At 65.6% G+C, this 113,603-nt stretch carries 98 protein-coding genes, 5 tRNA genes and 5 pseudogenes (2 of these 108 cut by a window edge); 64 read left to right on the top strand and 44 right to left on the bottom strand.

What is annotated here, in order from left to right:
• The 3 genes in view from L0C21_RS10275 to L0C21_RS10265 are tightly spaced (at most 16 nt apart) and all read right to left on the bottom strand, a layout consistent with a single transcriptional unit that may run on beyond the window.
• Positions 1–10: the beginning of an RNA methyltransferase gene (locus L0C21_RS10275; protein ID WP_259278260.1), read on the bottom strand. It extends 725 nt beyond the left edge of the window; only the first 10 of its 735 coding nucleotides appear in the window; its start codon is at positions 8–10; its stop codon lies beyond the left edge, outside the window.
• A gap of 16 nt (positions 11–26) precedes the next feature.
• Positions 27–1,361, bottom strand: coding sequence for a glutamate--tRNA ligase (gene gltX, locus L0C21_RS10270; protein WP_259278259.1), 1,335 nt, complete (start codon positions 1,359–1,361; stop codon positions 27–29).
• On the bottom strand, positions 1,358–3,013 hold the full coding sequence (locus tag L0C21_RS10265) for an NAD+ synthase (RefSeq protein ID WP_259278258.1): 1,656 nt from the start codon (positions 3,011–3,013) through the stop codon (positions 1,358–1,360). The genes gltX and L0C21_RS10265 overlap by 4 nt, the downstream gene beginning before the upstream one ends.
• A 184-nt stretch (positions 3,014–3,197) precedes the next feature.
• Here L0C21_RS10265 and plsY point away from each other — a divergent pair, with 184 nt between their 5' ends.
• From plsY to L0C21_RS10235, 6 genes are all read left to right on the top strand, one after another.
• On the top strand, positions 3,198–3,806 hold the full coding sequence (gene plsY, locus L0C21_RS10260) for a glycerol-3-phosphate 1-O-acyltransferase PlsY (protein ID WP_259278257.1): 609 nt from the start codon (positions 3,198–3,200) through the stop codon (positions 3,804–3,806).
• A gap of 174 nt (positions 3,807–3,980) precedes the next feature.
• Entirely contained in the window at positions 3,981–5,180 is a 1,200-nt protein-coding gene (locus L0C21_RS10255; RefSeq protein ID WP_259278256.1) for a DNA-processing protein DprA, read from the top strand.
• Positions 5,181–5,257: 77 nt separating this feature from the next.
• On the top strand, positions 5,258–7,933 hold the full coding sequence (gene topA / locus L0C21_RS10250; protein ID WP_259278255.1) for a type I DNA topoisomerase: 2,676 nt from the start codon (positions 5,258–5,260) through the stop codon (positions 7,931–7,933).
• Positions 7,930–10,191 carry a ribonuclease R gene (gene rnr / locus L0C21_RS10245; RefSeq protein WP_374940232.1) on the top strand — a complete coding sequence of 754 codons (2,262 nt, stop codon included), beginning with the start codon at positions 7,930–7,932 and terminating at the stop codon, positions 10,189–10,191. The genes topA and rnr overlap by 4 nt, the downstream gene beginning before the upstream one ends.
• A 76-nt stretch (positions 10,192–10,267) precedes the next feature.
• Positions 10,268–11,197 carry a glycosyltransferase family 2 protein gene (locus L0C21_RS10240; RefSeq protein ID WP_259278253.1) on the top strand — a complete coding sequence of 310 codons (930 nt, stop codon included), beginning with the start codon at positions 10,268–10,270 and terminating at the stop codon, positions 11,195–11,197.
• Positions 11,194–11,604, top strand: a complete 411-nt coding sequence (locus tag L0C21_RS10235) for a GtrA family protein (protein WP_259278252.1) — start codon at positions 11,194–11,196, stop codon at positions 11,602–11,604. The genes L0C21_RS10240 and L0C21_RS10235 overlap by 4 nt, the downstream gene beginning before the upstream one ends.
• Positions 11,605–11,922: 318 nt before the next feature.
• Here the strand turns inward: L0C21_RS10235 and L0C21_RS10230 are convergent, their stop codons facing one another.
• Entirely contained in the window at positions 11,923–12,129 is a 207-nt protein-coding gene (locus L0C21_RS10230) for a hypothetical protein (protein ID WP_259278251.1), read from the bottom strand.
• Positions 12,130–12,311: 182 nt separating this feature from the next.
• On the opposite strand from L0C21_RS10230, the gene L0C21_RS10225 reads away from it, so the two are divergent.
• Positions 12,312–13,277, top strand: a complete 966-nt coding sequence (locus tag L0C21_RS10225) for a hypothetical protein (protein ID WP_259278250.1) — start codon at positions 12,312–12,314, stop codon at positions 13,275–13,277.
• Here the strand turns inward: L0C21_RS10225 and L0C21_RS10220 are convergent.
• A complete protein-coding gene (locus L0C21_RS10220) occupies positions 13,213–13,578 on the bottom strand; it encodes a hypothetical protein (RefSeq protein ID WP_259278249.1) in 366 nt (121 codons plus the stop codon). The two genes, L0C21_RS10225 and L0C21_RS10220, sit on opposite strands and share 65 nt — an antisense overlap.
• Before the next feature lie 190 nt (positions 13,579–13,768).
• Between L0C21_RS10220 and rpmG the strand changes: the two genes are divergently transcribed.
• Both rpmG and L0C21_RS10210 read left to right on the top strand, forming a co-directional pair.
• On the top strand, positions 13,769–13,936 hold the full coding sequence (gene rpmG / locus L0C21_RS10215; protein WP_259278248.1) for a 50S ribosomal protein L33: 168 nt from the start codon (positions 13,769–13,771) through the stop codon (positions 13,934–13,936).
• 146 nt (positions 13,937–14,082) lie between these two features.
• Positions 14,083–14,871 carry a TSUP family transporter gene (locus L0C21_RS10210; RefSeq protein ID WP_259278247.1) on the top strand — a complete coding sequence of 263 codons (789 nt, stop codon included), beginning with the start codon at positions 14,083–14,085 and terminating at the stop codon, positions 14,869–14,871.
• Between the two features lie 391 nt (positions 14,872–15,262).
• Here L0C21_RS10210 and L0C21_RS10205 read toward each other — a convergent pair whose 3' ends face one another.
• From L0C21_RS10205 to L0C21_RS10185, 5 genes and pseudogenes are all read right to left on the bottom strand, one after another.
• Positions 15,263–16,996 carry a prolyl oligopeptidase family serine peptidase gene (locus L0C21_RS10205; protein WP_259278246.1) on the bottom strand — a complete coding sequence of 578 codons (1,734 nt, stop codon included), beginning with the start codon at positions 16,994–16,996 and terminating at the stop codon, positions 15,263–15,265.
• A gap of 76 nt (positions 16,997–17,072) precedes the next feature.
• Positions 17,073–17,393: pseudogene (locus L0C21_RS10200) on the bottom strand (prolyl oligopeptidase family serine peptidase); the annotation flags it as partial.
• A 97-nt stretch (positions 17,394–17,490) separates the two neighbouring features.
• Positions 17,491–18,018, bottom strand: coding sequence for a molybdenum cofactor biosynthesis protein B (gene moaB / locus L0C21_RS10195; protein WP_259278245.1), 528 nt, complete (start codon positions 18,016–18,018; stop codon positions 17,491–17,493).
• 10 nt (positions 18,019–18,028) lie between these two features.
• Entirely contained in the window at positions 18,029–19,930 is a 1,902-nt protein-coding gene (locus L0C21_RS10190; RefSeq protein ID WP_259278244.1) for a lytic transglycosylase domain-containing protein, read from the bottom strand.
• Complete coding sequence (locus L0C21_RS10185) at positions 19,930–20,559, bottom strand: uracil-DNA glycosylase (protein ID WP_259278243.1); 630 nt, start codon at positions 20,557–20,559, stop codon at positions 19,930–19,932. Before L0C21_RS10185 ends, L0C21_RS10190 begins: the two co-directional genes overlap by 1 nt.
• A 386-nt stretch (positions 20,560–20,945) precedes the next feature.
• Here L0C21_RS10185 and L0C21_RS10180 point away from each other — a divergent pair.
• The 5 genes and pseudogenes from L0C21_RS10180 (at position 20,946) to L0C21_RS10160 (ending at position 29,653) form a co-directional block, all read left to right on the top strand.
• A pseudogene (locus tag L0C21_RS10180) lies at positions 20,946–22,605 on the top strand (electron transfer flavoprotein-ubiquinone oxidoreductase).
• Between the two features lie 6 nt (positions 22,606–22,611).
• Positions 22,612–24,342 carry a tetratricopeptide repeat protein gene (locus tag L0C21_RS10175; protein WP_259278242.1) on the top strand — a complete coding sequence of 577 codons (1,731 nt, stop codon included), beginning with the start codon at positions 22,612–22,614 and terminating at the stop codon, positions 24,340–24,342.
• A gap of 6 nt (positions 24,343–24,348) precedes the next feature.
• On the top strand, positions 24,349–25,221 hold the full coding sequence (locus L0C21_RS10170; protein ID WP_259278241.1) for a 4-(cytidine 5'-diphospho)-2-C-methyl-D-erythritol kinase: 873 nt from the start codon (positions 24,349–24,351) through the stop codon (positions 25,219–25,221).
• Positions 25,222–25,531: 310 nt separating this feature from the next.
• Positions 25,532–28,249, top strand: coding sequence for a polysaccharide biosynthesis/export family protein (locus tag L0C21_RS10165; protein ID WP_259278240.1), 2,718 nt, complete (start codon positions 25,532–25,534; stop codon positions 28,247–28,249).
• Positions 28,250–28,333: 84 nt separating this feature from the next.
• Positions 28,334–29,653 (top strand): nucleotide sugar dehydrogenase, encoded by a 1,320-nt coding sequence (locus L0C21_RS10160; protein ID WP_259278239.1) that lies wholly within the window; start codon positions 28,334–28,336, stop codon positions 29,651–29,653.
• Between the two features lie 87 nt (positions 29,654–29,740).
• Here L0C21_RS10160 and L0C21_RS10155 read toward each other — a convergent pair whose 3' ends face one another.
• Positions 29,741–30,526 carry a YdcF family protein gene (locus L0C21_RS10155; protein WP_259278238.1) on the bottom strand — a complete coding sequence of 262 codons (786 nt, stop codon included), beginning with the start codon at positions 30,524–30,526 and terminating at the stop codon, positions 29,741–29,743.
• A gap of 34 nt (positions 30,527–30,560) precedes the next feature.
• On the bottom strand, positions 30,561–31,562 hold the full coding sequence (locus tag L0C21_RS10150; protein WP_259278237.1) for an NAD-dependent epimerase: 1,002 nt from the start codon (positions 31,560–31,562) through the stop codon (positions 30,561–30,563).
• Between the two features lie 184 nt (positions 31,563–31,746).
• Here L0C21_RS10150 and L0C21_RS10145 point away from each other — a divergent pair, with 184 nt between their 5' ends.
• Positions 31,747–32,799 (top strand): glycosyltransferase family 4 protein, encoded by a 1,053-nt coding sequence (locus L0C21_RS10145; RefSeq protein WP_259278236.1) that lies wholly within the window; start codon positions 31,747–31,749, stop codon positions 32,797–32,799.
• Positions 32,800–32,875: 76 nt separating this feature from the next.
• A tRNA-Gln gene (locus L0C21_RS10140) sits at positions 32,876–32,950 on the top strand.
• A 64-nt stretch (positions 32,951–33,014) separates the two neighbouring features.
• On the opposite strand, the gene L0C21_RS10135 is transcribed toward L0C21_RS10140, so the two are convergent.
• Entirely contained in the window at positions 33,015–33,245 is a 231-nt protein-coding gene (locus L0C21_RS10135; RefSeq protein ID WP_259278235.1) for a hypothetical protein, read from the bottom strand.
• Between the two features lie 81 nt (positions 33,246–33,326).
• Between L0C21_RS10135 and L0C21_RS10130 the strand changes: the two genes are divergently transcribed.
• From L0C21_RS10130 to L0C21_RS10060, 15 genes and pseudogenes are all read left to right on the top strand, one after another.
• Positions 33,327–34,832, top strand: coding sequence for an NAD(P)H-hydrate dehydratase (locus tag L0C21_RS10130; RefSeq protein WP_259278234.1), 1,506 nt, complete (start codon positions 33,327–33,329; stop codon positions 34,830–34,832).
• A gap of 72 nt (positions 34,833–34,904) precedes the next feature.
• Positions 34,905–34,989: transfer RNA gene (locus L0C21_RS10125), tRNA-Leu, on the top strand.
• 46 nt (positions 34,990–35,035) lie between these two features.
• Complete coding sequence (tig, locus tag L0C21_RS10120) at positions 35,036–36,589, top strand: trigger factor (RefSeq protein WP_259278233.1); 1,554 nt, start codon at positions 35,036–35,038, stop codon at positions 36,587–36,589.
• Positions 36,590–36,654: 65 nt separating this feature from the next.
• Positions 36,655–37,293, top strand: a complete 639-nt coding sequence (clpP, locus tag L0C21_RS10115) for an ATP-dependent Clp endopeptidase proteolytic subunit ClpP (protein WP_259278232.1) — start codon at positions 36,655–36,657, stop codon at positions 37,291–37,293.
• A 191-nt stretch (positions 37,294–37,484) separates the two neighbouring features.
• Positions 37,485–38,750, top strand: coding sequence for an ATP-dependent Clp protease ATP-binding subunit ClpX (gene clpX / locus L0C21_RS10110; RefSeq protein WP_259278231.1), 1,266 nt, complete (start codon positions 37,485–37,487; stop codon positions 38,748–38,750).
• Between the two features lie 151 nt (positions 38,751–38,901).
• Positions 38,902–41,299 (top strand): annotated as a pseudogene (gene lon, locus L0C21_RS10105) (endopeptidase La).
• Between the two features lie 147 nt (positions 41,300–41,446).
• Complete coding sequence (hbs, locus tag L0C21_RS10100; protein WP_259278230.1) at positions 41,447–41,719, top strand: non-specific DNA-binding protein Hbs; 273 nt, start codon at positions 41,447–41,449, stop codon at positions 41,717–41,719.
• Between the two features lie 141 nt (positions 41,720–41,860).
• A tRNA-Val gene (locus L0C21_RS10095) sits at positions 41,861–41,935 on the top strand.
• A 324-nt stretch (positions 41,936–42,259) separates the two neighbouring features.
• Positions 42,260–42,335 (top strand) — tRNA-Val (locus tag L0C21_RS10090).
• 214 nt (positions 42,336–42,549) lie between these two features.
• Positions 42,550–43,590 (top strand): AI-2E family transporter, encoded by a 1,041-nt coding sequence (locus tag L0C21_RS10085; protein WP_259278229.1) that lies wholly within the window; start codon positions 42,550–42,552, stop codon positions 43,588–43,590.
• Between the two features lie 112 nt (positions 43,591–43,702).
• Positions 43,703–44,704: a spinster family MFS transporter gene (locus L0C21_RS10080; protein WP_259278228.1), complete on the top strand. Its 1,002-nt coding sequence runs from the start codon at positions 43,703–43,705 to the stop codon at positions 44,702–44,704.
• Positions 44,701–45,093, top strand: coding sequence for an MFS transporter (locus L0C21_RS10075; RefSeq protein WP_259278227.1), 393 nt, complete (start codon positions 44,701–44,703; stop codon positions 45,091–45,093). Before L0C21_RS10080 ends, L0C21_RS10075 begins: the two co-directional genes overlap by 4 nt.
• A gap of 108 nt (positions 45,094–45,201) precedes the next feature.
• A complete protein-coding gene (locus L0C21_RS10070; RefSeq protein ID WP_259278226.1) occupies positions 45,202–46,056 on the top strand; it encodes a DUF599 domain-containing protein in 855 nt (284 codons plus the stop codon).
• A 22-nt stretch (positions 46,057–46,078) separates the two neighbouring features.
• Positions 46,079–46,378, top strand: coding sequence for a hypothetical protein (locus L0C21_RS10065; protein WP_259278225.1), 300 nt, complete (start codon positions 46,079–46,081; stop codon positions 46,376–46,378).
• Between the two features lie 265 nt (positions 46,379–46,643).
• Positions 46,644–47,240: an EF-hand domain-containing protein gene (locus tag L0C21_RS10060; RefSeq protein ID WP_259278224.1), complete on the top strand. Its 597-nt coding sequence runs from the start codon at positions 46,644–46,646 to the stop codon at positions 47,238–47,240.
• A 216-nt stretch (positions 47,241–47,456) separates the two neighbouring features.
• Here L0C21_RS10060 and L0C21_RS10055 read toward each other — a convergent pair.
• Positions 47,457–47,532, bottom strand: a tRNA-Lys gene (locus L0C21_RS10055).
• A gap of 112 nt (positions 47,533–47,644) precedes the next feature.
• Positions 47,645–48,337, bottom strand: coding sequence for a monofunctional biosynthetic peptidoglycan transglycosylase (gene mtgA, locus L0C21_RS10050; protein WP_259278223.1), 693 nt, complete (start codon positions 48,335–48,337; stop codon positions 47,645–47,647).
• Between the two features lie 290 nt (positions 48,338–48,627).
• Between mtgA and L0C21_RS10045 the strand changes: the two genes are divergently transcribed.
• Positions 48,628–50,412, top strand: coding sequence for a bifunctional diguanylate cyclase/phosphodiesterase (locus L0C21_RS10045; protein ID WP_259278222.1), 1,785 nt, complete (start codon positions 48,628–48,630; stop codon positions 50,410–50,412).
• A 62-nt stretch (positions 50,413–50,474) separates the two neighbouring features.
• Here the strand turns inward: L0C21_RS10045 and rpoH are convergent, their stop codons facing one another.
• Positions 50,475–51,383: an RNA polymerase sigma factor RpoH gene (gene rpoH / locus L0C21_RS10040; protein WP_259278221.1), complete on the bottom strand. Its 909-nt coding sequence runs from the start codon at positions 51,381–51,383 to the stop codon at positions 50,475–50,477.
• A 90-nt stretch (positions 51,384–51,473) separates the two neighbouring features.
• Complete coding sequence (locus L0C21_RS10035; RefSeq protein ID WP_259278220.1) at positions 51,474–52,439, bottom strand: RluA family pseudouridine synthase; 966 nt, start codon at positions 52,437–52,439, stop codon at positions 51,474–51,476.
• Positions 52,440–52,541: 102 nt separating this feature from the next.
• On the opposite strand from L0C21_RS10035, the gene L0C21_RS10030 reads away from it, so the two are divergent.
• The 5 genes from L0C21_RS10030 to L0C21_RS10010 are packed head-to-tail and all read left to right on the top strand — an operon-like array spanning position 52,542 to position 55,291.
• Complete coding sequence (locus tag L0C21_RS10030; protein WP_259278219.1) at positions 52,542–53,129, top strand: LemA family protein; 588 nt, start codon at positions 52,542–52,544, stop codon at positions 53,127–53,129.
• Positions 53,126–53,983 (top strand): TPM domain-containing protein, encoded by an 858-nt coding sequence (locus L0C21_RS10025; RefSeq protein WP_259278218.1) that lies wholly within the window; start codon positions 53,126–53,128, stop codon positions 53,981–53,983. The genes L0C21_RS10030 and L0C21_RS10025 overlap by 4 nt, the downstream gene beginning before the upstream one ends.
• A 13-nt stretch (positions 53,984–53,996) precedes the next feature.
• A complete protein-coding gene (locus tag L0C21_RS10020; protein ID WP_259278217.1) occupies positions 53,997–54,611 on the top strand; it encodes a TPM domain-containing protein in 615 nt (204 codons plus the stop codon).
• Position 54,612: 1 nt separating this feature from the next.
• Positions 54,613–55,092: a M67 family metallopeptidase gene (locus L0C21_RS10015; protein ID WP_259278216.1), complete on the top strand. Its 480-nt coding sequence runs from the start codon at positions 54,613–54,615 to the stop codon at positions 55,090–55,092.
• On the top strand, positions 55,079–55,291 hold the full coding sequence (locus L0C21_RS10010) for a cold-shock protein (protein ID WP_259278215.1): 213 nt from the start codon (positions 55,079–55,081) through the stop codon (positions 55,289–55,291). The genes L0C21_RS10015 and L0C21_RS10010 overlap by 14 nt, the downstream gene beginning before the upstream one ends.
• A gap of 85 nt (positions 55,292–55,376) precedes the next feature.
• Here the strand turns inward: L0C21_RS10010 and L0C21_RS10005 are convergent, their stop codons facing one another.
• From L0C21_RS10005 to L0C21_RS09980, 6 genes are all read right to left on the bottom strand, one after another.
• A complete protein-coding gene (locus tag L0C21_RS10005) occupies positions 55,377–56,180 on the bottom strand; it encodes a DUF1134 domain-containing protein (RefSeq protein WP_259278214.1) in 804 nt (267 codons plus the stop codon).
• A gap of 134 nt (positions 56,181–56,314) precedes the next feature.
• Positions 56,315–57,205, bottom strand: coding sequence for a CHAD domain-containing protein (locus L0C21_RS10000; RefSeq protein ID WP_259278213.1), 891 nt, complete (start codon positions 57,203–57,205; stop codon positions 56,315–56,317).
• Positions 57,206–57,359: 154 nt separating this feature from the next.
• Positions 57,360–58,445: a translocation/assembly module TamB domain-containing protein gene (locus tag L0C21_RS09995; protein WP_259278862.1), complete on the bottom strand. Its 1,086-nt coding sequence runs from the start codon at positions 58,443–58,445 to the stop codon at positions 57,360–57,362.
• 895 nt (positions 58,446–59,340) lie between these two features.
• On the bottom strand, positions 59,341–61,659 hold the full coding sequence (locus L0C21_RS09990; protein ID WP_259278212.1) for a translocation/assembly module TamB domain-containing protein: 2,319 nt from the start codon (positions 61,657–61,659) through the stop codon (positions 59,341–59,343).
• On the bottom strand, positions 61,659–63,560 hold the full coding sequence (locus L0C21_RS09985; RefSeq protein WP_259278211.1) for an autotransporter assembly complex protein TamA: 1,902 nt from the start codon (positions 63,558–63,560) through the stop codon (positions 61,659–61,661). The genes L0C21_RS09990 and L0C21_RS09985 overlap by 1 nt, the downstream gene beginning before the upstream one ends.
• Positions 63,561–63,735: 175 nt before the next feature.
• The gene (locus tag L0C21_RS09980) at positions 63,736–63,945 is read right to left on the bottom strand and encodes a hypothetical protein (RefSeq protein WP_259278210.1); all 210 of its coding nucleotides are present in this window, start codon (positions 63,943–63,945) and stop codon (positions 63,736–63,738) included.
• Between the two features lie 357 nt (positions 63,946–64,302).
• Between L0C21_RS09980 and L0C21_RS09975 the strand changes: the two genes are divergently transcribed.
• Entirely contained in the window at positions 64,303–64,485 is a 183-nt protein-coding gene (locus L0C21_RS09975; protein ID WP_259278209.1) for a hypothetical protein, read from the top strand.
• 63 nt (positions 64,486–64,548) lie between these two features.
• On the opposite strand, the gene L0C21_RS09970 is transcribed toward L0C21_RS09975, so the two are convergent.
• The gene (locus tag L0C21_RS09970) at positions 64,549–65,145 is read right to left on the bottom strand and encodes a S24 family peptidase (RefSeq protein ID WP_259278208.1); all 597 of its coding nucleotides are present in this window, start codon (positions 65,143–65,145) and stop codon (positions 64,549–64,551) included.
• Positions 65,146–65,378: 233 nt separating this feature from the next.
• Between L0C21_RS09970 and L0C21_RS09965 the strand changes: the two genes are divergently transcribed.
• Together L0C21_RS09965 and L0C21_RS09960 are read left to right on the top strand one after the other, a co-directional pair.
• A complete protein-coding gene (locus L0C21_RS09965; protein ID WP_259278207.1) occupies positions 65,379–65,567 on the top strand; it encodes a hypothetical protein in 189 nt (62 codons plus the stop codon).
• Between the two features lie 335 nt (positions 65,568–65,902).
• Positions 65,903–66,184, top strand: coding sequence for a hypothetical protein (locus L0C21_RS09960; protein WP_259278206.1), 282 nt, complete (start codon positions 65,903–65,905; stop codon positions 66,182–66,184).
• 35 nt (positions 66,185–66,219) lie between these two features.
• On the opposite strand, the gene L0C21_RS09955 is transcribed toward L0C21_RS09960, so the two are convergent.
• Positions 66,220–67,977, bottom strand: coding sequence for a sensor domain-containing protein (locus L0C21_RS09955; RefSeq protein WP_259278205.1), 1,758 nt, complete (start codon positions 67,975–67,977; stop codon positions 66,220–66,222).
• A gap of 301 nt (positions 67,978–68,278) precedes the next feature.
• On the opposite strand from L0C21_RS09955, the gene L0C21_RS09950 reads away from it, so the two are divergent.
• The 6 genes and pseudogenes from L0C21_RS09950 to L0C21_RS09925 all read left to right on the top strand — a co-directional run.
• Complete coding sequence (locus L0C21_RS09950) at positions 68,279–69,580, top strand: adenosylmethionine--8-amino-7-oxononanoate transaminase (protein ID WP_259278204.1); 1,302 nt, start codon at positions 68,279–68,281, stop codon at positions 69,578–69,580.
• A 1-nt stretch (position 69,581) separates the two neighbouring features.
• Complete coding sequence (bioF, locus tag L0C21_RS09945; RefSeq protein WP_259278203.1) at positions 69,582–70,757, top strand: 8-amino-7-oxononanoate synthase; 1,176 nt, start codon at positions 69,582–69,584, stop codon at positions 70,755–70,757.
• On the top strand, positions 70,754–71,419 hold the full coding sequence (gene bioD / locus L0C21_RS09940; protein ID WP_259278202.1) for a dethiobiotin synthase: 666 nt from the start codon (positions 70,754–70,756) through the stop codon (positions 71,417–71,419). The genes bioF and bioD overlap by 4 nt, the downstream gene beginning before the upstream one ends.
• A gap of 76 nt (positions 71,420–71,495) precedes the next feature.
• Positions 71,496–71,876 carry an NADH:ubiquinone oxidoreductase subunit NDUFA12 gene (locus L0C21_RS09935; RefSeq protein ID WP_259278201.1) on the top strand — a complete coding sequence of 127 codons (381 nt, stop codon included), beginning with the start codon at positions 71,496–71,498 and terminating at the stop codon, positions 71,874–71,876.
• Between the two features lie 46 nt (positions 71,877–71,922).
• Positions 71,923–72,420: an outer membrane lipid asymmetry maintenance protein MlaD gene (mlaD, locus tag L0C21_RS09930; RefSeq protein WP_259278200.1), complete on the top strand. Its 498-nt coding sequence runs from the start codon at positions 71,923–71,925 to the stop codon at positions 72,418–72,420.
• Between the two features lie 7 nt (positions 72,421–72,427).
• Positions 72,428–72,808: pseudogene (locus L0C21_RS09925) on the top strand (DUF2155 domain-containing protein); the annotation flags it as partial.
• A 35-nt stretch (positions 72,809–72,843) separates the two neighbouring features.
• On the opposite strand, the gene aat reads toward L0C21_RS09925, so the two are convergent.
• From aat to aroQ, 4 genes are all read right to left on the bottom strand, one after another.
• Complete coding sequence (gene aat, locus L0C21_RS09920; RefSeq protein WP_259278199.1) at positions 72,844–73,659, bottom strand: leucyl/phenylalanyl-tRNA--protein transferase; 816 nt, start codon at positions 73,657–73,659, stop codon at positions 72,844–72,846.
• Between the two features lie 316 nt (positions 73,660–73,975).
• Complete coding sequence (gene accC / locus L0C21_RS09915) at positions 73,976–75,319, bottom strand: acetyl-CoA carboxylase biotin carboxylase subunit (protein WP_259278198.1); 1,344 nt, start codon at positions 75,317–75,319, stop codon at positions 73,976–73,978.
• A 188-nt stretch (positions 75,320–75,507) separates the two neighbouring features.
• Positions 75,508–75,975, bottom strand: a complete 468-nt coding sequence (gene accB, locus L0C21_RS09910; RefSeq protein WP_259278197.1) for an acetyl-CoA carboxylase biotin carboxyl carrier protein — start codon at positions 75,973–75,975, stop codon at positions 75,508–75,510.
• Between the two features lie 59 nt (positions 75,976–76,034).
• Positions 76,035–76,478 carry a type II 3-dehydroquinate dehydratase gene (gene aroQ, locus L0C21_RS09905; protein ID WP_259278196.1) on the bottom strand — a complete coding sequence of 148 codons (444 nt, stop codon included), beginning with the start codon at positions 76,476–76,478 and terminating at the stop codon, positions 76,035–76,037.
• A gap of 218 nt (positions 76,479–76,696) precedes the next feature.
• Here aroQ and thiS point away from each other — a divergent pair, with 218 nt between their 5' ends.
• Positions 76,697–77,689: a sulfur carrier protein ThiS gene (thiS, locus tag L0C21_RS09895; RefSeq protein WP_310593368.1), complete on the top strand. Its 993-nt coding sequence runs from the start codon at positions 76,697–76,699 to the stop codon at positions 77,687–77,689.
• Between the two features lie 480 nt (positions 77,690–78,169).
• On the opposite strand, the gene L0C21_RS09890 is transcribed toward thiS, so the two are convergent.
• From L0C21_RS09890 to L0C21_RS09875, 4 genes are all read right to left on the bottom strand, one after another.
• On the bottom strand, positions 78,170–78,730 hold the full coding sequence (locus L0C21_RS09890) for a sugar O-acetyltransferase (protein ID WP_259278195.1): 561 nt from the start codon (positions 78,728–78,730) through the stop codon (positions 78,170–78,172).
• Between the two features lie 141 nt (positions 78,731–78,871).
• Entirely contained in the window at positions 78,872–79,648 is a 777-nt protein-coding gene (locus L0C21_RS09885) for a DsbA family protein (RefSeq protein WP_259278194.1), read from the bottom strand.
• A gap of 52 nt (positions 79,649–79,700) precedes the next feature.
• Entirely contained in the window at positions 79,701–81,089 is a 1,389-nt protein-coding gene (locus tag L0C21_RS09880; RefSeq protein WP_259278193.1) for a M48 family metalloprotease, read from the bottom strand.
• A 445-nt stretch (positions 81,090–81,534) separates the two neighbouring features.
• Positions 81,535–84,309 (bottom strand): Rne/Rng family ribonuclease, encoded by a 2,775-nt coding sequence (locus L0C21_RS09875; protein WP_259278192.1) that lies wholly within the window; start codon positions 84,307–84,309, stop codon positions 81,535–81,537.
• Positions 84,310–84,927: 618 nt separating this feature from the next.
• Here L0C21_RS09875 and L0C21_RS09870 point away from each other — a divergent pair.
• The 15 genes and pseudogenes from L0C21_RS09870 (at position 84,928) to L0C21_RS09800 (ending at position 101,414) form a co-directional block, all read left to right on the top strand.
• The gene (locus tag L0C21_RS09870; protein WP_259278191.1) at positions 84,928–86,199 is read left to right on the top strand and encodes an N-acetylmuramoyl-L-alanine amidase; all 1,272 of its coding nucleotides are present in this window, start codon (positions 84,928–84,930) and stop codon (positions 86,197–86,199) included.
• 222 nt (positions 86,200–86,421) lie between these two features.
• Positions 86,422–88,890 carry a penicillin-binding protein 1A gene (locus L0C21_RS09865; protein ID WP_259278190.1) on the top strand — a complete coding sequence of 823 codons (2,469 nt, stop codon included), beginning with the start codon at positions 86,422–86,424 and terminating at the stop codon, positions 88,888–88,890.
• Positions 88,891–89,278: 388 nt separating this feature from the next.
• Positions 89,279–90,407, top strand: a protein-coding gene (gene prfB / locus L0C21_RS09860) for a peptide chain release factor 2 (protein ID WP_259278189.1) whose coding sequence is annotated in 2 segments (ribosomal slippage) — positions 89,279–89,347 and positions 89,349–90,407 — 1,128 coding nt in all. Because the reading frame shifts where the segments join, the coding sequence is not laid out codon by codon here.
• Positions 90,408–90,782: 375 nt separating this feature from the next.
• Positions 90,783–92,276, top strand: coding sequence for an SPOR domain-containing protein (locus L0C21_RS09855; RefSeq protein WP_259278188.1), 1,494 nt, complete (start codon positions 90,783–90,785; stop codon positions 92,274–92,276).
• Between the two features lie 46 nt (positions 92,277–92,322).
• Positions 92,323–93,480, top strand: coding sequence for a deoxyguanosinetriphosphate triphosphohydrolase (locus L0C21_RS09850; RefSeq protein WP_259278187.1), 1,158 nt, complete (start codon positions 92,323–92,325; stop codon positions 93,478–93,480).
• 45 nt (positions 93,481–93,525) lie between these two features.
• Positions 93,526–95,274 carry an arginine--tRNA ligase gene (gene argS / locus L0C21_RS09845; protein WP_259278186.1) on the top strand — a complete coding sequence of 583 codons (1,749 nt, stop codon included), beginning with the start codon at positions 93,526–93,528 and terminating at the stop codon, positions 95,272–95,274.
• Positions 95,274–96,065, top strand: coding sequence for an SPOR domain-containing protein (locus tag L0C21_RS09840; RefSeq protein ID WP_259278185.1), 792 nt, complete (start codon positions 95,274–95,276; stop codon positions 96,063–96,065). Before argS ends, L0C21_RS09840 begins: the two co-directional genes overlap by 1 nt.
• Positions 96,066–96,087: 22 nt before the next feature.
• Positions 96,088–97,104, top strand: coding sequence for a beta-N-acetylhexosaminidase (gene nagZ / locus L0C21_RS09835; protein ID WP_259278184.1), 1,017 nt, complete (start codon positions 96,088–96,090; stop codon positions 97,102–97,104).
• Positions 97,105–97,131: 27 nt separating this feature from the next.
• Positions 97,132–97,941, top strand: a complete 810-nt coding sequence (locus tag L0C21_RS09830; RefSeq protein ID WP_310593367.1) for a segregation and condensation protein A — start codon at positions 97,132–97,134, stop codon at positions 97,939–97,941.
• A pseudogene (scpB, locus tag L0C21_RS09825) lies at positions 97,938–98,477 on the top strand (SMC-Scp complex subunit ScpB); the annotation flags it as partial. The gene L0C21_RS09830 and the pseudogene scpB, both read left to right, overlap by 4 nt.
• A 332-nt stretch (positions 98,478–98,809) precedes the next feature.
• Positions 98,810–99,052 (top strand): twin-arginine translocase TatA/TatE family subunit, encoded by a 243-nt coding sequence (locus L0C21_RS09820; RefSeq protein ID WP_259278183.1) that lies wholly within the window; start codon positions 98,810–98,812, stop codon positions 99,050–99,052.
• Positions 99,053–99,076: 24 nt separating this feature from the next.
• Positions 99,077–99,550, top strand: coding sequence for a Sec-independent protein translocase protein TatB (tatB, locus tag L0C21_RS09815; protein ID WP_259278182.1), 474 nt, complete (start codon positions 99,077–99,079; stop codon positions 99,548–99,550).
• Positions 99,547–100,344, top strand: coding sequence for a twin-arginine translocase subunit TatC (gene tatC / locus L0C21_RS09810; protein ID WP_259278181.1), 798 nt, complete (start codon positions 99,547–99,549; stop codon positions 100,342–100,344). Before tatB ends, tatC begins: the two co-directional genes overlap by 4 nt.
• On the top strand, positions 100,325–100,696 hold the full coding sequence (locus L0C21_RS09805) for a DMT family transporter (protein ID WP_310593366.1): 372 nt from the start codon (positions 100,325–100,327) through the stop codon (positions 100,694–100,696). Before tatC ends, L0C21_RS09805 begins: the two co-directional genes overlap by 20 nt.
• Positions 100,697–100,832: 136 nt before the next feature.
• Positions 100,833–101,414 carry a tubulin gamma complex associated family protein gene (locus L0C21_RS09800; protein WP_259278179.1) on the top strand — a complete coding sequence of 194 codons (582 nt, stop codon included), beginning with the start codon at positions 100,833–100,835 and terminating at the stop codon, positions 101,412–101,414.
• A 16-nt stretch (positions 101,415–101,430) separates the two neighbouring features.
• Here the strand turns inward: L0C21_RS09800 and L0C21_RS09795 are convergent, their stop codons facing one another.
• A complete protein-coding gene (locus L0C21_RS09795; protein WP_259278178.1) occupies positions 101,431–101,718 on the bottom strand; it encodes a DUF2293 domain-containing protein in 288 nt (95 codons plus the stop codon).
• Positions 101,719–101,922: 204 nt separating this feature from the next.
• On the opposite strand from L0C21_RS09795, the gene L0C21_RS09790 reads away from it, so the two are divergent.
• On the top strand, positions 101,923–102,294 hold the full coding sequence (locus L0C21_RS09790) for a c-type cytochrome (RefSeq protein WP_310593365.1): 372 nt from the start codon (positions 101,923–101,925) through the stop codon (positions 102,292–102,294).
• Between the two features lie 187 nt (positions 102,295–102,481).
• Here the strand turns inward: L0C21_RS09790 and parC are convergent, their stop codons facing one another.
• Together parC and recO are read right to left on the bottom strand one after the other, a co-directional pair.
• Positions 102,482–104,725: a DNA topoisomerase IV subunit A gene (gene parC / locus L0C21_RS09785; RefSeq protein ID WP_259278176.1), complete on the bottom strand. Its 2,244-nt coding sequence runs from the start codon at positions 104,723–104,725 to the stop codon at positions 102,482–102,484.
• An 8-nt stretch (positions 104,726–104,733) separates the two neighbouring features.
• Positions 104,734–105,519, bottom strand: a complete 786-nt coding sequence (gene recO, locus L0C21_RS09780; RefSeq protein WP_259278175.1) for a DNA repair protein RecO — start codon at positions 105,517–105,519, stop codon at positions 104,734–104,736.
• Between the two features lie 81 nt (positions 105,520–105,600).
• Here recO and L0C21_RS09775 point away from each other — a divergent pair, with 81 nt between their 5' ends.
• Positions 105,601–106,299 carry a HEPN domain-containing protein gene (locus L0C21_RS09775; protein ID WP_259278174.1) on the top strand — a complete coding sequence of 233 codons (699 nt, stop codon included), beginning with the start codon at positions 105,601–105,603 and terminating at the stop codon, positions 106,297–106,299.
• A gap of 102 nt (positions 106,300–106,401) precedes the next feature.
• Here the strand turns inward: L0C21_RS09775 and era are convergent, their stop codons facing one another.
• The 8 genes from era to rpoZ all read right to left on the bottom strand — a co-directional run.
• Entirely contained in the window at positions 106,402–107,361 is a 960-nt protein-coding gene (gene era, locus L0C21_RS09770) for a GTPase Era (protein WP_259278173.1), read from the bottom strand.
• Complete coding sequence (gene rnc / locus L0C21_RS09765; RefSeq protein WP_259278172.1) at positions 107,358–108,038, bottom strand: ribonuclease III; 681 nt, start codon at positions 108,036–108,038, stop codon at positions 107,358–107,360. Before rnc ends, era begins: the two co-directional genes overlap by 4 nt.
• On the bottom strand, positions 108,035–108,910 hold the full coding sequence (gene lepB / locus L0C21_RS09760) for a signal peptidase I (protein ID WP_259278171.1): 876 nt from the start codon (positions 108,908–108,910) through the stop codon (positions 108,035–108,037). Before lepB ends, rnc begins: the two co-directional genes overlap by 4 nt.
• Before the next feature lie 81 nt (positions 108,911–108,991).
• On the bottom strand, positions 108,992–109,393 hold the full coding sequence (gene acpS / locus L0C21_RS09755; protein ID WP_259278859.1) for a holo-ACP synthase: 402 nt from the start codon (positions 109,391–109,393) through the stop codon (positions 108,992–108,994).
• Between the two features lie 203 nt (positions 109,394–109,596).
• Positions 109,597–110,340, bottom strand: a complete 744-nt coding sequence (locus tag L0C21_RS09750; RefSeq protein ID WP_259278170.1) for a pyridoxine 5'-phosphate synthase — start codon at positions 110,338–110,340, stop codon at positions 109,597–109,599.
• A gap of 73 nt (positions 110,341–110,413) precedes the next feature.
• Positions 110,414–111,001, bottom strand: a complete 588-nt coding sequence (gene pyrE, locus L0C21_RS09745; protein WP_259278858.1) for an orotate phosphoribosyltransferase — start codon at positions 110,999–111,001, stop codon at positions 110,414–110,416.
• A gap of 14 nt (positions 111,002–111,015) precedes the next feature.
• Positions 111,016–113,148, bottom strand: coding sequence for a RelA/SpoT family protein (locus L0C21_RS09740; protein WP_259278169.1), 2,133 nt, complete (start codon positions 113,146–113,148; stop codon positions 111,016–111,018).
• Between the two features lie 234 nt (positions 113,149–113,382).
• Positions 113,383–113,603 carry the 3' portion of a DNA-directed RNA polymerase subunit omega gene (gene rpoZ / locus L0C21_RS09735; RefSeq protein WP_259278168.1) on the bottom strand. Its footprint extends 127 nt past the window's final position, so only the last 221 of its 348 coding nucleotides appear in the window; its start codon lies off the right edge, out of view — the gene reads right to left on this strand; the stop codon is at positions 113,383–113,385.

Genomic DNA, 113,603 nt, shown 5'->3' with positions numbered 1-113,603 from the left:
GTTGGTTCATTGGATGACTGACAGACTCACTGAGGAACGCAGAGGCGTTCAAGGGCGGCCTCGCGGCCGATGCGGACGAGAAGGGGGCCCATTTCCGGGCCATGGGCTTCGCCGGTTAACGCCAGGCGCAGCGGCAGGAACAGCTCCTTGCCCTTGCGCCCGGTGCGCTCCTTCAGAACGCCGGTCCAGCGCTTCCAGATGTCATCGGCCCAGGGCAGGGCATCCAACACCGCCCGGGCGGTTTCGATGAACGCCACATCCTCGATCACCGGCGCGATCGGCCCGGTGACGATCTTCCACACCGCGGCAATCTCATCCAGCCGGTTGACGTTGCCGCGCAGCAGCAGCCAGTCCTCCGCCGTCATGCCTTCGGGCAGGCGGTCCTGAACGTCCGCGAAATCAAGGTGATGGAGAATTTTGGTGTTGAGAGTGGTGAGGTCCGCCTCATCGAACAGGGCGTTGGCCTTGTTGAAGCGGGACCAGTCGAATGTCTCGACCAGCGCCTGCCGGTCCGTCACCGGCTCGATGGGAAGCGACGTCCCGAGGCGGGCCAGGTACGCAATCAAGGCCAGCGGTTCGACGCCCAGCGCCTTGTAGTGCTCAACGCCTGCCGAGCCCAGCCGCTTGGAGAGCTCCCCGCTCTTCGTGGACAGCAGGGCGAGGTGGGCGAAGGCCGGGGGTTTTGCGCCCAGCGCCTCGAACATCTGGAGTTGCACGGCAGAGTTGGTGAGGTGGTCTTGGCCCCTCACCACGTGGGTGATGCCCATGTCCACGTCATCGATGACGGAGGGCAGCATATAAAGCCACGAGCCGTCCTCCCGTCGCACCACCGGGTCGGAGAGCGAGGCCGGATCCATGCTCACATGCCCCTGCACCAGATCGTCAAAGGCGATGCGGCTGTCCGTCTCCAGCTTGAAGCGCCAGTGCGGGCGGCGGCCCTCGGCCTCCAGCTTGGCGCGCTCGTCGTCCGTCAGTTTGAGGCCTGCGCGGTCATAAACCGGAGGTAGGCCACGGGAGAGCTGGATCTTGCGGCGGATATCCAGTTCCTCGGCTGTCTCATAGCAGGGGTAAACTCTGCCAGCCGTCTTCAGCCGCTCGAACGCCGCCTCGTAAGCGGCGGTCCGCTGGGACTGGCGCTCCTCGCCGTCCACGCGGATGCCGAGCCAGGCAAGGTCGCGGCGGATGCCGTCCACATACTCCTCGCGGCTTCGGGCCTGATCGGTGTCGTCCAGCCGCAGGAGGAAGCGGCCGCCGGTTTTCTCGGCGAACAGGGCGTTGATGATCGCCGTCCGCAAGTTGCCGACGTGCAGGAAGCCGGTGGGGGACGGCGCGAAGCGAACAACGGTCGGGTTTTCAGTCATCGTGCAGTCCGGAAGGCGTTGGTGATGGGATAGCGGCGGTCGCGCCCGAAGTTGCGCGGCGTGATCTTAACGCCCGGTGGGGCCTGGCGTCGTTTATATTCTGCAACATACAGCAGCCGCTCGACGCGGGCGACCGTCGCCGGGTCGTACCCGCGCGCGGCGATGGCGTCGACCGAAAGCTCCTCCTCCACCAGCCCGGTCAAGATGGCATCGAGCACCGGGTAGGGCGGCAGGCTGTCCTCGTCCTTCTGGTTTTCGCGCAGCTCGGCGGTCGGCGGCTTGGTGATGATTCGCTCCGGAATCACCTCGCCCTCCGGCCCCAGCGCTTCGATCGGCAGATTGGCGTTCCGCCACCGGCACAGGTCGAACACCATGGTCTTGTAGACATCCTTCAGCACCGAATAGCCGCCGCACATGTCGCCATAGAGGGTGGCGTAGCCGGTCGACATTTCCGACTTGTTGCCGGTCGTCAGCACCATGTGGCCGAACTTGTTGGAGAGCGCCATCAGCGTCACGCCGCGAATGCGGGACTGGATGTTCTCCTCCGTAATGTCGCGCCCGCGCCCCTCGAACAGCGGGGCCAGCATCCCGTCGAACGCCTCGACTGCCGGCTCGATGGGCACGGTGTCGAGCCTGACGCCCAGCCGGCGGGCGCAGTCCGCCGCATCATCGAGGCTCTCCTGCGAGGTGAAGCGCGAGGGCATCATCACGCACCACACGTTCTCGGGTCCCAGTGCATCGACCGCGACGGCGGCCGACAGGGCGCTGTCGATGCCGCCCGACATGCCGATCACCACGCCGGGGAAGCGGTTGCGGGTGACGTAATCCTTGAGGCCCAGAAGCATCGCCCGGTAGACGTTTTCCAGGTCCTCGCAGGGGCGGACGATCTCGTTCTTCAGGCATTGCCAGCCGGTATCGGTCCGCACCCAGTCGGTGACCATCAGGTGCTCCTGCCACTCCGGCAGGCGGGCGGCTAGCGAGCAATCCGCGTTCAGGATGAAGCTGCCGCCATCGAACACCAGCTCGTCCTGCCCGCCCATGCGGTTGAGATAGATGAAGGGCAGGCCGGTTTCCGTCACACGGGCGACCGTGGTCTGGAGCCGCTTGTCGTCCTTGCCCAGCTCGAACGGCGACCCGTTGGGGCTGACGATGATCTCAGCGCCCGTCTCGGCCAGGCACTCGCATACGTCTGCCGACCAGATATCCTCGCAGATGGGAATGCCGAGCCGCACCCCCTTGAACGGAACAGGGCCGGGCAGCGGCGCGCTGGCGAACACGCGCTTCTCGTCGAACACGCCGTAGTTGGGCAGGGTGTGCTTGCGGGTGATGGCGGCGATGCGCCCGTTCTCCAGCAGCGCTGCGGCGTTGTAGAGCTTGCCGTCCTCCACCCAGCAGGTGCCCACCAGCATGGCGGGGCCGCCTTCATCGGTGGCGGCGGCCAGCCGTTCCAGCCCAGCCTTCGCCGCCTGTTGGAAGGCGGGCTTCAGCACCAGATCCTCCGGCGGGTAGCCGATCAGGGACAGCTCGGGAAAGACGATAAGGTCAGCGTCGCGCACCCGGTGTCGGGCGTCGAGCATGGCGTTGATGTTGCCGTCGATGTCGCCCGTGATCTGGTTGATCTGGGCCAGGGCAATACGCAAGGTATCAGTCATGGCTGCCTTTTAGGTGTGGCGTTGCGTGCGGGCAAGGCGCTGGTGTGGCGTGCGGCCGTGCGCGGCGAATATTGCCACGGATCGCAAAATGTTCTGAACGCATATAGGCTTTTGACGGGTTCATGCACCCGGAGTAGGGTCGCGCCCGATTTTGGGTTTTCGTCAGCGTGGGAGCGACTGGAGCATGCTCGGCAATCCGTGGGTGTGGGCCTTCATTGGCTATGTTCTGGGCTCGATTCCCTTCGGTCTCCTGCTCACCAAGGCCGCCGGGCTGGGCGACATCCGCGCCATCGGCTCTGGCAATATCGGCGCGACCAACGTTCTGCGTACCGGCAACAAGGTGCTTGCCGCAGCCACCCTGCTGCTGGATGGCGGCAAGGGCGCAGCCGCCGTGCTGCTGGCGGGCATGTACTCGGCCGATGCCGCCATCCTCGCCGGGGCGGGCGCGTTCATCGGCCACCTTTACCCGGTGTGGCTGAAGTTCAAGGGCGGCAAGGGCGTCGCCACCTACATCGGCACGATGCTGGCCCTGTCGTTGTGGCCCGCCTTGGGCTTCGGCGTGGCGTGGCTCGGCACGGCCTTCATCACCCGCTATTCCTCGCTTGCCGCGCTGGTCGCCGTGATCGTCGCGCCCATCGTCGCCTACGTCGCCGACCGGCTGGATGTGGCGGCGCTCGGCGTCGGCATGGCGGCGCTCGTCTTCCTCAAGCACGAGGACAACATCCGTCGCCTGATGCGGGGCGAGGAGTCGAAGATCGGCAAGAAGTCCGCTCCGGCCGCCGACGCGGAATAGGCTGCTTGATCGGGCGGCGCCCGTTATCACCCGCATGGCCCGATAAATGAAATGGGGACGCGGGAGCTTCATTTTCAAGCGCTTAGCGGATCATATTCGACTATAAACTCCGGCATCTACGACCCTAGCGAACCTTGACCGTTCGGCAATCCGCGCGGGACACTTGGCGCTGTCATGGAGATGCCCGTCACACCGCAGAACTTTTCCACCCTCAGCGCGGCGGAGCAGGTCGCCCGTCTGCGCCTGATTCGCTCGGAGAACGTGGGGCCCATCAGCTTTCGCCACCTGTTGGCCCGTTACGGCACGGGCGTGGCGGCGCTCGAGGCGCTGCCCGAGTTGGCCCGGCGTGGCGGCGGGCGCGGAATCCGCATGTGCAGCCGGGCGGCGGCTGAGGGAGAGATGGAGGCCATCCGCGCCGCCGGGGCCGAACTGCTGTTTCTGGGGCAACCGGGCTATCCCTCGCTTCTTGCCCATATCGAGGATGCGCCGCCGGTTCTGGCCGTGAAGGGGTGTCTCGCGCTGGCGGAGGGCCCGAGCGTCGCCATCGTTGGCGCGCGCAACGCTTCGGCCGCCGGGCTGATGCTGGCGCAGCGGCTGGCGCACGATCTGGCGGGGGAGGGGCTGGTCATCGTCTCGGGGCTGGCGCGCGGCATCGATACGGCGGCGCACAAGGGCGCGCTTGCGGGCCAAGCCCGCGGGGGCGCGCTTGCGGGCGCGCACGCCAATGCCCGCAACGAGGGCGGCACCATCGCGGCGGTGGCCGGGGGGCTCAACGTCGTCTACCCGCCGGAGAACGAGCGGCTGCAGCAAGCCATTGGCGAGAAGGGGCTTCTGGTCGCCGAGCAGCCGTGGGGCGCGGTGCCGCAGGCCCGCCACTTCCCCCGGCGCAACCGCATCATTTCCGGCCTGTCGCTGGGTCTGGTGGTGGTGGAGGCGACGGAGAAGTCCGGCTCGCTCATCTCCGCCCGGCTGGCGGGAGAGCAGGGGCGGCTGCTGATGGCGGTGCCGGGCTCGCCGCTGGAGCCGCGCGCCCACGGCCCGAACGGGTTGATCCGCGAGGGCGCGACCCTGGTGCAGTCCTGCGCCGATGTGCTGGAGGCGCTGGAGCCGCTGATGCGGCGCGGGCTGGCGATGTCGGAGTCTTCCTATACGCCGCCGCCACTGGTGCATCATGAGGTGGACGATGAGGCCCGCCGGCAGGTGGCGGAGCTGCTCAGCCCTGCTCCGGTGGCGGTTGATGCGCTCATCCGGACGACGGGTCTGCCGTCTGCCGTGGTTGCCGTGGTGCTGCTGGAAATGGAGCTTGGCGGGCGGATCGTTCGCCATCCGGGACACCGGGTTTCGCTCACCCCATCCGACTATGGGATGTTTTGAGACCGGGTTCGGCTTGCGATGCATTATATAACTGCGGTATGCGTCCCGCCCCGTGAAACCGGAAAGGACGGGCCGCCGTGGATGTTGTGATCGTCGAGTCGCCGGCCAAGGCCAAGACTATCAACAAGTATTTAGGGTCGAACTACAAGGTTCTGGCCTCCTATGGCCATGTGCGCGACCTGCCTGCGAAGGACGGCTCAGTGAAGCCGGCCGAGGACTTCTCCATGCTGTGGGAGGTCTCCGGCGACAAGCAGAAGCAGCTCAAGGCCATTGCCGATGAGGTGAAGAACGCGGATCGCGTGATCCTCGCCACCGACCCTGATCGTGAGGGCGAGGCCATTTCCTGGCACTTGCTCGAAGTGCTGAAGGCCAAGCGTGCCCTGCCCAAGGGCGGCGTGCAGCGCGTGACCTTCAACGAGATCACCAAGTCGGCGGTCACGCAGGCCATGGCCAATCCGCGCGATCTGGACCGGGAGCTGATCGACGCCTACCTCGCCCGCCGCGCGCTCGACTATCTGGTGGGCTTTACGCTCTCGCCGGTGCTGTGGAGGAAGCTCCCCGGCGCTCGCTCGGCCGGGCGCGTGCAATCGGTGGCGCTGCGCCTCATCTGCGACCGGGAAGTCGAGATCGAGCGATTCGTCGCCCGGGAGTACTGGACCGTCGATGGCCTGTTCGCGACTCAGGCGGGTGATTCGTTCTCGGCCCGGCTGGTGCTGCTGGACGGCCAGAAGCTGGACAAGTTCAGCATCACGACCGCCGAGGGCGCGGAAGTGGCCCGCCGTGCGGTCGAGTCAGGGCGGTTCCGCATTGCCTCGGTCGAGCAGAAGCCGGTCAGCCGCAACCCCTATCCGCCGTTCATCACCTCGACGCTGCAGCAGGAAGCGGCCCGCAAGCTGGGCTTCTCCGCGACCCAGACCATGCGTGTCGCCCAGCAGCTGTATGAAGGCATTTCGATCGGCGGCGAGACCACCGGTCTTATCACCTACATGCGTACCGATGGCGTGACGCTGAGCCAGGAGGCGATCTCCGGCGCGCGCGCCGTCATCGCGGAGGACTTCGGCCAGCAGTATCTGCCGCCGTCGCCCCGCGCCTACCAGACTAAGGCCAAGAACGCGCAGGAAGCCCACGAGGCGATCCGCCCGACCGACCTGCACCGTCGCCCCGATCAGGTGTCGCGTTACCTCTCGGCCGAACAGGCCAAGCTCTATGAGCTGATCTGGAAGCGCACCATCGCCTGCCAGATGGCCAGCGCCCGTATGGAGCGCACCACGGCCGAGCTGCTTTCCGAGGATGACCGCACCGGTCTGCGCGCCACCGGCCAGGTGGTGCAGTTCCCCGGCTTCCTCGCGGTCTACGAGGAAGGGCGGGACGAAACCGCCTCCACCAGCGGGGAGGACGACGACAACCGCCGCCTGCCCAAGCTCACCGTCGGCGAGCACCCGCTGCTCAAGGACGTGAAGACCGAGCAGCACTTCACCACGCCGCCGCCGCGCTATTCGGAAGCCTCGCTGGTGAAGAAGCTGGAGGAACTGGGCATCGGCCGCCCGTCCACCTACGCCAGCATCCTCCAGACGCTGCGGGACCGCGCCTATGTGAAGATGGAGCGCAACCGCTTCATGCCGGAGGACAAGGGGCGGCTGCTGACCGCCTTCCTCGAGAAGTTCTTCGAGCGCTATGTGGAATATGACTTCACGGCGGACCTCGAAGGCCAGCTTGACCAGATTTCCTCCGGTCAGATCGACTGGAAGGACGTGCTGCGCGCCTTCTGGGCGGACTTCGAGCCGAAAACCAAGGAAATCCTCGAGCTCAAGCCCAGCGACGTCATCAAGACGCTGGATGAGTTCCTGGAGCCTTACCTGTTCGGCAGCACGGCCGACGACAAGGGGGGCGAGCGCGATCCGCGCGAATGCCCGGTGTGCCATGCGGGCCGCCTGTCGCTGAAGGCGGGCAAGTTCGGCGCGTTCGTCGGCTGCTCCAACTACCCCGAATGCCGCTACACCCGGCCGTTCGGCTCGGAGGAAGCAACGGCGGGGCAGGCGGATGAAGGCCCCAAGGTGCTGGGTCTGGACCCGGCGACCGGGCAGCCGGTCACGCTGCGCTCGGGCCGGTTCGGCCCCTATGTGCAGCTGGGCGAGGAAGGGGAGGACAAGGCCAAGCCGCCGCGCGCTTCCATCCCGAAGGACGTGCCGGTCGATACGCTCACCCTCGTCCAGGCGCTGGCGCTGCTTTCGCTGCCGCGCACGGTTGGCACGCACCCGGAGACAGGCAAGCCGATTCTGGCCAGCATCGGCCGGTTCGGGCCCTATTTGCTGCACGACAGCAAGTACGCTCGCCTCAAGAGCACCGAGGAGGTGCTCACCATGGGCATGAACCAGGCGGTGGCAACACTGGCTGACGCGGCCAATCGCGGGGGGCGCGGGGAACGCAAGGCCGCCGCAGCGCTTAAGGAACTGGGAGAGCATCCCGAGTCTGGTGCGGCGGTTAAGGTTATGGACGGACGTTACGGCCCCTATGTGACGGACGGCAAGGTAAACGCCACCCTGCCCAAGGGCCTGTCGCCCGATGATTTGTCGCTGGACAAGGCGGTGGAGCTGCTGGCGGCCAAGGCCGCCAAGGGCCCAGCGAAGAAGCCGGCTCGCAAGGCGGCTGCGCCCAAGAAGGCGACGGCGACGAAGAAGGCTGCTGCTCCCAAGAAGGCTGCAACCGCAGCGAAGGGGACGGCGAAGAAAACGCCGTCCAAGGCCAAGGCGTGACGCGATTGAACAAACGGCAGACAGCCGGGTTGCCGACCCGGGAAGAGATTGTTGCCTTTATCAAGGATAGCCCGGTTGCCGTCGGCAAGCGGGAGATCGCCCGCGCCTTCGGTCTTTCGGGCGCGGAGAAGATCGGCCTCAAGGCAATCCTCAAGGACCTTGAAGTCGAGGGCGAGATCGAACGGGCGGCGGGCCGCACCTTCCACGTGGGCGGCCAGCTGCCCAAGGTGGCGGCCATCAAGATCACCAAGGTCACGGCGGACGGCGACATCTTCGGCGAGCCCGAAGTGTGGGAGCACCCCGGCAGGCCGCCGACCGTCAAGATCATGGAGCGGGGCCGCCGGGCGAACCTCGGCGTTGGCGATCGCTGCGTCGCCCGCATCGAGACGCGCGGCGACGGGCGCTTCCGCGGCCATATGCTCAAGCGGCTGGAGCGCAAGGTCGAGAACGTGCTCGGCGTCGTCCGCAAGGCCGGGCGCGAGTGGCGGCTGGAAGTGGCGGACAAGCGCCTGCGCGCCGAGTTCATCATCCCGCCCGACATGCTGAACGAGGCGGAGAACGGCGAGCTGGTGCTGGCCGAGCCCATGGGCCGGGGCCGCCCGCTGGGCCTGCAACCGGTCAAGGTGATCGAGCGGCTGGGCGACCCGTTCGCGCCCAAGTCGTTCTCCCTCATCGCCATTCACCAGAAGGGCATCCCGACCGAGTTCTCCGACGCCGCGCTGGCGCAGGCGGAAGCCTCGTCCCGCCAACCGCTGGGTGCGCGGGAGGACCTGCGGCACATCCCGTTCCTCGTCATCGACCCCGTTGATGCGCGGGACCACGACGATGCCATCTGGGCCGAGCCGGATGACGACCCCAAGAACAAGGACGGCTGGCAGCTGGGCGTCGCCATCGCGGACGTGAGTTACTTCGTCCAGCCCGGCTCCGCGCTCGATCATGACGCGCGGGAGCGGGGCAACTCGGTCTACTTCCCCGATCGCGTCGTGCCCATGCTGCCGCATTCGCTGTCGAGCGATGCCTGCTCGCTGACGTCGGACGCCGACAAGGCAGCGCTCGTCTGCCTGATGACGGTGAGCGCGACCGGGCAGATCAAGAGCTGGCGCTTCACCCGCGCGCTCATTCGCTGCGCGGCCAACCTCGCCTACGAGCAGGCCCAGGCCGCCATCGACGGCCATGCGGACGAGCACACGGCCCCGCACACGAAGGGGCTGTGGAACCTGTGGGGAGGCTGGGGCGCGCTGAAGGCGGCGCGGGATATCCGCGAGCCGCTGGACCTCGACCTGCCCGAAAAGCGTGTGATCCTCGACGAGCGGGGGCGCATCGTCGAGATCCGGGTGCGCGAGCGCTTCGACGCCCACCGGGTGATCGAGGACTACATGATTGCGGCCAACGTCGCCGCCGCCAAGGAGCTGGAAGGCCACCACGCCTCGGGCGTGACCGGCGTCTACCGCATCCACGAGCCGCCGACGCAGGAAAAACTGGTCTCGCTGAAGGACTACCTTGAAACGCTCGAGGTCAATCTGGCGCTCGGCCAAGTGGTGCGCCCGGCGGTGTTCAACCGCATTCTGGAAGTCACCAAGGAAGAGCCGTTCGCCGAGCAGATCGCCGAGCAGGTCCTTCGCACCCAGACGCAGGCCTATTACGGCACGGAGAGCGTGGGCCACTTCGGCCTCTCGCTGCAATCCTACGCCCACTTCACCTCGCCCATCCGCCGCTATGCGGACCTGATGGTCCATCGCGGGCTGGTCAGGGCGCTGGGGCTGGGTGAGGGCGGCCTCACCGACGAGCAGGTGAAGCACCTGGCCTCGACCGCCGAGCACATCTCCATGACCGAGCGGCGGGCGATGGAGGCGGAGCGGGATACGGTCGATCGCTACATCGCGGCGTACTTGTCTGAGCGCATCGGTGAGGTGTTCCCCGGCCGGGTGACGGGCGTTGCCAAGTTCGGCCTGTTCGTCACCATCGAGGGGCTGGGGGGCGATGGCCTCATTCCTATCAGCACGCTGGGCGACGAGCGATTCCACTTCGACGAGGCCAGCCGTCGGCTTGAGGGCGGCTGGTCCGGCGCCAGCTTCTTCCTTGGCCAGAAAATGCCGATCCGGCTGGTGGAGGCCAACCCGGTGACCGGCGGCATGCGCTTCGAGCTGGTGGAGATGCCGGAAGGCGAGGCAGGGGCCGGGCCATCCCGCGCACGCCCAAGGTCGCCCGGCGGCAAGGCGCGGCGCGTTGGCGGCGGACGGGTTCGCCGGCGCGTTTAACCGCACCGTTTCGACCGTAGACGGAGTTGAGCCTGAAACGGCGCCGTGCCAAAGAGGGCGCCGGAAGGAGATTTTCGTGAAACACGACAGCGTGCTGGAAAGCGTTGAGGCGGAGGGCGGCGCACAGGATGCCGTTATCTATTCCGTGCTCATTCCCTGCTATAACGAGCAGGGCGCGATCCGCAGCACGATCGAGGCCGTGGTGGCCGCATGCGAAACCGCGCTTCCCGCCGGCAGCTTTGAGGTCCTGGTGATCGACGACGGCTCGACGGACGCCTCGGCCGCCGTCATCGACATGGCGGCGGAGCAGGACCCGCGCGTGCGGCTGATCCGCCACCGCAAGAACAAGGGATATGGCGCGGCGCTCAAGACCGGCCTCGGCGAGGCGCGCGGGGCGTGGGTCGCCATTACGGATGCGGACGGCACCTATCCGAACCAGCGCATGGGCGAGCTGTTTTCCCTGCCGGATGCGGACATGGTGGTGGGCGCGCGCATTGGCGACGGCGTGGTTTATTCCAAGGTTCGCGCTATTCCGAAGATTTTCCTGCGCCGCTTCGCCCAGTGGATCACCGGCACGCACATCCCCGATATCAACTCAGGGTTTCGCGCCTTCCGCGCCGACGTGGCGAAGCGCTACCTGCACCTTTATCCGGATGGTTTCAGTTTCACCACCACCATCACCATTTCCATGCTGATGGACGGGCGGGAGGTGGTCTACGAGCCGATCTCCTATACGCCGCGCATCGGCAAGTCGAAGATCAAGCCGATCCGCGACACGCTGCGGTTCGTCAGCACCATCGCCCGCACCGGCATGTTCTTCGCGCCGCTGAAGGTGCTGAAGCCCTTCATGCTGACCTTCTGGGCGGCGTTCGTCGTGAGCGGCATCTACGACACCTTCTGGCTGCACGACCTCACCGACAAGACGACGACCAGCTTGCTTCTGGCGCTCAACATCACGGTGCTCGGCCTGCTCGCTGACCTCATCGACCGGCGCACGAAGATATGAGCATCCGGGCGCTGGTCGAGAAGCACTTCCGGTCGTTCCGCCTCTACATGGCAACGGGGGTCATTTCCTATGGCCTCAACCTGACGCTGATGTTCACCCTACTGAACGGGGCGCACCTGAATCCCAAGCTCGCCTTCGCCATTACGCTCGCGTGCCTGATCGTGTTCAATTTCTTCGTCGGCCGCCACATCATCTTCAATTCGACCGAGCGCGGCGCGGGCGCGCAGTTTCTGCGCTTCGTTGGGACCAGCGGCACGGCGCGGCTGATCGAATGGGGGCTTTTCTCAATCCTTCTGGACCTGACCGGGCTGCACCCCATGTTTGTGAACGTCGGCGTGCTCGGCAGCTCCTTCTGCGTGAAATACTTTGTTTATCGGCGACTCGTCTTTGCAAAAGCCGCGGCCTGAGGCCGTAGGCACTCCCCAGGCGCAGGGCTGGCTCTGGCTGCCGCTGGCGGCAGCCAGCGTACTCGGCCTCGTCTGGCTGATCCTTGCCTTCGCCGAGCCCTTCTCGGTGCAGGACGACGTGCGCCAGCACGTGGCCTGGCTGGAGGCGCTGCGTGACCCGACCCTGTTCCGGGGCGATTTCGTTGCCGGATACTTCATCAACAGCAACACGCCGGTGTTCAAGGCGCTCTACGCCGTTCCCGCCCTCCTCGGCATTTCGCCGCTGCTGATGGCCAAGCTCTACCCGGTCGTCATCACGTTGCTCACCGCCTGGCTCGCCTACCGTTTCATTCTGACGACCGGTATCGGCGCTTTGGCCGCGGCGCTGGGGGCGCTGCTGTTCGTGCAGGGCATCTGGGCGAGCGACGATATCGCCAGCGCCACGGCGCGGGCCTTTTCGTGGCCGATGCTGCTGGCGGTGCTGGTCGCCTGGCGGGAGAAACGCCCCATGCTGGGCGCGCTGCTGGGCTTTACGCTGTCGCTCACCTATCCCACGGCGGCGGTGTTCGCGGGCGGCTTCATCGGGCTGGCGCATCTGGCGGACCTGCGCGGCGGGCGCAAAAGCTGGGCCGCGCTGAGAAGGCTGTGGATCGGCCCAGCCATCGTTGTTGCGGGCCTGTTCGTCGGCGCGCTGGCGGCGCTGGTCATGGGGGGCGGGCGAGGGCATCGTGAGCGCGGACGAGGCGCGGGGCATGGCCGAGTTTCAGGACGGCGGGCGCACGGCCTATTTCGTCGCCAATCCCGTCACGTTCTGGCTGCTGGCCAAGCGCTCCGGCGCGGTGCCGGAGCCGGTGCTGCGCGATATTCTCCTCATCATTGCCGCCCTTCTGGCGTTGCTGCGCTGGCGGCAGCTGCCGGAGCCGCTGCGGCGGCTGTGCCTTGCCTCGGCGCTGGCGGGGGTCATCCTGTGGGCGGCGGCTCATGTCGTGCTGTTCAAGCTGTACCTGCCGGGGCGCTATTCGCTCATCGGGCTGCGCGTGGCGCTGGGCCTTCTGGCGGGGGCGGGCCTTGCCGCATGGATGCCGAAACTGGGCCGAGGCGGGCGGAGCGTGGTTTTCGCCGCGCTTATCGGCCTGCCGCTGCTGGCGCTGCTGGTGCCGCCGCGCGCGCTCGGCCTTATCGGCGTGGCCGAGGCCCCGGCCGTAGTGGAGGCGGTGCGTGCCGCTCCCAAGAATACGCTCGTGGCGGGCTTTGCTCCCGACCTCGACAATATTCCCGCCCTTGCCCAGCGCCGGGTGCTGACCGCCCGGGAATACCACCTGCCCTATGGCCGGGAGTATGTACGGGAGATGAGGGAACGCCTGGGCGATACGGCATCTGCCGTGTTCGCGGGCGGGCCGGAAGGGGTGCGCCGGCTGGTGTCGCGCTATGGCATCACCCATCTGCTCATCGACCGGCGGGAGGTCACGCCCACAGGCGCGCGGCAAAGCTGGTGGTGGCCGATCCTCGCGCAGGAAAAGCGCCTGCCCGATTGCGGGGAGGAGGCGTGCCGCGTCTGGGCTTTGACGCAGCGGCGCTGCGTGGTGGCGGAAGAGGCGGGGGAGGTGTTGCTGTCGGCCGCGTGCCTGCTCAGGCCACCTGGGGCAGGCGTGCCTCGGCAAGACGCCGGTGGACCCCGGCCAGCAGCAGGGTGAGCACCGCGCCGGCCTCGCGCCCGCACGGTTCCAGCGCCAGGCTGCGGGTCAGGTAGGTGAGAAAGACGGGCAGGCACTCCTCCGGGTGGAGGACGCGCAGGTTTTCTTCAAGCGCTTGCGCCAGCCCCGCGACGATGGCAAAGCCGGCATGGTCCGCATCCTCGCGGAGCTGCCGTATCTGCTGGTCCAGATCGGCATGGTCCCAATGTGGGTGCTGCTCGGCGAGGGCGTACAAGCGATCCCTGATCGCCGCACGAAGGCCCGCTCGGACTCTGGCCTGGTCTTCCTCGTGCATAGGCATGCCTTCCCCCTTCCGGCAACCTTTTCATAATATATCTTAATGATTGATTGATTGCAGTGGAAGCCACCTGAATGGTTGATGAATGTTCGGCGGCCTTGACTTGCCTGCGCGCATGGGGCATAGGCGGCCACCTGTTTTGCAGGGCTGAGCGTGGCGCGCGCTGAGCCCCTGAGTCCTGAGGAACGATGCCATGGCGAAGCCGACGACGATCAAGATCAAGCTGGTGAGCACCGCCGACACCGGCTATTTCTATGTGACCAAGAAGAATCCGCGCACGCAGACCGAGAAGCTGACGTTCCGCAAGTACGACCCGGTCGTGCGTAAGCACGTGGATTTCAAGGAAGCCAAGATTAAGTAAGATGGCTTTCTGAGCGGATTTCGAAGCGCGGTGGGGAAACCTGCCGCGTTTTGTTTTTGCGGGCAGCGCCTTGGCCGCTGCTCGTGGGGGCAGCGTGCGGGACGGCGGCAAAGGCCAATGCCCGCTGTAGTGTCGAGGGGCGGCTCGTGGTTCTCGCGCCGGAAGTCATTGCGTTGCTGTGTGCGGCAGCGTTCGGGGCTGGGTTTATTGATGCCATCGCGGGCGGCGGGGGGCTGATTACGATTCCGGCGCTGATGGCGGCTGGGCTCGATCCCGTCACTGCCATTGCCACCAACAAGGCCCAGGCCTGCGTGGGCGCATCGTCCGCCACCTGGAGCTACTGGCGCGCCGGCAAGGTCGATTTCCGCACTATCAGGCTCTCCATCCTCACCACTCTCATCGGCGCGGCGCTGGGCGCGGTGGCGGTGATGCACGTCAACACCCGCTGGCTGATGGTGCTGCTGCCCATCCTCATGGTGGCCATCGCCTTCTATTTCCTCTTCGGTCCCAAGGCGTCGGATGAGGAATCGCAGGCCCGGCTCACGCCCTTTGCCTATTCGTTCGTGGCGGGGGCCATCGGCTTCTACGATGGCTTCTTCGGACCCGGAACAGGCTCCTTCTTCGCGCTCAGCCTCGTCACGCTGGTGGGCATGGGGCTCACCCGCGCCACCGCTCACACCAAGGCGCTCAATCTCACCAGCAACATCGTCTCGGTCGTGGTGCTGGGAGTGAGCGGCCATATCCTCTGGGCGCTGGGCGCCTGCATGGCGGTGGGCCAGTTCTTCGGCGGGCGGCTTGGCGCACGCTCGGCCATGCGCTTCGGCCCCCGGCTCATCCGCCCGCTGCTCGTCATCATCTGCCTCGCCATGGTGGTCAAGCTGCTCTCCGACCCTGCCAATCCGCTGCGCGAGATGGTGATGGGCTGGATTGGCTGATAAAAAAGAGAGGCATGGGGCGCCGCCCCCCTTTCGATCCCCCATTTGTTTGTCGGGCCGCGCCCTTCATTCGCCCAAAACGCGAAATCAACGCCAAGGCGGTTTAAAGCCCCATAGAGAGGTTTTTACCTATTTCGGCTAGGGTGGTAGCGGACGGGTTCGTTTTGGCGCTGTAAGGGGCCTTCACGGGCCTTTACGGGGCATTCCAATGTGGAGTCTCACCCCGTTCTGCCGTGCGGCGGAAAAAATGGCCCTGGCAACCCGACCAGGCGCATCCCTATTCGAAATCGGGGTGCGGGGGGGTGACCACCCGCAAGAAACACTTCCTCAAACCAAAACGGCCGGGCGTGGTGCCCGGCCGTCTCGTGTCTGCTGCAGAACCGGCGCGCCCTTAGCGGGCCGCGCCGACGGCGGTGTTGCCTATGCGCGGCGCGGCGACCGGGGTTTCCGCTTTCAGCTGGCTGTTCATGTAAACCAGCATCAGGGCGGAGCGGTAGGCGGTCTCCTTCAGGTTGGCGACGCCCGCGTGGCCGCCTTGCGTGTTCTCGTAGTAGAAGTAGGGATAGCCCAGCTCTTCCAGCTTCGCCGCCATCTTGCGGGCATGGCCCGGGTGGACGCGGTCGTCCTTGGTGGAGGTGTAGTAGAAAATCTGCGGATAGGGCTGGCCCGCCTTCAGGTTCTGGTAGGGCGAGTATTTGCTGATGAAGGCCCAGTCGGCGGGGTTGTCCGGGTCGCCATACTCGGCCATCCAGGAAGCGCCGGCCAGCAGCTTGTGGTAGCGCTTCATGTCCGCCAGCGGCACGCCGGAGATGATGGCGCCGAACAGGTCCGGCCGCTGCGTGAGGGCGACGCTGGTGAGCAGGCCGCCGTTGGAGCGGCCATAGAGGCCGAACTGGCGGGTGGTGGTGATGCCGCGGCGGAGCAGGTCCTCGGACACGGCGAACAGGTCCTCATAGGCGCGCTGGCGGTTCTCCCGCAGGGCCGCCTGGTGCCAGGTGGGGCCGTATTCGCCGCCGCCGCGCAGGTTGGCGACCACGTAGGCGCCGCCTTCCTCAAGCCAGAACTGATATTCCGGCACCACGTAGGTCGGCACCAGCGGGATCTCGAAGCCGCCGTAGGCGAACATCCAGGTGGGCAGCGGGCCCTTGGCGTCCTTCGGCTTCACCACGGTATAGGGCACGCGGGTGCCGTCCTTGGAGGTAGCGAACAGCTGCTCGACCGTGAACCGGCTGGGGTCGAACCGAGCGGGCAGGGCATAGGCCACCTTCATCGGGCCGTCGCCGGCGGCGACCAGCTCGGACGGGGTGGTATAGCCCTCGCGCTGGAACAGGATGAGATCGGACTTGGAGCCGGCGCTGACCAGCTTGATCGCCATGTCCTTGCCGGCCTCCATGTCGGTGGCGGCCCATGCGCCATCCTTCGGCCTCAGCGCCAGCAGGCGGCTCCGCACGTTGTCGAGAACGTTGACGTAGAGAGCGTCCTTGGCCCCCTTGATCTCGCTGATCGCCTGGCCTTCCTTGGGCGCGAACACCTGCTCCACCTGCACGGGCTTGCCGTCCAGCAGCGCGTCGATGTCATAGGCGACGAGCGAGCCCTGGGCGTAGGTGACGCCATTGTGGGTCCAGTTGTTCCGCAGCAGCGCGATGGCCTTGCTGCCGAAGACCTGGCGGAAGTCGGCGTCGATCGGCAGCGGCGAGCGCACCAGGCTGCCGTCCTTCTTCATATGGTACAGCTCGGCGGTGAAGAAATCGACGCCGCGCATGATGATGGGGTAGGTGCCCTTCTCGTTGATGGTGACGTCGGGCGCGGCCCACACGTCTTCCACCTTGCCCTCGTAGACGGTGCGGGCGCTTGCCAGCGGCGTGCCGCGTTTCCACAGCTTCAGGATGCGCGGATAGCCCGAGTTGGTGAGGCTGCCCTGGCCGTAGTCCGTGCCGACGATGAGGGTGTCGCGGTCCAGCCAGTCAATCCGCATCTTCGCCTCGGGCAGGCGGAAGCCGTCCGCCACGAACTGGCCGGTCGAGGTGTCGAACTCGCGAACCTCGACCGCGTCCTTGCCGCCGTTGGAGATGGCGACCAGGCAGCGGACATAGTCCGGCTTCAGACAGCCTGCGGTCCTCCACACCCAGTTCTTGCCCTCGGTCTTGGCAAGCTGGTCGACGTCGATCAGGGGTTTTCCACTCCGGATTGCCGGAGAGATAGGACTTGAGGGTGGCCTTGCGCCAGATGCCACGGACGTGGGTGTCATCCTGCCAGAAATTGACCACATGATCGCCCTGGATCTCGGGCGTCGGAATGCGGCGCTTGTCGTTGAGGATCGCCTCGGCGCGGGCGCGGTATTCCGCGAACTTTGGCTGGGATTCCAGAATCTTGAGCGACTGGGCGTTGTGGGCGTTCACCCACTCCAGCGCCTTCTGGCCCTCGACTTCCTCCAGCCAGAGATAGGGGTCTGCGGCATCGGCCTGCGGCGTGGCGGCCGGAGCGGCGGGCGCTTGCGCCGCCGCTGGCGCGGCCAGCAGCATCATTGCGATCGTGCTGAGATATTTCATCCTTTGGCCCTTTATATGTCAGCGCCCGTCCGGATGTTCCTCCCCGCGGCGGGGCGCATTCATTGCTTCCTTAACGTTCAGCCAAGCGAGGCATGAGTTCCACAAAGTTGCAAGGTTTGTGACGGCTGTCCAACTGATCTTTGAGGATCTTATCCCACCCGTCCTTCACCGCGCCCGTGGAGCCGGGCAGGGCGAACAGGTAGGTGCCGCGCGCCACGCCCGCTGTCGCGCGCGATTGAATGGTGGAGGTGCCGATGCTCTGGAAGCTGAGCCAGCGGAACAGCTCGCCAAAGCCGGGGATTTCCTTCTCCCACACGCGCTGGAAGGCCTCGGGCGTCACGTCCCGCCCGGTCACGCCCGTGCCGCCGGTGGTGATGACGGCGTCCACCTGCGGATCGTCGATCCAAGCCTCCAGCTGGCCGCTAATCGTCTCCACGTCGTCCTTCACGATCTTGCGGTCCGCCACCCGGTGCCCGGCGGCTTGGATACGGTCAACGAGCGTCTGGCCCGAGCGGTCGTCCGCCAGCGTGCGGGTGTCGGAGACCGTCAGAACCGCGATGTTGATGGGCTGAAACGGCAGGGAGTCGTCAATCGGCATGGGGGTCGTCTCATTCCGAGGGCGAGGGAGTAAGGGAGGCCACCTCCGGCAGCGCTTCCTCGCCGGCAGGATTGCCCGGCTGCGCCTCGGCGTCAATGTTCGCAGAGGCGATAACCGGGGCCTCCTCGGGCTCCTCGCTCGGCGGCTGTTGCAGGGATTTGGGGAACTTGGGCCAGCGGCCGTTCGCCAACGCGTCGAGGCTGTCGGTCGGCATGTTGAAGCGCAGCTGGTAGAGCCAGTAGTTCTGCAGCACCCGCCGCACATAGCCCCGCGTCTGGGCGTAGGGAATGGATTCAAGGTAGAGCAGGGGGTCGGTCTCGTAGCGGGCGTAGGAGGTCCACCGATTCACCGCCGTCGGGCCGGCGTTGTAGCTGGCGATCACCTTGGGCAGCAGCCCTTCGTTCGACGGCCAGTCGCGCAGGTGCTCGAGGTAGATCTGCCCCGCCTCCAGGTTGAACACCGGGTCGCTGAGCGAGCCCTTGACCCCGTCCAGTATGCCCTGCTTGCGAAGAGCCCGCACCGTGCTGGGCATCAGCTGCATGACCCCGCGCGCTCCGGCGCGGGAGACGGCATCGGTCTGGAACTTGGATTCCTGAAGAGCGAGGGCAAAGACCAAGGCCTTGTCCACGCGCCAGCCGCCGTGAGGCACCCAGTCGGGCGCGGGAAAGCGGATGGACATGGGCGGCGTCTGCCCCTCCGGCGGGCGCAGGCTCAGCCACTTCTGGGTGGAAGGCAAGCTGAGCGCCGAGGCCAGCCGCACCAGCGCATCGTAGTTGGCGTGGTCGGTCTGCCCCCACAGGTGCTTCAGTTCCCGGTCGGCCCGGCCCAGTTCGCCGATGCGGACGAGCGCCACGGCCCGGCGCACGGCGGGAATGTTCTTGATCTGGTTCCAGTCCGCCTGGATGAAGCTGGGCGGCCCCCAGTTGAACGGCGGCTCCAGCCCGAGCGTTCGCGTTGCCAGGAGGCCATAGAGGCTCTCGGGCACCTGCGCCGCCTCTTTCAGCAGCGGGCTGATCCGCTCGGGTCGGCCGCAGGCCATGTGGGCTCTCGCCTCCCAGAAGCGGGCGGCGGCGATCTCCGGCCCGGTGAGGCCGGGCTTGGCGGCCATGCCCGCAAAGTGCGTGGTCGCCCGCTCGCAATCGCCCTGCCGCCAGGCGGCCAGGCCCGCCGCCCAGTGGGCGCGGCCCGCATCGGGCGTATCGGGCGCGCTTGCCAGGGTGCCGACCCGCAGCGCGCCCGCGTCATCGCCCTCGATGTAGTAGCGCCAGGCGATCTGGCGTCCCCACAGGGCGAGCGTATGGGGCGCAAGGCTGTTGCGCTGGATTTCGGCGTTCAGCAGGCGCTCGGCTTCCCTGAGACGCATATTGACGACGAGCGGGCGCAGGCGCTTGGCCAGCCGACGCGCTGCCACGGTTTGCAGCGGCGTCATCTGCGGCGCGGTCCAGTTCCGCGTGATCGGCTCGGGCGGCTCCGCCACCGACTGGACGGGCAGGCGCGGCAGCACGGCCCCGGTGGGCTTGATCTCCTCAATACGCTCAAGGACACGGCGGGCCAGCGGGTGGCGGACATTGGCCTCCAGCCACCGCTTCATCTCTGAGTAGGAAGGGCTGCGTTCGGCCAGCAGGGCCTCGGCGGTGATGTGGCTGCGGAGCAGGGGCGACTTGGCCTTTGCCGCCAGCTGTCGCGCCCTGGCGATGCGGCCGGCGTCGATGGCATCGAACGCCTGGCGGTAGAGTTGGCGATCCTGCTTGCCGAGAATGCTGGGGATGCTGTCGGGAATATTCTCGGCCGCCCCAGTGCTGCGGGCCTGCGCGGCTGTGGGAGCGCCGAGCGCGCCAGCTGCCGCGAACAGGCAGACAGCCGCCCGCAACGTCGCCCGCCGGGCGGCGGCGCGAATCTTTTGTCTTTGCATCACTGCGCGGACTCGACCCTGGCCTTGAACGCCAGCAGATCTTCCCAGGACAGGCGCTTCTGGGCGGGCTGGCGCAAGAGATAGGCGGGGTGGAAGGAGGCGAGCGTCGGCACCGTGACGGTGCCGTAAGCGACGTCCTTCCACTGACCGCGCAGGCGGGTGATGCCGGTGTCCGTATCGAACAGCGACTTGGCGGAGGTGCCGCCCATCGCCAGAATGGCCTTGGGGCGAACCAGCTCGACGTGGCGGCGCACGAACGGCTGGCAGAGGGCGATTTCCTGCGGCGTCGGCGTGCGGTTGCCGGGCGGCCGCCAGAAGAAGACGTTGGTGATGTAGGCGTGGTCGCGGTCGAGGCCAATGGCGGCGAGCATCTGGTCCAAGAGGCGGCCGGCCGCGCCGACGAAGGGCTTGCCCTGCCGGTCCTCCTCCGCGCCGGGGGCCTCGCCGATAATCATGACGCCCGAGTCGGGGTTGCCATCGAAGATGACCGTGCGGTTGGCGGTGGCCTTGACCGGCGAGCCCTCGAACCCCTCGATGGCGGCGATCAGCTCGTCGAGCGTCTTTGCGCCCTCGGCGAGGCGCGCGGCCTCGGCAGCGGCTTCCGATACGCTGATGGATGCAGGGGCCATGGATGTTCGGGCCTCCGTCCGCTGCGGCAGGATCTGCCGTGGCCAGTCCTCCCTCCGGGAAGAAGGCTCCGCTGGGGGGGGCGGCCGTAGGCGGCAGGGTCTCCGTCGTTACGCGCGGCGTATGGATCGGTTCCAGCGCCGGCTCCCGAACCGGTGTCTGCACCAGCCACGAGGCCGGGTTGTCGCTCACCAGCGACGTGCATCCCGCCTCCAGCAGCCAGTCCAGGGCTGCGGCAGCTAGCCGCCCCTCCTCCGTCACGCCTTCCATCATGGGGACATGTGAGAGAGCAAAGGACCTCTGGTCAACCGCTTTTCTGCCCCGTATGTGTTCGTATCAAGAACGGGGATAATGATTGGAAACCCTCTTTCAGGGGAGAGGACACGAAATGACCCAACGCGAAGCCATGCCGTATGACGTGGTGATCATCGGCGGCGGTCCGGCGGGGCTGGCGGCGGCGATTCTGCCTGAAGCAGCTTTCCCAGGAGCATGGCCACGACATCTCCGTCTGCGTGCTGGAGAAGGGTTCGGAAATCGGCGCGCACATCCTCTCGGGCGCTGTCGTTGATCCCATCGCGCTCAACGAGCTTATTCCGGACTGGAAGGAGCGGGGGGCGCCGCTGGGCGCGCCGGTGACGGACAACAAGCACTGGGTGCTCACCAAGAGCGGCAAGTTCGACATTCCCCACGTCCTGCTGCCGCCGCTCATGTCCAACAAGGGCTGCTATACGCTCAGCCTTGGCAACCTGTGCCGCTGGCTGGCGTCTCAGGCCGAGGAACTGGGCGTCGAGATCTTCCCCGGCTTCGCGGGCGCGGAGATCCTCTACAATGAGGACGGCTCGGTGAAGGGCGTCGCCACCGGCGACATGGGCGTGGCGCGCGACGGCAGCCACAAGGACATGTACCAGCCGGGCCTCGAGCTGCACGCCAAGTACACCTTCTTCGCCGAGGGCGTGCGCGGGCACCTCTCCAAGCAGCTGATGGACCGCTATTCCCTGCGCGAGGGCGTGGAGCCGCAAACCTACGCCATCGGCATCAAGGAGCTGTGGGACGTGGATCCGGAGAAGCACAGGCCGGGCACCGTGATCCACACCCAGGGCTGGCCGCTCGACGACACCGTGGGCGGCGGCTTCATCTATCATCAGGAAAACAACCAGGTCGCCATCGGCTTCGTCGTGGCGCTGGATTACCGCAACCCCTACCTCTCGCCGTTCGACGAGATGCAGCGCTTCAAGCTGCACCCGGCCATCCGCCCGCTGCTGGAAGGCGGCCGCCGCGTCGCCTATGGCGCGCGCGCCATTAATGAAGGCGGGCTGCAGTCCATCCCGAAGCTGACCTTCCCCGGCGGCACGCTCATCGGCTGCTCGGCCGGATTCGTCAACGTGCCGCGCATCAAGGGCAGCCACAACGCCATGAAGTCGGGCATGCTGGCGGCCGAGGCGGCGTTTGAGAAGCTGAAGGCGGGCGCTGCTGGCGGAGACGAGCTGACGGCCTATCCGAAAGCGCTGAACGCCTCGTGGGTTTACAAGGACTTGTACAAGGTTCGTAACGCACGGCCTGCGCTGTCCAAGTTCGGCATTCTTCTGGGCTCGGTCTACTCGGGGCTGGACATGTGGCTGAACGATCTCGGCCTTGGCAAGCTGCTGCCCTGGACCTTCGGCCACCACCCGGATCACACCCGGCTGCGCCGCAAGGATCACGCCTGGCCGATCAGCTACCCCAAGCCCGATGGCAAGATCACGTTCGACAAGCTGTCGTCGGTTTTCCTGTCCAACACCAACCACGAAGAAGACCAGCCTGTCCATTTGACGTTGAAGGACAAGGACGTTCCCGTCAAAATCAACCTTGAACTCTACGATGCGCCGGAGCAGCGTTATTGCCCGGCGGGGGTTTATGAAATCGTCGGGTTGGACGTTGGCGAACCGAGGCTGCAGATCAACGCGCAGAACTGCGTGCACTGCAAGACCTGCGACATCAAGGATCCGACCCAGAACATCAACTGGGTTGCACCCGAAGGCGGGGGCGGGCCGAATTACCCCAACATGTGAGGTCTCGTGAGAAGGAAAAAAGCAGCAGTCGCCGCCGCTCTCATCGTAGGCGCCCTGGTTCGGGGCAGTCTGGCCGCGACGCCGGCTGCCGCCGCCCTGTCCGCGGAGGATGAGGCTGCCGCCTACCGGGATTACGTCCTCGGGCGTTACGCCTGGTCCAACGACGAGCTGGGGACCGCCGCTCACTACTTCTCCCGCGCCCTGCGGTATGAGGAGAACGATCCGGTACTGCGCCAGCGCACGTTTGAGCTGGCGCTGGCCTCCGGCGACCGTACCCTGTCGCTGGACATGGCGAGGGACGTTCTCGCCAAGGACCCGCAGAACTCGACGGCCGCGCTGACGCTGATCGCGGAGAACTTCCGCAAGGGCAACTATAAGCGCGCGCAGACACTGGTCTCCACCCTTGCCGTGGGCGGGATCGAGGCGGTGATCGCGCCGGTTCTGACGGCCTGGTCGCAGTATGGCCAGGGCGACGGGGAGGCCGCGCTGGCGACCATCAAGCCCACCGAGGCCGAGGGGGTGCTGCGCCTTTACGAACTCGAACATGCGGGCCACATTGCTTTGGCCATGGGCCGGGCGGACGAGGCGCTTCAGTATTATCATCAGGCCCTGAAGATGGATGCCAGCGGCCGCTGGCGCCTGCGTCTCGCCGCGGCGGCTGCAGCCCAGCGGGTGGGAGACACGGCGCAGGCAAAGGCCCTGCTGGAAATCGAAACCGATCCGGACCGGCGGGTCTTCTTCGCCGAGGCGCGCAAGCGGCTGGAGGAGGGGAAGAAGATTGACCCGCTGGTCTCCTCGCCTGCCGACGGCATGGCGGAGTTAATGATGCAGGCCGCCAACGATCTGATGCAGGGCGAGCCGATCCCGCTGGCGCTGGTGTTCTCGCGGGTGGCTGAGCTTGCCCGGCCGGCCATGGTCGAGGCCCAGCTGCTGTCGGCCCATATTTTGCGGCTGAACAAGGAATATCGCGGCGCGCTGGCAACGGTTGAGCCGCTGGAGCCGGAGGGGCCGTTCGGGGTCGATGTGCTGCTGGAGAAGGCGCGCATCCTGCAGGATATGAACAAGGCGGATGAGGCCCTCTCCCTCTTGCAGACCGCAACGATCCGCTATCCGCAAAGCCGCCGGGCCCAGATCGAGCTGGGCGAGGCGCTCCGCCGCCTGGAGCGGCACCAGGAGGCGATCAACGCCTATTCGGCTGCTCTCGCCCTGCAGCCGACGGTTCGGCCGCAGGACTGGTATCTCTATTTCCTGCGCGGCGTCGGCTACGAGCGGCTGGGGCAATGGACCAAGGCCGAAACGGATCTGCGGAAGGCCCTGTCGCTCAATCCGGATGAGCCGAACGTGCTGAATTACCTCGGCTATTCCTATCTCGAACAGCGGCGGAACCTGGGGGAGGCCAAGCGCCTGATCGCCAAGGCGGTGGAGTTGCGGCCGGATGACGGCTTCATCATCGACTCGCTGGGGTGGGCCTATTTCATGTCCGGCCAGTATAATGACGCGGTGAAGCATCTGGAACAGGCGGTCGCGGCCGAGCCGGGCGATGCCACCATCAACGAGCATCTGGGCGATGCCTACTGGCGCGTGGGGCGTACCATCGAAGCCCGCTTCCGCTGGCGCGCGGCCATGGACAGCGAGCCGGAGAAAGATCAGTCACGCCGGCTGACGGCCAAGCTCGAACTTGGCCTAGACAGCGCCACGGCTGTGGCATCGGCCCGCCCGGTCGCTCCCAAGCGCTGAGTTTCCATGCGTTCTGCGTTAATCGTCGAGCCAGCTCCGGCCAAGCTTAACCTGTTCCTGCATGTGGTGGGGCGGCGGGCCGACGGCTATCACCTGCTGGAGACCCTGTTTGCCTTCACCGAAGCGGGGGACGAGCTGAGCGTTGCCGCCAGCGATGATCTCTCGCTGGTCATCGAAGGGCCCTATTCGCAGCCGCTCGTGGCCGAGGGGGACAATCTGGTGCTGCGCGCGGCGCGGGCGCTGGCCGCAGCGGCCGGGCTGGATGCGCCGCAGGCGCGGATCCTGCTCCGCAAGAACCTGCCCGTGGCGGCAGGATTGGGGGGCGGCTCCGCCGATGCGGGTGCGGCGCTCAGGGCGCTCAACCGTCTGTGGGGGCTGGACTGGCCGTTGGAGCGTCTGGCGGCCATCGGCGCGGAACTGGGGGCAGACATTCCCGCCTGCGTCTACAGCCGGCCCATGATGGGGCGGGATATCGGTACGGACCTTGCCCCCACGCAGCTGGCAGAGCCCTTGCCTGTGGTGCTGGTCAACCCAGGGGTGCCGCTGGTGACGGCCCATGTGTTCCGCGCCCTTGCTGAGATGGGGCAGGCATTCACGCCAAGGCTGGAGGCGCAAGTGCCGGCCGTGCCGACGCTCGCTTGGGTGGCAGGCTTGAAGAATGACCTGGAAGAGGCTGCGAGACGCTGCTGCCCGTTGCTCGATGCTGTGGAAGGCGCGCTTCGGTTGCAGGAGGGCGTGGCGCTGGTGCGGATGGCGGGGTCAGGGCCAACCTGGTTTGCGGTTTTCCGCGACGCAGGTTGCGCGGGCAAGGCCGCCAGCCACCTGCGGCAGCAGCATCCGGGTTGGTGGGTAGCCGAAACGACAGTGCTTTGCGGTTAAAGAGTGTACGTCAATCGGAGCGTTGCTTGACGCCCCGAGGGTCCGCCTCTATCAGCCGTTGCGCTGGCACTTGCTTTAACAAGGGGGAAATATCCATGCATGTGAGGGTCTGCGGAGGTCGCGTTTCGGGCGGTTCCCGGCGCGATAAAACGACGCCAGGGCTCTCTGTGCGTGTTGCGGCGCGCATGGGTGTAGGGGTTGTGCTGTTGGCATCGGTGTTCGGGTTCAGCCCGACTGCGAACGCGCAGCTCTTCGATCCATCCCTGCTGAAGAACTTGCAAGGCCAGTTGACGGGCAAGGGGGGCAATCCATGTCCGTCAGTTCGCCCGTTGACGACTCACGCGGCGCGTCGGGCTCCTCTGATTTTTTGAGCGGCGCTGCTGGATTGTCCGGCATGACCGCGAGCGAGCGCGAGCTGCGCGAACTGCAGGCCCGGCAGCTTTTGCTAGAAAACTACAAGCCGTCGGCCATCGAAGAGGCATATCGCGAGCGAACCGGCAACAAGGACCTGCGCCAGTTCGGCTATGACCTGTTCGAGGCAGCTTTCAGTCAGGCCAGCCAGAATGGATCGTTCACTGGCCGGGTGGGCGGCAACTACATCGTCGGCGTTGGCGATGAGTTCGTCGTCCTGTTTCAGGGGCCGGAGCCTCGCAACATCACAACCCGCGTTGACCGGGAAGGGCGGCTGATCATCGATCAGCTGCCGCCGATTCCAGCCGCTGGCCGCCGCTTCGACGCGGTGATGCAGGACATTCAGGCGGCTACCCGCCAGACCATGCTGGGAACCGAAGCCCATGTTTCGCTGGGGGCCGTGCGGTCGATTTCGGTCGTCGTTGGCGGCGAAGTGGAGCGTCCGGGCCAGTATAACCTGACCTCGCTCAGCGATATCACCCATGCTCTGGCCCAAGCCAACGGCATCAAGCGCACGGGCTCGCTGCGTCAGGTCCGGATCGAGCGTGCCGGCCGCAGCGTCACGGTTGACCTGTATGGTCTGCTGGGCATCGGCACGCCGCCGCTCATTCGCCTGCAGGATGGCGACCGCATCATCGTCCCGACCATCGGCCGCACCATTGCCGTGACTGGGTCTGTGGTCCGGCAGGGTATCTTCGAAATGGCGCCGGGCAATCAGTCCCTGACGCTGAGCCAGGCCGTCGGCTTTGCCGGCGGCGCGCTGCGCCCGACCGGGAATGACTATTCCGTGCTTCGCATCATGCCGAATGGTCGGGAGGAGGTTATCGCCCTGACCGAGCAGTCGGAAACTATCCAGCATGGCGATGTTGTGCAGGTGCTGGGGCGTGAGCGCTTTACCACGGGCAAGGTGACGCTGAGCGGTTATGTCAACAACCCCGGCGTGCGGTCCCTCACCATGGCGCCGACAGTAAAGGCGCTGCTGGGGGGCTCTGCCAACAATATGCAGATGGGCAGCTATCTGCCCTTTGCCGTGTTGCTGCGCCGCGATCCGATTTCCAGCTCCACCGTTTTTTCGGGCGTCAACCTGTATGACGTCTTTTATGAAAATCAGGATGTGAGCCTTCGGAGCGAGGACCAGCTCATCGTTCTCGGTAGCAAGGATATTGTCTTCCTGCAAAGCCCGGAGGTGCGGAGCATCGTTCTCGGGCAGCCCAATCCCAAGCCGGAATGCGTATCGCTCGTAAATCTTGAGAAGCTGGTTCAGGACAGTCAATCGGATCGATTTGCTGCCGTGACCCGCGGCTCGTTCATTATCGATAAGGGCAATAAGCTGGGGGTTGGTACGGCAGGTGGCGCCCAGAACCGTCTGGGTGTCTCTGACGTAGAAAAGATTGCGATGGATCAGTCAGCCTTCGGGATGACGGATCCGCGGATGCAGCAGCTAGGGCGAGTGGGCCAGCAACCGGGAATGGCGGCCGGGGCGACCGCCCAAGGGCAATCCAACCAGGCTTATGGCCAAATTAACCAGGAAGAAGATCCCGAAAAGGCAAAGCAGCTGCACGATGAAATGTGCCCGCCGGTTTTCGAGGATAATCCGGCCATCCTTCCGTTCCTTCTCGAAAACGTGGTGGTTGCAGGCGGCAACCTGCGGCGGCCAGGCATCTATCCGGTCTGGGGAACCCTGCCGATCAATGTCATGGCATCGATTGCCGAAGGTTTGGCATCGCGCAGCGACAACTTCACGGTCGATCTGACCCGGGCCGATCCCTACAACGGGACCACCAACCAGACGGCCATACAGGGGACGATGGATACGTTCGCCGCGATCAAGGTCTCGGCGGGTGATGACTTGCGCTTCAATGTGCTGCAGCCGCAGTATGAGGTTGGCGCGGTTCTGCTGACCGGTGAATTCCTGAGGCCGGGCCTCTATTCGATCCGCAAGGGCGAGACCCTCTCCCAGCTGATCGAGCGCGCAGGGGGGCTGACAGAGCACGCCTATCCCTATGGTGCCGTTTTCACCCGTCGGAGCGTCAAGCTCGCTCAGCAGGAAGGGTTCAAGCGAACGGCACGGGAAATGAATACGGCGCTCTTGTCCATGTCTGCCCGCAAGAATGTGAGCGCTGATGCGCTGGCGGCGGCAACGTCGCTGACCAATGACCTTTCCACCATGGATGCGCCGGGGCGCATGGTGGTTGAGGCGGATCCGACGGTTCTTGCCGCCTACCCAGAGGCAGACACGGTGCTGGAAGCCGGCGATGCCATTTACATGCCCAAGAAGCCGAACTTCGTATTGGCAATGGGTGATGTCCTGAACCCCGGCGCCTTGCAGTTTGCCAAGGGCAAGACAGCGAAGGACTATCTCGAGGAAGCCGGTGGTATTCAGCGTTCGGCCGATGAAGGGCGCGTCTTCATCGTTTATCCCAACGGCGTTGCCCAGCCGCTGAAAACCTCCGGGTGGCTCCGGTCAAGCGCGGCCGTGGTGCCGCCGGGCAGCACAATCGTCGTGCCGAAGGATATCGATCCACTTTATACCCTTGATATTGTGAGAGACGTTGCAACCATTATTGGTCAGTTCGCAACGGCTCTGGCGTCGATCGCTGTGATCTCCAATCAGTAAGTCAGGCTTTGCGTTCATAAATTGAGTTCATAATCAGACAGCCCGCCGGAATTTCCGGCGGGCCGCCAACCAGAAGGAGCTTGTATGACCGCACAGCTGGGGCCAAAGACCAAGGTAGCCGTGATTGGCCTGGGATATGTCGGATTGCCGCTGGCGGTCGTATTAGCGCGCCACTTCGATACCATTGGCTTTGACATCAACCAGACGCGCGTCGATGAGCTGCGGAAGGGGCATGATCGCACCGACGAGGTGGAGGCGGCGGTTCTGCGGGCCTCCAGCCTGCATTTGACCACCAATGTGGAAGAGTGCCGCGGCGCGGACATTTTTATTGTGACCGTGCCTACGCCGGTTGATGAAACCAATACGCCGGATCTCCGGCCGGTCATGTCTGCGACCAGGAGCGTGGCCAGCGTGCTGACGCCGGGCGCTGGCGCCATCGTGGTTTATGAAAGCACGGTTTATCCGGGCGTGACGGAAGACATGTGCGGGCCCGAGCTGGAACGTGTCTCGGGTCTCAAGCGGGGCGTGGACTTTTTCCTCGGCTATTCGCCCGAGCGGATCAATCCCGGCGATCGCGAGCATACGGTTGATCGCATCACCAAGGTGATCTCGGGCGAGAATCCCGAGGTTCTCGAAAAACTGGCGACGCTTTATGGCAGCGTGACGAGCGGCGGCGTCTTCCGGGCCAAGAGCATCAAGGCAGCCGAGGCAGCCAAGGTGATCGAGAACGCCCAGCGGGATATCAACATCGCCTTCATCAACGAAGTGGCGATGATTTTCCAGAAAATCGGCCTGTCAGCCTATGATGTGCTGGAGGCTGCCGGGACCAAGTGGAACTTCCTCAAGTTCTCCCCGGGCCTGGTTGGTGGTCACTGCATTGGCGTTGATCCCTATTATCTTTCCTTCCGCGCGCAGGAGCTGGGACACGACCCGGAGGTCATTCTGGCCGGCCGGCGCATCAATGATGGCATGGGGCGCTATATCGCTGACTGCATCCATCAGCGGATTGGCGCTAATTCCCGTGTTCTGGTGCTTGGGCTGACGTTCAAGGAGAATGTCCCCGATCTCCGCAATTCCAAGGTCATCGACGTCATTCGCGGACTGGAGGCCCATGGCCATAAGGTGCGGGTGCATGATCCGCTTGCCGATGGCGATGAGGCTCACGAGGAATACGGAGTTACGCTGCTCCGCCGCATGGCCGATATTCGGATGGATGATCCGAGCCGCGCTGCCGAGACCGAGCCGTTCGATGCGGTCGTGGCGGCGGTGCCGCATAATGTCTATGCCCAGATGAGCGCGGAACAGGTCGCACGGCTGGTCAAGGCGGACGGGCTCGTGGCGGACATCAAGGGCATGTGGCGGCATATGGAGCTGCCGAATGGAATTCACCGCTGGCAGCTCTAGATACCAGTGCAGCCCCAAGCTGGGCGGAAACCATTGCCGGGCATGTTGGCGCCCTTCCTGCCTCTTGGCGGGAAGGGCGCTTCTCTTCTAGTCGGCTGGCCAGAGACGGAGGGTGCGGCCGGTGACGCGGTAATAGATCAGCCCCAGCCACTCGTGCAGGGCACTGTCCACAAGATAAAGATTGTTGAGCGGATCGAGTGTGAAGCCCGTGTCTTTGCCCTCCAGCGACCAGGTTTGGTAATCCACCGGCACGGGAATGATTTCCGTGTTGATCGCTTCAAAGCAGAGCATGGCGCGTGGCAGGTGGAAGGCGGAAGTGACGAGCAGGGAGCGGCGCAGCTCATCCCGGCTGAGATGGGAAGCGACTCCGCGCGCGTTCTCGCATGTGTTTGCCGTCTTCTCGACGCGTTTGATCCGGTCCTCGGGTAGTCCCAGCGCAAGCGCGGTGCGGCGCATGACGCCCGTATCCGAAGTGCCATCGGGCAAGGTGATGCCGCCGACGAGATATAGATCGGCTTCAGGAAACCGGCGGGCGAGCGTGATGCCGGTCAGAATGCGCTCCGCCCTGCCATTGAATTCGGGCTCGCCGCGCATCGAACTGGCGAACAGATTTTCCCCTCCGGCTAGTACGACGATAGCAGGCGGAGTGGCGGCGGTGAGATCTGGTGTCTTGTATCGGAATTCAAGCGGTCGCATCAGCCAGAAGCCGGTCGGCGCAATGGCTAAGATGAGAAACAGCAACGCGCCGGCGCTTGCAACCCGCAATCCCGCACGGGGACGGCGCAGCAGGCCCAGGATGACGCCGATCAGGCAGAGCCAGATCGGCAATGCGCCTGGGCCAAGGGCGGCCCAAAGGGAATAGTTGAATGTCATCTGGCCGCCTTTGCCTCCGCTGATCAGGCAGGTCTCAGGCGAGCCGGTGATATTGCTTGAACCAATCCACGAAGCGAGGGATGCCCACATCGATCGGCGTCGTGGGCTCGAACCCCAGATCGTTCTGAATGGCTGCAATGTCGGCGTAGGTTTCGCGCACATCGCCCGGTTGCATGGGCAGAAGCTCGCGCTTGGCCTCCTTGCCCAGCGCCTGTTCCAGCACCTCGATCATCCGCAGGAGCGGCTCCGAGCGATGGTTGCCGATGTTGTAGACGCGGTGGGGGGAAACCGAGCCGCCGGCCTTGGGTTTGCCGTCATCCGGTGGCGGATTGTCGAGGCAGGCGACAACACCGGTCACGATGTCATCGACGTAAGTGAAGTCGCGGCGCATGTCGCCGTGATTGAACACCTTGATGGCCTCCCCCTTCAGGATGGCATCGGTGAACAGCCACAGAGCCATGTCCGGCCGGCCCCAGGGGCCGTAAACGGTGAAGAAGCGCAAACCGGTTTGGGGCAGACGGTAGAGGTGGCTGTACACCTCGCTCATCAGCTCATCCGACTTCTTTGTGGCTGCGTAGAGGGATATGGGGAGATCCACGCGGTCCTCCACCGCGAAGGGCAGTTTCTTATTGCTGCCGTAGACGGAGGAGGAGGAGGCATAGACCAGGTGTTTCAGGCCCTCCTTATGCCGGCAATACTCCAGGATGTTCAGATGGCCGAGCAGATTGGACGTGACATAGGCATGGGGGTTGGTGATGGAGTAGCGCACCCCGGCCTGCGCGCCCAAGTGTACCACACGATCGATATCATGGGGCCTTAGAGCCTCGGTCAATGCCGCGTTATCCGCAAAGTCAACGTGCAAGAAACTAAAGCTGTTGTGAGCGCGTTGAAGTTCAGCGAGCCGAGCCCGCTTCAGTTCGACACTGTAATAATCGTTTAAATTATCTACTCCAATGACCTGCTCACCCCGGTCGAGGAGTCTTTTGGCGACGTGGTGGCCGATGAACCCCGCAGCGCCGGTAACAAGTATTGGCATGGTTCAGTCTCAAATTGTGGGTTAATAGCTTGAGGTGGTGCAATAAAGGCGCTAGTCACCCCGGTAACGATGTCTTAGCTGAGGCAGGCTATTGCTGCAATCCCATGTTGTGCGTTCTGGGATGCGGCGGGCGGGCTCGTTCGTTTGTGTCGCCACTCGTTTCCTTTCCTGAGGTTGCAGCCAGATGACTGACGAAATGTTATGTGCCGCTCTGGGGTCGGGTTTGTTTGCGACGCTTATCGGATTGAACGCGCGATACCTCGGGCGGCTGCTCGGGCTGCTCGATTTTCCTGATCCGATTGGAGGGCGCAAGCGTCACGCCCATGTGACCCCGCTGCTCGGCGGCACGGCAGTCCTCATTCCGGTTATCCTGGCTCTATTCGCCATGTCGTTCGGCTTCGGTGGAACCCCGGCGATCAATCAGGTGGAGCTTGCCATCATCGCTTGCCTGGTTGCGGTGTTCTTCATGGTGGGCGTGACCGACGACCGCTGGGAGCTCACGCCGCGATTCAGGCTGATTGTCGGGGTCATGGCTTTCAGCCTGGCCATGATTATGGTGCCGGAGCTTGAAATTCATACGCTTCGTTTTGCGCTTACCAACAGCCCGAACGGCCCTGAGGAAGTGATTCCCCTGGACCATGGCGGCGGCGTGTTTACCCTGCTGTGCATGGTGGGTCTGCTCAATGCCGTCAACATGGCGGACGGCAAGAACGGGCTGGTGATCGGCCTGGCCTTGATGTGGACAGGATGCCTTTCGTTGTATGCGCCCGATCATCTCGATGGCGTTTTGCTGATTGCAGGCGCAGCTCTGGCAACAGCGCTCTATTTCAATCTGCGCGGCCAGTTTTTCCTGGGGGATGGCGGCAGCTATGGCCTCTCAGCCCTGTTCGGCGCCATGGCCATCTATGTCTACAACCAGCCGGACAGCACTTTAACGGCTGGGCCTGTGGCCACCTGGTTCATCATTCCTGTGGTCGATTGCCTGCGTCTGCTCACGACCCGCCTCCTCAAGGGGCGTTCGCCATTCAGCGGCGATCGGGACCATTTTCATCATCATCTTGGCTATCTGCTGAGATGGCCCAACAGCCTGCTCGTGTACTGGGCAATGGTGGGCATTCCATCCGTGGCGGCCTATCTGTTCCCGGAGTTTAATCTCCAGGTCCTGGTGGCTGTCGTGCTGGTCTACGCAATGGTTATCGCCACCGCTTACCGGCGTCAGGCGGTCAACGCGGGATAGATTGCGAAAACATGCGGCCAACGCGCATTTGCCTCTTTTCTCCTGGGGGAAGAACGGTATAGTGCGCGCCGCCTGCTGGGGCGTAGCCAAGCGGTAAGGCAGCGGTTTTTGGTACCGCCATTCCCAGGTTCGAATCCTGGCGCCCCAGCCAAGCTCTTCTTTTTTTCCGGAAAATCTATTTGAGCAGAAGCGGCTTACCAGCCGCTGCGGTTGGTCTATCGGGTCAGCCAGGAAGAGCGCTCATGCGCGGAAGATGATCGATTGGCCGTATGATCGGTGGCTGGCTTGCGCTTTTCCGCCTTGCGGGTGGCAGGCAGCACTGGCTCACCCAGCTCATTACGGGGAACGAAGCCTGGGGCGTAGGACTCTTCCTTCGAGATGAGGAACGGCGACGACGCGCACCCGGAGAGCACGAAGGCCAGTCCGACGATAATTCCAGTTTTCAACTGCATCCTGTCTTCTGTTCAATCTTGCGCTATCACGACATCATTCATTCCCAGCACTAAATGAGACCGAGGGCGATGTCCATGTTCCATCCCCTGCTGACCGCCAAGCAGATGAAACGTTTGGAGCAGGAGCGGTTTGCAGCCGGCCAGTCGAGCCTCGCGGCCATGGAAGCGGCGGGACGGTCGGTTGCAGATGAAGCCCTGCGACGCTGGCCAGGGTCGCGGCAGGCAGTGGTGTTGGCCGGACCTGGGAATAACGGCGGCGACGGCTTTGTGGTGGCGCGCCATCTGGCGGAAGCCGGATGGGCCGTGGTGACGGGCACATGGGGTGACTCCGAGGCTCTACGGGGTGACGCCCAGACCATGTGCCGGCGCTGGAGCGGTGAGACGGTGGCGTTGGAAGAAGCGCTGGATCGCATTGAACCGGAGACAGTGGTGATCGATGCCCTGTTCGGTATCGGATTCAGCCGACCGGTGGAGGAGGGGCGGGCCGCGCGGATCCGGGGCGCCTGCGACCGGGCATTTGGCGTCATCGCCGTTGATGTGCCGAGCGGGGTTGATAGCGATACGGGTCGGCTCGTCACGGACATGGTCTGGGCGGATGCAACCGTTACTTTCGGAGCTAGGAAGCCGGGTCATGTGCTGGAGCCGGGCCGTTCCCGCTGTGGCGAGGTGGTGCTGGCTCCCATCGACCTGTCGCCGCGCGAGAACGAACTGGAGAGCCTCGGAATCGAAACCTGGGCGGTGGGTGAGCCGCGCCTGCCGCGTCCCGGCCCGCAGGATCATAAGTACAGCCGCGGGCACGTGTGGGTGGCCTCGGGCGGGCCATCCGCCACCGGCGCGGCGCGGCTGGCGGCGCGAGCGGCGCTGCGCGTCGGGGCAGGGGTAGTAACGATCGCCAGCCCGCCGAGCGCCGTTGCGGTCAATGCGGCGCATGTGACGGCGATCATGGTGCGCCGGGCGGAAACGCCGAGGGACTTGGTGGCCTGCCTTGCGGACGAGCGGTCGAGCGGCATGCTGATCGGCCCCGGCTTCGGCATTGGCGAGCGCTGCCGGGAAGCGGTGCTGGCGCTGCTGGCCAGGGCCAAGCCGCTGGTGCTGGATGCCGATGCGCTCACCAGCTTCGAGGATGACCCTGAGGCCCTGTTCCGCGCCATTACGGGCCCGGTGGTGATGACGCCTCATGAAGGCGAGTTCCGCCGCCTGTTCCCGATGCTGGATGATGGCGCGCCCAGGCTGGAGCGAGCGCGGGAGGCGGCGAGGTTGTCGGGCGCGGTCGTGCTGCTCAAGGGACCGGATACGGTGATCGCAACGCCTGATGGACAGGCTTTCGTCAACGGCCATTCCTCGCCTGAGCTGGCGACAGCGGGGTCGGGAGATGTGCTCGGCGGCACCATCCTCGGCCTTATCGCCCAGGAGCGTCAGCTTGGGTTTTCCGTGGCCGAGGCGGCTGCGGTCGCGGCCTGGATTCACGGTGAGGCCGGGCGGCGGATAGGGCCAGGATTGATCGCAGAGGATCTTCCCGAGACCTACCCGGATATTCTAAAAGCTATAGCCGTTCCTTTCGGGCGGCGCAGTTGGCGATAAGGGGTCGGCGATAAGGGATTGTTGCGTCATCCCACCCCTGTGCTATAGACGCCGCTTCGATTTCAGGCCTTGGCGGATGTGGCGGAATTGGTAGACGCGCTGGATTTAGGTTCCAGTGTCGAAAGACGTGGGGGTTCGAGTCCCTTCATCCGCACCAAGGCTTCACGGCCGCCTGGCGGCACATGACGAGTTGAGAGAACGCCATGCAGATCAGCGAGACGTTGAACGAAGGTTTGAAGCGCGCCTACACCGTGGTGGTGCCGGCGGCCGACCTGTCCCGGAAACTGGACGAGCAGATTGGCACTGTCGCCAAGACCATCCGTATGCCCGGCTTCCGTCCCGGCAAGGTTCCCACCTCGCTGGTGCGTAAGGTGCATGGCGCTGCGCTGACCGGCCAGGTGCTGGAAGAGGCCGTGCAGGAAGGCTCGCAGAAGGTGCTGGAGGAGAACAAGCTCCGCCCGGCGCTGCAGCCGAAGATCGAGGTGACCAAGTACGAGCCCGAGTCCGATCTCGAGTTCACCATGGACCTGGAGATCCTGCCGAACGTGGCGGTTCCCGACCTGTCGGGCCTGAAGCTGGAAAAGTGGGTCATTCCGGTTGAGGACAAGGAAGTCGACGAGGCCGTCGAGCGCCTGGCCTCCCAGCAGAAGGCCTTCGAGGACGCGCCGAAGAACCACAAGGCCGCCAATGGCGACGCCGTAATCATCGACTTTGTTGGCAAGCTGAACGGCGAGCCGTTCGAGGGCGGCAAGGGCGAGGACACCCAGCTGGAGCTGGGCTCGGGCATGTTCATCCCGGGCTTCGAGGAGCAGCTGGTCGGCGTGAAGGCCGGTGAGGAAAAGACCATCACCGTGACCTTCCCGGCCGAGTACCCGGCCGAGAACCTGGCGGGCAAGGAGACCACCTTCGACGTCACCGTGAAGAAGGTGCAGACCGCCAAGCCGGTTGAGATCAACGACGAACTGGCCAAGAACTTCGGCCTCGAGAGCCTCGAGTCGCTGAAGGAGATCCTGAAGTCGCAGATCGAGCGCGAGCACAACGGCCTGACCCGCACGTATCTCAAGCGCAAGCTGCTGGACGCCCTGGCCGCCACCCACGACTTCCCGGTGCCGGAAGGCATGGTGGAGGCCGAGTTCCAGCAGATCTGGGCTCAGCTGGAGCGCGAGGCCGGCGACAACGAGGAAGAGAAGGCCAAGCTTGAAGCCGAGAAGGAAGAGTACCGCAACATCGCCGTGCGCCGCGTGCGCCTCGGCCTGCTGCTCTCCGAAATCGGCCAGGCCAACAACATCCAGATCACCCAGGCCGAAATGAACCGCCTGATCGCCCAGGAAGCCCAGCGCTACCCGGGCCAGCAGGAGCAGGTGGTGAAGTTCTTCCAGCAGAACCAGATGGCTGCCGCCCAGCTGCGCGCGCCGCTGTATGAAGAGAAGGTGGTGGACTTCATCCTCGGCCAGATCGAGGTGACCGAGAAGTCCGTCACCCGCGAAGAACTGACCCAGGCGTTGGAATCGGACGACGAGACCACTTCGGCCAAGCCGGCCGACGAGGCCCCGAAGAAGAAGGCCTCCAAGCCCAAGGCCAAGAAGACTGAGGCCGAGACCGAGGAAGCGGAGGCTCCGGCCGAAGCCGCTCCGGCCAAGCCGAAGGCCAAGGCCAAGGCGAAGGCGGAACCCGAAGCCGAGGCTGGCGCCGAAGAGGCTCCGGCCAAGCCGAAGAAGAAGGCTCCTGCGAAAGCCTCTTCCAAAAAGGCTGAATAAACCCAATCTTAGCAATCGGGGGCGCGAGCCCCCGATTGTCTTAGGTGAATTGAAAGGCGACGCCCATGATCGACCCGATCAGCCATTACCAGAACAGTCTTGTACCCATGGTCATTGAGCAGTCCACGCGGGGCGAGCGGGCGTTTGACATCTACTCCCGCCTGCTGCGGGAGCGCATCATCTTCGTGACGGGCGGCATCGAGGACCACATGGCGTCCCTCATCGTCGCCCAGCTGCTCTTCCTGGAGGCTGACAACCCCAAGAAGGACATCTTCATGTACATCAACTCGCCGGGCGGCGTGGTGACGGCGGGCCTCGCCATCTACGACACCATGCAGTACATCCGCCCCAAGGTGGCGACGGTGTGCATCGGCCAGGCAGCCTCCATGGGCGCGTTCCTCCTGGCGGCCGGCGAGCCGGGCATGCGCTGGGCCCTTCCCAATGCCCGGATCATGATTCACCAACCCTCGGGCGGCGCCCAGGGTCAGGCGACGGACATCGAGATCCAGGCGCGCGAAATCCTGCGGATCCGCCAGCGACTCAATGAAATTCTCCAGAAAAACACCGGTCGTTCCCTGGAGGAGGTTGAAAAAGCCGTCGAGCGCGACACATTTATGACGGCTGATGAAGCCAAGGCCTGGGGACTGATCGATACCGTTTACGAACGGCGACCCGAGACGCCGGAAGAGGGTGAAAAACGGTAGTCGGCTGTTCTGACGCGCTGGAATCCAGAAACGTCTGCGATTTGTTAAGCCTCTTTTGAGGCGCGGCGCGTTATAGTCCCTGCGTCTGAATGGAGGGGAGAACCCTCTATTTCGGGATTGTGAAGCCCTAGAGGCTCGGTCTAGGATGCCAGCGTCGGCTGCGTATTGGGCCGAACGAGGAAAGGACGCGCATGACCAAGCTCAGCGGCAGCGACTCGAAGAATACGCTCTACTGCTCCTTCTGTGGCAAGAGCCAGCACGAGGTTCGCAAGCTGATCGCCGGCCCGACCGTGTTCATCTGCGATGAATGCGTCGAGCTGTGCAATGATATCATTCGGGAAGAAACCAAGTCGGCTCTGGTGAAGAGCCGGGACGGCGTTCCGACGCCGCGGGAAATCTGCAAGGTTCTGGACGACTACGTGATCGGCCAGAGCCATGCCAAGCGCGTGCTCTCGGTTGCCGTTCACAACCACTACAAGCGCCTGAACCACGGCCAGAAGAACAGCGACGTCGAGCTGGCGAAGTCCAACATCCTGCTGGTCGGCCCGACGGGCTGCGGCAAGACGCTGCTCGCCCAGACGCTGGCCCGCATTCTGGACGTGCCGTTCACCATGGCGGATGCGACCACGCTGACCGAAGCCGGTTACGTGGGCGAGGACGTTGAGAACATCATCCTGAAGCTGCTCCAGGCTGCCGACTACAACGTCGAGCGGGCGCAGCGCGGCATCGTCTACATCGACGAGATCGACAAGATCAGCCGCAAGTCCGACAACCCGTCGATCACGCGGGACGTGTCGGGCGAGGGCGTGCAGCAGGCGCTGCTCAAGATCATGGAAGGCACCACCGCTTCGGTTCCGCCCCAGGGCGGCCGCAAGCACCCGCAGCAGGAGTTCCTCCAGGTCGATACGACCAACATCCTGTTCATCTGCGGCGGCGCCTTCGCCGGTCTCGACCGGATCATCGCCGATCGCCTGCAGGGCAAGTCCATTGGCTTCGGCGCGAACGTGCAGTCGCCGGACGAGCGCCGCACGGGTGAGATCCTGAAGCAGTGCGAGCCGGAAGACCTGCTGAAGTTCGGCCTGATCCCCGAGTTCATCGGCCGTCTGCCGGTGATCGCAACGCTCGAGGACCTGGACGAGGCGGCGCTGGTCAAGATCCTGTCCGAGCCGAAGAACGCGCTCGCCAAGCAGTACCAGCGGCTGTTCGACATGGAAGGCGTGAAGCTGACCTTCAACCCGGATGCGCTGCAGGCGATCTCGCGCAAGGCGATCGAGCGGAAAACCGGCGCGCGCGGCCTGCGTTCCATCATGGAAGCCATCCTGCTCGATACGATGTTCGATCTGCCCGGCATGGATGGGGTCGACGAGGTCGTGATCAACAAGGATGTGGTCGAGGGCCGCAAGGACCCGATCCGGATCTTCTCGCAGACGCGGGAAGACGTGGGGTCTCTGGCCTGACCAGCCGCACGGCCTGCCGATCCGAAGGATAAGGCGTAACTATGGGGAGAGCAGCGTAGCTTGATGGAGCTGGCTGCGCTCCCCATATGCTTAGTGAAGAGCGCGGCACTGCGCGTTGTGCCGGTGCGTGCGCCAAGTGTGTGAGGCTTCAATGCAACAGCTGTACCCTGTTCTGCCCCTTCGCGACATCGTGGTCTTCCCACAGATGATCGTGCCGCTGTTCGTTGGCCGCGAGAAGTCGGTGCGGGCGCTGGAAGAGGTTATGCGCGGCGAAAAGCGCATCTTCCTGCTTTCGCAGAAGAATCCGGCCGATGACGATCCTGGGCAGAAGGAGCTGTATGAGGTTGGCACGCTCGCCAACGTCCTGCAGCTGCTCAAGCTGCCCGATGGCACGGTGAAGGTGCTCGTCGAAGGCAAGGAACGGGCCCGCGTGGACTCGTTCTCCGAGCAGACGGACTATCTGGAAGCCTCGGTCGTTTCGCTGGCCGAGGAAAATGCGGACAGTGACGAAGTGCGCGGGCTGATGCGGTCGGTCATCAGCCAGTTCGAGCAGTATGTCCGCCTGAACAAGAAGATTGCGCCGGAGGTGCTGGTCGGCCTCAACCAGATCAGCGAGCCCTCCAAGCTGGCCGATACGGTGGCGAGCCACCTCGGCCTGAAGATTTCAGACAAGCAACAGCTGCTGGCGACGACCGACGTTGCCAAGCGGCTGGAGATGGTCTTCGGCTTCATGGAAGGCGAGATCGGCGTTCTCCAGGTGGAGAAGAAGATCCGCTCGCGCGTGAAGCGCCAGATGGAGAAGACCCAGCGCGAATACTATCTGAACGAACAGCTCAAGGCGATTCAGCGCGAGCTGGGCGAAACGGATGAAGGCCGGGACGAAACCTCCGAGCTGGAAGAGCGCATCAAGAAGACCAAGCTGTCGAAGGAGGCCCGCGACAAGGCCATGGGCGAGCTGAAGAAGCTGCGCTCGATGAGCCCGATGTCGGCCGAAGCGACGGTGGTGCGGAACTACCTCGACTGGATCCTGGGCCTGCCCTGGGGCAAGAAGTCCAAGGTGAAGAAGGACATCAAGATCGCCGAAGAGGTGCTTGATGCCGACCACTACGGCCTTGAGAAGGTGAAGGAGCGCATTGTCGAGTATCTCGCCGTGCAATCCCGCACCAATAAGCTGAAGGGGCCGATCCTCTGCCTCGTCGGCCCTCCGGGCGTTGGTAAGACCTCGCTGGGCCGCTCGATCGCCAAGGCGACGGGGCGCGAGTTCATCCGCTTCTCGCTCGGCGGCGTGCGGGACGAGGCCGAGATTCTGCGGTCACCGGCGCACCTACATCGGCTCCATGCCGGGCAAGATCATCCAGTCGCTGAAAAAATCAGGCACCAGCAACCCGCTGTTTCTGCTCGATGAGATCGACAAGATGGGCCAGGACTTCCGCGGCGACCCGGCATCGGCGCTGCTGGAAGTGCTCGACCCCGAGCAGAACGCCAAGTTCAACGACCATTACCTCGAGGTCGATTACGACCTGTCGGACGTGATGTTCGTGACGACGGCCAACACGCTCAGGATGCCGCAGCCGCTGCTGGACCGCATGGAGATCATCCAGCTCTCGGGTTACACCGAGGATGAGAAGGTCGAGATCTGCAAGCGGCACCTGATCGGCAAGCAGGTCGAGAACCACGGCCTCAAGAAGGGCGAGTGGTCGGTCTCCGACGAGGCGCTGCGCGACCTGGTGCGCTACTACACCCGCGAGGCGGGCGTGCGTAACCTGGAGCGCGAGCTGGCCAAGCTGGCCCGCAAGTCGCTGAAGTACATCCTCGAAGGCAAAGGGGATTCGGTGCACATCACGCCGGAGAACCTGGAAGAGTTCGCGGGCGTGCGGCGGTATCGCTTCGGCGAATCCGAGCAGGAGGACCAGGTGGGTGCAACCACCGGCCTTGCCTGGACCGAGGTGGGCGGCGAGCTGCTGACCATCGAGGCCGTGACCGTGCCGGGCAAGGGCAACATCAAGACGACCGGCAAGCTCGGCGACGTGATGCAGGAGTCGATCCAGGCGGCCTTCTCCTATGTGAAGGCGCGTTCGGCCCTCTTCGGCATCAAGCCGACGCTGTTCGAGCAGCGGGACATCCACGTGCACGTGCCGGAAGGCGCGACGCCGAAGGATGGCCCTTCCGCTGGTATCGCCATGGTGACGTCCATCGTGTCGGTTCTGACGGGTATTCCGGTTCGCAAGGACATCGCCATGACCGGCGAGGTGACCCTGCGTGGCCGCGTGCTGCCCATCGGTGGCCTCAAGGAGAAGCTGCTGGCGGCCCTGCGCGGCGGCATCAAGACGGTGCTGATTCCCGCCGAGAACGAGAAGGATCTGGCCGAGCTTCCGGAAAACGTGAAGCAGGCGCTGGAGATCATCCCGGTCAAGGTGGCGGATCAGGTGCTCGACCTGGCGCTGACTCAGGCCCTGCAGCCGATCGACTGGAAGGAAGCCGAGGAGATGGCGGCAAGCGCTCCCCGAAACGACCGGCCTGCCGATCGCGAGCCCCCGATGGCACATTAGATTACATCAATAGTAACCATAACCGAAAAAACCATTGGAAAACCGCCCTTACGGGCGGTTTTCCTTTTGACAACATATAAAACAGATTCTTAGATGGCCGCGGCTCAAGGAGCCGGCTTACTTTTTCTATCCTGGGGGTCCAGATCAATGAACAAGCAGGAACTGATCAGCGCCGTTGCCGACAACGCCGGCCTTTCCAAGACGCAGGCGGGCGTTGCCGTTGATGCGCTGTTTGATGCCATCACTTCGGCACTGAAGGCTGGCGATGAAGTGCGCCTGGTCGGCTTTGGTACGTTTGGCGTTGCAACGCGCAAGGCCTCGACCGGCCGTAACCCGCGCACTGGTGAAGAGATCAAGATCAAGGCCAGCAAGACGCCGAAGTTCCGCGCCGGCAAGGCGCTGAAGGACGCCGTCAACTAAGACCGTGCCTTACGGGATGGGCGTCGATGAGCGAGCGGCAGGCCCGCTCCGGCGCCCACCGGAAAAATCGGCAGGGAAACGGAAAAGAGACTGGACAAGCCTCAACCAAACCGCTAATTCCCACGCCGCAGCCGGTGGTGAGGGCGCGTAGCTCAGTGGTAGAGCACTGTGTTCACACCGCAGGGGTCGCAAGTTCAATCCTTGCCGCGCCCACCATCCGCTGAAATCATCTTCCAGATGTTCGATAAGCCCCAGCCACGACGGGGCACATGAAAAGGCCCATCGGGCCTTTTTTGCGTTTGGGCAATGCCTTCCTGAGCCTTCCTGGTTGTCCCTCCCAATGCTCAACGGGCCGCGTGGCCATTGCATCGGCATGGATGAGTTTATCCGCTCAAATTTCGGTTGGAGCATGGCGGGCCGGCTTCGGGACTATTGTGGGACTCTCCTATCAAAAGGTGGCTTTTCGTGCCGTTTTGTTCTGCTTTTACGAAATACCGCTTGACCGCAAACCCGCGCAGAAACTAAGGGACTGCACGCGATGGGCGGTTAGCTCAGTTGGTAGAGCATCTCGTTTACACCGAGAGGGTCGGCGGTTCGAGCCCGTCACCGCCCACCATCGCAGCCCGGCCCGCCGGGCATGAGGGCGGCACAGCGCGCCCATCAGGCCTCAACCTCACCTCCCTATAGACCAGACCTTGCTTGGCGAGGTGCGTCTGCACGCCTGTTGATGGCATGGAACCAGCTAAGTCCTTGAGGGTTCAAGGGCTGGGCATCCGGGCCCGGGCGAGCGCTGGATAGGGGGAATGCCGTTGCCGGATCTGGAAGGAGACATGCGGTTCTTCCGGCGCCTGCTGATTACCGTTGCCGTTGTTCTTCTTCTCGTGGTCCTCTGGCGGCTGCTCCACCTGCTCATGCTGATATTGGGGGCGGTGCTGCTGGCCGTGCTGTTGATCGCGCTCGCCCGGCCGCTCAGCCGCTGGTTGGGAATTTCGGGCAACTGGGCTCTGGCCTTGTCGGTCGCCATCGTGATCGCCCTTATCGCTGGGGGCGTGTGGCTGTTCGGCGCGGAAATCTCTGCTCAGGCCTCGGCGCTGTTCGACGTGCTGCCCCAATCATGGCAGGCGCTGGAGGACCGGCTCATCCAGACGAGCGTCGGACGTCAGATGATGGCGCGGCTGGGCGGCGAGCTTCTTTCCCTGGCCGGCGTCATCGGCGATGTGAGCCGCGTCGTCCTGTCCATCAGCAGCGCCATAACGGACGTATTCATCATTGTGGTGGGCGGCATCTACATGGCGGCCCAGCCTGACCTCTATCGCCGCGGCCTGCTGGCGCTGCTACCGCACGGCCGCCGGGCGCTGGGTGAGGAGACCCTTGCCGAAATGGGCCTTGCCCTCCGGCGCTGGCTGGTGGCCAAGCTGATCGCCATGATTATCATTGGCGTTTTGTCCATCGTGGGCCTGTCGGTCATCGGCGTGCCCTCGGCCATGGCGCTGGGCCTGTTCGCGGGGCTGGCGGAGTTCGTGCCGCTGGTGGGGCCGGTCATCGCCGCCATTCCAGCCTTGCTCGTTGCTGGCGGAGAAAGCTTCGAGATGGCGATGTGGACCCTGGCGCTTTACATCGTCGTCCAGCAGCTGGAGAGCAACATCATCACGCCGCTTGTCCAGCAGCATGCCATTTCCCTGCCGCCGGCGCTCACCCTGTTCGCGGTGATCGCGGCTGGCCTGCTGTTCGGGCCGATCGGTGTGCTTTTCTCCGGTCCGCTGACGGTGCTCGCCTTCGTGGCGGGCAGGCTGCTCTATGTGCGCGAGACGCTGGGCAGCGAGGCCCATGTGCCCGTGCAGGCGGACAAGGACACATCCCCGCTGCCCTGAGAAGGCGCGCACCCCCCATATTCGCGGGGCAACTCGGCGGGGGGCTATGGGCGGCTTCCGTGCGGACCCGTGTTATCGTCCCGCGGACAGGCTGCAGCAGGGGGAGAATGCCATGGCCGAGGTGCGAGGAGTCATCGCTGCAGATAAGGCCGATCCAGGTTCTGCAGGGCAGGGGCAGGCGGGCCGGGATGCCTTCTCGCCAAGCTATCGCGCCTACGCGCTATGGCTGCTGCTGTTCATCTACACCCTGAACTTTCTCGACCGCACCATCATCAATATCCTGGCCGAGCCGATCAAGAACGAGCTTGGATTGCGGGACTGGCAGATCGGCATGATGAGCGGCCTTGCCTTCGCGCTGTTCTATACCGTGCTTGGCATTCCCATCGCCCGCCTGGCGGAGCGGCGGAACCGGCCCCTTATCATTGCCGCCTCGCTCGCGGTCTGGAGCGGGTTCAGCGCCCTGTGCGGGCTGGCGCAGGGTTTTGGCCAGCTGGTGCTGGCCCGCATCGGCGTCGGCATCGGGGAGGCGGGGTGCACGCCTGCCGCCCACTCCCTCATCGCCGAGACCACGCCGAGGGAGAAGCGGGCCTCAAGCCTTGCCTTCTACTCTCTTGGCATCCCGCTGGGGTCGCTGGCGGGCATGGCGTTCGGCGGTTTCGTGGCCGATGCCTTCGGCTGGCGCATGGCTTTCGTGCTGGCGGGCGCGCCGGGGCTTCTGCTGGCGCTCGTTGCGGCGCTCAGCCTGAGGGAGCCGCGCAAATACCAGGCGGCGCTAACGGACGCGCCGGGGCAGGACGCCATCTCCTTTCGGGCCGCCATGGCGGAATTGGCGGGCAAGCGCTCCTTCTGGTGGATGGCGATGGGCGCGGCGCTGACGGCCTTCCTAAGCTACGGAAATGGCGCATTCCTGGGTTCCTTCTTCTTCCGCGTCCATGGTCCGCAGTTGGCGGAACTGGCCGAAGGACTGGCGCGCGCGGCTGGCGTCTCCCTCGGCCCGGCCGGGGTTCTGGGACCGGCGCTCGGCCTGCTGATCGGGGTTGCGGGCGGCCTCGGGACCTACATGGGGGGCGCATCGCCGACCGGGCGGCGCGGCGGGACATTGCCGGCTACATGACACTGTGCGCGGTCACGTCGGTACTGGGCGTGCCGTTCATGGTCCTGGCGCTGGTCAGCCACGAGGCGCTGGCGGCGCTGGGCCTGCTCGTCGTGCCGGTGCTGTGTAACGCGGCCTGGTATGGGCCGGTTTATGCTGCCGCCCAGAGCATCGTGCGGCCGCGCACGCGGGCAACGGCGGCAGCGATTCTCCTGTTCATCATCAATCTCATCGGCCTGGGGTTAGGGCCGCTCTGCGTCGGCGCGCTCAGTGATGTGCTGGCTGCATCGGGCCTGGGATCAACCGAGGGGCTGCGCTGGTCTTTGCTCGGTTGCAGCGTGGTTGCCTTCATCGCGGCGGGCTGCTTCTGGCGGGCTCGCATCCCACTCCGGGGCGAAGTGGTGAGCTGACCGCCGCTCCTTAAGCGGCAAGGCTGCTTTGCCCTCTGGCGGGCCACCCCGGTTCATGGCTATGGTCCGATGGGTGTTCATCTGGTGATGGCAGGGAGAGCCGCGTCCGTGTCCCCGTTCGATTTTGTTGCCCTTCTCGTGCTGGTTGCGTCCTGGCTGTTCTATGAGCGGATGCTGCCCATCCTGGTTGGCAAGCGTGGCGCGCTCAACGCCCGCATGGTGCAGATCAGGCGGCTGTGGATGCTGCAGGTGGCACACCGCTCGGTGCGGATCGCCGACGGCCAGTTCATCGGCCACACTCTCAACTCGGCGGCGTTCTTCGGCTCGGCAAACCTCATCGTCATGGCGGCGGTGATTGGCGTGATGTTCGGCGGGGAGTCTGCCTACACCAGCGTTGCCGGGCTGAAGTTCATGCAGGCAGGCAGCCACTGGCTGTTCGAGATCAAGCTGATGGCGGTTATTGTCATCCTGTCTCGCGGCCTCCTCGATTTCGTGTGGTCGATCCGCCAGCTCAACTACTGCCTGGCGGCCATTGGCGCCATGCCCGACAACCCGCCGGACGATCAGCGCCGGATCTGGGGCGTGGCGATCGGTGATCTCATCAACCCGGCCATGAGCACCTTCAGCCGGGGCGTCAGGGGCTACTATTTCTCGCTGGCGGCGGCCGCATGGATGTTCGGCCCCACGGCGCTGCTGCTGGTGACGATCGGGACGGTCAGCATACTGGTGTGGCGCCAGTCGCGCTCCGGCGCGGCGGAAGGCGTCAGCAAGGTCTTTGCGCTGGTGGAGGAAACCATGAAGATGGACCCGCCAACCGGAGCGGCGCCGCAAATTGAGCCGGCGCAAAGTATCGAGGGCCTAACCCCCCGACGACATAGCCCCCCAACGGCACAGGCGCGGCCGGATTGCCATGGGCACGGGGGAGAGTCTAGGCTTTGCCCGCGTTTAACAGACCAATCCTGATAGGGAAAAGAGGGAGGGAAGCATGGCAATCGATGGCCGCTGGTCCGTGACGGTCAGCTCGCCCATGGGGCCGATGGAATCGGAGCTGGAGGTGACGAGCAACGGTGGCTCGCTCTCCGGTACGCAGAAGGCCGGGGGCGACCAGAAGGAGATTTACGGCGGAACGGCAAATGGCGATGATGTTGCCTGGTCGGTGGATATCAGCCAGCCGATCCCGGCCACTCTTACATTCAAGGGGGCCGTCAGCGGCGATGCGCTGCAGGGCAGCGTGCAGGCCGGGGCTTTCGGCTCCTTTCCGTTCACGGGCAGCCGGATCGGCTAACATCCGCAAGAGCGTGGTTTTCCGCGCTTTCTGCAAGACAAGAGGGCGATGGCCGAGAGGGCTGTCGCCCTTTTTGCATCACTCGCCGCTGTCTGGCCGAAGGCCCCTGGAAGACCGGAACTCCCCCTGAACGGTGGCGTTCCAGCAAGACCCTTGATGCGTCCAAGCACCTCAAGGGTCGGCTGGTTATGCCGGGCCGAGACTCGCTGGCCCAGGCGCGCCGTGAATGTTTTGTTCCGAACCTTCAAGCACAGGGTGACTTTCTATGACGCGCAAATCCCTCTGTATGGCCGCTGCCGCTGTTGCGCTCCTATGCGGTTCCAGTGCGATTGCCCAAACCTCCGGCAGTTCCGGCCAATCCGGCAGCATGGGCGAACAAGGCACATCCTCCCAGCAGCCGGGCGGCAGCTCGTCCGGGTCCATGGGCCAGGGCGGCATGAGCGGCTCGCAGGATCAGGGTTCCATGGGCTCCGGTTCGCAGGGGCAGGGCTCGATGGGCGGCTCCGCCTCCCAGGGCCAGAGCGGCATGGAGCAGGGCTCGCAGGGCATGAGCGGCCAGAGCGCCATGCAGGGCAGCTCGGGCCAGCAGTCCGAGATGTTCGCCGCGTTCGACCAAAACAAGGATGGCTCGCTCGACCGGCTCGAATTCTCCCGCGCCATCCAGGTCCAGGGCTCAACCCCGGCGGCCGGTGGCGGCCAGGGCGGCCTGCCGTCCGGCAGCACGCCGCGCGGTGACCGGGCCATTTCGCCGCTGAACCAGACGAGCGCGGATTTCCAGCGCGCCGACACCAATGGCGACGGCAAGGTCTCGCAGGACGAGTTCTCGAGCTTCTCGCCGCAACAACAGCAACAGCAGCAGTAAGCGGCACCCCGGCGTGCGCCGGCCATAGTGATGCGTGTGCGAACAGAAGGCTCAGGACGCCGCCCGCAGCCTCGCGGGCGGTTGTCCTGCCGGTCTGTTGGCTATGCTGACTTGCTGTTTGCGGCACAGGGGCGCCGCGAACGGCAGCGCCGGATTCGGCCCGGAAAATTCGCCTGGCAAATTCGGTGTTCTTGCCGGCCGGATGTGAGGAAAGGTTGGTGAGCCCAGATGGATTCGAACCATCGACCTACTGATTAAAAGTCAGTTGCTCTACCGACTGAGCTATGGGCTCCCTCGCGGGTCGCGCCGGAACATAGGGAGAGGCCGCCCTCCGGTCAACCATCGGATTGTGTAAAATATCCTTATCCCGAGCAGGGACCGGCAGATGACTTGCCGGCTGCAACTCAGGGAAGCTGAAGGCAGCCGCTCATTTCCCGCTGCACAAAGGGCATGACGCGCCGCACGGCGCGGGCTTTTCGCGCAACGCCCCGCGGCAGATGATCGGGCGACCAGCGACGCGGCGCGGGCAGAATGGAAGCAAGCCTTGCCGCTTCCGTGCGGGTGAGGCGGGCGGCGCCCTTGCCGTAGTAGTAATGGGATGCCGCCTCGGCCCCGTAGACGCCTTTTCCCCATTCCACGATGTTGAGATAGACCTCGAGAATGCGCTGCTTGGGCCAGGCCGCCTCGATGAGGACGGTGAAATAGGCCTCCAGCGCCTTCCGGGCCCAGGAGCGCGCGGGCCACAGGAACGCATTCTTGGCCACCTGCTGCGAGATGGTTGAGCCGCCGCGCAGGCGCCCGCCATCCATGTTGGCCTTCATTGCCTTCGAGATGGCCTCGAAATCAAAGCCGTGATGGTTGCAGAAGTTCTGATCCTCGGCGGTCATGGCGGCATAGGCGAGGCGGGGCGAGATGTTCTCGATCGGCACCCAGTCGCGCCGCACGGTCTCGCCCGCCGCCCAATCGCGGATCATCAGGGAAGTGACGGGCGGATTGATCCAGCGATAGGCCAGAACCCACAGACAGGTGAGGGCAACCCACACGACCGCTGCCCGGATGAGCCACGAGAAAAGCCGCGCTAGAAAAGACTTCAACACACGCCGGAACCCATTCATTTGCTCGCAACGCCGGATGCAACAGACCCGGCCGTGGCAGGGACAGTGCCTCCGGGCGGCATGACTTGCAATGGCTGGGTTAAAGGGCGTTGGGCCAGGGCGCGGCAACGCCTGTTGCGGGCAATCCGCGCGCGGCGTGCCGGGATTCGTTAATTTTCAGAAATCTCTTGTTTTTCGCACATTTAAAACAGCGTAAATCATCCGTTTACTATTAAATTCTAATAAGCCGCAGCACAATAAGGCAACAATCGCTGTGCGGTGTGGGGGCAACAATGCTGACTGGCCATTGGGAGCAGGTACTCCAGACCCTGGACTATGGCTTCCAGCCGATCGTCGACAGCCAGAGCGCGGTTGCCTACGGCTATGAGGCATTGCTGCGGAACGTGCCGGCGGCTGGTTTCAGCCACATCAACGACCTGTTTGATGCGGCCTATGCCGATGGTGTTCTGGTAGAGCTGGAAACCGGGCTGCGACAGCGGGCTGTCGAGAAGTTCAGTCGCCTGCCCTTCGCCCGGCGGGTGAAGCTGTTCCTGAATGTCGATAATCGCATCTTCGAAAACGGCAACGGGCGCATCGACCATACGGTGGATGGGCTGTTGGCGGCAGGGCTGCTGCCGCACATCCTGTGTATCGAGTTGTCCGAGCGGCATGGCGTCGACGAGCCCGAGCGGTTGCAGCGGGGGTTGGGCAGCGGCCAGTGCGAACGGCTGCGGATTGCCGTGGACGATTTCGGCCAGGGCTTCAGCGGCCTCAAGCTGCTCTATGACTGCCAGCCGGACATCATCAAGATCGACCGGTTCTTCATCCACGGCGTAGCGGCAGATCCGCGCCGACGCCTGTTCGTCACCAAGATCGCGGAGTTGGCGCGCTCGCTCGGGGTGCTGGTCGTTGCCGAGGGCGTGGAGCGGGACGAAGACCTGAAGGTCTGCCGCGATATCGGCTGCGACCTGATTCAGGGCTACCTCGTCGCCCGGCCTACGACGGACCTGACCGAATTGCGGTTGAGCTATGAAGACGTAATGGAGCAGGCCGCCAGACGCGCGAGCCGCAGTTCGCTCGCCGAGCAGGTGTCGTGCGCGCTGGCGCCGCTGCGGCCCGTTGAGGACACGGCAATGATTCCGGAGGCTCTGGCCCTGTTCGCGGAGGGGGAGACGGCAGTGCCGGTGATCGATGCGGCCGGAGAGCCTGTGGGGCTGATCCGGGAGCGGGATATCAAGCCCTTCCTCTATGCCCCTTACGGCCGGATCCTGCCGGCCGGCGAGGTGGCGCAGGGCTCCGTGCTGAAGGTGATGTCGCGCTGTCCGGTGGTGGATATCGCCGGGCCGGTTGACGAGATTCTCAACAGCGGCGTGGCGGCGGAGGACCCGGACGGCATCATCGTGGCGCAGGGAGGGCGGTATCTGGGGTTCCTCTCCGCGCGGGCGCTGGCTGGCATCCTGGCGGAGCGCGACGTGGCGATTGCCCGCGACCAGAACCCGCTGACCGGCCTGCCCGGCAACCGGGCGATCCTTGATTTCCTGCGCGACGCCCTGGCGGACGATGAGGGTGCCTATGTGGTCGTCTACCTCGACTTCGACCACTTCAAGCCGTTCAACGACACCTATGGCTTTGCCCAGGGAGACCGGGTCATCCAGCTGTTCGCCAACCTGCTGCAACAGCATTGCGGCGGCGCGCATGCGATGGTGGGCCATCTGGGCGGGGATGACTTCGTGGTCGGGTTCGCTGGCATGGCGACGGCAGCCGTGCAGGGGTACATCCTCTCCCTGCTCGCCCATTTCCAGCTGGAGGCGGAGAGATTCTACCATCCGGCGGACCGCAAGCGCGGCGGCCTGTTGGCGCACGACCGGGATGGAGCCGAGCGTACCTTCCCCCTGTTGCGGGCGTCAGCCGTCATGCTGAGCCTGCCGCCGGGCCGGCCGGCCCTGACCGAGGATGCGGTGATGCAGGCCCTCACGCTGGGCAAGAAGGCGGCCAAGCGCAGCGCCAGCGGCTTTGCGGAGATTACGCCGGACAGCGCTGGAGACAGTATCCGGCTGCACGAGCCGGAACCGGTCTGAGGGGAGGGAAAGCCGGAAGGGGGCGCGCTCTGCCGCCCCCCGGCCTTATTCCAGCCTGGGCCTTATTCCACCGCCAGCTGCTGTTGCTGTGTTTCCACCACCTTCCGCATGGCCTTCTGCACCTTCTCGAAGGCGCGCACCTCGATCTGGCGGATACGCTCGCGGCTGACGTTGTACTCCTTGGAGAGGTCGTCCAGCGTGGCGGGCTCATCCTTCAGGCGGCGTTCGGTGAAGATGTGGCGCTCGCGGTCGTTCAACTCTTCCATCGCCGTCAGGAGCAGCTGGTGGCGCATGTCCGCCTCCTCACGCTCGGCGACGATCTCGTCCTGCTGGGGCGTATCATCCGCCAGCCAGTCCATCCACTCGCCGCCATCGCTGTCCTGACGCAGCGGCACGTTGAGCGAGGTGTCGCCGCCCATGGCCATGCGCCGGTTCATGGAGACCACATCGTCCTCGCTCACCTGGAGGGTGGTGGCGATCTGCTTCACATCGTCCGGGTGCAGGTCGCCTTCCTCCACCGCCTGCAGCTTGCCCTTGAGGCGGCGCAGGTTGAAGAACAGCTTCTTCTGCGAGGCGGTGGTGCCGATCTTCACCAGCGACCACGAGCGTAGGATGAATTCCTGGATGCTGGCCTTGATCCACCACATGGCATAGGTGGCGAGGCGGAAGCCCTTGTCCGGATCGAACTTCTTCACGCCCTGCATCAGGCCGATGTTGCCCTCGGCGATGAGCTCCGACAGCGGCAGTCCGTAGCCCCGGTAGCCCATGGCGATCTTGGCGACAAGGCGCAGATGGCTGGTGACCAGCTTGTGTGCGGCCTTGGAATCCTCGTGCTCGACCCAGCGTTTGGCGAGCATATATTCTTCTTCGGCCGTCAGCAGCGGGAACTGCCGGATCTGCTGAAGATAACGGGAGAGCGATGCTTCACCCGTCAAGGCCGGAACGGTCGCTGGCGTTGTATTGGCGGACATGGTGCCTTCACTCTCTTGTTTCATCATGACTCTACGACCGTTCTGTTCCTTGGAACAAGCAACGAACCGGCGAAAAGACTGTTTCCATATTCAGCGATCATCCCCCAAGGCTGCGATGAGCTGACGCATATCTTCCGGCAACGGACTTTCGAAATGCATCGTCTTGCCCGTGATTGGGTGGACGAACCCCAGCACTCCGGCATGAAGCGCCTGACGGCGGAATTCGAGCCGATCGAGAATGGATTTTATCCGCGACTTGCGGCCGGCCCGGCCATAGGTCGGGTCGCCGAGCAGGGCATGGCCGATGGAAGCCATGTGGACGCGCACCTGGTGGGTGCGCCCGGTCTCCAGCCGGCACTCCACCTGGGCGGCGTCCAGCCCCAGGGGGCGAACCACCCGGTAGTGGGTAATGGCATGGCGACCGCGCCCATCGCTGACAATGGCCATCTTCTTGCGGTCGTGGACCGAGCGGGCCAGCGCCCCCTCGATCCGCCCGGCGCTGGGCTGGGGAATGCCGCCGACGACGGCCGTGTAGACCCGCTCCACCGTGTGGGCGGCGAACTGGCGGGAGAGATGCTCGTGGGCCGGATCGGTCTTGGCAACCACCAGGAGGCCAGAGGTGTCCTTGTCGATACGGTGGACGATGCCGGGGCGCGCCACCCCGCCGATGCCGGACAGGCGGCCGTGGCAGTGGTGCAGCAGGGCATTGACCAGCGTGCCATCCAGATTGCCCGCCGCCGGGTGAACGACCAGCCCGGCGGGCTTGTCCACCACCAGCAGGTGGTCGTCCTCGTAGACGATGGCGAGGGGGATGTCCTGCGCCTCCGCCTCCGCCGGGCGCGGGGCCGGAACGGTGATGGCGTAGTTCTCGCCCGCCTTCACCTTGAGGGAGGGATCGCGTACGGCAACGCCGCCACGGGTGACTTCCCCTGTGCTGATGAGCGCCTTGATGCGTTCCCTGCTCAGCGTGGTCAGGCAGAGGGCAAGGGCCCGGTCCAGCCGGAATCCTGCGTTCTCTGGCGCGATGTCAACGTAATGAATATGCCCCGTGGTCATGATAGGCATAGTTAGGGAGCCCATGGTCAAGATGTAAGAGGTCTTGTCAAACGCTTGTGGACTATCCACTTTTTGGCAGACGGCTGTGTGCAGGAGGCATGAATGAAGAAGCTTCGGCTGGGTGTGGTGCTTGGTGGGGCCCTGTTGCTGGCAGGATGCGGCATCAATGATGTTCCAACCAAGGGCGAGGCGGCCTCCGCTGCCTGGGCCGAGGTGCAGAACCAGTATCAGCGTCGCGCCGACCTGGTGCCCAACCTCGTCGAGACCGTGCGCGGCTATGCCAAGCACGAAGAAGGCACCCTGACGCAGGTGATGGAGGCTCGCGCCAAGGCCACGAGCGTGACCCTCAACGCCGACGACGTGACCGACCCGCAGAAGGTGGCCGCCTTCGAGCAGGCGCAGGCCGAGCTGTCGCGCGGGCTTGGCCGCCTGCTGGCGGTGGCGGAGAACTACCCCGACCTGAAGGCGAACCAGAACTTCCTGGCGCTGCAATCGCAGCTGGAGGGCACGGAGAACCGCATTGCTGTGGCCCGGCGCGATTATATCCAGGCGGTGCAGACCTATAACCTCGAGTTCCGCAAGATCCCCGACAAGTGGGTGACATCCGTCTTCCACGGCGAGGCCGAACCGATGACGCCGTTCCAGGCGAACCAGGAAGCCCAGACCGCGCCGAAGGTGAGCTTCCAGTGAGGACAGGGCCCAAGCCGGTGCGGATGCGCTTCTGGCTGGCGGTTTGCCTTGGCCTGATGGCGAGCCTTGCCGTCGGGACGGGCGCGCCGCTGCCCGCTGCCGCGCAGCAGGCGGAGAGCACGGCGAACCAGAAGCTGAGCTTCCCCCGCCTGACCGGCCGTGTGGTGGACGAGGCCAACATCCTCAACCCTGAGACCGAGGCGCAGATCAGCACGATTTCCGCCGGGCTGGAACGGCAGACCACCGATCAGCTGGTGGTGGTGACGCTGGCGAGCCTGCGCGGCCGAGAGATCGAGGACTATGGCTATCAGCTGGGCCGCCACTGGGGGATTGGTCAGAGCGGCGAGGCTGGAGGCAACAAGCCCAAGGATAACGGCGTCCTCCTCATCGTCGCGCCGAACGAGCGCAAGGTGCGAATCGAGGTGGGCTATGGCGCGGAAGGCCGCCTGACGGACGCGATCTCCAGCGTTATCATCAACCAATCGATCCTGCCGCGCTTCCGGGCGGGGGACTATGCCGGCGGCATCCTGCGGGCGACGCAGGACATCACGCAGGTGCTGGGCGGAGACGCCGCGCCGTTCGAGCAGATGGCGGAGCGCCGGGCCGATGAAGGCCACACCGGTATTTCCATCGGCGGCATCATCATGTTCTTCTTCATCTGGCTGTTCATCTCCCGCCTTGTCGGCCGAGGCGGACGTCGTGGCCGCGGCTCCGCAGCCGCCGCGGCCCTGCCGTGGATTCTGATGAGCGGCGGCCACAGGGGCGGCGGCTTCGGCGGTGGTGGATTTGGCGGCGGCGGCTTTCGCGGGGGCGGCGGCTCCTTCGGCGGCGGCGGCGCGTCGGGCGGCTGGTAGCGGGAGGCTGGGGATGCCAAACCTGTCTGAAGCGGATCTGGCGCGGATCGAAGCGGCGGTCGAGGAAGCCGAGAAGGCGACGGCGGCGGAGATTGTCTGCGTCGTCACCAAACAGTCGGAAGACTTCCGGCTGCTGGGCGTTGCCTGGGCGGCGGTGCTGTCGCTGGCGGTGCCGTGGGTGCTGCTGCTGGCGACACCCTGGCCGGTGACGGCGCTGCTGGTCTCCCAGATGGTGGTCTTCCTCCTGCTGGCGCTGCTGCTGACGCAAACACCCGCGCTTCTTTGGGTGGTGCCGAAAGGCTGGGCGCGGCGAGAAGCGGCGCAGGCGGCGCGGGAGCAGTTCCTGCTGCACGGGATGCACCGTTCGCCCGAGCGGATGGGCGTGATGCTCTACGTGTCGCTGGCCGAACACTATGCGGAGATCCTGGCCGACGTGGGGCTGGAGGATCGGGTGGATGCCAGCGTATGGAGGGATGCCATCGATGCGCTGGCAACAGCGGCGAAGGCCGGAGGCGTGACCGACGGCATCGTGGCGGCCATCGAGCACTGCGCGCCCGCGCTGGCGGTGGCGGCCCCGGTGGGCGAGGAAGGGGGCAACGGACTTTCCAACCGCCCCATCATCATCTGACATGCCGCACCAGGGGGAGAAACTGGCGGCGGTGGCGCTGAGCCCCGCCCAGCGGCAAGCCATCCTTGCCGAGGCCGTGGCTGCGGGAACACGGGAATGCTGCGGGCTGCTCGTTGGTCGCCGGGACGGTGATCTGGCGCGGGTCATCGCCGTTGTGCCCGCTCGTAACGTGGCGCGGGAACCGGAGCGCTTCTTCGAGATCGACCCCAGGCTGCTCATCGCCACCCATCGCGCGGCGCGGGAGGCGGGGGAGACCATCCTCGGCTGGTACCACTCTCACCCGCGCGGCGACGTGCTGCCATCGGAGTGCGACGCGGCCCACGCCGTGGAGGCCGGGAAGGTGTGGCTGGTGGTCGCCGGCGGCGCGATCGGCGCCTATGTCGCGGAAGAGCGGGGCGTCGTCGCAGGGCGTTTCCGGCCGTTGCCACTTCAGGTTATAAGCCCGCCAGAGACAGAGGAGTCCGGCAATGGCAACCGGTGAGGTGAAGTGGTTCAACCGCAAGAAGGGCTTCGGGTTCATCCGCCCCGACTATGGCGTGCGGGACGTGTTCGTGCATGTCTCTGCTCTCCAGCGGTCCGGCGTCAGGGCGCTGGATGAAGGACAGCGGGTGGAGTTCGAGTTGACCCAGCTGCAGGATGGCCGCACGGCGGCGCTGGGCGTGCGCCTGCTCGAGGCGTGATATCCGGCCTTGCGGGCGAACCGAACAGACAAACAAAAAGCCCCGGCCGTTTGGTCCGGGGCTTTTTCGTTGGGATGCGGCCGCCTCAGAAGGGCAGGTAGCGCCGCTCCTTGGTGTAGTTGATGTAGCCCATGTTGGCGCCGAGCCGCCAGCCTGCGCCAAGGCGCACCGGCACGATGATGACATTGTCCCGCTGGTGGTAGCTCACCGTGAAGCCGCCGATGACATAGACCTTGCCCTCGATCGCCGGATAGCGGCGGAACAGGTCGTTGGTGTCGTAGAGGTTGTAGATTAGGGTGAAGCTCTTGCTCGCGTCGCCGCCCACATCCGGGCCGATGGACGGGCCGGTCCAGTGGACGGGCATCTGGCCCTCGACCTTATGGTAGAGGGTGCCGTTGCCGTAGCGCACGCCAACGATGAAGGCGCCGCCGCCTTCCTGGCCAACGATGTAGGCGTTGGGGCGGCCCTGTTCGGCGAAGATCTTCTCGATGACCTCGCCCACCTTTTCCGCGCCCTGGCCAAGCGCATCGGAGGCGGCCGTCAGCACCGATTCCTGATCGTAGGTGTTGTCGTCCGTCTGGCTCGGGTTCGCGGCGCCGGGCGCGGCCGCCGTGCTGGCGGCAGGGGCGGCCTGCTGGGGCGTCTGAGCTGGGGCTGTTTGCGTTGGGGTTGTCTGCTGGGGCACCAGAGGCGTTGGCGCGTTCGTCGTGGGCGCGGCAGCGGCAGGCGCTGCGGTGGCTGCCGGAGGCTGGTCCGGCAGCGGCGTCTCGACAACCGCGCCCTGGCTCTGGGCCTTGACGGCCGGGGCGGGAACCGCCAGCCCGATCCCAAGGGCGAGCGCCGGCACGGTGATGCCGAGGACAGACAGAGCAAAACGGCGAGACTGCATGGTTGACCCCGTTTCGAATGGTTAAAGGCGTAACGTTGTCCGCACAGTGATATGGCCGCGCTGCGAAATCAACAACGAGGCGGGGTAGAACCGTTCAAAACGCGAAAGGACGTGATCCCGCTGCGGTGGCCTGATTAGGCGTCCCGCAAGGCCTGGAGCCGCTCGGGCAGCCGGAATTCCTCGATCGCCCGCAGGAGCGGCGCGATGACGGCGGGAAACCGGACGACCAGCGCATCGCGGGCGTGCGCTTGGCGGGCAGCGTAGGCCTCCAGTGGCTCCCGCAGCGCGGAGCCCTGACGCACACGGAAGCGACGGATGCGGGCGATCACGTCGCACTGGACGGTAAGATCCTGAATTTGCCCGAACCAATCCTGCAGATGATGCAGCTCGGCATGGATGGCGGCGAACCACACGGCGGTCTCCCGCGCCGGAAGCAGCTCCAGCGTGTAGCGCAGGTTCCGCAGCAGCTTCCGCAATTCATGCAGCGGTTCGTGGCCGAGAAGATTTTCCGGCTCGGCCGTTACCAGTTGCAGGCGCACCAGCAACTGCCGGGCGCGGCGGGCGGCGGCGCGCTCCAGATCGGCCGTATCGAGCGAACGGCTGTGGGCGACGGCCTCGGCCAGCCGCTCCTCCAGAACATCCATGCGGCCAGAGGAGAGCCCTGTGCGTACGAGGGACAGCGCCTCGGCCCGTTCGGCGGCAAGGCATGGCGCGATGGCGCGCCACAGCTCGGGCGGGCAGGTGGCGGCCATGTGCTCCGCCGCGACATCAAGGTCGCGCACGGTGCCGAGCAGGCGGGCGAGCCAGCGCATGTCGTCCACCAGCGCGCGGGTGAGGGTGAGACCCAGGTGCGGGCTGCCCGCGCGGATGGCCGCTCGGGCGCGCCGGATGGCCAGCCGCTCGGCATGGGCATAGTTTTCGGGCGTGCCGGCGGCCAGGCCCGCCGTGCCGTGCGCCAGCGCATCCCGAACGCGGATCAGGGCGCTTGTGAGGTCAGCGTGTGCGGCAACGGCCTGGTCTGTCATGATACTCCGTGTCCGGGTAAAAGTTGGCCGGTCTCCCCCTTAAGGAGTGTCCGGCAAATTTTCTCGGAAATGCCGCCGTGGCGATCTCGCGCGGGAGTATAACCTCCTCGCGCCGCCCTTGGGCATCCCTGATCGTGTGGCATTTAAATATACTTTAGTAGTCGCGTGACCACTTCAAGCTGACGTTCGTGCTGCCGAGCGTTGCGATCTGCGACAGCAGGCTGAGCGTGCGCGTCAGGTCGATCTCAATGAGCGTTGCGGTATAGCCGCGCCCGTCGGTCGCCACTTCCAGATAGATCTTGTCGTTGATGTACTTGCCGCCCGAGAAGGTGGTGCCGATGCCCTTGTCGCGGTCGCCCGGCATCACGCGCAGCCGGTCGATACCCACCGCCTTGCCGACGCGGCCGATGATGTTGAGATCAGCGTCGCCGCCGCGCAGCGCCGCCAGCGCCGCGCCCAGCTGCACGGCCTCGGTGGCCGACAGGTTGGGAACGCTTGCCCCGAACAGCAGGCGGGAGAGCACCTCCTCCTGCGGCAGGCGGGGCGTGGAGTTGAACGTCACCTCCGGCCGGCGCGCGGTGCCCTTGATCTCGATCATCACCGTGGTGTTGTCGAGCGAATGGGTGGCGACGATATCGAGGATCGGGTCGGGCGGGTTCTCGCCGCGCAGGATGATCTGGCCGCGGTCGAGGTCAAAGTCGCGCCCTGAAAACTCGTAGGTGCCGCGCACCAGATCGAGGCGCCCGACCAGCGACGGCGTGGTGGTGGTGCCCCTGACGCTGAGGGTGCCCCGCCACTCGGAGTGGAGGCCCATGCCCTCCAGCATCACCTCGTCCGGCGCGGTGATATCGAGGTTGAGCTTGAACGGCTGCACGGCCGGGCGGCGCAGGTCCGCCGCCTGCTTGAAGGCAAGACCGCCCACTTCCTCGTAGGCGATGCGCGGCACTGGATTGACCGCCGCGTGGTTTCCCATCTGCAGGCGCGCCTGGGTGACGCGCAGCTGGCCTTCAAGGAGGCCGCCCTCCCGCCCGTGGGTGAGGCGGACCTTGCCCGTGGCCCAGGCTTGAATGTCATCGCGCCGCATGATGACGGCCCGGTCGAGCGTGACGCCGATATCGGCGGGGAAGCGCCGCTCGGCCGACAGTTCCATCCAGCCCGTGGCGGTGACGTGGCCGATGCGCCCCGCCGCGCCGCCAAACCGTACGATATCGAGGCGGGGGCCCTTGAACACGGCCTCCATGTCGATGCCGGTGACGCGCAGGCCGGTGGCGAGGTTTTCGTAAGTCGCGCCGGTGGAGCGGATGTTGCCCGCGATGTCCGGGTTGCCCAGCGTGCCGCCGAGCCGCGCGCGGATGACGGCGGGGCCGGTGATTTCGTGCGCCTCGATGCCGGTGAGCGCCCACAGGGCATCGGCCCGGCCATTCCAGGCGATGCTGCCGGTCAGCGGCACGGACCGCCAGTTGGCAGGCAGGAGAGAGCCGTTGCGGTATTCCAACGGCTCCAGCGAGAGATTGACCGTGCCGGAGGTCTTGCCGCTTTCGGCTGCCGTCAGGGTGGCCGTGGCCTGGCTGCCGTTAACGCGTGCCCGGATTCGCATGCCAACCGGGGCGGAGCGGCCGATGAGCCCGGCGCGGTGCAGGTCCTGAATGGTGAGGTCGGCAGTGGCGGTGGGCAGGCGGCCCTCAGCCCACGCGTAGGCGGCTGTGCCGCTGAGGCGGCCATCAATGCCCGTGCCGGGGCGCACCAGTTCCAGCGCCAGGGCGCTGATCTGCTTGGCGGTGACGTTGACCCGGCGCTCGCGGGGCGTCCACACCGCGTCCAGCCCGAGCGTGCCCCGGCCCAGCGCCAGTTCGGTGGGGGAGAGAAGCCAGCCGCCGCCCGGCGCGATGGCGATATCGGCGGGACGGGTGAGGCGCACGGGCGCGCCCGCGATGTGGCCCTCGCCGGTGACGCGCACGGCGGCGGGGGTGAGATCGGCCGTGCCGTCGAAATCAAACGGCGCACCGCGCTCGCCCTTCATGGTGAGACGCAGGCGCGACCCATTGCCCTGGCGCAGGCTGGTGAGGGCGAACTGGTCCAGCCGCAGGGTGGCGGTGGCGGCCTGCTCCAGCCGGAAGCTGCCGGTAAAGCCGGGGTCATCCGGCGACAGGCGCAGCTGGCCCTTGGCGGTGAGCCGGTCGATGGCAAGGCGGCTGACCGGCTCGCCCAGCCGCACGGAGCGGCCGGTGATATCGAGGTTGGCGACGCTCGGCCCCGGCGTGCCCGGCAGGGCGATCGTGCCGGAGAGGCCCCCGCCCGAGAGGGCGAGCTGCCCCCTGCCAGGGTCCGCCCCGCGCCTGGGAGAGCGCGCCGCCAAGGCCGATGTTGCCGAGCTGAAGGGTAAGATTTCGCAAATTCACGCCCCCCTGCACCGTCACATCCGTGCCGCCCGAAAGCGGGCCGAGGGAGGAGGAGCCGAAAAGGGCGAGGCGGAACCGCTCCAGCCGGTCGGAGCGGCCGGTGAGGCGCAGCCCGGTCAGCCGTTCCGGCCCGATGGCGGCCTCGGCCAGCCGGGCGTCGAGGTCGACGTGATAGTCGGGAAGCTGGCCGGAGGCGGTGAGCGTCACCTGCGCCGGGCCCTGGGCGGTGGTGACGAACAGGCCGTTTTCCAGCGCGGAGAGAGGGCCGGTCATGCGGCCCGAGACAATGCCGCCCGGCGCGATGGCAAAGACGCCCTGAAGCTGGAGGGCGCTGCCGGCAAAGCGCAGGTCGGGGAGGCGGAAGACGCCGTCCTGTCCGCGCGTGACGGAGGTGGTGATACGGGCCTCTTGCCCGATCATGGCGCGCACGGGGCGGCTCAGCGGCTCCAGCGGGCGGGTCTGGGCCGTGCCGGCGATGGTGGTGCGGCTGGCGAAGCTGTGCCCGGCGAAGACCAGCTTCGCATCGAGCGCACCGCGCGCGATGGTGGGAAACTCGATGCGCTCCAGCGCGCCATCGACGGCGAGACGGTATTCCTGCGTGCGAAAGTTGACGAAGCCGCTGAGCTGCGCGCGGGAATTGGGACCGCGCAAGGTTCCCTTTTCCAGCGTGAGGCGGGGGCCGGGCAGGCGGGCGCTCATGCGGCCGGTAACGGTGGCCCCAGCAAGGCGCGGGCCCAGAATGTTGCCGACGCCGGTGACACGGGTGATGCGGCCCTCGAAGGGCATGTCGGCAAAGGAGCCGGGCTGTGGTCGCAGCGTGAGGGAAAGGCCGCTGAGCGTGATTCTCTTGCCGAGGTAAAGGGCATCGGCGTGGCCGACGGCGCGCAGCTTCGGGTTGCGGACCCCGCCTTCGGCCGTGAGCCGCGCGGTGATGGGGGTGGAGCGAACCCGAGGCACCAGCGCGCCGAGGTCGGTGAGACGCGCCGTGGCGGCGGTTTCGCGCAGCGCGCCGCTGCGAATGCCGACGCGGCCTTGCCCCGCCATTTCAAACACGGAAGACCGCAGGGAGAGTTTGGTATCGGCCTCGCCCCCGCGCACGGCGGCCTCAAGGCTGAGCGCGCCGTTGCCCTTGAGCAGGCGCTGCAGGAGCTTGGGCAATTCCGGGGCGGGCAGGACATCGCCGGTAAGGCGGAAGCGGCCATTGTCGGCGGCGAGGGCAAGGGCGGCGAGGGGCGCGGTGCCGTAGGTCGCATCGAGCTTGCCGCGCCAGCGCGCCCAGCTGCCATCGCCCTTGACGGTGAGGGCGAAGCCGTGACGGGTGCCGAGATAGCCGGCCAGCGCGCCCCTGGCGGGCGCGTTGATGCGGGCGTTGAGGTCGAGCACGTCCTCTTCCGGCGCGATGGTGACGGCGAGGGCCAGCTGGTCCGCGCTGTTGGTGCCGCCGATGTTGAGAACAGCCGTGGCGGTGCGCTGGGTCAGGCGCAGCCGGCCGTTGGCGGTGAGCACGAACCGCTCGCCCGCCGCTGCCTTTTCCAGCACCAGCTGGCCCACCCGCAAGCGGCTGACGTTGAGGTTGATGTCGGGCAGAAGCGGCCGGTCTTCCCCGGTGGGGCGGAACACCGGGCGGCGCTCGATGACGACGGTCTCGGCGCGCAGCGTGCCGATGTTGACGTGGCGCTGCATCAGGTCCCACGGCCACCAGCGCATGGAGACGGACGGAATGTGCGCCCACTGGCCCTTGGTGTCGCGCAAGCTGACATCCACGGCGGTCAGGTGGCCGAACAGCGAGCCGCGCAGGCTGCCGACCTCTACGGAAAAGCCGGACTTTGTGTCGAGGCCGGCCAGTTGGCGGGCGAGCCAGTGGCGGCCGGGGTTGGTATCGAGCCAGGCGACGGCGAGCGTGCCGAGCAGGCCAAGGAGAAGAAGAAGGGCAATGCTTCCAAGGATGAGGCGCCTTGTCCACCGCAGCCAGCGCCGCCTTCGCCGGGCCGGGGGCGTATCGGGCGCGCCGCGCGGCGCTTCCACGATCGCTTCCGAGGTTTCGGTATCCGCCATCAGAAGCTTTGGCCTATGCTGACGTAGAGGAGAAACCGGCTCTCCCCCGACTGTCGGTCAAGCGGCGTTGCGAAGTCAACGCGGATGGGGGCGAAGTCGGTGTAGTAGCGCAGGCCCAGCCCCGCGCCCCAGCGGTAATCATCAAAGGACGGCGTGGCGCTGGTGTGCACCGTGCCGCCATCCACGAAGCTGACGATGCCGAAGGTGGGACTGAAGCGCCAGCGCAGCTCCACGTTGGATTCGATAAGCGACTTGCCGCCAAGCGGCTGGCCCCTGGCATCCTTGGGGCCGACCTCCTGATAGCCGAAGCCGCGAATGGAACCGCCGCCGCCCGCGAAGAAGCGGCGGGTGGCGGCGATGCGGTCGCGTCCCGCGCCCCAGATGGAGCCCACATGGCCGCGCGCGGCGAGCACGAAATTGGCGTCGTCATCCAGCGGCCAGTAGTAGCTGGCCCCCGCATCGGCGCGCATGTAGGTGAAGACGCCGTTCTGCTCCGACAGCTCGGGCGAGACGAAGCCGAAGACGCGCAGGCCGCGGGTGGGATCGAACAGATTGTCGGTGCCGTCGAAGTTGACCGACACGGGAGCGGAGAGCAGCAGATAGGTGCGGTTGCCAAGCGCATCCTCGATCTTGGCCAGCTCGGCTTCCGCATGGGCGGAGTAGACCCAGCGCTTCTGCCATTTGGGGCCGGTCTCCCGCTCCAGGCCCGCGCTCACCTCGATGCGGTGGGTCTCGTAGGCATCGGGGGTTTCGTGGGCGGCCTGCACATGGGCGACCAGCGACTGGTCGCGTCGGCGGAAGTTGAAGCGCTGGATATCGGCTCGGGCCAGCTGCTCCTCGGTGCCGAGGCGGCCGAGCAGGGTCAGCCGCTCCTCGTGGCCGAACAGGTTGCGATGCTGCCACGAGACCTCGCCGCGCGCGCCGGATTCGGTGCCGTAGCCGAGGCCGAAGCTGATGGTGCGGTTGCGGGCGGGCTCCAGATGAACCCGGATGGGGGCGGTGGCCTGCGCGGCGTCAGCGGGCGTGCCGGCGGGCAGGTAGGGCTCCACGATGGCCTGGGAGAACAGGCCGGTGGCGAGAATGGCTTCGCGAAAATCCTCCAGCTTGCGCTGGTCGTAGGGATCGCCGGGCTTGAAGCGGGCAAGGCTGGCCACGTGCTTGGGGGTGAGCACGGGTGTGCCGCCCACCTCGATGGCGCCGAACCGCGCCTTCGGCCCTGGCGTCACCGGCAGGGTGTAGAACACCGTGCGGCTGTCGTGATCGACAACGACCCGGCGCTCGCCCAGCTGGACGAAGGGATAGCCGCGCTGGGGCAGCTCCTGGCGCAGCCGCGCCTCGGCGGCGAGGATGTCCGTGATGGAGGCGGGGTCGTCTGGCTTGAGGCGGGCGATCTCCTGCACCAGCGGCTGGAGATCGGCGGGCGCATTCAGGGCGACGCTGGCGAAGCGGTAGCGCGGACCGGGGGCGACCGAGAGGGTGACGACCAGCAGCCGGTCATCTCGGTCGCTCTGCCTCTCGGCGCGGGCGGTGGCGGCGGTGACGCGGGCGGCGAAATAGCCTTCCGCTTCCAGCAGCTGTTCGGCAAGTGCCGTATCCTCGGCGATGCGGCGGCGAATCTGGGCCAGGCTGTCCGCCGCCTCGTTGCGGTTGGCCCAGAGGGTGGAAAGTTCCTTCAGCCGCGCCTCAAGGCCCAGCGGCTCGAACCCCTTGAAGGCCACGGTATAGCGGCGGGTGCCATCCTCGGCCGGAGCGTCTGCGGGCGCGGTGTCGGGCGCAACAGCGGGCGTATCGTCGCCCGGCGGGGGCGCGGGCAGGGGATCGGGGGAAAGCGGGTCGGCGGTGGCAAGGGCAGGGGCCGTCATGGCCAGCAGCGCGCTGCCGGCAAGACCCGCCCAAGCCATTCTGGATACCTTAGCCCCCCACCTCATTCGTATTGGTCTACCCGATCCTGCGCCAGAGAACAGGGGTTAATGGCGCAGGCGGCGGCAGCCAGCCTTGGCGGCACGATTAAAGGAAGGAAATTGCAGAAGCGGAACGCGACGCGGCGGAGAGCCCTCGCCCCCTGTCTGGCAGACCCTAGTGGAGTTCGCCCATCGGGTCTTCGAGCTGGAGGACCTGGATGGCGTGCTCGACGGCGCGCCAATGAAGGAACATCTGGTCGTTGCCGCAGGCGCGGCTGTAATCGGCCTGGCCTGCGGCTTCAAGGATGGCGTCCTCGCCGTGCCAGCGGATCAGGTGCTCTGCCACCTTGTAGGCCGAGATGTCGTAAATGGTTAACCGTTGCATTCCCAGCTCCGATCGTTCGGATCTTCCCGCCCCCTTGGCAATGCCTTGGGTTTCAGCCCCGGACGAAGGCTCATGCCTTGCCCGGTATGAGTTCGAGTGTTCTTCCTTTTTGGTTGGCAAAAGGTTTACGGCCCGACCCCTAAAAGCGGCCTGTAGCACAATCACGAGGGCAGAATTGTCCCGTTTCGCTTCCGCACAATCGTCTTGTCTTGTTTTCTGGAGTTAATGAGGCCAGATGAACACAATGGCGCCGGTCAAAACTTTTTGGCCGGCGCTTCTTCCATTTCTTGCCGTGTCGCGTTTTCCGGGGGCACAGGTGCAATCGCGCTGCCGGGACGTGAATGAAGGAGAGGTGCAATGAAGCCTGTCGCCGGTGGCGTGTGGATCTTTCTCGGGGTGGTGATCGGCATCATTGTCGGATGGTTCGCCAGGCAGCCCAGCCTTGGTCTTGTCGGCGGCCTGGTGGTCGGCCTTGCCGTTGCCGCTTTCGTGACCATCCGCGATCTGCGGCGCGAAAACCGCGACGGCCCTGGAAAATAAGAAAAAAGGGGCGCCTGTAGCGCCCCTTATCTTATGGTCTGTGCAATTAATTGCACGCTCCGCCTAAAGGCGGCGGCCCACCCAGACGACCCGGCCGAGGATATCCAGCGACTCGGACGGGCAATCCTCCCACGATGAATAGCTCGCGTTGTCGCAACTGACCCGCACCCGCTTGGTGGTCGGGTTGACGGACAGGCGGCGAATGAGGATCGACTCGTCCGTCCTGAGCACGAACACGCCATCGCGCAGGCGACGGTCCGCCGTGTCGACGAGAATGTGGTCCCCCTCCGTCAGGGTGGGGTACATGGAATCCCCCTCGATCCGCAGGACCGACAGCGCCTCGACGCCATCCGAGGCGATGGACTTGGCCCATTGCGCCTGGAAGGCAAGGGCGCTCTCCGGCCCGCTGGCCGGGGTGGCGTCGGTGGGCGTGATCTGACCATCGGGCGTCAGATGCGGCACAAGCACATAGTCGCGCGAATCACGCACCAGCTGCGGCTCGTTGTGAACGGCGCGGCCAATGGGGCCCGGAGGGCCGCCCAGCTCCTGCTCCGACACGCCGAAATGGGCCGCAAGCCTGCGCCGGTCGTCCTCCGCCAGCTTGCGGGGCACGCCACGCTTGACGAACTGCTGAATGTAGGTGGGATTGCGCCCCAACATACGCGAAAGGGACGCGTAGTCGTCCCCCCCGTTCCTGGATCAGACGATCCAGCGTCTGCCGAACGGACTCAGTATCCATTGTATCCACCCCTTGTTGTCTCCCGCGCCAGCGGCGCGATTCAGACCAAAAAGCGCTCTCCTGCCCTATCAATATAGGATTTGCCCTAGACAACAACAGGAATATGCCCTAGATAGGTAAAAACCTATAAACGTAGGAGAGGATAGGCAAAGCCATGGAGACGACGATCTTGACGGCTATCGAGGCGCTGCTGCGGACCAAGGGGATCGCGCCATCCCGGTTCGGGCGGGCTGCGCTGAACGATCCGCGCCTGGTGTTCGACCTGCGCCGGGGGCGGCAGCTGACGCCGGCCAATGCGGGGCGAATCCGCGCTTGCCTTCAACGCCTTGGCGCCGAGGGCTGAGAGGGTGCGCGCGCCTGGCGCTGAATTGTCGAAGAATGGTCACAGCTTTGAGAAAATCGAAGCTGTGGAATGCAATGGTCATTGCAATAATAAATTCAAATTTGCAATTGATTGGTTGCTGAGCACTGTAACTCGTTCCCGAGTTGGTTTCTGCTTTGTTAATCTGATTAATTTACTTGTGTTGGCGGCCTGCCAGTCGAGCCGCTGCGGGTCGTTCCGTTCTAGCTTGAATAGATTTGATTTAACTTCTGTTTATCTTCTCAAAGCCGTCCTGCGCCAACGTGGATCGGCGTGGCTCCCGTGGGCGGTTTCTATTTCAATTGGGGGAACTGCACATGATGCTGACTTGGCGGGATGTGGCCGGTGGACTGCCGGAACCCGAGGTGCCGACGCCAACGGAGGGATGGGCGACGCGGTTCTTCGAGACGCCCTTGATGCTGAAGAGCCGGGGCGAGCGGCAGGCGCTGGACAGGCTTGCCCGCAAGCTGGGGGAACAGGACGCCGTGCTGGCCTTGCGCGATGCGAACGGCGTCTGCACGCCATGCCGGCTGATCCGCATGGCAGGGGAGGCACGTGTCGTGCTGGAGTTCGCGGTGGTAAGCTCCGCTCCGGCCTGACGGTCGGGCCCAGGTCCGGCGGGCAGGCGCCGGACCTAGCGGGCCGGGCTCAGCTGGAAGGAGGCGCGCACGAAGTCCGTGCTTTCGATCGCCGACAGGCCGCGGGCGAACAGGAAGCCCTGGCCCTGCTGGCAGCCGAGGGAGCGCAGGGTGTCCGCCAGCTCGGTGGTCTCGATGCCCTCGGCGACCGTTTCCTTGCCCAGATTCCGGGCGAGCGTCAGGATGACATTGACGATCTTGTAGTTGTCCTGGACCGCCAGCATGTCGGTGATGAAGGAACGATCGATCTTCAGCACGTCGATGGGGAAGCGCTGGAGATAGCTGAGGGACGAGTAGCCGGTGCCGAAGTCATCAAGCGCCAGGCAGATGTTGAGGTCCTTCAGCTGGCGCAGCACCTGGTTGGCGAGATCGGGGTTCTCGACCAGGGCGCTCTCGGTGATCTCCAGCTTGAGCCTGTCGCCGGGCAGTTCGGCGCGGGCCAGCGCATCGGTGACCACCTTGGCGAGGTTGTCGCGCGCGAACTGGATGCCCGAGACGTTGACGCCCATGGTGAGGTGGTCGGCGGCCGGGCCGAAGCGCGTCCGCCATTCGCTCAGCTGGCGGCAGGCCTCGCCCAGCGCCCATCGGCCGATAGGAATGATGAGACCGGTTTCCTCCGCCAGCGGAATGAACTCGGCAGGCGAAACGTAGCCGCGGTCCTTGTGCTTCCAGCGGGCCAGGGCCTCAAAGCCCATGAGGGAGCCGCTCTGCAGGTCGATGAGCGGCTGGTAGTGCAGCTCCAGCTCCTCCCGGTCAACGGCCTTGCGGAGGTCGTTCTCCAGCCGGAAAAGGCTGCGCGCCCGGCGATGCAGGTCGTCGTGGTAGACTTCCGTATGCGCGCCGCCGCGGGACTTGGCCTGGTGCATGGCAAAGTCCGCGTCGCGCAGCAGGGTGTCGGCATCGCAGCCCGAGGTGCGGGTGGAGGCGATGCCGATGCTGATGCTGGTGAACAGTTCCTGGTTGGACACCAGGAAGACGGTGCTCATCTCGCTGTGGATGCGGGCGGCGACGGTCAGCGCCTCGTCGAGGTCCTCGATTTCGCGCATCAGGATGGCGAACTCGTCGCTGGCGAGGCGCGCCACCGTGTCATCGGGCCGGGAGCAGGTCAGCAGGCGCCGGCCGATGGCGATGAGCAGTTCATCGCCCGACACATGGCCCATGCTCTCGTTGATGAGCTTGAAGCGATCGACGTTGATGATGAGAAGCGCGGTCTCCTTGCCCAGCGTGCGCTCGGCGGAGCTGACGGCCTGCTCCACGTGATCGGCGAACAACACCCGGTTGGGCAGGCCGGTGAGGCTGTCGTGCGTCTCCAGGTGCTGGCGCTGGCGATCGGCGGCCTTCTCGCGCGTGCGATCGGTGAAGGAGGCGAGAACCTGCGTCACCTTGTTGCCGGCAGTGGCAATGGGATGAAACTCAAGGAAGAAATGGCGATCGTGCGGCGCTTCGCGGTACTGCCAGTCAAAGGTGATGACCTTGCCGGTCTCGAAGCAGGTTCGCAGGTGCCGGACGGCCTTGGTATCGGTGCCGATGCTCAGCAGCGCCTCGCAGTGCATTCCAAGAGCCGCATGGCGGCGCATATCGAACATCCGCTCGAAGGCCTTGTTGGCCATGCGGCAGACGATCTGGCCATCCGGGTTCATCTGGTAAACCTGGATGCCGATGGGAAGGGCATCGAGAATGGGCTGAACCTCCCCGAAATGCGAGGATAGGGCGTGCAGAACCGAATCGCCGGGTCTTGCACTGACTTGCGCCAACGATTGCGATACTGCTGCCACGCTCGTTTTAGCCCATGTTCGTTGCGACCCGAGGGCAAGGCGCGCCAGCGAGTCGCCGGACGATCTTCTCCCTCATGTAAAACTATCGCATTGAGTCGATTAACAGGGCGTAAAATAAAAGAACTTGAGATTGAAACAACTTCGCGGCGGATCTTGAACGATGCTCTGCCCGGCCGGTCGCCGGCCCTGCCGATTGTCCGGCAACCGCGAAAGTGCTTTATGCCCCTCTCCGGGCGCGCGTCGCCCGAGGGATGACGACGTAGAGGAAGGAAGGCCGGGCATGGCACAGGCGGCAGGCGACAACCCGCGCTGGTTGGCTGAGGGACGGGGCCACCTCTGGCTGCCCTACACCCAGATGAAGACGGCGCCTGAGCCGCTGCCCGTCGTCTCGGCCGAGGGCGTGCGCCTGCGCCTGGCGGACGGCACGGAACTGGTCGATGGCATTGCCTCCTGGTGGACCGTGGCGCACGGCTACCGCCATCCGCACATCGAGCAGGCGGTGAAGCGCCAGCTGGAAACCCTGCCGCACGTGATGCTGGGCGGGCTGGCGCACGAGCCGGCGGCAACGCTCGCCGCCCGGCTGGCGAAGATGCTGCCCGGCGATCTCGACCACGTGTTCTTCAGCGAGTCCGGCTCCGTCTCGGTGGAGATCGCCCTCAAGATGGCGGTGCAGTACTGGCTCAACAAAGGCGAGCGGCGCACCCGCTTCCTCAGCTTTACGGGCGGTTACCATGGCGACACGTTCGTCACCATGAGCGTGTGCGACCCGGAAGAGGGAATGCATACGATGTTCCGGGGCGTGGTGCCGGAGCAGCTGATCGCGGACCTGCCGACGGATGACGAGACGGCCGCAAGGCTGGACGCGCTGCTGGAGACCCACGGCCACGCGATTGCCGCCGTGGTGGTGGAGCCGCTGGTGCAGGGCGCGGGCGGCATGAAATTCCATGATGCGGAGACGCTGCGCCGCCTGCGCGCGGCGTGCGACCGGTACGGAATCCTGTTGATCTTTGACGAGATTTTCGTCGGCTTCGCGCGGACGGGGCTGGGGATGTTCGCCTGCGCGGCGGCCGGGGTGCTGCCGGACATCATCACCCTCTCCAAGGCGCTGACCGGCGGCACGCTGCCGCTGGCGGCAACGGTGGCGCGTGCCCGCGTGTTCGACGCCTTCTGGGACGACGACCCCCTGAAGGCTCTGATGCACGGCCCCACCTACATGGGCAATGCGCTGGCCTGCGCGGCGGCCAACGCCTCGCTGGATTTGTTCGAGCGGGAAGACCGGCTGGGGCAGGCCCAACGCATCGAGCGCCAGCTAAGCGCGGAGCTGGAGCCTGCGCGGGGCCTGCCGGGCGTCAGGGACGTGCGGGCGCTGGGCGGCATCGGTGTCATCGAACTCTCCCACCTTGGCGACGCGGCATGGCTGAAGCAGCGCTTTCGCGAACTGGGGGTCTGGCTGCGCCCGTTCGGGACCATCCTCTACACCACGCCGCCGCTCACCATCGGCGAAGGCGACCTGCGGCACCTGACCGGGGCGCTGGTGACGGTGGCAGGCGAGTGGTCGGATCGATTCGGAAAAGGCGAATGAAATGAAAAGCCTGAACGATATGGCTGAGGCGAAGCTGGAGGCGCTGGAGAAGCTGCGCCTGCGCCGCTCCCTTGCTGTCAGCGACCGGCTGCCCGATGCGGCGGTCGAGCGGGACGGCAAGCGGCTCGTCTCCTTCAGTTGCAACGATTACCTGAACCTCAGCCACGACCCGCGGGTCATCGAGGCGGCGGTTCTGGCGACGCAGCGCTATGGCGTGGGGGCAGGGGCATCGCGCCTTGTCACCGGCAACCATCCGCTGTTCGCGGAACTGGAGATGCGGCTCGCGCGCCTCAAGGGCACGGAGGATTGCATCGTCTTCGGCTCGGGGTATCTCGCCAACACCGGCATCCTGCCCGTGCTGGCGGGCTCCACGGACCTTATCCTGGCGGACGAGCTGAGCCATGCCTGCCTGCTTTCCGGCGCGCGGCTCTCGGGCGCGAAGACGCTGACCTTTCGCCACAACGATATGGCGCACCTCAAGGAACTGCTGGACGCGCACCGGGGCGCGCACCCCCACTGCCTCGTGGTGACGGACGGCGTCTTCTCCATGGATGGGGACATGCCGCCGCTGCCCGAACTGGCGGCGCTGTGCGCGCAGCATGACGCATGGCTCTTGACCGACGATGCCCACGGCGTCGGCGTGGTGGGCGGCGGGCGCGGCTCCAGCTTCGCCTTCGGGGAGAAGGTCCCAGAAAAGGTGCATGTGCCGCTCCAGATGGGCACGCTTTCCAAGGCCATCGGCGGCTATGGCGGGTATCTGTGCGCCTCAAGGCCGGTCATCGACCTGATGCGGACGCGGGCGCGCACCTTCGTGTTCTCGACCGGCCTGCCGCCTGCCAGCGTGGCGGCGGCGATCGCGGCGCTCGATATCATCGCGGGCGATCCGAAGCTGTGCGCCCGACCTGTCGAGTTGGCCCGGTTGTTCTGCTGGCAGATGGGGCTGCCCGCGCCCCAAAGCCCGATCGTGCCGGTGATCGTGGGCGAGGCGGCCAGGGCCTTGCGGCTGAGCGCGGCGCTGGCCGAGGCGGGCTTCCTCGTCACTGCCATCCGCCCGCCGACCGTGCCGCGCGGCACGGCCCGGCTGCGCTTCACCTTCACCGCCCGGCATGAACCGGAGGATGTGGAGCGGCTGGCGGAGACCCTGCAGCGGCTGATGAGCGTGGAGGAGGTTGCGTGAGCGCCCTGTTTGTTACCTCGACCGGAACCGATATTGGCAAGACCCATGTGTCGGCCCTGCTGCTGCGCCAGCTGCGGGCCAAGGGCCTCAATGCCCTGGGCCTGAAGCCGGTGCTGAGCGGTTATGAGGATGCGACGCTGAAGGACTCGGACCCCGCCCGGCTGCTGGAAGCCATGGGCGAGGCCCCGAGCCCGGAGGCCATCGCCACCATCAGCCCGTGGCGGTTTCGCGCAGCCCTGTCGCCGGACATGGCGGCGAAGGCCGAAGGCCGGGCGCTGCCTTATGCGGAGATGGTGACGTTCTGCGAGGAAACCGCCGCCCGCCACGAAGGCCCGGTGCTGGTGGAGGGCGTCGGCGGCGTGATGGTGCCGCTGGATGACACCCACACCGTGCTCGACTGGATGGCCGACCTCGGATTTCCCGCCATTCTGGTGGCAGGGACCTACTTAGGGACCATCAGCCACACGCTGACGGCGCTGGCGGTGCTGGAAGCGCGGCGCATCGCGGTCAAGGCGGTGGTGCTCAGCGAGACCGAAGGCGCAACCGTGCCGCTGGTGGAGACGGTGGCCACACTGCGGCGTTTCTTTAATGCGGACATTCGCGTCGTGCCGCGCGGCGGAGACGATAAAGCGCCTGATTTGACCGATCTTCTGCCCGAATAAGCGCCGCCGCTCTGGACAGAGGCGGCACGATGCCGCTAAAGCCGCCTTTCAAGGATTGTGAAGTGCCGAGGAAGCAATGGGCCTGTTAGCGCGGACTTTCACCTGGTGGAACAACCAGACCTGGGGCACGTGGCTGTTCACGAAGCGCCGGGGCGAACTGGTGGGACAGGACGCGGATGGAAACCAGTACTACCGCGAGCGGAATGGCTGGAAGCGGTGGGTGATCTATAACGGCGACGTCGAGGCAAGCCGCGTGCCGCCGGAATGGCACGCCTGGCTGCACCACACCGTTGATGCGCCGCCGAGCGAGAAGCCGCCGGTGGTGAAGCCGTGGGAAAAGCCGAACCAGCCCAACCTGACCGGCACCCCGGCCGCCTATGCGCCTCCGGGCGCGTTGCAGGCTGGCGGCGTGCGCGCGCCCGCCACGGGCGACTACGAGGCCTGGCGGCCTGAATAAATTCATCCCTGCCTGAAGTGGCCTGCCTGAACGGGAGCCGAGCGGAATGCAGCTCAAAGAAAGCCTGGTCGAAGCGCTGATTGGCGCAGTGGTGCTGGCGGTTGCCGCCCTGTTCCTTGTCTACGCCTACAGCAACACCGCCGTGGGGCGCGCGGGCAGCGGCTATCCGCTGGTGGCGCGGTTCCCCAGCGCCGTGGGCGTCAACGTGGGCACGGACGTGCGGATCTCCGGCATCAAGGTCGGCACAGTCACCAAGCAGGAGCTGGACCCGCAGACCTTCCAGGCCAAGGTGACCTTCACCGTGCAGAACGACGTGCAGCTGCCGGTCGATACCATCGCCAAGATCGCCTCCGAGGGCATTCTGGGCGGCAGCTACATCGACCTGTCGCCGGGCGGCGAGATGGACACGCTGAAGCCGGGTGAGGAAATCGAGCAGACGCAGGGTTCGGTCGATCTGATGAGCCTCATCGGCCGGGCCATCTACAGCGCAGGCGGCAACAAGTCCGAGGGCGGCGAGACGCCGCCTCCGGCGAGCGCGGAGTAAGATCCCCATGCGCGCTGCTCTTGCCGCCCTGGCTGCCACGACGGCGCTTGTCCTGGGGGCAGGCGCGGCACTGGCGCAGAGCAGCAGCGCTCCGGCCGAGGATGCGGAAACGCCGAAGGCGGAACAGCAGCGCGACTCCGAAACCCTGCCGACGCCGGTCGCCGAGCGGGTGGCGACGCTGGTGGTGCTGGACAAGTTCACCTCGACGACGGAAACCTTCGAGGTGCACCCCGGCGAGGACATCACCCATGGGCGGCTGGTGATCCATGTGCGGAGCTGCGAGGCGAACCCGCCGTGGGAGCGGCCCGAGTCAGCCGCTTTCCTGCAGGTGGACGAGCGCACCCGCCAGGGTGCGGTGAAGCGGGTTTATTCCGGCTGGATGTTCGCCCGCGCTCCCGCGCTTCATCCCTTCGACCACCCGGCCTACAATGTCATGGTCAAGAGCTGCAAGATGAGCTTCCCTGACAAGGGCGAAGACACGGTGGTGCTGACCCCGCCTTCCGCCTCTTCCCCGCCCGAGGCCCCGGCAGCTGCCGAGGGTGACGGCGAATAACAGGCCGGCTGAAGCTGGCCCGCCTTCTCTGGCGCAACCGATGCAGGCGCGCCGCCATTCTCCCCATAGGAATCAATGGCGTAGAAGTCTCCCTCCGCCTCCAACGCGGCGCGCAGCCGCTGGCGGTAATCCATGCGGCTGATTTCAATGGTGCCGAACTGGGCCAGATGGGCGGTCAGAAACTGGGTGTCCAGCAGCTGATAGCGGCCAACCCTGAGGCGGGCTACCAGATGGACGAGCGCTACCTTTGAGGCATCCGTCGCCCGGCTGAACATGCTCTCGCCGAAGAAGGCCGCGCCCAGCGCCACGCCGTAAAGGCCGCCGACCAGCTTGCCCTCGTGCCAGCACTCCACCGAGTGGGCGAAGCCCTTCTCATGCAGGGCGGTGTAGGCATCGAGAATGCTGTCGTTGATCCAGGTCTGCTCCCGCCCCGGCTTCGGCTCGGCGCAGGCCAGCATGACATCGCGGAAGCAGTGGTCGACCGTCACCGTGAACCGGTCCTGCCGGACCGTCTTGGCGAGCGAGCGGGGGACATGCAGCCCCTCCAGCGGCAGGACGCCCCGCCGCCGGGGCTCGACCCAGAACACTTCCTCGCTGTCGCGCTGTTCGGCCATGGGAAATACGCCAGCCGCATAGGCGCGGATCAGCAGCGCGGGCGTCAGCGTGAGATGTGGAGGCGCGTGCATATAGCTTAATATAGCACAGAGGCCGAATGTATCCGCCAGTTCTCGTTTTTCCCGCCTACCGTATTCTGGTGGCGTTTGGCGGATATTCAGCGACTGGCGGAAGGTTTGGATTTGCAGGGGGAATGCTCAGCCAGTGGCTTCGCCCCCTGCAACCCCCACTCCTTTGTCCGGGTGTGCGCGCGATGCCGGGCGCGGCCCGCTGAACGAATGGGGGCGTGGGGGTCCAAGACCCCCACAAAGAATGAACGCGAACAAAAGCAAAAGGCCGCCGCGTTCATCACGCGACGGCCCTTGTCTCTGAAGCGCTGCCTTGAGCTTACTTCTGCTCGGCCAGCCACTTCTCCAGCCATTTGATCGAATAGTCGCCGTTCAGGAAGTCCGGGTTCTCGATCAGCGCCTGGTGGAGCGGGATCGTGGTCTTGGGACCGTGGATCACATACTCCTCAAGGGCGCGCTTGAGGCGCATCAGCGCATCGTTGCGGTTCTGCCCGTAGACGATGAGCTTGGCGATCATCGAATCGTAGTAGGGCGGGATGCGGTAGCCATCGTAGAGCGCGCTGTCGACGCGCACGTGCAGGCCGCCCGGCGCGTGGTAGTCCGTCACCTCGCCGGGGGCGGGGGTGAAGGTGCGCGGGTCCTCGGCGTTGATGCGGCACTCGATGGCGTGGCCTTCGAGGCGCACGTCCTTCTGGGTGACGGAGAGCGGCAGGCCGGCGGCGACGCGGATCTGCTCGCGCACCAGATCGAGGCCGGAGATCATCTCGGTGACCGGGTGCTCCACCTGAAGACGGGTGTTCATTTCGATGAAATAGAACTTCTCGTCCTCATAGAGGAATTCCATGGTGCCCGCGCCGACGTAGCCCATCTTCTCGATGGCCTTGCGGACGATCTCGCCCATTTCCTCGCGCTGCTGGGCGCTGAGGGCAGGCGACGGGGCCTCCTCCAGCACCTTCTGGTGGCGGCGCTGGAGCGAGCAGTCGCGCTCGCCCAGGTGAATGGCGTTGCCGTGGCTGTCGCCCAGCACCTGGAACTCGATGTGGCGCGGGTTGGAGAGGTACTTCTCCATGTAGACCGTATCGTCGCCGAAGGCGGCCTTGGCCTCGGACTTCGCCTGGCCCATCAGGCTTTCCAGCTCGTCCTCGGACTGCACGACCTTCATGCCGCGTCCGCCGCCGCCCGAGGCGGCCTTGATGAGCACGGGATAGCCGATCTGCGCGGCGATCTCGCGGGCTTCCTCGAAGCTGCTGAGCGGGCCCGGCGAGCCCGGCACCAGCGGCAGGCCCAGCTCGGCGGCGGTCTTCTTCGCCACCACCTTGTCGCCCATCTGCTGGATGTGCTCGGGCGCGGGGCCGATCCAGGTCAGGCCATGCTCCAGCACGATCTCGGCGAACTTGGCGTTCTCGGAGAGGAAGCCGTAGCCGGGGTGAACGGCGTCGGCGTGGGTGATCTCCGCCGCGGCGATGATCGCCGGAATATTCAGGTAGGACTGGGCCGGAGACGGCGGCCCGATGCACACCGCCTCGTCGGCCAGCCGCACGTGCATGGCGTCGGCATCGGCCGTGGAGTGTACCGCGACGGTCTTGATGCCCATTTCCCGACATGCGCGATGGATGCGGAGGGCGATTTCGCCGCGATTGGCGATGAGTACTTTTTCAAACATGCCTCAAACCTTTCGGGATGGCGGCTTTTCTGGAAATCTGCGCGACCAGTGCCAAGAGGTACTGCGGGCGCGCCGGCTGGATACCGCGCTCCCGGAACAGATGGACCTGCCGCGACCGCGAAACGCCCCGCCGGAGGACGGAGGCGCGGCCGGGCGGCAGGCCCTTGTCACTCTCAGGTCTACAACGCTCATTCAATGATCAGCAGCGGCTCGCCGAATTCAACCGGCTGCTCGTTGCTGACCAGAATCTGCGTGACGGTGCCGCCGCGCGGCGCCGTGATGGGGTTCATCACCTTCATCGCTTCGATGATGAGAAGGGTCTGGCCTTCCTTCACCTGGGTGCCAACCGAAACGAACGTCGGTTTGCCGGGCTCAGGCGCCAGGTAGGCGGTGCCGACCATCGGCGAGGGGACGACGCCCGGGTGCTTGGACAGGTCGGCCTCGGCCGGAGCCGCAGGCGCGGGGGCTGCGGCAGCCGGAGCGGCCGGTGCGGCGGCAACCTGAACCGGCGCAGGCGCGGCGACGACCGCATTGGCGGCGGCGACCTGACGGGCCACGCGCACGCGGCGTTCGCCGTCCACAACCTCGATCTCGCTGAGATCGGTGTCCTTCAAGAGTTCCGCGAGCTCGCGAACCAAATCTTTATCAACCTGCATGACTGTTGCAGCTCCCTTTCCGGGCATCATATTCCCCTGATATTTCGTCGCGGACTGAATCAGAATTGCGCGGCCGCTTCAAGCGCCAAGATATATCCGTAAGGTCCAAATCCCTGGATAACGCCCTTCGCCACCGGTGAGACGAATGACCGGTGACGGAACGGCTCGCGTGCATGTGGGTTCGACAAATGCACCTCAATGACCGGTAAGGCAATGGCCTTGATGGCATCGTAAAGCGCCACGGAGGTGTGGGTGCAGGCGCCGGGGTTGAAAATAACGCCCGTGCAGGCCTCCCGCGCCTCGTGCAGCCAGTCGATCAGCTGCCCCTCATGGTTCGATTGCCGGAACGTCACCGAAAGGCCCAGTTCCTTGGCCCGCTTCTCAACCATCGCCTCTATGTCGGCGAGCGTCGCCGAGCCATAGACCCCCGGTTCGCGGGTGCCGAGCAGGTTGAGATTGGGGCCGTTCAGAACGAGCACCCGCCGGGTGTGGCTATCGACCATGCAGTCTTGTCTTTCCACTGTTGCTGTTAACCTTCTATAGAGAAGATGAGAGGGCCCGGCGAGGGCTTCTCTCGCATTACTCCACAGGAGGCGCATCGCCTTGCAGAGCGATCGGAACGGCCGGGCACAGCCAGGCATTGTTCCGCATGTCGCCTGCGTAGCGAAGCGGCTCTTATAATGGCCATGTATTCCTCAGGTAAAGCAGTCGAGTCCAAACAATGATCCAGATCCTGCTGAATGGCGAAACGAAGCGGTTGGAGGGCGAGTCCACCATCACCGACCTCCTGGGCACGCTGGGGCTGGAGCCCGGCAAGGTGGCGGTGGAGCGGAATCTGGAGATCGTTCCCAAGTCCGCCTACGAGGCCACAAAGCTTGCCGATGGCGACAAGCTGGAAATCGTTCACTTCGTGGGCGGCGGCGATCACGGCGCGCTCGACCCGGCGGCGGACACCTGGACCGTGGCGGGCCGGACCTTCCGCTCCCGCCTGATCGTCGGCACCGGCAAGTACAAGGATTTCGAGGAGACCGCGCGGGCCGTCGAGGCCTCCGGCGCGGAGATGGTGACGGTGGCCGTGCGCCGCGTGAACGTCTCCGACCGCAACCAGCCCATGCTGACCGACTTCCTCGACCCGAAGAAGTACACCTACCTGCCCAACACGGCGGGTTGCTACACGGCGGAAGACGCCATCCGCACCCTGCGCCTCGCCCGCGAGGCCGGCGGCTGGAACCTGGTGAAGCTGGAAGTGCTGGGCGAGCAGAAGACCCTCTACCCGGATATGGTCGAAACGCTCCGGGCGACCGAAGTGCTGGCCAAGGACGGCTTTGATGTGATGGTCTACTGCTCGGATGACCCGATCATGGCCAAGCGGGTGGCGGACGCCGGCGCGTGCGCCATCATGCCGCTGGGCGCGCCCATCGGCTCCGGCCTTGGCCTGCAAAACCCGGTGATGATCCGCCTGATGATCGAGGGCTCCAAACTCCCGGTGCTCGTTGACGCAGGCGTCGGCACCGCCTCCGATGCCGCCGTCGCCATGGAACTGGGCTGCGACGCCGTGCTGATGAACACCGCCATCGCGGAAGCGAAGAACCCCATTGCCATGGCCCGTGCCATGAAGCTGGCAGTGGAAGCCGGGCGGCTGGCCTACCTCGCGGGCCGGATGCCCAAGAAGCGCTACGCCGACCCGTCCTCGCCGCTGGCGGGGCTGATTTGATTTAAGATGGGTTGCTAAGCGCTTGTTTCTGCAGAGGGTCTTAAACCCTCTGCGCTCCCGTTAGCTTATAGGGCCGTGTTTCCAGAGCGATCTGGAAGCGCGGCCTTTTTCATTGGCTGCGCCTGATCCGAAGGCGCTTCTTCAGTGCTCCGTCGCCCGACAGCCTCGAACGCGGCAGGCGCCCGCCTGCACGCAGGCCCTCCGCCGCATTCCTTCTGCAAATGTCATTTATGACACTTTACCGAAAGGCGGGCTGAATCCTGGGAAGGGGGCGAGGTAAAAGGGGAAGGCGCTTGTTCTTCAACGGCGAGTTGCGGCACCGTGATTGTCTACCGGCTCCGCGGCTGCGGGCTCGGGTTAGCCGCTAGCGCTCGGTATGAGCCGAGTTTCGGCTGGATGTTTCCTAGGGCCGCTGCGGAAATCCCGGCTTTTGCACGCGCCTGCCCGTGATGGCGGCATGCGAGCTTGGGCGGAGTTGGCTTATTCGTCGCCGATCAGGCGAATGACCTGCGCCGGGTTTCCTGCAACGAGGGTATTGGGCGGAACATCCTTGGTGACGACGGATCCGGCGGCGATGACGGCGTTCTCGCCGATTGTGACGCCGCCGATGATCGTCGCGCCCGCTGCGATCCAGACGTTTCTGCCGATCACGATGGGCTTGCCGATGGTCACGGCGCGGCGCTGGGCAGGGTCAAGGGGATGGCTCGTCGTGATAATGTTCACGTTCGGCCCGATCATCACGTCGTCGGCGATGTCGAGGCCGCCGAGGTCGTAGAAGGTGCAGTTCTGGTTGATGAAAACGTTCCGCCCGACCCGTATTTCGGTGCCGCCAGCGGTGTAGAACGGCGGGATCAGCAGAAAGCTTTCATCGACCTTCTGCCCGATGAGCTGGCTGAACAGGGTGCGGATTTCGTCTGCATCATTGAACGTCAAGCGGTTGAGGGTGGCGGTAATCGCCATCGCCCGCCGGGTGCTCGCCACCATGGCTGCCGAGTCCGGCGTCCTCCTGTGGATCGTCCTGATGCGGCTCTCACACGACATTCGTGGCTTCCCTCAGCCCGTGGTTGGGGGTGCGTCCGGTGCGGGACGAAGCGTGAGGCCCTGAAAATGCAAGGGAGGTGCAGGAGGGGAGTCTGCTGTTTGTGCGCCTCCGCGCACGGGGCCCCTCCTGCGAAGACAAAATTACTTCCCCGCCTTGGCGGCCCGGGCCTTGGCGACGGCTTCCTTGAGGTCGTTGTAGTCGACCGCGCCGGAGATGATCTGGTCGCCGATGACGTAGGTGGGCGTGCCGGAGAGGCCGAGGTTGCCCGCCAGTTGCAGGTTCTTGGCGATTTCCTGCTCGATGTCGGCGTCGTTCATGTCGGCGGCGAGGCGCTTCTCGTCCAGCCCGGCCTCGCGCACGGCGGTGACCAGCGTTTCCTGGGTCATGCGGCCGGGAGCCGAGAACAGGGCGTCGTGCAGGTCGTAGTAGCGGCCCTGCTTGGCGGCGGCGAGCGCGGCGATGGCGGCGCGGCGGGAGAGGGGCTCCGCGCCCTCGCGGTCGAGAATCGGCAGGTCGCGGAAGACGACGCGCAGGTTGGGGTCTTCCTTGATGAGACGCTTCAGGTCCGAGTGGGACTTGCGGCAGAACGGGCAGCGGAAGTCGAAGAACTCGACCAGGATCACGTCGCCCTTGGGGTTGCCGGCTTCCGCGCCGGGGAAGGGCGTTTCGATATCCGCCCGGTAGGTTTCGAGCACCTTCACCACTTCGCGGCGCTGCAGCTCGGCGACGGCTTCGGGAATGATCTCCGGATGCTCAAGGATGTACTGGCGGACCAGGGCCTCGATCTGCTGCTCCTGCTGGGGCGTGAAGTCGGTCTTGACCCGGCCCTCGGCCTCTGCGCGCGGCACGGGCGTCAGCGCCAGGAGGCCAGCTCCCACCGCAACGAGCAGGACAAGGGAAACACCAATTCTATTCATGGGCTTGTCACCAGAGATTGAGAAATGTTCGAGAGAAAGGGCGCATGCCTGCTCAGCCCCGGCGGCGCCTCTTGCCCTCACCGTTTCTGGCGGCTTCTGTGGCAATGAGCAAGATGTCCTGCGCCCGTAACCATTCCGGCGTGTTCTTCGGCAGCCCGGCGACGGCGCGGCGGGCGTGGTAGGCCACCTCCGCCGGGTTGGCATCATATTCGAGGCTCAGCCGCTCGGCGGAGGCGAGGGCCGCGCGCGGTTCATCGCCCAGGCGCGCATAGGCCATGCCGAGCTGGAACCAGGCGAAGGGGTTCTCGTGGTCCTGCGTCACCACCCGCCGCAGGATGGTGATGGCCTCCTTGGCCAGTTCGGGGTCCTCGGTGCTGACGAGGGCATGGCCGAGGGTGGTGGCGATGAGCGGCTCCTTCGGCGCAACCTTGACCGAGTGGCGCAGCGGCGCAATCGCCTCCTGAACCCTGCCGGATTCCAGCAGGATCTGGCCCTTCATCTCCAGGAAGTAGGGGTCATCCGGCGCCTTGGCGAGCAGGGCGTCCACTTCCGCCTCGGCCTTCTCGCGCTGGGCCATCTTGTGCCAGGCGTAGGTGCGGGCCAGGCGGGCGGGGACGGACTTGTCCGTCTCCGGATACATCTGGAAGGTGCGGGCAGGCTCGTTCACGAAGCCGGCCAGCTTGGCCTTGAGGCGCAGGAACTCGGCCTGCTGGGCCGGGTCCATCGGCTTGTTGTAATAGGGCGAGGCGGCCACCCGTTCCTGCAGCTTCTCGATACGGTCGCCAGTCAGCGGGTGGGTGCGGACATAGGCATCCTGCGTGTAGCCGTAGCGGAACTCCTGCTCCTGCAGCTTGCGGAAGAAGGTGATGAGCCCCTTGCCGGAAATGCCGGCCCGCTCCATGAACTCCGCGCCGGCCTGGTCGGTGACGGCCTCGACCGAGCGGGAATAGGCCAGGTAATTGCCCTGCGCCATGGACTGGCCCGCCGCCATCGCCGCCATGCCCGCATCGCCCCCGCCCGCCGCCATGGCGGCCACGCCAACCAGAAGGCTGAGCAGGCTGATGTTGCCGACCTTGGAAATGGCATCATCCGAGCGGATGAGATGCCCACCCGCGATGTGGCCGGTTTCGTGGGCCAGCACGCCGATCAATTCGTTGACGTTATCGGCCGTCAGAATCAGCCCGGAGTGAACGAAGATGTTCTGCCCGCCCGCAACGAAGGCGTTAATCGACGGATCGTTCACCAGATAGAAGCTGATGGAGCCCGGATTGAGCCCCGCGGCCTCGAAGATCGGCTGCATGATGGTGTGAAGGAACCGCTCCGTCTCCGCATCCCGCAACAGGGATTGCGCCCGCGCCGGGCTGGAGATCACCAGCAGCGCCAGCAGGAACATGGCCACGAAAGACCTGAGCCGGGACAGAGGAGCGAACAGCTTCATCATGCGCGCAAGAGTGGCAATCCGCCGCCGCCTCGTCAATCGAGCAGACGTCCAGCCGGGGCTCGGCAGCGCCAGCGGGTGATGGGGGTGTGAAGTTTGTTTTTGCAGGGGATTGAGGCCCCTGCGCCCCGTTCATTTTTATGGGGATGCGCTCTTTGGGAGGCAAAGAGCCTGCTCGTTTAGGGAGGGGCGAACACGGCCGCGCCGGCAAGTTGTCCGTGGGTGTGTTCCAATAACAAAGAAGGCCAAGGGGGCGCTCAGCCGTGGCTTCGTCCCCTTGGAACTTCCGTTCGCTTCTGGGGAACGGGCCCGGTCAAACCCGCGTGCGTGCCTCTGCATTCCGGCAGGCGCTGCCATCCATGCAAGGTGCGCGGCCCTTTCAAACGAAACGGCCCCGCGCCTTGGGGGACGCGGGGCCGGATCGGATCAGCCTTGAGAGGCGGGCGGCTTAGCTGCCGTTGAAGGTGCGCTGCCACCAGCCCCGGCGCGCCGGGCGCGGCTCGGCGGCAGGCTCCGCCGTTTCGTTGGCGGCGCCGGCGTCTTCATTGGCGGCTGCCGGTGCGGAAGCTGCTGCCGGCTCCGGCGCGGTGGCGACCGGCGCTAAGGCAGGCTCCGAAGATGGCTCGGCTCCGGAGTCCTCGGCTGCCGGAGCGGCAGGCGCGGCTTCCGGCGCAGCCGGGGCGGTTGCCGCCGCAGCGGCCGCCTTGGTGGTCTTGCGGGTGCGGCGCGGGGCCTTGGCCGGCTTTTCCTCGGGGACCGTGCTCGCAGCCTCGGCCTCCGCGGCCTTTGCCTTGGTGGTACGGCGACGCTTCGGCTTGGGAGCCTCTTCCGCCGGCGCTTCCGCTTCCGCTTCTGCTTCCACGGCCACGGCCTCGGTCTTCGCCTTGGCCTTGGTGGTGCGGCGGCGCTTCGGCTTGGGAGCCTCTTCCACCGGCGCTTCCGCTGCGGCGGTTTCAGCCGGGGCGGCTTCCGCCGGCGCTTCCGCTTCGGCCGGAGCAGCGGCGATGGGTTCGCCAACAGCCTCGGTGACGGCTTCGGACACCGCTTCCATCACGGCCTCGGACACCGGCGCGGCGGTTTCGGCCTCGCTGATGGACGGCGCCTCCATCCCCTCGGCAGCGGCATGGCGCTCGCTCCGATCACCGCGGCGGCGGCGGCGACGACGGCGGCGACGCTCGCCCTCGGCGCCGTGCTCACCGGCGGCCTCGGCGTGGGTTTCCTCGCCGTTTCCGGCAGGGTGGGCTTCATCGTGGAGGGCATCGCCTTCCTCGCCGCCCTCGGCAGCGTGATGCGGCTCGGTGCCGACCTCGCCATTCCGGCGACGGCGACGGCGGCGACGGCGGCGACGGCCGCCGCGATCCTCGTCACCCTCGGCGCGGGCCTCGCGGGCTTCACGACCCTCACGGGCCTGGCCGTTGGCCTTGGCGGTGGTGGTCTCCTCCGCCTCGTCCTCGACGTCCTCCTCCTCCTCGAGGATGTTGTCTTCTTCCTCCGGCTCCTCGGCGGGAACCGGCTGGGCGGCCAGCTCAACCGGCGCGATGGCCGGCGGCGGGCCGGAGCGCTCGATCTCGTAATTCGGCACGATGAGATCGGCCTTGGGCTCCACCTCGATGGTGATGCCGTAGCGGCCTTCAAGCTCGGTCAGCTCGGAGCGCTTGCGGTTGAGGATGTAGATGGCGATTTCGGACGGCACCTGCAGCAGCAGGTGCGAGGCGCGGGCCTTGATCGCCTCTTCCTCCAGCGCGCGCAGGACATGGAGCGACGAGGACTGGACGGTCCGCAGGAAGCCCGCGCCGTTGCAGTGCGGGCAGACGTGGGTCGATGCCTCCAGCACGCCGGTCCGCAGGCGCTGGCGCGACATTTCCATCAGGCCGAAGTTGGAGATGCGGCCCACCTGGATGCGGGCGCGATCGTTCTTCAGCGCTTCCTTCAAGCGGCGCTCGACATTGCGGACGTTGTTCTTGTCCTCCATGTCGATGAAGTCGATGACGATGAGACCGGCCATGTCGCGCAGGCGCAGCTGGCGGGCGATCTCCTCGGCGGCCTCAAGGTTGGTCTTGTAGGCCGTCTCCTCGATGTTGTGCTCCTTCGTCGCCCGGCCGGAGTTGATGTCGATGGACACCAGCGCCTCGGTCGGGTTGATGACGATGTAGCCGCCGGAGCGCAGCTGCACCACCGGGCGATACATGCTCTCCAGCTGCGCCTCCACCTGGTAGCGGTGGAAGAGGGGCACGCGGTCGCGATAGAGATGCACCTTCTTGGCGTGGCTCGGCATCAGGAGGCGCATGTAGTCCTTGGCGGCGCGGTAGCCCGCTTCGCCCTCAACCCACACCTCGTCCACGTCGCGCGAGTAGATATCGCGGATGGCGCGCTTGATGAGGCTGCTGTCTTCATAGATCAGCGCGGGCGCGATGGACTTGATCGTCTGCTCGCGGATCTCGTCCCACAGTCGGGTGAGATAGTCGAAGTCGCGCTTGATCTCGGTCTTGGTGCGCTTGAGGCCCGCCGTGCGGATGATGCAGCCCATGCCGGCCGGCAGTTTCAGCTCGGCCATGATGGACTTGAGGCGACGACGGTCGGTCTGGCTGGAAATCTTGCGGGAGATGCCGCCGCCATGGGTGGTGTTGGGCATCAGCACCGAATAGCGGCCGGCCAGCGACAGGTAGGTGGTGAGCGCCGCGCCCTTGCCGCCGCGCTCTTCCTTCACGACCTGCACGAGCAGGATCTGGCGGCGCTTGATGACTTCCTGAATCTTGTAGCGACGACGCAGGGCCGTGCGCCGGCGGCGCATTGCTTCCTCGGCTTCGTCCTCGTGGTCGTCCTCGCTTGCCTCGGTGGCTTCCGATGCCTCGCGGGCCTCGCCCTCGGCGGCTTCAACGTCCTCGCCGGCGTCCTCGTCGTGATCGGCATGGTGGTCGGCGTCGTCCAGCCGGGTTGCGGCGGCCTCTTCCTCAAGCAGGGCTTCACGATCCTCGTGCGGGATCTGGTAGTAGTCCGGGTGAATTTCGCTGAAAGCAAGGAAACCGTGGCGGTTGCCGCCGTATTCAACGAAGGCCGCCTGAAGCGACGGTTCTACCCGAGTAACCTTTGCGAGATAAATATTGCCTTTAAGCTGCTTCTTGGTTGCTGCTTCAAAATCAAATTCTTCAATACGAGTGCCGCGCACCACGGCAACCCGGGTCTCCTCCGGGTGGCGGGCGTCGATTAACATGCGAGTTGACATTCAAGATTCTCCATGCGCGCAGCCGGGCGGGCGCGCAAAGGCGTCTGGCGCGAACGGCTGCGTGTGTCTGAGACAACAGCTGCCCGCGTGAACGGGGCAGCACAAAACGTTGCAGGGGCCGGATGTTCAACGGCCGTACGTCCGGGAGCGCGGCACAAGGGAGGCGTTCCATCCTCTCCTTAGCTCCTTCGCCCGACGATCGGCCCATCGATTGCAATCCTTGTCGTCAAAGCGCTCCGTCAGCCTGGCAATACTCGCGATCCCAACAGGGGGCCGGGTGGCAGGGGGACGACGCTGACCGCGTTGAACACCGAAACTGTAACATTTGGACAGCTAACACCAATTTAGGCGATCCACAACCCAACTCCGACAGGAGATGCGCCCAAGGAGCACGGTTTGTCGGTTCAGTGCTTGTTCAGCAAGCCTTGGCCGATTAATGTGGCCCGCAAACCCAAGCATACGATCGATAACACAGCAGCGATTAATCCTTTAATTGGGCGGCAGCAAACAGGCGTGAGTGCAGGACAGGATGCAGGGGGCGGCCCTTGGCGGGTCGATTGGGGCGTTTGCCCAGAACAGGTTGCCTGCTGGCAGGCTGTCTGGCGTGTCGCGTGCGCGGTGGCGTTCTGCGTTCTGGCGCTGGTTCTGATCGGCGCGCCGGGCACGGCCGAGGCGGCGCGGATCACGGCGGTTTCCGCCAGCGGGCAGGGGGCGGACGCGCAGGTGACGGTGGAACTGGACGGGCCGTTCGACGCGCCGCGCCTGTTCTACCTCGATAAGTCGCCGCGCATCGTCATCGATTTTCCGGGCGTCTCCGTCAGCGGCGCGAAGCCTTCGGGCAGCGGCGGGCCGGTCAAGTCGGTGCGGCTTGGCCAGAATACCCCGCAGCTGGGCCGCCTCGTCATTGATCTGAACAGCGACGCCGTTGCCGTGGTGGATGCGGCGGGCGTGCCGGGCCGCCATGCCCTGCGGCTGCAGGTGAAGGCGACGGATCGCGCCGGGTTCGTTGCCGCGCTCAGGCAGGGCAGCCGCAGCCTCGCGCTTGCGGCCGCGCCGGTCCAGGCCGCAGCGGCTGAGGCCGCGCCGGCAACCCAAACCGCCGCTGCCGCGCCCGCGCCGGTTCCCCAGGCTCCCGCCGCGCCCGCGCTGGCTCCCGCGGCGCCGGTTGCGCCGACGGCCCTGCCGATCGTTGTCATCGATGCGGGCCACGGCGGGCAGGACCCCGGCGCGCCCAGCATCCTCAAGGGCAAGTGGGAGAAGGAAGTCACGCTCGCCATCGCCAAGGCGATCAAGGCGGAGCTGGACCGCTCCGGCAAGGTGAAGGCGGTGCTCACCCGCTCCACCGACATCTTCATTCCGCTCGGCCGCCGGGTGGAGATCGCCCGCGAGGCCGGGGCCAACCTGTTCATCTCCATCCATGCGGATTCCATCGCCCGCCCGGACGTGCACGGCGCCACCGTCTACACCCTGTCCGAGAAGGCGTCGGACAAGGAAGCCGAGCGGCTGGCCGCCAAGGAAAACAAGGCGGACATCATCGCCGGCATCAACCTGGGCGCGGAAAGCCCGGACGTGACCGACATCCTCATCGACCTCGTTCAGCGCGAGACCATGAACCTGTCGGCCGAGTTCGCCGGCATCGTGGTGCGGGAAGTGGGCAAGCACCGCTACTTCCATTCCAACAACCATCGCTTCGCGGGCTTTCGCGTGCTGAAGGCGCCGGACGTGCCCTCGGTGCTGCTGGAAACCGGCTACATGTCCAACGAGGGCGATTCCAAATACCTCTTTTCCAAGGCCGGGCAGGCCACCATCGCCAAGGGCGTGCGGGCTGCCGTCGAGGCCTATTTCCAGCGTACCATGGCGCAGACGGCTTCGATCGCCGGCGCGTCCTGACCTGGATTTCAAGGAGTCCTGAAGTTTTGGGGAGCCGTCGCACCGTGACCAGCGTCTGCGCGTTTCCAGTCTGCCGTATTAGCAGATGGGGGCTGGCAGGTTGTCTCGACCGGCAAAGCGCCGTAAACGCTCTCGCCGCGACAGCGCCATTTTTGGATCGCACTTTTGTTTATCGCAGGGTGAACCGCCCTGCTCGAAAGCTGCTCTAGCAAGGAGCCCACCGTGGCTGAACCGGGCCAGAACGATCATCACAGCCCTTCCTCGGACAAGGCCGGGGACGATGCGGGCGGCCGCAAGACGCGCTGGTTTCGCTCCGGCGGGACGATAAGCCGCAGGCGCAAGTGGCTGGTGGGCCTCGGCGGGCTGGCGGTGGCCGGGCTTGTGGCCGGCGGCGTGCTGTACGGCGTCTTCTCGCAGGGTCTACCCTCGGTCGATGAGCTGCGCGGCTACGAGCCGGACCTGCCGACGACCGTGCTGGCGGGCGATGGGTCGATCCTCGCCGTGTTCCAGCGCGAGCGGCGCATCTACACCGCCTACGATGAGATCCCCGCGCTGGTGCGCCATGCCTTCATCTCGGCGGAAGACAAGACCTTCTACAAGCACAAGGGGCTGGACTATCCCGGCATCGCCCGCGCGATGCTGACCAACATCAAGAACATCGGCAGCGACCGGCGGCCGGTCGGCGCGTCCACCATCACCCAGCAGCTGGCGCAGGCGATGATGCTGGGCCGCGAGGTGAGCTACACCCGCAAGGCGCGCGAGGCCATTCTCGCCCGGCGGCTGGAAGAGGCCATGCCGAAGGAGCGCATCCTCGAGCTGTACCTCAACCAGATCTTCCTCGGCCGCAATTCCTACGGCGTCGGCGCGGCCTCGCTCGCCTACTTCAACAAGCCGCTGGATGCGTTGACGGTGGAAGAGGCGGCGTTCCTCGCCGCGCTTCCGAAGGGGCCGAGCCTCTACGGACAGGCCAAGTATCACGACATGGCGCTGGAGCGCCGCAACTACGTGCTCGGCCAGATGCTGGAGAACGGCTACATCACGCAAGGCCAGTATGACGCGGCGGTGGCGAAGGACATTTCGCTCGCGGCGGTGCGGTCGCGCCCGCGCTCGCGGCTGGGCGAGTATTTCGTCGAGGAGGTGCGGCGCACGCTCATCGATGTCTACGGCGAGGACAAGGTTTATGGGGGCGGCCTGTGGGTCTACACCTCCATCGACCCGGACATGCAGCGCGCCGCCGAAAAGGCCATGCGCGACGGCCTCGTGCACTATGAGCGCGCCAAGGCATGGCGCGGGCCGGTGGGCACCATCGACCTGGGCGACGGCTGGCAGAAGCGGCTTGCCCGGCTCAACGTGCCGGTGGGCTACGACGACTGGCGCGCCGCCGTGGTTCTGGAACGGCAAGGCAGCACCTCCATCCTTGGCTTCGAGGATGGCTCTCAAGGGCGGTTGCCCGCCAGCAACGCCACCCGGCGGCAGGATGGCAAGCCCGCCTCGCAGCTGCTGAAACCCGGCGACGTGATCCCGGTGGAGAAGGTCGAGGGCACGAAGAATACTTACGCGCTGCGCCAGATTCCGCAGGTCTCGGGCGGGTTCGTCGCCATGGATACGCTGACGGGCCGCGTGCTGGCGCTGGTGGGCGGCTTCGATGCCCGCCGCAGCCAGTTCAACCGTGCAACGCAGGCGCTGCGCCAGCCGGGCTCGTCCTTCAAGCCGTTCGTCTATGCCGCAGCATTGGACAACGGCTTCACGCCCGCTTCCATCGTGCTCGACGAGGATTTCTGCGTCGATCAGGGCGGGCGGCTCGGCGTCAAATGCTTCCGCAACTTCTCGGGCCGCGGCTCAGGCCCGCAGACGCTGCGGACGGGCCTCGAGCAGTCCCGCAACCTGATGACGGTCAGGCTCGCCAACAGCGTCGGCATGACCAAGGTGGCGGACATGGCGGTGCGCCTCGGCATCGTTGATCGGATGAGCCCCATGCTCGCCATGGCGCTGGGCGCGGGCGAGACCACCGTGATGCGGTTGACCGCCGCCTACGGCATGCTCGCCAACGGCGGCAAGCAGCTGAAGCCCATCCTCATCGACCGCGTGCAGGACCGCCATGGCCGCACCATCTACAAGAGCGACACCCGCAACTGCCCCAGCTGCGCCGCCGACGACTGGCAGGGCGAGGGCATGCCGCAGGTGGCGGATGTCCGCAAGCAGGTGATCGACCCGCGCACCGCCTATCAGGTGGTGCACATGCTCGAAGGCGTGGTGCAGCGGGGCACGGCCCGCCGTCTGCGCGTGCTCGACCGGCCGCTGGCGGGCAAGACCGGCACCACCAACAACTCGCAGGACGTGTGGTTCATGGGCATGACGCCGGACCTGGCGGCGGGGCTCTACGTCGGCTACGACACCCCGCGCGGCATGGGCCGCTGGGCGCAGGGCGGCACGGTCGCCGCCCCCATCTGGAAGGAATTCGCTGAAGAGGCCCTGAAGGACGCGCCCAAGCAGCAGTTCGTGGCCCCGGCGGGCCTGCGCTTCGTCAAGGTGAACCGCAAGACCGGCAAGCTCGCCACCTCCGACGGGCCGGACGTGATCTGGGAAGCCTTCAAGCCGGGCCTTGAGCCGCGCCGCTTCGTCGCGCTCGGCAAGCCGCAGATCGTCCAGTCCGACACCGAATTCGTCGAGACCATGGGCGGCATCTACTGACGGCGGCAGACCGGCTGCCGCCTTTGGAGCGGGATTTACTGATTTAAGGGATTGATCTTGCAGGAGGGGCTTGCCCCTCCTGCACCTCCCATTCGTTTTTTGAACCTGCCCTTCGTGATGGGCGCGGCCCATTTATTCCAGCTGTTGATACGGCTGTGTTTCCAGTGCGCTCCCGAAACGCGGCCGACAATCGAAAGGGAGTGCAGAGGGTCCGAGACCCTCTGCAAAAAATTCCAATAAAACCTATATCAATGACAGCCAGCCACTCCCCCGCTCGGGCGGGCGTTCCCATATTCAAACATTGACATTGGAGGCCGGGTCTGGCTTTTCCAACGGTTCTTGCCCCCGGCGTGGGGGCTCCCTTTTCACATGCGGGAAGCAAGGAAAAATGCGCGCGGAAGCGGAAGCACACGTCATCCAAATCAAGCAGGCGCTGGACCTGCTGAGGAGGTTTCTTTGACTGGGATCGGGCGCTAAGGCGGCTCGATGAGCTGAACGCGGCGGCGGAAGATCCGTCGCTGTGGAACGATCCCAAGAAGGCGCAGTCCCTGATGCGCGAGCGTCGGCGGCTGGACGAGGCCATCACGGCCTACCGCGACATCGAGCGGGAGCTGGAAGATACCATCGGGCTCATCGAACTCGCCGAGGAAGAGGGCGACGAGGGCATGGTGGACGACGGCGTTGCCGCGCTGGCGGAGCTGGCCAAGCGGGCGGAGCGCGACAAGGTCGCGGCGCTTTTGTCGGGCGAGGCCGATGCCTCGGACTGCTACATCGAAATCAACTCGGGCGCGGGCGGCACGGAATCCAACGACTGGGCCGAAATGCTGGCGCGCATGTATGCGCGCTGGGCGGAACGCCGCGGCTTCAAGGTGGAGCTGATCGACCGGCACCCCGGCGAGCAGGCGGGCATCAAGTCCTGCACCTACCTCATCAAGGGCGAGAACGCCTACGGCTGGGCCAAGACGGAAAGCGGCGTGCACCGCCTCGTGCGGATCTCGCCGTATGACAGCAACGCGCGGCGGCACACCAGCTTCACCTCGGTGTGGGTCTATCCGGCCATCGACGACGACATCGAGATCGAGATCAACGAGAAGGATCTCAAGATCGATACCTACCGGTCGTCGGGCGCGGGCGGTCAGCACGTCAACACCACGGACTCGGCGGTGCGGATCACGCACATTCCGACCGGCATCGTGGCGGCGTGCCAGAACGAGCGCTCCCAGCACAAGAACCGCGCCACGGCCATGAAGATGCTGAAGGCCCGCCTCTACGAGGCCGAGCTTCAGAAGCGCGAGGCCGAGGCAGCCGCCACCCAGGCGGCCAAGACCGACATCGGTTGGGGCCACCAGATCCGCTCCTACGTCCTGCAACCCTACCAGATGGTGAAGGACCTGCGGACCGGCGTCGTCAACACCCAGCCGCAGCTGGTGCTGGACGGCGAGCTGGACGCGTACATGGCCGCGGCCCTGTCCCAGCGCGTCACCGGCGAGAAGGTGGCGGTCGAGGATATTGACTAACCTCTTGGGGTGAAGGTTTGCCAAGGGGGTCGCAGGCCCCCTTGGCAACTCCCCATTCGTTTTTATCGGAACGCACCCTTCCGGATGGCCTTGGTGCCCCGCATCATCCGGACAAAAGCCCATATGCCCCTAGATCGGCTTTAAACGCTCGTGGAGAGGTTTTTGCCTATTTCGGCTAGGGTGGTAGCGGGCGGGTTCGTTTTGGCGCTGTAAGGTGCCTCTACGGGCCTTTGCGGGGCGTACCAGGGGCAGGCCTCGCGCCGTTATGCCGCCCGGCGGAGAAAATTGGGCGCGGGACGGGTCATTCTCCGATGGCGGCCCATATTCTCCCGCGTTAATCATCCCTTACCTGATCTTGTGGCAGGGAAGGACGCCATGCACCGGATCGACAGGTTTCATGTTCGCCCGACACGCCGCCTGGCCCGCTCGCTGGGGCTGGGGGCGGCGCTTGCGCTCACGCTCGCCTCGTGCGCCAGCCCCGGCATGGCGGCGGAGAAGCGGCGCGGCGCGGGAAAAGCGCTGGAGCTGAGCGCGGACACCTCCCTCAGCCTCGGCCGTCGCTTCGAGGCACGGGGCGACACGGAGACGGCGCTTGGCCTTTACCAGAAGGCACTGAACGAGAACCCGAAGGACGAGGAGGCGCTGCGCGCGCTCGTGGGGCTGGCGGTGCGGACGGGCCGGGCGGGCCTCGTCTACGAGCAGGCGGCGCAACTGGCGTCAAAGCAGCCGCAGGACGCCGAAGCGCTGATCTGGCTGGCGGCCAGCCTGAACCAGCGGCAACGGCCCGAGGAGGCGCTGGAAGCGCTGGACCGGGCGGAGCAGGCAGGGGGCGGGCAGACAGGTGCCGGGCAGACGGGAGGCGGCGCGAATGCTGGTCCGCTATGGGTGCAGCGGGGCATCGCGCACGATCTGGCGGGCGATCATCTGGAGGCGCAGCGGGCATTCAGCCATGCGATCACGCTGAGCCCGGCCGAGCGGGGCCTGCCGATGCGGGTGGCGCTGTCGCTGGCGTTGCAGGAGGATTATCCAGCGGCGCTTCGCATCCTCCAGATGCAGGTGAACGACCCCGCCATGGAACAGCCGGTGCGCGAGACGCTGGCGATCATCTACGCCCTTTCGGGCCAGACCGGGACGGCGCTGGAGATCGCCGGCACTGCCGTGCCGGACGGGAAACTGGCCGACTCGCAGCGCAGCTTTCTTGAAATGCTGCCGACCCTGCCGCCGCAGGTGAAGGCTTACGCCGCCCACTACCGCCGCCTGCCGCAGGCGGAAGGCAGCCCGGCGGGTGGGCAGGGGGCCGAGGGCCCGGCAACTGCGGCTCCGGCCAGCGCGATGCCGGATAAAGCCGGGGCGGAGGCGCCTGGCCTCGACGTGTTCGAGGTGAAGGCGACCGAGGTGGCCGATGAGCCGGCGCCGGGCGCCTCGCTTGCGGAGCCGAAGGCGGCTCCCGCCGCGCCACTGCTGATGGCAGCGCCCGAGCCGAAGATGGTGCGGGTGGCCGAAGCCCCCAAGCCCGTGCCCCCGCCTGCGCCTGAGCTTGTGGCCGGACCCCGGCCTCAGGCCCCGCAAGCGGCCAAGGGGGCGGTGCCAGCGGGGCAGGGATACTGGCTGCAGCTGGCCAGCTTCACCGACCGCGCCAAGCTGGGCAAGGCGTGGGAAGCCGCCGGGCGCAAGGCGACCGGCCTGCTGGCGGGGCAGGAGCCGTCCGTCGAAGCCCAGCCGGTGAACGGCACGACCTACTTCCGCCTGATGGTCGGGCCCTACGACAGTCTCGCCAAGGCCCGGGACATGGCGGACAAACTGGACGCTGCCGGGATAAAATCCGTGATAAAGCGCGGTGTTGCGGATATAGAGCCCCTAAGCCGCTGATAGGCAAACCGCTGATTTGGCTGAACCGCTGACCCGGAGGGGCGTCTTGTCCGATCATCACGCACCCTATGCCGCAGATCCCGCACGCACGCGCGGGCGGCTGCACGCGCAGGAGGAAAGCCCAGGGCGCACCCCGTTCCAGCGCGATCGGGACCGCATCATCCACTCCACCGCCTTCCGCCGGATGAAGCACAAGACGCAGGTGTTCGTCTCGGTGGACGGGGATCACTACCGCACGCGCCTCACCCACAGCCTGGAAGTCGCCCAGATCGCCCGCTCCATCGCCCGGCGCCTTCGGCTCGATGAAGACCTGACCGAAGCGCTCGCACTCGCCCACGACCTCGGCCACACCGCCTTCGGCCACGCGGGCGAGGAAGCGCTCTCCGACAAGATGGCGGCGTGGGGCGGGTTCGACCACAACGCCCACACCATTCGCATCGTCACGAAGCTGGAGCACCGCTACGTGCCGTTCGATGGCCTCAACCTCACGTGGGAGACGCTGGAAGGGCTGGCCAAGCATAACGGGCCGGTGCTGAGCCCGCCGTGGGCGCTGGCGGAGTATGTAGCCGGGCACGACCTGGAACTTTCCACCTACGCCAGCCTTGAGGCGCAGGTGGCCGCGCTGTCGGACGATATCGCCTACAACACCCACGACGTGGACGACGGCCTGCGCGCCGGGCTGTTCACGCTGGAGGACCTTCTCGCCGTGCCGCTGGTGGCCGAGACGTGGGGGCGACTGACCCGCACGTATCCGAACGCGCCGAAGGACCGGCTGCGCGCCGAGCTGATCCGCGAGATGGTGGGGCATCTGGTGCTCGATCTCCTGGGCGAGACGCACGCGCGGCTGGAGGCGCTGCAACCGCAGTCGGCGGATGACATTCGCACCGCGGGCAGGCCGATCGCCTGCTTCAGCGACGCCGCCCGCACGCAGGAGCGGGAGCTGAAACACTTCTTGCGTACCCGGATGTACCGCCACTACAAGGTCCAGCACATTACCGACCTGGCGAAGGGGGTCATCAGCGACCTGTTCGACCTTTATCTGGACGATCCCATGCGGATGCCGCCAGAATGGTCGGGCCGCGCAGCGCACGCCGCAATTCCGGACAGGGTGCGGACGGTGGCAGACTTCATCGCCGGGATGACGGACAATTTCGCGCTTCGGGAGCTGGCCCGGCTGACGGGCCGCAAACCGATCGAGATTTAGGGCAGCCGGGATACAGGACGGCCGAAGATATAGAACGGGTTTTTGATGAACGTCTTTCATGTGTTCGAGGAGCGGGTGAAGTCCGCACTGGCCGCGCTGGCGGAAAGCGGAGACCTGCCGCAGGGGCTGGATTTCAAGGCGGTGACGGTCGAGCCGCCCCGCGACCCGTCGCACGGCGACCTCGCCACCAACGCGGCGCTGGTGCTCTCCAAGCCTGCGGGCAAGCCGCCGCGCGTCATCGCCGAGGCGCTGGCCGGGAAGCTCCGCGAGGACGCGGACGTTGAGAAGGTGGACGTGGCCGGCCCCGGCTTCATCAACCTCAAGCTGAGGGCCGCTTACTGGACCGCGCAGGTCGCGCAGATTTTAAAGGCGGGCGAGGCCTATGGCCGCTCGGCCATCGGCCAGGGCGCGCCGATCAACGTGGAGTACGTCTCCGCCAACCCGACGGGCCCCATGCACGTGGGCCACTGCCGCGGCGCGGTGGTGGGCGATGCGCTGGCCAACCTGCTCCAGTGGGCGGGGTACAAGGTCACGAAGGAATATTACATCAACGATGCGGGCGGCCAGGTGGACACGCTCGCCCGCTCCGCGCACCTGCGCTACCAGGAAGCCCTCGGCCGGGACATCGGCCAGATTCCCGAAGGCTATTATCCGGGCGACTATCTGGTGCCGGTCGGGCAGATGCTGGCCGAGAAGTACGGCGACCAGTACCTCGACGCGCCGGAAAGCGAATGGCTCGTGCTGTTCAAGCGGGAAGCCTCCGGCGCAATGATGGAGATGATCAAGGAAGACCTGAGCCTGCTTGGCATCCGGCACGACGTCTTCTCCTCCGAGCGCGCGCTGCACGAGGACGGCTCCATCGCCAAGACGCTGGCCGACATGGAAGCGCAGGGCCTCGTCTACGTGGGTACGCTGGAGAAGCCCAAGGGCGAGGCGGCCGAGGACTGGGAGCCGCGCCCGCAGACCCTGTTCCGCTCCAGCGACTTCGGCGACGACAGCGATCGCGCGCTGAAGAAGTCGGATGGCTCCTGGACCTACTTTGCCGCCGATATCGCCTACCACAAGACCAAGGTGGACCGGGGCTTCACCCAGCTCATCGACATCTGGGGCGCGGACCACGGCGGCTATGTGAAGCGCATGCAGGCGGCCGTCAAAGCCATCTCCGGCGGCCGCGTGCCGCTGGATGTGAAGCTGTGCCAGATGGTGCGCCTGTTCAAGGGTGGCGAGCCCTACAAGATGTCCAAGCGCGCGGGCAGCTTCGTGACGCTGGCGGACGTGGTGCGGGAAGTGGGCCGCGATGTGGTGCGCTTCATGATGCTCACCCGCCGCGCCGATGCCCAGCTGGACTTCGACTTCGCCAAGGTGCTGGAGCAGAGCCGCGAGAACCCGGTGTTCTACGTGCAGTATGCCCACGCCCGCATCCGCTCGGTGATGCGGAAAGCGGCCGATGCTGGCCTCTCGGTCGAGGGGCTGGACACCGTGTCCGCCGCCCAGCTGGAGCGGCTGAGCGCGCCGGAAGAGGCGGCGCTCATTCAGCTCGCCTGCCAGTGGCCGCGCCAGGTGGAAGCGGCGGCGCAGGCGCACGAGCCGCACCGCGTCGCCTTCTACCTCTATGACCTTGCCGCCGCCTTCCACGGCCTGTGGAACCGGGGCAATGACGATCCTTCCCTGCGGTTCATCGTGGACGATGCGGAACTGAGCCGGGCGCGGCTTGCCCTCATCAGCGCGGTGGCGCAGGTTATCCGCAACGGCCTGGCCATCATGGGGGTCGAACCGGTGGAGGAGATGCACTGATGGCGCGCGCCCGTGGAGGCGACGACGACAGCCCGCCGTGGCTTGAACCTGCCGCCCTCTCGGAGGACGGCGACACGATATTGTCGCGCAAGTGGCTCATCGGCGGAGCGGCGGTGTTTGTCGTGGCGCTGGTGGGCACGCTTGTGGCGATTTCGTCCGGCGAGAAGACCGACCCCTACGGCAGCGCCATCGTCGCGGGCGAAAACGGCGAGCCGCCGCTGATCCTCGCGCCCAAGGAGCCGTTCCGCGAAAAGCCGCTGGACCCCGGCGGCATGAAGGTGGACGGCGAGGGCATGATGATCGGCCAGGTGGCGAGCGGCAAGGACCCCGCGCCCGAGATCAAGCTGGCGACAGGCCCCGAACAGCCGGTGGAGCGGCCGGCGCCGCCGCCTCCGCCGGAGCTGCAGCAGCTTCAGGCAGAACCAGCGCAAGGCACCGAAGGGCCGACCCAACTGGTGCCGCCCGCCGCGCAGGCCCCGAAGACGGCTGCCGCCCCCAAGCCCGAAGCCAAGGCGGAGGAGGCCAAGCCGGAAGCGCCAAGGAAACCTGCCTACTTCCTCCAGCTGGGGGCCTTCTCTTCCATCGAGCGGGCCAATGCGGGCTGGCAGCAGTTCTCTCAGAAGTATGAGAAGGAACTGGAGAAGCTGAGCCCGGATATCCAGCCGGTGAAGACAGGCAACAAGACCATGTACCGCCTGCGGGCAGGGCCCGTCAGCCTCAAGGTGCGGGCGGATAGCCTGTGCGCCCGGCTGAAGAAGGCGGGCCAGCCCTGCCTGGTGGCGGATCAATAAGGCTTTTCGTGAGGCCACGCGCGTGATTCCAGTTTTTTTCGGCCTTGAGGGGCCAGCCCTGACGGATGCGGAACGCGAGCTGTTCCGCGCCACCGACCCGGCGGGCTACATCCTGTTCCAGCGCAACTGCGTGAACCCGGAGCAGGTGAAGGCGCTGACCGATCCGCTGAAGGACCTGTCGGGCCGGGGCGAGGCCTTGCCTATTCTCATCGATCAGGAAGGCGGGCGCGTCGCGCGGCTGAAGCCGCCGCACTGGCCCGCGTTTCCGCCCGCGAAACGGTTCGCCGATCTTTACGACGTCTCGCCGGTCTCGGCCATGGATGCGGCCCGGCTCAATGCCCGCGCCATCGCCGAGGTGGTGCGGAGCGTCGGCGTCACGGTCGATTGCCTGCCGGTGCTCGACGTGCCGGTCACAGGCGCGCACGATGTGATCGGGGACCGCGCCTACGGCTTCGAGCCCACACAGGTGGCCGCTCTCGGCAAGGCGACGCTGGAGGGTCTGCTCGAGGGCGGTGTCGTCGGCGTCATCAAGCACATCCCCGGCCACGGCCGGGCGCGCAGCGACAGCCACCTGGAGCTGCCGGTGGTGGACGATCCGTGGGAAAGCCTTGAGCAGGACTTCGCGCCCTTTGCCAAGCTGGCCGATGCGCCCATGGCGATGACCGCGCACGTGGTCTACACCGCCATCGACGCGGAGCGCTGCGCCACCCTCTCGCCCAAGGTCATCACGCAAGTGATCCGGGAGCAGATCGGCTTTTCTGGCCTGCTGATGTCCGACGATATCAACATGAAGGCGCTCAGCGGCAGCTATGCCGAGAAGGCGCAGGGGTGCTTGGACGCGGGCTGCGACGTGGTGCTGCACTGCTCGGGCATTCTGGCCGAAATGCAGGAGGTGGCGTCCGTTCTGCCGGAGATCTCCGAGGCGGCGCGGGCGCGACTGGAGGCGGCCATGGGCTGGGCGAAGACGGAGGCGCACGGCGACGAGGAGCTGATCGCCAGCCTCACCGCCAAGCGTGACGCATTACTGGCGCTTGCCTGAGACGGCCTTCCCCGGTAGCCCTTGTGCATGAACGAGACTGAGGCCAACGACGCATTGCCGGAAACCGGGGTGATCCCCCGGCGGAGGGCACTCCGGCTGAGGATGGGGGGCGAGACGCTGTTCCTCCGTCTTGAAGCTTACGAAGGGCCTCTCGACCTCCTGCTCCAGATGGCGCGGTTCCAGAAGGTGGACCTCGCCAAGATCTCCATTCTGGCGCTGGTGGAGCAGTATCTCGCCTTCATCAACGAGGCGCGGCGCCTGCGCCTGGAACTGGCGGCCGATTACCTCGTCATGGCCGCGTGGCTGGCCTACCTCAAGAGCCGCCTCCTGCTGCCGCCGGAGAAGGATGAGGAAGAGCCCTCCGCCGAGGAACTGGCCGCCCGCCTGCAATTGCAGCTGCAGCGGCTGGAGGCGATCCGCGACGTGGCGGCAAGGCTGGTCGGCCGCGACCGGCTGGGGCGGGACGTGTTCCCGCGCGGCAACCCGGAAGGGCTCGCCATCGTCAAACGCGCGGCGTTCGACTGCACGCTCTATGAGCTGCTGAAGTCCTACGCCGAGATCCGCGCCAAGACCATCCGCCAGACCTACCAGCCCAAGCGCCGCCCGGTGTGGCCGCTGGAGGCGGCGATGAGCCGGCTTGAGCGCCTGATCGGCCACACGGTGCAGTGGACGGACATCGCCCAGTTCCTGCCGGAAGGCGGCGATATGGACTTCCGCCGATCGGCGCTTGCCAGCACCTTCCTTGCCACGCTTGAGATGACGCGCCTCGGCAAGGCCGAGGTGCAGCAGCTGGAGCCGTTCGGCCCGCTCTACGTGAAGAAACGGGACAGCGAATGACCTATAACCCCGACCACCTGCGTATGGTGGAAGCCATTCTGTTCGCCGCCACCGAGCCTTTAAGGGAAGCCGACATCGCCGAGCGCCTGCCGGAGGACGCGGACGTGGGCGCGCTTCTCAAGGCGCTGGTGGAGCAATACGAGGGGCGGGGGGTCAACCTCGTCAAGCGCGGCGGCACCTGGCTATTCCAGACCGCGCCGGACCTCGCCTTCCTGATGCGGAAGGAAGTGGACGAGAGCAAGCGGCTCTCCCGCGCGGCGGTCGAGACGCTGGCGATTGTCGCCTACCACCAGCCCGTGAGCCGGGCGGACATCGAGGACATCCGCGGCGTCTCCCTCTCCAAGGGCACGCTCGACCTCCTGATGGAGGCGGGCTGGGTGAAGCCGGTGGGCCGGCGCGAGGCGCCGGGCCGCCCGGTGGTCTATGGCACCACGCTGGAGTTCCTGGCTCACTTCGGCCTGGAATCGATCAAGGACCTGCCGGGCCTTGAGGAGTTGAAGGCGGCGGGCTTGCTCGAGCCGATTGACGTGCAGCTGGCCCAGCAGCTCACCAACGCGGCTGCTCCCAAAGCTGAAGGCGAGGGCGACGGGGCCGAGGAAGCCCAAGAATCGGAACCTTTGGACCCGGAATCCCCGGAAAACGGCGACGCATCGGCTGAAGCGGGAGAGGCTTACGCCGAGACGGACCTTGATGAGATGGACGGGGAAGACGCGCATCCCTATGATCCGGAACGGGTTGTTGGGCAAGACCATGGGGCGTGACGCCGCGTCCGCAGTTGATCTGTGGTAAGTTGCCGGGTAACGCCTTAAATACGCGCTGAAGGCTAATGGCTCCGCATATGCGCCGGGGCCAAACGAGGAGTTCACTTATGGGCAGCTTTAGCTTGCTGCATTGGGCAGTCCTGATCCTGGTCGTCATCCTGCTCTTCGGGCGTGGCCGGATTTCGGACATCATGGGCGACGTTGCCAAGGGCATCAAAAGCTTCAAGAAGGGCATCACCGACGAGCCCGAAACCCACAACCAGCCGGCCGCCCCCCAGCCGCAACAGCGGATTGCGGGCACTGACCGGGTCGAGTCCGCGGGCACGACCAAGGAAGAAGCCAAGAGCTGATTTCGGCCCTGAACGGCTTCCGAGATGTTTGACATTGCCTCTTCCGAGCTGCTGCTCGTGGCGATCGTCGCGCTGCTGGTGGTGGGTCCCAAGGACCTGCCCAAGCTGATGCGCGCCGTTGGCCAGTGGATTCGCCGGGGTCGCGCCTTGACGTCCCAGATCCGCTCCGGTTTCGAGCAGATGATGCAGGAAGCCGAATTTCAGGAACAGCGGGAACGCATCATGCGGGAGCACCCCGACCCGGAGCCCGCCCCGCGGACACCGGGGGAAGCGGCACAGGTCTTCTCTGCCGCGGACTCCGCCGTGAGCGCGCCCGCTGCCGCAACGACCACCGCTACCCCTACCGCCCCGTCTCCTACCGAGCCGTCTCCTACCGAGCCATCCACCGATGATGACCGGGAAGAGGCCGCCGGCGCCGCCGCCACCGTGCCGGTTGACGCCGCCGAGGCCCGCGTGACGGAGGACGCGCCGCGCGCGGCGTCGGAGCAACGTCTGTGATTAATGACATCGACGAAACCAAGGCGCCGCTGCTCGATCACCTGATCGAGCTGCGCCAGCGCCTGCTCTATGCCGTGCTGGCGCTGGCGCTGGCCTGCGCCGTCAGCTTCTACTTCGCCGACCACATCTTCGCCTTCCTCACCAAGCCGCTGGCCGTGGCCTTCGGCGGCCGGGAAGGGGCGAAGCTCATCTACACCAAACTGTACGAAGCCTTTTTCGTGCAGCTGAAGGTGGCGCTGTTCTCCGGGTTCTTCGTGGCCTTCCCGATCATCGCCAACCAGATCTGGCTGTTCATCGCCCCCGGCCTCTACCGCAACGAGAAGAAGGCGCTGCTGCCGTTCCTCATCGCGACGCCGGTGCTGTTCCTGATGGGCGCGGCGCTGGCCTACTTCTTCGTGATGCCGGCCGCGTTCCGCTTCTTCCTCAGCTTCGAGAACCACAGCGAACTGGGCGGCGTCGCGCAGGAAGCCCTGCCGGCGATGGGCGATTACCTGTCGCTCGTCATGCACATGATCCTCGCCTTCGGCTTCGCCTTTCTCCTGCCGGTGCTGCTGGTGCTGCTGGCGCGGGTGGGCATCCTCTCGCTCGAGACGCTGGTGAAGGGGCGGCGCTATGCCATCGTTCTCTCCTTCGCCGTCGCCGCCGTGGTGACGCCGCCGGACGTCATCTCCCAGCTCATGCTGGCGGTGCCGCTGTGCCTGCTCTACGAAGTCTCCATCATCTGCATTCGCATCATGAACCGGCGCGACGCTGCGGCGACCGCTGGACAAGGAGATGTCATCCGAACAGACTAAGTTCCATGATTTACAGCTGGAGGCTGTCATCATGGGCTGGATACTGCTGTTCGTGGCCGGGCTGCTGGAAGTGGCCTGGATGTACTTCATGAAAATGTCGGACGGTTTCACCCGCGCGTGGCCGTCCGTGGGCTTTGCCATTGCTGCCTTTGTCAGCATGTGGCTGCTCTCGCAGGCGACGCGGTTCATTCCCGTGGGCACCGCCTATGCGGTGTGGATGGGCGTGGGGGCCGTCGGCGGCGCGGTGATGGGCATTGTCCTGTTCCGGGAGCCCGCAACCCTGTTCCGCATCGCCTCGATCCTGCTGGTGGTGGCGGGGGTCGTTGGCCTCAAGCTGGCCGAGCGGGCCTGATGCGCGCGCCCTAAAGGGAAACCCAAGCGAAGTCCTGCGGTTATAGTCTTGACCAGGATCAATGCGGGCATAGGCGCCGGCTGGCAGGAGGATAAGCCAACCAGTCCACCACGAAACATTTTCGGGATCAGCCGCAATGATGGCATACCAAGCGGGCAATGGCTCCCCTGGGCGGCGAGAGCGCTGCTGGCACATGATTACGGAACTCGACCTGATGCGGCTGGTCGCCGACCACAGCCGTCTGGAGCGGTATTGCAGGGCCCTTGAAGCCGCAACCTCGGGCGCGCCCGGCGCGCGCCAGCGCACCATTACGCCCATGCTGCGCGACATGGTTGAAACGGCGCTGGAGCTTTGCGCCCGGCATGGGCAGGAGCGGCTGGAGGCATGGTTCGACGCGGAAGCCGGGGAGCCCGTGGCCGGGGCGCTGCTGTCCGCCATTCGCGCCGCGCATGGAAGCGCCTTGCGCCAGTGCCGCGAGCTGATCGCGACGCTGGAGCGCCGGGCCCAGCTTCAGGAGGAAGGCTCCGCGACGAGCCTTGCCGCCGCGCTGTTGCGCGGCACCATCCAGAGCTGCCGGCAGGCGATGCTTCTGGAGAAGCTGGCGATCGCGCAGCTTGCGGGAGAGCGCCTGACGCCTGGCGCGCGCGGCCTGCTCGATGACAGCCTTGTTGCCCTGTGCGAGGATCAGGCCGCTCCCGCCGGGGCGTATCGCGCCTGAGCGGCTGTGGGGCAGGCTAGGCCTTGCCGCCCTGCCATTCGGCCAGCCAGTCCTCCACCTCCATCTCGACGATCTGCCGGGCTTCCTCCCGGCTGAGGGTGTGCTCGGCCAGCAGGGAGTCGTAGTCCGTCAGCTGGTGGCGGATGACCGAGCGGGCCATTTCCTCCACCGCCTGCCGCTCCAGCCCCGGCGGGACGAGGCGGACGGCCAGCCGTTCGGCAATCTCGTCCCGGAAGTAGCCGGGGCAGGCTGGAAAGCGGGCCCGCACCCGCTCCGCCCAAAGCTGCCTGGCGCCTGATGCCATGCTTGTCTCCCTTGCCGTCCTTGCAGGCCATGGTAGCCGCTTGGCGCTGCCCTGGAAAAGCTGAACCGTTGGCGAAAGGGAAGCGCGGCTGTTGGCGCGGGGGCATCCATCCGATAGGGTGAGGCGGACCAACGACAACAAGCGATGCGGGCAATCAGTGCCGCGCAGCGCAACGGGCACGGTAAAGAAGGAGACGGTGTTTTGTTGATCCGCTTTTCCCTGATTGGCGTAATGGCGATGATGGCCGCCGCGACTCCGGCAGCGGCTGACGGCGACCCGGCAGCGGGCGCCAAGGTGTTCAAGCGCTGCTCGACCTGCCATTCCCTGGTGCCGGGCGAGAACATGATGGGCCCGACCCTCGCCGGCGTGTTCGGCCGGAAGGCCGGCCAGCAGGAGTTCAAGTACAGCAAGGCCATGGCCTCTTCCGGCATCACCTGGGACGAGAAGACGCTGGACACCTTCCTCGCCAACCCCACGGCGATGGTGAAGGGCACATCCATGATGTTCCGCGTGCCGAAGCCGGAGGACCGGGCGAACCTGATCGCCTACCTCAAAACCAACCCGACTGAGGAATAGGACGAGGGGCCGCAGCCCCGGCTGCTCAGGCCCTGGCTGAAACGAAAAGCCCCGGTGGCATCACCGGGGCTTTCGTGTTTTCAGAGCTTGTTCCGGCCCGATTGCGGAAGATCGCGGCTTCTCAAGCCCTTTGGTCGCACTTCCCTAGCCGCAGGATATCCCATCCTGTCCTAAGGCTGTGCTGGCCTTACCCGCTGAAGCGGTTGCTCTTGGGGAAGCCCATCGGCGGCAGACGGCCCGCCTGGGCACGGGTGCCGATCCAGTCCGTCAGGTTGGTCTCGGTGCGGGTGCGCCCCGTCGAGCCGCCCATCGGCCAGGACAGACCCTCCGCCAGAGTGAACAGGGTGAGGTCGGCAAGGCCGCCGTCCTTGTACTTCTGGAGGGTGACGCCCTGACCGGAGGCCAGTTCCGGCACCTGTTCGAGCGGGAAGATGAGCAGCTTGCGATTGTCGCCGATGACGGCGATGTGGTCGCCCTCCAGCGGGCGGAAGACCACCAGCTTGGCATCGCCCTTGGGACGCATGACCTGACGGCCGGTTTTCGTCTGGGCCAGCACGTTCTCCGCCGCTACGACGAAGCCGCGGCCGTCGCTGGAGGCGACCAGATACCGGGCGCCCGCCTGCCATGGCCGCATTTCGACCACGCGGGCATCGGAATCGAGGTCGATCATCAGGCGGATCGGATCGCCGAAGCCGCGCCCGCCGGGGAGCTTGTCCGCGCCCAGCGAGTAGATGCGGCCCGTATCCGCCACCACCAGGATCTTATCGGTGGTGTAGGCGTGGAAGGCGAAGGCGGGGCCGTCGCCGTCCTTGAACTTCTGCTCCTCGTCCAGGCTGATATGGCCCTTCATGCCGCGCACCCAGCCCTTCTCGGAGCAGATGACGGTGATGGGCTCCTTCTCGATCATCGCCTCGAGCGGGATGGCCGGCATGTCCTTGGCCACCTCGAAGGTGGTGCGGCGCTTGCCGATCTCGGTCTCCGGGCCGAAGCGCTTCTTGAGGTCCGCTAGATCCTTCTTGATGCGCTTGGATTGCTTGGCAGGGGAGGCAAGCAGGTCCTGAAGCTCGGCCTGTTCCTTGCGGAGCGCCGCGTCTTCCTTGCGGATCTCCATTTCCTCCAGCTTGCGGAGGCTCCGCAGGCGCATGTTGAGGATGGCTTCGGCCTGCCGGTCGGTGAGGTCGAAGGTCTTGATGAGTTCCTGCTTGGGCTCGTCCTCCTCGCGGATGATGCGGATCACTTCATCCAGGTTGAGGTAGGCGATCAGGTAGCCGCCCAGCAGCTCCAGCCGGTCGGCGATCTTGCCGAGGCGGTACTGGGTACGCTTCCGCAGCACATCGAACAGGTGGTCGAGGAAGGATTCCAGCGCTTCCTTGAGGCTCATCACGCGCGGGATGCGGTTCTTGTCCAGCACGTTGAGGTTGAGCGGGAAGCGGACTTCCAGATCCGACAGCTTGAACAGGCTCTCGATGAGAACCGTGGGATCGACGGTGCGGGACTTGGGCTCCAGCACCAGCCGGATTTCCTCGGCCGACTCGTCGCGCACGTCCTCGAGGATCGGCAGCTTCTTGTCGTTGATGAGGTTGGCGATCTGCTCGATGAGCTTGGACTTCTGCACCTGATAGGGGATCTCGGTGACGACGATCGCCCAGGTGCCGCGGCCCTGATCCTCGATGTGATAGCGGGCGCGCAGGCGGAAGCTGCCGCGGCCGGTCTTGTAGGACTCGACGATCGACTCGCGGCTCTCGACGATGATGCCGCCCGTCGGGAAATCCGGCCCCGGAATGATATCAACGAGGCTTTCGGTCGAGATGTCCGGGTTGTCGAGCAGCAGGGTGAGGCCGTCCACCAGCTCGGCCACGTTGTGCGGCGGGATGGAGGTGGCCATGCCGACCGCGATGCCCGCCGCGCCATTGGCCAGCAGGTTGGGGAAGGTGCCAGGGAAGATCTCCGGCTCTTCTTCCTCGCCGTCGTAGGTGGGGCGGAAGGGAACGCATTCCTCGTCCAGCCCCTGCATCATCTCGGAGGCGACGGCAGTCAGCCGGGCCTCGGTGTAGCGCATGGCCGCCGCGTTATCGCCGTCGATGTTGCCGAAGTTGCCCTGGCCGTCGATCAGCGGGTAGCGCACCGCGAAGGTCTGGGCGAGGCGCACGAGGGCGTCGTAGACCGACTGGTCGCCGTGCGGATGGTACTTACCGATCACGTCGCCGACGACGCGGGCGCACTTCTTGTAGCCCGTGTTGGGGTCGAGCTTCAGCAGCCGCATCGCCCACAGAAGGCGGCGGTGCACCGGCTTCAGACCGTCCCGCACGTCCGGCAGCGAGCGCGCCATGATCGTGGACAGGGCGTAGGTCAGGTAACGGGTGGAAAGCGCCTCCGAGAACGGCTCGTCTTGAATGCGCTCTGCTTCAGGAACTTGCGGTGTCTTTGCCATGGCAATGCTTATAGCGGCTTGCCCGCCGCAGGGCTACTGTTGTTCTCGTTGTGTTCGCGAGAAACAATGGATTCAATGCGGTGGCGCGCTTCCCACAGGCTCTGGGTGCGGCCAACGAGAATGTCCCGATCGAGAAAATGGCCGGTGAGCTTCAGGCCGTCGGCGATGGCGGGCCAGTCCGGCCACTGGCCGGTGGGTACGCCGCCCGGCTGCAAAAAGGCGGGCAGGGGCAGCAGGCGGTCGGCGTAGGGCAGCCCTGCCTCCCGGCACACCGCCTGCGAGGACTTGGGACTGACGAACGCCAGTTCCTCCACCGTGCCGGTGGCGACGCAGTGGGTAAGGTCGAGCCCGAAGCCCAGCTCGCTGAGCAGGATCAGCTCGTAGCGCACCAGCGTTGCCGCCCAGGCGCGGGGGTCGCTGGTCATCTCCATGATGGTCAAAAGGCTGGAGAGGGCCTCATGCACCGCCGGATAAGGCTGGCGCTCCGGCAGCGCGGCGGCGGTCAAGGCCGTCGCCCAGTCCAGAATCGCTGTGCCGAGACGCGGCCCCCACATGATGGGAGCCGACGAATGGTCCAGCTCCACCGTCATGTGGCCCAGCTGGGATTCAACCCGCGTGCGCCACTCCGCCTTCACCCGGTTGCCGGGCAGCAGCGCGGGGCGCAGACGCCTGCTCGAGCCGCCCCGCACATAGCCCGCGATCAACCCGCTGTCCGCCGTCATCACGCGCACGATCGCCCCGCTCTCGCCGTGAGACGCGGTGGACAGGATGATGGCAGGGCCAGACCAGTGCATGGAGAAACACTTTGATTAGTGAAGAGCGGCATTCATGTATGTAAGAATGCGGCTTTTTCCGGGGGGTAAAGAAATTTTATAATGATGGCAAGATTGGAAAAACATAAAAGAATTACGTCATCTTTTGGTCTGGCAGGTAGAGCAGGGGGTGAAATGTTCCATATTTTAACGCCAGGTCGCGAGCATTTTAAAAGCGACCCTTTAGGGTATAGCGCCTTGGCGCATTTAAAGTGGGGTATGGCATGTGAAATGGCAGGATTTCAAGTTGATTTAAGCAAGCCTGCAACAGCAGAAGACCTGAAAAACCCAATTCTTTGGATGTCTCAGGCTAATGCATTGTCAGAGGCTGCTGTTGTTTTATTTAAACAAGAGCCAAATTTCTCAAATATGCCAGAGTCTGTTCGTGGCATATGTGACAGCCAGTACTGTGCTATTGTGTTGATGTTGGTTGGTTATAGTTTGGAGATATCTCTTAAGGCAATGATGATAATTAGAGATGGGGTTGAAAAATATATCGAAGATGAAAAAAATAGAAGACATCATAGATTGCATCAGTTGGCGGAATTTATTCCTGATTTGAGCGATAAAGAAGTCGCAATACTTAAGGGCTTGACCCACTTTGTTTATTGGGCTGGTCGATATCCTGATCCCGGCTCAGGGCGGATTGATGATTCAGAGGAAATTTTCTCCATTTCTGAGAAATTTGGTATTACAGCTGGCGATGTATTTGCGCTGGCTGGAAAAATAATGAAATATTCTATGGATATAATAGATGGATGATGGTGTGGATTTGTGCTTCGTGCCTCAGATTTGTGCAAATTTTAAATGCTTGGGATTGTTAAGGGGGTTATAGACCCCCTTAACGAAGAAAAGGCGTAAGCCTTACTCCACCCAGTCCAGCCCAATGTCCTTGTAGACCGAGCGGTCCTCGGCCCAGTCGGGCTTTACTTTCACGAACAGGAACAGGTGGATGCGGCGGCCGAAGTTGGCTTCCATTTCGGTGCGGGCGGCGGCCCCCAGCTGCTTGATGCGCGCGCCTTTCGCGCCGAGCACGATGGCCTTCTGGGTTTCGCGCTCGACGTAGATGACCTGATTGATGGCGGCAGAGCCGTCGCGGCGTTCCTCCCACTTCTCGGTCTCGACGGTGGCGGCGTAGGGCAGCTCGTCGTGCAGCTGGTGGTAGATCTGCTCGCGGGTGATCTCGGCGGCCATGAGGCGCTGGGTGACGTCCGCCACCTGATCCTCGGGGTAGTGCCATGGGCTCTCGGGCATCAGGCGGGCGAGAGCCTTCTTCACGTCAGCAACGCCATCGCCCTGCTGGGCGGCGACCATGAAGGTCTCGGCGAACGTAACGCGCTCGTGCAGCTTCAGGGTCAGCTCGAACAGCTTTTCCTTCGGCGTGATGTCCACCTTGTTGAGCACGAGGAACCGGGGCGCGCCGGACTGGTCCTGCGCCAGGTTCTCGAGGATGCTGTCCACCTCCTCGGTGATGCCGCGCTTGGCATCGACGATGAGGCAGATCACGTCCGCCCCTTGTGCGCCTTCCCACGCGGCCTTGACCATGGCGCGGTCCAGACGGCGGCGGGGGCGGAAGATGCCGGGGGTGTCGACCAGCAGCAGCTGGGCGTTGCCCTCGATGGCGATGCCGATGAGGCGGGTGCGGGTGGTTTGCACCTTGGCGCTGACGATGGCGACCTTCGCGCCGACCAGCGCATTGACGAGGGTGGACTTGCCCGCGTTGGGCGCGCCGATGACGGCGACTTCGCCGCAGAAGGTGGTGCCTTCGGGCTGGCCTTCGAGGGAGCGAGGGGCGGGGGTAAGGGAGGAGGTAATCTCAGTCATTCTTTTTCTTCTCTGACCTTGGCGAGCAATGTGGCGGCGGCCTGTTTTTCGGCCTCCTGCCGGGAGCGGCCGGTGGCGCGGACGGGCTCGAGCGAGCGCACGCTGACCTCGACCGTGAACTCGGGCGCATGGTGGGGGCCGCAGCGGCCAACGATGGCATAGGCGGGAAGCGGCAGGCCGCGGCCTTGCGCCCACTCCTGCAGGGCAGACTTGGGGTCCTTCTCGACGCTGCCTCCGCCGGTGAGCAGGGGCTCCCAGGCGGAACGCACGAACTTGCGCGCCGCTGCCATGCCGCCGTCAAGATAGAGCGCGCCGATAAGGGCCTCGCACACGTCGCCGAGGACGTTGGCGGTCTCATTAACGCGCTGCTCGCGGGCGGTGCGCTCCAGCCGGATCTGGCCCGACGCGCCGATGGAGCGGGCGATCTCGGCGCAGGTCTGGCCGCGCACCAGCTCGACGAAGCGGCGGTTCAGCTTGCCCTCGCTCTCGTTCGGATGGCGCTCGTAGAGCCAGGTGGCGATGATGAGGCCCAGCACGCGGTCGCCCAGAAACTCAAGCCGCTGGTAGTTGCGGCCCGGCAGGGATGTATGGGTGAGCGCTTCAACCAGAAGCGCGGGGTCACGGAAACGGCGGCCGAGTTTCTGCTCAGCCCAGTCCTGCAAGGCGTCGTTGCTCATTCAACGGCCTGGAACAGCCGGTCCCACCGGACGGTCTTGTACCATTTCCACGGCGTCCACAGGTGGGCCTCGCCATTGGTGGAGAAGAACAGGAATTCGGCGCGGCCGACGATGTTCTCGGCGGGCAGGTAGCCAACCCCGCTCTCCTCGGCGGACATGCGGCTGTCGGCGGAGTCGTCGCGGTTGTCGCCCATCACGAAGTAATGGCCGGCGGGCACGAAGTAGGGCCGGGTGGTATCGCGGATGCCGTTGGGCGTGAGGTCGAGCGTCATGTAACTGCGGCCGCTCGGCAGGGTCTCGCGGAACTGCGGATAGCGGCAGGTGATGGTGCCGTCGGCCTCGCGGACGCGATAGAAGATATTCTTGAGGCAATCGGTGTTGGGGGAGACCTTGATGACCCGGTCTTCCACCCGCTCGCGCTTGATGGGCTTGCCGTTGATGTAGACGGTGCCCTGGCGCACCTCCACCACGTCGCCGGGCAGGCCGATGACGCGCTTGATGTAGTCGGTCGAGTTGTCCGACGGCAGCTTGAAGACGATCACATCGCCGCGCTCCACGTCGCCGCCGAGGATGCGCCCCTTGATGGGGACGATGCCGAGCGGGAAGGAGAAGCGGCTGTAGCCGTAAGGGTATTTGGAGACGAACAGGTAGTCGCCCACCATCAGTCCCGGAAGCATGGATTCCGAGGGGATGTTGAACGGCTCGTAGGCGATCGAGCGGAAGCCCAGCGCGATCAGCACCGCATAGAGGATGGTTTTGATGAGTTCCTTGCTTTCCTCAAACCAGCCGGCCTTGGCGTCGGTAGACTTGGTGGCAGGTTTGGCGGCGGAACCGGGCGCAGTGGCGTCCGAAGAGGTGTCAGGATCAGCCATTCTTCATAACCAAATTACGGGAGTCTGCTCTGTGGCCCTTCGGGGGCAGACCTGTCAAGTCGCACGGGCCAGGACGTCGGCTCAGACGGGACGAGCCGTAATGATTACGAACGCCTGCGCCCATGGGTGGTCGTCGGTGAGGGTGAGATGGAGATCCGCCACCATTCCGGAAGGGGTGAGCGCGGCAAGGCGTGCCGCAGCGCCGCCGGTGAGCGCCAGCGTGGGCTGGCCGGTGGGCAGGTTCACGACGCCGATGTCCTTTAGGAACACGCCGCTGCGAAACCCGGTGCCCAGCGCCTTGGAGCAGGCTTCCTTGGCGGCGAACCGCTTGGCGTAGCTGGCGGCGCGGGTCAGCTCCCGCCGCTCGGAGCGGGCGATTTCAATGTCGGTGAAAACGCGGTTGATGAACCGCTCGCCATAGCGATCGAGCGAGTTCTGAATCCGCTCGATGCTGCACAGGTCACTGCCAAGGCCAAGAATCATCATGGAGGCTATGTAAGCATATTCTCTTGCGTTTGCAGGGGGCTTAACCCCTTGCGCCCCCCATTTGTTTTATCGGGTCGCACCCGGTCGAAGCGCTGGAGTTCGGAAAACTCCGTAAATCTGTAGGGCGCGGCCCGTGAAATCGAGTGGGGGCACGGGGGACAAGTCCCCCGCACTGAAAACTTTGTGGAATGATCGAAGCCCTACAGCGCTGCCTTGCGGGCGGCATCCATGGCGGCGCGCATCTGGTGGATGGCCTCGCCGAGGCCGACGAAGACTGCCTCGCCGATGATGAAGTGGCCGATGTTCAGCTCGACGACTTCCGGAATGGCGGCGATGGGGCCCACGTTGTCGGTGCGAAGGCCGTGTCCGGCATGGATCTCGAGGCCCAGCGACGCGCCGAACTTTGCGGCGTCGCGGACGCGGGCGAGCTCAGCCTGTTCCTCCGCGCCGGTGAGATGGCAATAGCGGCCGGTGTGGAGTTCAACGACCGGCGCGCCGAGCTTTGCGGCGGCCTCGAGCTGGCGGTTGTCGGGCTCGATGAACAGGGAGACGCGAATGCCCGCGTCCCTGAGGCGAGCGACGATGGGCTGGAGGTGCTCGAACTGGCCCGCGGCGTCCAGCCCGCCCTCGGTGGTGCGCTCCTGCCGCCGCTCGGGCACGATGCAGGCGGCGTGGGGGCGGTGGCGCAGCGCGATTTCCACCATTTCCTCGGTGGCCGCCATCTCCAGGTTGAGCGGGCGGCGGACCTCGGCGACGAGGCGCGCGATGTCGTCGTCGGAGATGTGGCGGCGGTCTTCGCGCAGGTGGGCGGTGATGCCGTCCGCGCCCGCCTCGACGGCGAGCAGCGCCGCCTTTACGGGGTCAGGGTGAGCGCCGCCGCGCGCATTGCGGATGGTGGCGACATGGTCGATGTTGACGCCCAAACGCTGGTAAACCGCCGTCATTCCCAACTCCCGTCCGTTTTCCGGTAACTGCGGCCGGGGGCGGGGTGCGCCGCCCCCGGAAACTGTTCGGCCTTTAAGCCTTCAGGCCCCGGCTGCCCGGCTTGATGGCCGGAATGGCGGCCAGCTCAGGCGGCAGCTGGTCCGGCTGGTAGGCCGGAACCTCGAGGCGGATCAGCGGGAAGAAGGGCACGCCCAGGTCCACCTTGCCGCCGGAGCGATCCACCAGCGAACCGGCCGCGATGACCTTGCCGCCGTTGGCCTCGATGGTCGTGATGCACTCGCGCGAGGAGAGGCCGGTCGTCACCACGTCTTCCATCATGAAGACGCGCGCCCCCTCCGGGATCTCAAAGCCGCGGCGCAGCGCAAAGCTGCCTTCCACCCGCTCGGTGAAGATGCCGTCAACGCCCAGCGCCCGGGCCATTTCGTAGCCGACGACGACGCCGCCCATGGCGGGGGAGACGACCATGTCGATCTGGTCGCGGATCTCGGCCGGGATCTTCTCGGCCAGCGCCTTGCACAGCTTCTCGGCCCGCTGCGGGCTCTTCAGCACCAGCGCGCATTGCAGGTACATGGGGGAGCGCAGGCCGGAGGAGAGGATGAAGTGCCCCTCAAGCAGCGCGCCTGCCGCGCGGAATTCGGCCAGAACCTCGTCGTTCGTCATCATTCCCAAAATCCTTACAACCTCATGCGCTCAACCGAGCTGACAACCTGCGCTGCCCTAAGCGCGGCGTTCACCCTTGTCAAATGGCGCAGGTCCGTCACTTCCACATCCAGCTCGAAGGTGAAGAACTGGCGGTCGCGGTGGGTGAGCCGGAGGTTGGCGATGTTGGCGTCGCTCTGGCCCAGGATGGTGGCGACGGTCGCCAGCGCGCCCGGCTCGTTCCGCATGACGACGGCCAGGCGGGCGACGAACCGCTCGATCCGGTCCGCCTCGCTGTGCCAGCGCAGGTCGATCCAGACTTCGGGCTGGTTGGTGAAGGCTTCCAACGCCTTGCAGTCGATAGCGTGGACGACGACGCCCTGACCCGGCTCGCGGATGCCGACGATCCGGTCGCCCGGAATGGGGTGGCAGCACTCGGCCAGGTGTACGACCGCGCCGGGGGTGAGCCCCTGGATGGAGAGCGCCAGCGGCGCGTTGCCGGGCTCGGGTTCCGGCGTCTTGCGGCGGCGCGGGCTACCACCGGCCGAGCCGGGCAGGATGGCTTCCATCACGGCCTCGTCGCTCACCTGATGGCGGGCCAGCGCCAGATACAGCGCTTCCTCGTCCGGCAGCTTCAGCCGCTCCAGTGCGTCGGGAATTGCGCCCTCGGCCAGCGGCACCTTGATGCGCTCGATGAGCGCGTCGAGCAGGCGGCGGCCCAGGGCAATGCCGTCCTCGCGCTCCTTCTGGCGGACGTAGCGGCGGATGGCGGAGCGCGCCTTGCCGGTGATGACGAAGGTCTCCCACGCCGGGTCCGGCTGCTGGGCGGTGGAGCGCAGGATTTCCACCTGATCGCCGTTCTGAAGCACGGTCCGCAGCGGCACGACGCGGCCGTTGACCTTGGCGCCGACGGCCGTCTCCCCCAGCCGGGAATGGACGGCGTAGGCGAAGTCCACCGGGGTCGAGCCCTTGGGCAGCTGGATCAGCTCGCCCTTGGGGGTGAAGCAGAACACCTGGTCCTGGTACATCGCCATCTTGGTGTGTTCCAGGAACTCCTCGGGGCTGGAGGCGTGTTCGAGGATTTCGAGCAGGTCCTGCAGCCAGGGGGACTGCTGGCCGCCTTCGGCGCGAATGTGCGCCTTGTAGGCCCAGTGGGCGGCAAGGCCCAGCTCGGCCTGGGCGTGCATGTCGCGCGTGCGGATCTGAATTTCGATCCGCATTCGCCCCGGCCCCATGACCGTGGTGTGCACCGAGCGGTAGCCGTTGCGCTTGGGCGTGGAGATATAATCCTTGAAGCGGCCGGGCACGGTCGGCCAGCGGCCGTGCAGGATGCCGAGCGCCCGGTAGACCTCCGGCACCGTATCGACGATGACGCGGAAGGCGACGATATCGGACAGCTGCTCGAAGCTGATGTCCCGCTCCTGCATCTTCTTCCAGATGGAGTGGGGCCGCTTCTCCCGCCCCAGCACCTCGGCGTTGAGGCCGTGCTGATGCAGCAGGTGCTCGATATCCTCGATGACGCGGGGGACGAGATCACCCGCCGTCTCGCGCAGCTGCTCCAGCCGCTTGGTGATGGACTCGTAGGCCTGCGGCTCCAGCTCGCGGAAGGCGATTTCGGTCAGCTCGTCCTTGAACTCGTACATGCCGATGCGCTCGGCGAGCGGGGCGTAGATCTCCAGCGTCTCGCGGGCGATGCGGCGGCGCTTCTCCTCCTTCTTGATGAAGTGGAGGGTCCGCATGTTGTGCAGCCGGTCCGCCAACTTGACGAGCAGCACGCGAATATCGTCCGACATCGCCAGCAGGAACTTGCGGAAGTTCTCCGCCGCGCGCTCGCTCTCCGTTTGCGCCTCGATGCGGGAGAGCTTGGTAACGCCATCCACCAGCCGGGCGACATCGTGGCCGAACAGCTGCTCGATCTGCTCGTAGGTGGCGACCGTATCCTCGATGGTGTCGTGCAGGATGGCGGTGGTGATGGTCTCGCAATCCAGCTTCAGGTCGGTCAGAATACCGGCGACTTCAATGGGGTGCGAGAAGTAGGGATCGCCGCTGGCCCGAAGCTGCGAGCCGTGCGCCTTCATCGAGAACACATAGGCGCGGTTGAGCATATCCTCGTCAGCGGCAGGATCGTAGGATTTTACCTTCTCGACCAGTTCATACTGTCTCAGCACCGGTGGTTCGAACCTTTACTCTTGACGACGGACCCTGGAAACGCCGGGCCTGCCATCGATAGACCAATCCTCAGTGTAGGTAGCGTCAAACGGGCGCAAACGCGAGGGGGATCATGGCGGTATTTCGCCCATTGCAGGGGACGGCAAGAACGAAAATAGCCGCCTGGGACGTGCCCCGAGGCGGCTATTCTCAAACAGGTGCCGACCCCGCAGGGTGCGGAAGGACGCGCGGGCTCAGTCCTCGCCGCTGTCGTCTTCCTCGACGGCCGGGCGCGGCGGCTGAGACGCCGTCAGGCGCAGCGCAGCGGCGGAAGCGGCCAGCGAGACTTCCTCGTCCGGAATCTCGTCCTTCACCTCGACGACCTTCTGCATCGACTGGATCAGCGCTTCGCGCAGCTGCTCCGGCTGGATGGTCTCATCAGCGATCTCGCGCAGGGCAACGACCGGGTTTTTGT

This window comes from Pedomonas mirosovicensis (assembly GCF_022569295.1).
Classification (GTDB): domain Bacteria; phylum Pseudomonadota; class Alphaproteobacteria; order Sphingomonadales; family Sphingomonadaceae; genus Pedomonas; species Pedomonas mirosovicensis.
Note: the sequence above shows the minus strand (reverse complement) of the source record. Positions and strands in the feature narration are given on the sequence as shown.

What these genes read in the sequence shown, in the direction of transcription:
- gltX (WP_259278259.1), bottom strand. Translation starts at nt 1,361, where the DNA reads ATGACTGAAAACCCGACCGTTGTTCGCTTCGCGCCGTCCCCCACCGGC.
- L0C21_RS10265 (WP_259278258.1), bottom strand. Translation starts at nt 3,013, where the DNA reads ATGACTGATACCTTGCGTATTGCCCTGGCCCAGATCAACCAGATCACG.
- plsY (WP_259278257.1), top strand. Translation starts at nt 3,198, where the DNA reads ATGCTCGGCAATCCGTGGGTGTGGGCCTTCATTGGCTATGTTCTGGGC.
- L0C21_RS10255 (WP_259278256.1), top strand. Translation starts at nt 3,981, where the DNA reads ATGGAGATGCCCGTCACACCGCAGAACTTTTCCACCCTCAGCGCGGCG.
- L0C21_RS10235 (WP_259278252.1), top strand. Translation starts at nt 11,194, where the DNA reads ATGAGCATCCGGGCGCTGGTCGAGAAGCACTTCCGGTCGTTCCGCCTC.
- L0C21_RS10220 (WP_259278249.1), bottom strand. Translation starts at nt 13,578, where the DNA reads ATGCCTATGCACGAGGAAGACCAGGCCAGAGTCCGAGCGGGCCTTCGT.
- rpmG (WP_259278248.1), top strand. Translation starts at nt 13,769, where the DNA reads ATGGCGAAGCCGACGACGATCAAGATCAAGCTGGTGAGCACCGCCGAC.
- moaB (WP_259278245.1), bottom strand. Translation starts at nt 18,018, where the DNA reads ATGCCGATTGACGACTCCCTGCCGTTTCAGCCCATCAACATCGCGGTT.
- L0C21_RS10190 (WP_259278244.1), bottom strand. Translation starts at nt 19,930, where the DNA reads ATGCAAAGACAAAAGATTCGCGCCGCCGCCCGGCGGGCGACGTTGCGG.
- L0C21_RS10185 (WP_259278243.1), bottom strand. Translation starts at nt 20,559, where the DNA reads ATGGCCCCTGCATCCATCAGCGTATCGGAAGCCGCTGCCGAGGCCGCG.
- L0C21_RS10170 (WP_259278241.1), top strand. Translation starts at nt 24,349, where the DNA reads ATGCGTTCTGCGTTAATCGTCGAGCCAGCTCCGGCCAAGCTTAACCTG.
- L0C21_RS10165 (WP_259278240.1), top strand. Translation starts at nt 25,532, where the DNA reads ATGTCCGTCAGTTCGCCCGTTGACGACTCACGCGGCGCGTCGGGCTCC.
- L0C21_RS10160 (WP_259278239.1), top strand. Translation starts at nt 28,334, where the DNA reads ATGACCGCACAGCTGGGGCCAAAGACCAAGGTAGCCGTGATTGGCCTG.
- L0C21_RS10155 (WP_259278238.1), bottom strand. Translation starts at nt 30,526, where the DNA reads ATGACATTCAACTATTCCCTTTGGGCCGCCCTTGGCCCAGGCGCATTG.
- L0C21_RS10150 (WP_259278237.1), bottom strand. Translation starts at nt 31,562, where the DNA reads ATGCCAATACTTGTTACCGGCGCTGCGGGGTTCATCGGCCACCACGTC.
- L0C21_RS10145 (WP_259278236.1), top strand. Translation starts at nt 31,747, where the DNA reads ATGACTGACGAAATGTTATGTGCCGCTCTGGGGTCGGGTTTGTTTGCG.
- L0C21_RS10130 (WP_259278234.1), top strand. Translation starts at nt 33,327, where the DNA reads ATGTTCCATCCCCTGCTGACCGCCAAGCAGATGAAACGTTTGGAGCAG.
- tig (WP_259278233.1), top strand. Translation starts at nt 35,036, where the DNA reads ATGCAGATCAGCGAGACGTTGAACGAAGGTTTGAAGCGCGCCTACACC.
- clpP (WP_259278232.1), top strand. Translation starts at nt 36,655, where the DNA reads ATGATCGACCCGATCAGCCATTACCAGAACAGTCTTGTACCCATGGTC.
- clpX (WP_259278231.1), top strand. Translation starts at nt 37,485, where the DNA reads ATGACCAAGCTCAGCGGCAGCGACTCGAAGAATACGCTCTACTGCTCC.
- hbs (WP_259278230.1), top strand. Translation starts at nt 41,447, where the DNA reads ATGAACAAGCAGGAACTGATCAGCGCCGTTGCCGACAACGCCGGCCTT.
- L0C21_RS10085 (WP_259278229.1), top strand. Translation starts at nt 42,550, where the DNA reads ATGCGGTTCTTCCGGCGCCTGCTGATTACCGTTGCCGTTGTTCTTCTT.
- L0C21_RS10080 (WP_259278228.1), top strand. Translation starts at nt 43,703, where the DNA reads ATGGCCGAGGTGCGAGGAGTCATCGCTGCAGATAAGGCCGATCCAGGT.
- L0C21_RS10075 (WP_259278227.1), top strand. Translation starts at nt 44,701, where the DNA reads ATGACACTGTGCGCGGTCACGTCGGTACTGGGCGTGCCGTTCATGGTC.
- L0C21_RS10065 (WP_259278225.1), top strand. Translation starts at nt 46,079, where the DNA reads ATGGCAATCGATGGCCGCTGGTCCGTGACGGTCAGCTCGCCCATGGGG.
- L0C21_RS10060 (WP_259278224.1), top strand. Translation starts at nt 46,644, where the DNA reads ATGACGCGCAAATCCCTCTGTATGGCCGCTGCCGCTGTTGCGCTCCTA.
- L0C21_RS10045 (WP_259278222.1), top strand. Translation starts at nt 48,628, where the DNA reads ATGCTGACTGGCCATTGGGAGCAGGTACTCCAGACCCTGGACTATGGC.
- rpoH (WP_259278221.1), bottom strand. Translation starts at nt 51,383, where the DNA reads ATGTCCGCCAATACAACGCCAGCGACCGTTCCGGCCTTGACGGGTGAA.
- L0C21_RS10035 (WP_259278220.1), bottom strand. Translation starts at nt 52,439, where the DNA reads ATGACCACGGGGCATATTCATTACGTTGACATCGCGCCAGAGAACGCA.
- L0C21_RS10030 (WP_259278219.1), top strand. Translation starts at nt 52,542, where the DNA reads ATGAAGAAGCTTCGGCTGGGTGTGGTGCTTGGTGGGGCCCTGTTGCTG.
- L0C21_RS10020 (WP_259278217.1), top strand. Translation starts at nt 53,997, where the DNA reads ATGCCAAACCTGTCTGAAGCGGATCTGGCGCGGATCGAAGCGGCGGTC.
- L0C21_RS10015 (WP_259278216.1), top strand. Translation starts at nt 54,613, where the DNA reads ATGCCGCACCAGGGGGAGAAACTGGCGGCGGTGGCGCTGAGCCCCGCC.
- L0C21_RS10010 (WP_259278215.1), top strand. Translation starts at nt 55,079, where the DNA reads ATGGCAACCGGTGAGGTGAAGTGGTTCAACCGCAAGAAGGGCTTCGGG.
- L0C21_RS10005 (WP_259278214.1), bottom strand. Translation starts at nt 56,180, where the DNA reads ATGCAGTCTCGCCGTTTTGCTCTGTCTGTCCTCGGCATCACCGTGCCG.
- L0C21_RS10000 (WP_259278213.1), bottom strand. Translation starts at nt 57,205, where the DNA reads ATGACAGACCAGGCCGTTGCCGCACACGCTGACCTCACAAGCGCCCTG.
- L0C21_RS09995 (WP_259278862.1), bottom strand. Translation starts at nt 58,445, where the DNA reads ATGGAGGCCGTGTTCAAGGGCCCCCGCCTCGATATCGTACGGTTTGGC.
- L0C21_RS09990 (WP_259278212.1), bottom strand. Translation starts at nt 61,659, where the DNA reads ATGGCGGATACCGAAACCTCGGAAGCGATCGTGGAAGCGCCGCGCGGC.
- L0C21_RS09985 (WP_259278211.1), bottom strand. Translation starts at nt 63,560, where the DNA reads ATGGCTTGGGCGGGTCTTGCCGGCAGCGCGCTGCTGGCCATGACGGCC.
- L0C21_RS09980 (WP_259278210.1), bottom strand. Translation starts at nt 63,945, where the DNA reads ATGCAACGGTTAACCATTTACGACATCTCGGCCTACAAGGTGGCAGAG.
- L0C21_RS09975 (WP_259278209.1), top strand. Translation starts at nt 64,303, where the DNA reads ATGAAGCCTGTCGCCGGTGGCGTGTGGATCTTTCTCGGGGTGGTGATC.
- L0C21_RS09970 (WP_259278208.1), bottom strand. Translation starts at nt 65,145, where the DNA reads ATGTTGGGGCGCAATCCCACCTACATTCAGCAGTTCGTCAAGCGTGGC.
- L0C21_RS09965 (WP_259278207.1), top strand. Translation starts at nt 65,379, where the DNA reads ATGGAGACGACGATCTTGACGGCTATCGAGGCGCTGCTGCGGACCAAG.
- L0C21_RS09960 (WP_259278206.1), top strand. Translation starts at nt 65,903, where the DNA reads ATGATGCTGACTTGGCGGGATGTGGCCGGTGGACTGCCGGAACCCGAG.
- L0C21_RS09950 (WP_259278204.1), top strand. Translation starts at nt 68,279, where the DNA reads ATGGCACAGGCGGCAGGCGACAACCCGCGCTGGTTGGCTGAGGGACGG.
- bioF (WP_259278203.1), top strand. Translation starts at nt 69,582, where the DNA reads ATGAAAAGCCTGAACGATATGGCTGAGGCGAAGCTGGAGGCGCTGGAG.
- L0C21_RS09935 (WP_259278201.1), top strand. Translation starts at nt 71,496, where the DNA reads ATGGGCCTGTTAGCGCGGACTTTCACCTGGTGGAACAACCAGACCTGG.
- mlaD (WP_259278200.1), top strand. Translation starts at nt 71,923, where the DNA reads ATGCAGCTCAAAGAAAGCCTGGTCGAAGCGCTGATTGGCGCAGTGGTG.
- aat (WP_259278199.1), bottom strand. Translation starts at nt 73,659, where the DNA reads ATGCACGCGCCTCCACATCTCACGCTGACGCCCGCGCTGCTGATCCGC.
- accC (WP_259278198.1), bottom strand. Translation starts at nt 75,319, where the DNA reads ATGTTTGAAAAAGTACTCATCGCCAATCGCGGCGAAATCGCCCTCCGC.
- accB (WP_259278197.1), bottom strand. Translation starts at nt 75,975, where the DNA reads ATGCAGGTTGATAAAGATTTGGTTCGCGAGCTCGCGGAACTCTTGAAG.
- aroQ (WP_259278196.1), bottom strand. Translation starts at nt 76,478, where the DNA reads ATGGTCGATAGCCACACCCGGCGGGTGCTCGTTCTGAACGGCCCCAAT.
- thiS (WP_310593368.1), top strand. Translation starts at nt 76,697, where the DNA reads ATGATCCAGATCCTGCTGAATGGCGAAACGAAGCGGTTGGAGGGCGAG.
- L0C21_RS09890 (WP_259278195.1), bottom strand. Translation starts at nt 78,730, where the DNA reads ATGTCGTGTGAGAGCCGCATCAGGACGATCCACAGGAGGACGCCGGAC.
- L0C21_RS09885 (WP_259278194.1), bottom strand. Translation starts at nt 79,648, where the DNA reads ATGAATAGAATTGGTGTTTCCCTTGTCCTGCTCGTTGCGGTGGGAGCT.
- L0C21_RS09880 (WP_259278193.1), bottom strand. Translation starts at nt 81,089, where the DNA reads ATGATGAAGCTGTTCGCTCCTCTGTCCCGGCTCAGGTCTTTCGTGGCC.
- L0C21_RS09875 (WP_259278192.1), bottom strand. Translation starts at nt 84,309, where the DNA reads ATGTCAACTCGCATGTTAATCGACGCCCGCCACCCGGAGGAGACCCGG.
- L0C21_RS09855 (WP_259278188.1), top strand. Translation starts at nt 90,783, where the DNA reads ATGCACCGGATCGACAGGTTTCATGTTCGCCCGACACGCCGCCTGGCC.
- argS (WP_259278186.1), top strand. Translation starts at nt 93,526, where the DNA reads ATGAACGTCTTTCATGTGTTCGAGGAGCGGGTGAAGTCCGCACTGGCC.
- L0C21_RS09840 (WP_259278185.1), top strand. Translation starts at nt 95,274, where the DNA reads ATGGCGCGCGCCCGTGGAGGCGACGACGACAGCCCGCCGTGGCTTGAA.
- L0C21_RS09830 (WP_310593367.1), top strand. Translation starts at nt 97,132, where the DNA reads ATGAACGAGACTGAGGCCAACGACGCATTGCCGGAAACCGGGGTGATC.
- L0C21_RS09820 (WP_259278183.1), top strand. Translation starts at nt 98,810, where the DNA reads ATGGGCAGCTTTAGCTTGCTGCATTGGGCAGTCCTGATCCTGGTCGTC.
- tatB (WP_259278182.1), top strand. Translation starts at nt 99,077, where the DNA reads ATGTTTGACATTGCCTCTTCCGAGCTGCTGCTCGTGGCGATCGTCGCG.
- L0C21_RS09805 (WP_310593366.1), top strand. Translation starts at nt 100,325, where the DNA reads ATGTCATCCGAACAGACTAAGTTCCATGATTTACAGCTGGAGGCTGTC.
- L0C21_RS09800 (WP_259278179.1), top strand. Translation starts at nt 100,833, where the DNA reads ATGATGGCATACCAAGCGGGCAATGGCTCCCCTGGGCGGCGAGAGCGC.
- L0C21_RS09795 (WP_259278178.1), bottom strand. Translation starts at nt 101,718, where the DNA reads ATGGCATCAGGCGCCAGGCAGCTTTGGGCGGAGCGGGTGCGGGCCCGC.
- parC (WP_259278176.1), bottom strand. Translation starts at nt 104,725, where the DNA reads ATGGCAAAGACACCGCAAGTTCCTGAAGCAGAGCGCATTCAAGACGAG.
- recO (WP_259278175.1), bottom strand. Translation starts at nt 105,519, where the DNA reads ATGCACTGGTCTGGCCCTGCCATCATCCTGTCCACCGCGTCTCACGGC.
- L0C21_RS09775 (WP_259278174.1), top strand. Translation starts at nt 105,601, where the DNA reads ATGATGGCAAGATTGGAAAAACATAAAAGAATTACGTCATCTTTTGGT.
- era (WP_259278173.1), bottom strand. Translation starts at nt 107,361, where the DNA reads ATGACTGAGATTACCTCCTCCCTTACCCCCGCCCCTCGCTCCCTCGAA.
- rnc (WP_259278172.1), bottom strand. Translation starts at nt 108,038, where the DNA reads ATGAGCAACGACGCCTTGCAGGACTGGGCTGAGCAGAAACTCGGCCGC.
- lepB (WP_259278171.1), bottom strand. Translation starts at nt 108,910, where the DNA reads ATGGCTGATCCTGACACCTCTTCGGACGCCACTGCGCCCGGTTCCGCC.
- acpS (WP_259278859.1), bottom strand. Translation starts at nt 109,393, where the DNA reads ATGATTCTTGGCCTTGGCAGTGACCTGTGCAGCATCGAGCGGATTCAG.
- L0C21_RS09750 (WP_259278170.1), bottom strand. Translation starts at nt 110,340, where the DNA reads ATGACGGCGGTTTACCAGCGTTTGGGCGTCAACATCGACCATGTCGCC.
- pyrE (WP_259278858.1), bottom strand. Translation starts at nt 111,001, where the DNA reads ATGACGAACGACGAGGTTCTGGCCGAATTCCGCGCGGCAGGCGCGCTG.